The organism is Pseudomonas sp. 14A (assembly GCF_018132745.1).
Lineage (GTDB): Bacteria > Pseudomonadota > Gammaproteobacteria > Pseudomonadales > Pseudomonadaceae > Aquipseudomonas > Aquipseudomonas mercuritolerans.
Window position 1 is genome coordinate 57672 of sequence record NZ_JAGRQJ010000001.1, and the last position, 115343, is coordinate 173014.

Genomic DNA, 115343 nt, shown 5'->3' on the forward strand with positions numbered 1-115343 from the left:
TCTGGCCAGTGCTGGCGTTGGCCGACACACCCTACGACGAGATGGTGCGCGATGCCCGCGCCGGGCATTACACGCCTGCGCTGACGGTTTTGCGTCAGATGCCGCCGGGCCAGGCCAGCGACGGCCAGGTCAGCGATCACCTGCAAATCGCCAGTTGGGCCGGACTCGATGCCGAAGTGGTCAAGGTCTATGAAACCCAAGGCCGCGACCGCGTCCTGCCGGTGCAGGCACTGACCGCCGCCGCGCGTGCCTATCGCAACCTCAAGCGCTGGGATCAGGCTACCCAGATCTACAACAAGGCGCTGGCGCTGGAGCCGGACAACGCCGACCTGCAACTGGGTCTCGCGCTGACCCAGGCCGATGCCGGCAAACCCGATCAGGCCGTCACCCGCGCCCAGGCGCTGGTCGCCGCCAAACCCGACGATCCGTCGCGCCGCCTGGCCTTGGGCTATGCCCTCGGTCGCGCCGGCAAACAGTACGACGCATTGTTCGAATTTGATCAGGCCTTTATTCGCGCCGGCAACAAACCGGAGGTGGCCCGTGAGTACGTGGTCGCCCTGCAAAAGGCCCGTCTGCCTGAACCGGCGCTGCGTCTGGCCAGTCAACGTCCTGGCCTGATTGATCCGGTGACCTTGCGCCGCCTCGAAGGCGATCTCGCCGCCGAACGCGTGCGCCTTGCCGAACTGGCCACCCGCAGCGAAAAGGAACGCTACGTCATCGCCGACCGCGCGCTGGCCGATTACGACAAACTCCTCGCCACCTGGACTCCTGACGCCACTGCTCACGACGACGTGACGCGCTGGCGCATCGACCGTATGGGCGCGCTCAAAGCCCGTGCGCGCACTGCCGACGTCATCAGCGAATATCAAAAGCTGCAAGCCGAGGGCGTGGAGATTCCGACCTACGCCCTGCGCTGGGTGGCGGCGTCTTATCTGGATCAGCGCGAGCCTGAGATTGCTACCGATCTGTATCGCCAGGTGCTTTCGGCGCCGGACGCCGATGTCGGTGATCGCCTCGAAGACACCACTGCGCTGTACTACTCGCTGCTGGAAAGCGACCGCGCCGATGAGGCGCGCAAGGTCGCCGAAGACGCAGCGAAAGCCCAGCGACCGCGCGTCGAGCTCAAGGGCTTGCCGATCGGCAACCCTAACGACGAATGGATGGACGCCCAGCAGCTCGCGGCGCAGGCCGGCACCTACGGTTCCGACCTGCCCCACGGCGAGGAGCGCCTGCAGACTCTGGTCGAGCAGGCACCGGGCAACCTTGGCTTGCGTCTGGCCCAGGCCGATCTCTACCTCGCCCGCCAGATGCCGCGCCGCGCGGAAAGCCAGCTCAAGGAAACCGAGAGCATGGCCCCGCGCGATGCCGGCCTGGAGGTCGCTCAGGCGCGCACCGCGATGGAGTTGCAGGAGTGGCGGCAGAACGATGCGCTGGTCGACGATGTGGTCGCGCGTTATCCGGACAACCGCCAGGTGCAGCGCCTGGCCCGCGAACGGGAAGTGCATGACATGGCCGAACTGCGCGTCGAAGCCTACGGCGGCAAGGCCAACGGTGGCGGCAGCGGCGATGCCGGTGCGGTCAGCGGCAGCCGTGATTTCGGTATCCAGAGCACCGTTTACAGCCCACCGATCAACGAAGACTGGCGCGTGTTTGCCGGCGCCGGTTATGCCACCGGTGATTTCGCCGAAGGCACCGGCCACCATCGCTTCCAGCGTGTCGGCCTGGAACGGCGCACCCGTGACATGACCCTCGAAGCCGAGGTGTCGAATCACGATTACGGCTTCGGTGACAAACAGGGCGCGCGCCTGGCGATTGCCCGCGACATCAACGATCACTGGCAATACGGCGGCAGCCTCGAATACCTCTCGGCAGAAACGCCGCTGCGCGCGCTCAACAGCGACATCAAGGCCAACGGCGGCAGTGCGTTCCTGCGCTGGCGCGCCAATGAAAGCCGCGAGTGGCGCGTGTCGGTCAGCCCATCGCACTTCAGCGATGGCAACAACCGCGTCGAAGCCTTGGTGACCGGGCGCGAGGGCATCTACACCGCGCCGAACATTCAGGTCGACGCCGGCCTGGAAGTTGGCACCAGCCACAACTCGAAATCCGACGACGTGCCGTACTTCAACCCCAAGTCGGACTTCAGCGTGATGCCGCTGGTCAACGTCAACCACGTGCTCTACCACCGCTACGAGACTTCCTGGAGCCAGCAATTCCAGGCCGGCGCGGGCACTTACAGCCAGCGCGACCACGGCACCGGCGGCATGGCGTTGCTCGGTTACGGCCAACGGTACGCCTGGAACGACGTGTTCGATGTGGGCGGCATGTTCAGTGTGATCAACCGGCCTTACGACGGTGATCGGGAAACTGATCTGCGTCTGCTCGTCGACCTCACTTTCCGCTTCTAGAAGAGTTTGAAGATGCCTTTTATCTCGCGTTTCATCCTTCTGCTGGGAGCGCTGCTGATCAGCGCCTGCGCCCAGCAAGCCCCGGCCTTCGCGCCGCCCTCCGAGCGCCCGGCCGCGGCCAGTGAACAACCGTGGCCAAAAAACCATGTGCTCGGCATTGCCTACCACGATGTCGAAGACCGTGATCCCGATCAGGCCGTGGTGGCGGTGCGCACCGAGCGCATGATCGAGCAGCTCGCCTGGCTGCGCGAGAACGGCTACAAACCAGTGACCGTCGACCAGATCATGGCCGCGCGTAACGGTGGCCCGGAGCTGCCGGCGAAAGCGGTGCTGCTCAGTTTCGACGACGGTTACGCCAGCTTCTATACCCGCGTGCTGCCGGTGCTGCGCGCCTACAACTGGCCAGCCTTGCTGGCGCCGGTGGGTACCTGGATCGACACGCCGCTCAATCAACCGGTGGATTTTGCCGGCACGCCGCGTAACCGTGACAACTTCCTGACCTGGCAGCAGATCCGCGAAATCTCCAAGTCCGGGTTGGTAGAGATCGCCGCTCACACCGATGCCAACCACAAAGGCATCCTTGCCAACCCGCAGGGCAACCTGCAGCCGGCCGCCGCGACCCGGCGTTATGACCCGGTGACCAAGCGCTATGAATCCGAAGCCGATTTCCAGGCACGCATTCGTACCGACGTGAAGAACATTTCCGAGAAGATCCGCAAGGCCACCGGTTACAAACCACGCGTGTGGGTCTGGCCGTACGGCACCGCCGACGGTACCTCGCTGACCGTGGTCGGTGAGGAGGGCTATGAAATGGCCCTGACGCTGGACGACGGCCTCGACACCCTCGATAACCTGATGAGCGGGCCGCGCTTCCTCGTCGCGTCCGATCCTGACGGCGAGCATTTCGCCAACAGCATCGTTTCGGTGCAGGCCGAAGGGCCGATGCGCGTGGTGCATGTCGATCTCGACAACGTCTACGACCCGGACCCGGCCCAGCAGGACATCAACCTCGGCAAACTGGTGCAGCGCATGGCTGACCTCGGCGCCAGTACGGTGTTCCTGCAAGCCTTCGCCGATCCCAAGGGCGATGGTCTGGTGCATTCGCTGTACTTCCCCAACCGCCACCTGCCGATGCGCGCCGATCTGTTCGACCGCGTCGCCTGGCAGTTGCGCACCCGTGCTCATGTGAAGGTCTTTGCGTGGATGCCGGTGCTGAGTTTCGAGCTGGATTCGAAGCTGCCGCGGGTGACTCGCTGGGACCCGAAAACCGCCACAACGTCGGTCGACCCGAAGCAGTACAAACGTCTCTCGCCGTTCAATCCTGAAGTACGCAAGATCATCGGTGAAATCTATGAAGACGTGGCGCGGCTGACCTCGGTCGACGGCATTCTCTACCACGACGATGCGGTGCTTTCGGATTTCGAAGACGCCAGCCCGGATGCCCTGAAGGCCTACGCCGCTCAAGGTCTGCCGGGTTCGATTGCCGCGCTGCGCGACGATCCGGCGGCGATGCAACGCTGGACGCGTTTCAAGAGCCGCTACTTGATCGACTTCACCAACGAACTGACCGCGAAGGTCCGTGCGATTCGCGGCCCGCAAGTGCTGACCGCGCGCAACATCTTCGCTGAGCCGATGCTCAATCCCGACAGCGAAGCGTGGTTCGCGCAGAACCTCGATGACTTCCTCGCCACCTACGACTGGACGGCGCCGATGGCCATGCCATTGATGGAAAAACAGACGCTGGCCGAGTCCGGCCCATGGCTGGAAGAACTGGTCGCCACGGTGAAGAAACGCCCCGGCGCACTCAACCGCACCGTGTTCGAATTGCAGGCGCGTGACTGGAACCAGAAGGATCAGGCCGATATCGACGCCGTGCATCTGGCGGACTGGATGGGCCGGCTCAAGCGTCAGGGCGCGACCAGTTTCGGTTACTACCCGGACAACTTCCTCGACAACCTGCCAGACCTGAAAACCGTAAGGCCTGCACTCTCCAACAAATGGAATCCATAACATGCTGGATAGACTGTTAGCCCTGCTTGTTCTGGCGATTGTCCTTGGCGTTCCGCTGGGGCTGATCTTCCTCGTGACCGGCCAGTTCCTGATGTCGTTCGTGTTCTTCTACCCACTGTTCATGTCCGGGTTGTGGATCGCTGGCGGCCTGTATTTCTGGCTGCACTGGGAGCGCCACTGGCCATGGCAGGACGACACGCTGCCGCCGCCGCTGGAAGGCGAGCCGCTGATTTCGATCCTGATTCCTTGCTACAACGAAGGCGATAACGCTGCCGATACCATTTACGCGGCGCTGGCCCAGCACTACCCGAACATCGAAGTGATCGCGATCAACGACGGCTCCAAGGACAACACCGCCGAAGTGCTCGATGCGCTGGCCAAGGAAGATCCGCGACTGCGAGTTCTGCATCTGGCGGAAAACCAGGGCAAGGCTGTGGCTCTGCGCATGGGCGCGATCGCTGCGCGCAGCGAGTATCTGGTGTGCATCGATGGCGACGCCTTGCTGGCGCCGAACACTGCGGCTTATCTGGTCGCGCCGATGCTGGATAACGCACGCCTTGGCGCAGTGACCGGCAACCCGCGGATCCGCACGCGTTCGACCTTGATCGGGCGGGTGCAGGTCGGCGAGTTCTCCTCGATCATCGGGCTGATCAAACGTACGCAACGGGTGTTCGGGCGCATCTTCACCGTCTCCGGCGTGATCGTCGCGTTCCGTCGTACTGCGCTGAACCGGGTCGGCTACTGGAGCCCGGACATGATCACCGAAGACATCGACATCAGCTGGAAGCTGCAACTCGATCACTGGAGCATCTTCTACGAACCGCGTGCGCTGTGCTGGATCCTCATGCCGGAAACCCTCGGTGGCCTGTGGAAGCAGCGTCTGCGTTGGGCTCAGGGCGGCGCCGAAGTGCTGTTCAAGAACATTCGCGGCATCTGGCAGTACCGCCATCGCTACCTGTGGCCGCTGCTGTTCGAATACTGCCTGTCCACCGGTTGGGCGTTCACTTTCCTGCTGTCGGTGATTTTCTGGGGCATGGGCAAGTTCATGGTCATGCCCGACGCGATCGCCGTCGATCACCTGATGCCGCCGGCCTTCACCGGTCTGTTGCTGGCGTTCGTCTGCCTGGTGCAGTTCGCTGTCAGCATCATCATCGATCGACGCTATGAACCGGGTCTGGGCAAAACCATGTTCTGGGTGGTCTGGTATCCGTTGGTGTTCTGGCTCGTCAGTCTGCTGACCACCCTGGTCAGTTTCCCCAAGGTGTTGTTCAGCCAACACAAAAAACGCGCGCGCTGGGTCAGTCCTGATCGGGGTATCAAACCGCTGGGCGACGACCAGGAGGAAGTCATCAAATGAAAATTATCCGGACTCGCCAACGGCCCTTTCTGGTGGTGATCGACGTGATCCTCACCGTCCTGGCCTGGGTTGGCCTGCTGTTCCTGCTGGTGCGCGGACTATGGCCATTGATCGAAACCAGCGGCGGCCCGCGTATCGATCATTCGGCGTTCGATGCCCTGGGCACCTTGCAAGTTTATATGTGGGTGGCGCTGGTCAACGCGGTGATCCTGATCGGTTGGGCGCGTTACCAGCAACGCAAAAGCCGCAGCTTCGCCCAGCGCCGTTTGCCGTCACCGGTGATTGGCGATGAAGGTCTGAGCAAGAGTTTCAAGCTGTGCGACGAGCGTTTCCAGAAACTGCGCACGCCGGGGGTGATGACCATTCACAACGACCAGGATGGCGACATCAGCCATGTGGAAACGCATTTCTGGCCGCTTCAGCAGCAAGCACTGCCGGCGCCGCTGGCACCCCTGGAGCATCCACGGGTGATCTTTCTGCATGCCGAAGAAGACGACAGTCGCGAGCCGGTGAAACGCCTGACCTGATCTCCACGCGGCCTGTGTAGGAGCTGCCGAAGGCTGCGATCTTTTGATTTTGCTTATGTAAAAACAAGATCAAGAGATCGCAGCCTCGTTGCACTCGTCAGCTCCTACAGGATCGGTGTCAGGCCTGGGTCAGCGTCCAGGCCTCTTTCATCCGCAAAGGTTGCTTCATTCGCTCGGCCAGCAGCGCCATTGCGCGTTGCTTGTCGCAGGCCACCGCCGCAACGACGATGCCGTCTTTTGCAAACAGGCCAATGAACGGCGGCTGTTCCGGCTCACCGCTGAACTCGACCTCGTCCCATTCCTGCGCGTGACCGAGATAGTCGTAGTTCTTGCCGAAGTGGTACGTCCAGAAAAACGGCACATCCAGATAATGCTCCTCGCCACCGAGCATGTTGGCGGCGGCGATGCGCGCATGTTGCTGGGCGAGGCGCCAATGCTCAATGCGGGTTGGCTGGCCATTCAACGGAAACGTGGCGATATCGCCGATGGCCCAAAGGCCATCGGTGACGCGCATACCGTCATCGACACGCAACGATTGGTCTTCTTCCTTGGGCAATGATGCGAAAGGTTCAGTGGCCGGGTGAACACCAACGCCGGCGAGAACCAGATCTGCCGCCAGCCTCAAGCCATTATCGAGCAGCACGCCCTCGACCTTGTCCTCGCCAAGAATCTGCGTAGCCTCGTGTTCGCTGATGAACTTCACCCCGTGCTCTTCGTGCAACCCGCGAATCGCTTTGCCCACCGCTTCGCCGAACTGCTTGGCAAACGGGATTGCATGGCGTGCCAGCACGGTGACGTCGAGGCCGAACTCGCGCAGCGCAGATGCGCATTCAAGGGCAATGAAACTGTCGCCGATGATCACCGCACGCTGGCCCGGTTGAGCGGCGTTGATGATCTGTTCAGCCTGTGCTTTCGAACGCAGGACGAAGACGTTGGCCAGCCCGGCACCAGGCAGCTTCAACGGATTGGGCGCGCCACCGGTGGCGAGTACAGCGGCGTCGTAACGCAGGATGCCGCCGTTGTGCAGATGCAGCGTTTTGCCTGGGGCGTCGAGTGAAGTCACTTCGCCTTGCACGCGCTCAATCCGTTGCGCTTGATAGAACGCCTCATCGTGCAGCGGCGGCACTTCTTTCGGCGACATCTCCCCGGCGAGAACAAATTTGCTCAGCACCGTGCGGTCGTAGCCGGCATCCGGTTCGCCGTCGACCAGCACGATGCGTCCGCCGAAACCTTTCTCCCGTAGCGCCGCCGCGCAAGCCGTGCCCGCCGCCCCGGCGCCGACCACCACGAACGTTCTTGGGTCGTCAGCGGGCGGGGTGTGCGGATCGGGCAGGGGCTGGTCATCGACCCAGACTTCATCGCCGCGCAACTCCAGCGGATAGCGCTTGAGACTGTCCAGCGATGGCGGCTCGCACAGGCCACCGTCCTCGGCGCGGTACGCGGCCTTGTGCCAGGGGCAGATCAACCTGCCATGACACAACGCCCCCTCGGCCAACGGCGCTCCGGCGTGTGGACACAGGCCCTGAAACGCCCGCAACTCGCCGTTGGCACGCAGCAGGACGATCTTGCAGTCGCCGATTTCGACTTGCAGGCCACGGTCTTGCGGGACATCGGCGAAACGGGCGACACGGTGCAGGGACATCTTCGGCTTCCTCGCAGGCATTTCTCTTGTGAGTTGGCGGCGCCGCGCGAGGTTCAGCCATTTGCTACTGCCAAGGCATGAACGGTACAGCTATAGTTTGCGGGCCGACGACGGCCTCACTGCACAAGGTGCTCCCGGAATGACCCGATTGACCTCTCTCAACCCATGGCTGGCGGCCATCGCCGTGACCCTTTGCGTGCAGTTCCCGGCACACGCCCAGGAACGCTTCACCCTGAGCATCCCCGGCGTTTCGGATAACCGCCTGTTCACCTCGGCAGCCGCCAGTGACGCACCCGGCTGCGGTGGCAAGAACCAATCGCCGGCGCTGAGCTGGAACGCCGGCCCCGCCGGAACCCAGAGCTACGCCATCGTCATGCACGACCCGGACGGCCAGAAAGGCCTGGGCGTCGATCACTGGATTCACTACGGCATCAAGCCCACCACCCACCAGATCGCGGCCGGCGTCGGTGCCAAATCCGCCCTCGAAGGCGTCGGCGGCACCAACAGCAAAGGCAACACCCACTACATGGGCCCGTGCCCGCCAGTGGGCGACAGCGCGCACCACTACATCATCCAGATCTACGCCCTCGATCTTGCCCCGGACGCCTTGCCCGCCGGCCTGACCCGCGCCGAGCTGATGGAAAAAATCAAAGGCCATGTGCTGCGCAACAGCAGCGCGGTGCGCCGTTATCACCGCTGAGGTTGGGCCGCTCACGGGCGGCTGACTGCTCTGATTCCCCAGCCATTTGGCATTGCCCCGCGAAAACGCGCACTATCAAGCCATTGCCAATGCGCTGGAGGACACCGTGGCAGCAAAAATCGACCGCATCGCCCAGCTACTCAACTGCCCGGAAAAGGGCGAACAAATGCGGCGTGCAGTAACCGAGACACGTAAGGAATTTCTGCTGAATCAGCCGGAAGAAGACCTCGTCGAAGAAGACGAGGTGTTTGACGAGTTTGAGGAGGAGGGGGATGACGACGATGAATATGATGAGTTTGACTGGACGACGGAGTGACGGCGTTCCAGCGATCTTGTCATCGCCCACAAAAAAGCCCCGGACCATCACAGTCCGGGGCTTTCTCGTTTGATTCATGGTGCACCAGGCGGGATTCGAACCCACGACCCCTGCCTTCGGAGGGCAGTACTCTATCCAGCTGAGCTACTGGTGCAGCGGGCGACATCATACCTAGGTCGGCTCAGGGCGTCCATGCCGGGTTTGGCGGGTTTTGTCAGTGTGCGTGTCGGCGCAAAATCGCTGCATTCCTTAAAGCGGTAACGTCCTGCAAAACCCTCGCTTGGCGCTTTGCCGGGGTTGATCTAAGGTTTTTCCTGCGGCACGGGTTTTCAGTACGTTGATCTGAAAAGCGGCATTTTTGTTCTTTTTTTCGAACGACCTATTGTCCTTTACCCCCTTTGAACCTACGATCCGTTTGAGATTTCAAACGCTCTTTGGCGGGTTTTGCAGCGCAGGTGCGCCCGGTCGTGCACTGTTGATGCGCCACAATCCGTTCACTGATTTCCCTGACGGCAGCCTTGCGAGGCGCCTTTCTACAATCATAATTTGCTCCGCGCAGGCCGCGGTGCTGTTAAGGAAAGCCGACATGCAGCTTAAAGACACCCAGTTGTTCCGCCAGCAAGCCTTCATCGATGGCGCTTGGGTCGATGCCGACAACGGTCAGACGATCAAGGTCAACAACCCGGCCACCGGCGAAATCCTCGGCACCGTGCCGAAGATGGGCGCCGCTGAAACCCGCCGTGCCATTGAAGCCGCTGACAAAGCGCTGCCGGCCTGGCGTGCGCTGACCGCCAAAGAGCGTGCCGGCAAGCTGCGTCGCTGGTTCGAACTGATGATCGAAAACCAGGACGACCTCGCGCGCCTGATGACCCTCGAGCAGGGCAAGCCGCTGGCCGAAGCCAAGGGCGAAATCGTTTACGCCGCATCGTTCATCGAGTGGTTCGCCGAAGAAGCCAAGCGCATCTACGGTGATGTGATTCCGGGCCATCAGCCGGACAAGCGCCTGATCGTCATCAAGCAACCGATCGGCGTTACTGCCGCGATCACCCCGTGGAACTTCCCGGCAGCAATGATCACTCGCAAGGCCGGCCCGGCGCTGGCCGCCGGTTGCACCATGGTGCTCAAGCCGGCTTCGCAAACTCCATTTTCCGCTTTCGCCCTGGCCGAACTGGCCCAGCGTGCAGGCATTCCTGCGGGCGTGTTCAGCGTGGTCTCCGGCAGCGCCGGCGACATCGGCAGCGAGCTGACCAGCAACCCGGTCGTGCGCAAACTGTCCTTCACCGGCTCGACCGAAATCGGTCGCCAGTTGATGGCCGAATGCGCCAAGGACATCAAGAAAGTCTCGCTGGAACTGGGCGGTAACGCGCCGTTCATCGTGTTCGACGACGCGGATCTGGATAAGGCCGTCGAAGGCGCGATCATTTCCAAGTACCGCAACAACGGTCAGACCTGCGTCTGCGCCAACCGTCTGTACATTCAGGACGCGGTCTACGATGCGTTCGCCGAGAAGCTGAAAGTGGCTGTGGCCAAACTGAAGATCGGCAACGGTCTGGAAGATGGCACCACCACCGGCCCGCTGATCGACGAAAAGGCTGTGGCCAAGGTTCAGGAACACATCGCTGATGCCGTGAGCAAAGGCGCCACCGTATTGGCGGGCGGCAAGGCGATGGAAGGCAACTTCTTCGAGCCGACCATTCTCACCAACGTGCCGAAAAACGCGGCCGTGGCCAAAGAAGAAACCTTTGGTCCGCTGGCGCCGCTGTTCCGCTTCAAGGACGAAGCCGAAGTGATCGCCATGTCCAACGACACCGAATTTGGTCTGGCTTCTTACTTCTACGCGCGTGACCTCGGCCGTGTGTTCCGTGTCGCCGAAGCGCTGGAATACGGCATGGTCGGCGTCAACACCGGGCTGATCTCCAACGAAGTCGCGCCGTTCGGCGGCATCAAGGCTTCGGGCCTGGGCCGTGAAGGCTCCAAGTACGGCATCGAAGATTATCTGGAAATCAAATACCTCTGCCTGGGCATCTAAGCCGGGAAAGGGATCGCTGCAAACGCAAAGGGCACGAGAGCGCTGTCCCTTTGCGTCGTTTCAAACAGGAATTTTCTCTGCGGCCAGGAACGCCGTGGCAGTCGATCATCGCATGCTGCCACCGCTGATTCCTCCCGCTTCATCCTTGAACCACGCCGCCCGATGAGCGGCGAATGAGGACTGTAATGAGCAAGACTAACGCTGAACTGATGGCCCGCCGCACCAATGCCGTACCTCGTGGTGTTGGCCAGATTCACCCGATCTTCGCCGAGTCGGCGAAGAACGCCACCGTGACTGACGTTGAAGGTCGCGAGTTCATCGACTTCGCCGGCGGTATCGCGGTATTGAACACCGGCCACGTGCACCCGAAAATCATCGCCGCCGTGACCGAACAGCTGAACAAGCTGACCCACACCTGCTTCCAGGTGCTGGCTTACGAGCCGTACGTTGAGCTGTGCGAAAAAATCAACGCCAAGGTGCCGGGTGATTTCGCCAAGAAAACCCTTCTGGTCACCACCGGTTCCGAAGCGGTGGAAAACGCCGTGAAGATCGCCCGTGCCGCCACTGGCCGTGCTGGCGTGATCGCTTTCACCGGCGCGTACCACGGTCGCACCATGATGACCCTCGGCCTGACCGGTAAAGTCGTGCCTTACTCGGCGGGCATGGGCCTGATGCCAGGCGGCATCTTCCGCGCGCTGTACCCGAACGAACTGCACGGCGTGAGCATCGACGACTCGATCGCTTCCATCGAGCGCATCTTCAAGAACGACGCCGAGCCGAAAGACATCGCTGCGATCATCATCGAGCCGGTGCAGGGCGAAGGTGGTTTCTACGTCGCGCCGAAAGAATTCATGAAGCGTCTGCGTGCGCTGTGCGACCAGCACGGCATCCTGCTTATCGCTGACGAAGTGCAGACCGGCGCTGGCCGCACTGGCACCTTCTTCGCCATGGAACAGATGGGCGTTGCCGCCGACCTGACCACCTTCGCCAAGTCCATCGCTGGCGGCTTCCCGCTGGCCGGCGTATGCGGCAAGGCCGAATACATGGACGCCATTGCTCCGGGCGGCCTGGGCGGCACCTACGCCGGTAGCCCGATCGCTTGCGCCGCTGCGCTGGCAGTCATGGAAGTGTTTGAAGAAGAGCAACTGCTGGACCGCTGCAAGGCTGTCGGCGAGCGCCTGGTCACCGGTTTGAAGGCGATTCAGGCCAAGTACCCGGTGATCGGTGAAGTGCGTGCGCTGGGCGCAATGATCGCGGTCGAGCTGTTCGAAAACGGCGACAGCCACAAGCCGAACCCGACTGCCGTGGCTGCTGTGGTGGCCAAGGCGCGTGACAAGGGCCTGATCCTGCTGTCCTGCGGCACTTACGGTAACGTGCTGCGTGTGCTGGTTCCGCTGACGTCGCCAGACGAGCAACTGGACAAAGGCCTGGCGATCATCGAAGAGTGCTTCTCTGAACTCTGATCCGCTCGTGTGACCCGCTCGACAAAAACCCGCTTCGGCGGGTTTTTTTTGCCCCTTGAAACATATCGGACCTGTTAGCGCTGTATCGGATCGCCAGCATTGGCTAAGGTTCAGGCATTGCAAGGAGAGCGCGCATGACTGCCGTTGATTTACCCGCCGTACCCCGGGTGCTGATTGCCGAGGCTGATCCCTGGTCCCGCGACCTGCTCAAACAAGTGCTGCTCAATGTGCGCTGCGATGCGCGGCTGGATTTGTGTGCCGACGGTCAGCAGGCAATGTCGTTGCTCAGCGAGGTGCCCTATGACCTGGCCATCGTTGATTGGGAGCTGCCCGGCATCGACGGATTGCATGTGCTGCGCAGCGTCCGCCAGCGCAAACGCAATCCGCCGCTGCCGTTCATTCTGATGAGCAGCCGCAACGACAGCGCCAGCGTGCGCGAAGCGATTCCGCTGGCGCCGACGGCGTACCTGACCAAACCGTTGAACATGGAAGGCCTGACCGAGCGCTTGCAGGGGTTGCTGCTCAACGCTGGCGAAGCAGTGGTTTGCGAAGTGCCGGCACTGGCGCCGGGCATGACCCTGTCGGTGTTCCTTGAGCGGCGTCGCGAGCAGGCCGATGGCGCGCCGCTGATGACCGATGTGCAAGTGGCGGTCAAGCGCAGCCTCAATCCCGAGGGGCTGGACCTCAAGCTGCTGGAAGAAGAGGTGCGCACCGATCCGCAGATTACTGCCGTGCTGATCGCAGCCGCCAACAGTGCCGCGCAACACTACGGCGCGCCGGTGCAAACCCTGGCCCAAGCGCTGCACCGACTCGGCACCGGGCAGAGCATGAACCTGATTCTCGGCCTGGCGCTCAAACGCAGCGCGCGGCTCAGCGATCCATGCCTGGCGGATTACGCCGAGCGCTATTGGGGGCTGTCACTGCACACGGCGGAATACGCCCGCACGCTGGCGCGCCTGCTCGATCTGGATCAGGAGCGCTGCTATTGCGCGGGCATGCTGCATCGGCTCGGTGATCTGGCGCTGCTGCGCTGCCTGCAGGAATGGCAGCAGGCCGGCGGCGAGCTGGACGAACTGGAAGAGGTCGGCGAAGCGTTGGCGCAGTTTGGTGCTTCTTATGGCTCGGCGTTGCGCACTCGCTGGCGCCTGCCGCTGGAGTTGCGCGAGTTGATTGCTTCGGCCTACCAGCTCGGTGGTGGCGTTTACAGTCGCGAGGCGCTGGTGATGCATATGGCAGCGCAGATGGCGCGGCTGACGGAGCATGAAGGTGTTGAGGAATTGGCAAAGAGCCGCACGGCGCGGTTGCTCAAGATCGGACTGCCGGAGTTGCTGCGGATGCGCAAATGACAGATCACCACATTCCAATGTGGGAGCGAGCCTGCTCGCGAAGGCGCCAGCGCAGGCAACATTTTTGTTGAAGGTGCAGGCCTCATCGCGGGTAAGCCCGCTCCCACAGGAATTGCGGCAGCCACAAAATACGGGTCAGGCCGCAATAATCCGGTTCTTGCCCTGCCGTTTCGCCTCGTACATCGCCGCATCCGCGCGGGCGAACAGGCTGTCCAGGCTCTTGTCTTCGTCGGTGAGATTGGTCAGGCCCTGGCTCACGGTGATGCTGAATGCTTGCCCGTCGTGGTTGAAGCGCAGTCGCTGGATCTCCTGTTGCAGGCGCTCCGCCACTTGCACGGCCATCTCCGGCGCACAACCGGGGAACACAGCGGCGAACTCCTCACCGCCAATTCGCCCAAACAGGTCGCCACGGCGCAATGAGCCGCGCCCGCATTCGGCGATCCGTTGCAGCACATTGTCGCCTTCGGGGTGGCCGTAGCTGTCGTTGATCACTTTGAAATCGTCGATGTCCAGCAGCAGGAAGGCCAGCGGTGTGCCTTGGCGCCGCGCCTCGGCGAACTCGCGGTGGGCGCATTCGAAGAAGTGGCGGCGGTTGCTGCTTTGCGTCAGCACATCGGTGGTGGCCAAGCGTTGCAGCTCGGTTTCCATGTGTTTTTTGTCGGTGATGTCTTCGGCGATGCCGACGATGATCACCGGCTGCCCTGGCTCGTCCTGGCGATTGATAAAGCATTTGTCGCTGAGCCAGCGCACCTGGCCATCGGCGGCGATGATGCGATACTCGCGATCTTCCACCGCACCTCGGTGCAGGACTTCGGCAAGGCTTTGTTCAGCGTACTCCAGATCATCGGGGTAAATGCTGTCACGCCACTGGTTGTAGTCAGCCAGCACAAGCGCGGCGGAACGGCCGAAGATCCGTTCATAGGCCGGACTGACGTACAGCACCTGCCGGGTTTCCCAGTTGAAAGCCCAGAGCACGGCGTTGACGCTGACCAGCAGCGAACTGATTAACTGTTCGCGCTCGCTCAGGCGCGCGACTTCGCCTTGCGCGTGCATCAGCGCCATCAGCGTTTGCGCGGCCTCAGGCCATTGGGTGAAGGATGTGTCTTTCTGGTTGTTGTTGACCATCGGCACAAATCTCAAAGGGCGCGCCGCAATGTCGACAACGGCCACAGGACAGCCCGCCGGAGATGGCGAAGTGTCTTTGAGATAGAGGATTTTCGGCGAAGTTCCCGGCCATTACCGAGTCCCGCCAAGCGGCGAGCTGTAGGAGCTGACGAGTGCAACGAGGCTGCGATCTCTTGATCCTCAGAATCAAAAGATCGCAGCCAGTGCCGGGTCAGGCAGCCGCAGGACGCAGCGAGTAGGTTTTCAGCTGATCAGCAAAGTCACGCAACGACTGGATGCCACTGGCCTCGGCCTCGTGAATCCATTCCTTGATGGCGGCCAGCATGTCGTGGCCATTGGAACTGGTCTTGACCCAGATCTGCTGCAAAGCCAGGCGTTTCTCGTAAATGACTTTCAGCGCCTGGCTGTGTTCGAGCATGGTCTGGATGCGCAGGTGATGACGGTCTTCCAGCAGGCTGGTTTCCCGCGACAGCAGGCGTTTGGCCCGGTGGAACTGGTGGCGCACCGAATGATCGACCTTGGCCAGCTCTTGCTTGACCAGCGGGCCGATCACCAATTTGCGGTACTGGGCCATGATCTGGAAGCGGTTGTTGAGGATCGCCATGGCGGTGTCCATGTCCAGGCTGCCCTTGCCTTCGACGCGGTGGGCAATCGGTGCGACCCGCTGCACCTTGGCCAGACGCAGGACGCAGAAGACCTTGATCCACGCCCAGCCGAGGTCGAATTCCCACTTCTTTACCGACAGCTTGGCCGAGTTGGGGTAGGTGTGATGGTTGTTGTGCAGCTCTTCGCCGCCGATCAGGATGCCCCACGGCACCAGATTGGTCGCCGCGTCACGGCATTCGAAATTGCGGTAGCCGACGGCATGGCCCAAGCCGTTGATCACGCCAGCGGCCCACACTGGAATCCACATCATCTGAATCGCCCAGATGGTGATGCCGATGGTGCCGAACAGCAGCAGGTCGATCACGCCCATGATCGCCACGCCCAGCAGCGGATAGCGGCTGTAGAGGTTGCGTTCGATCCAGTCTTCCGGGCAGTTCTTGCCGTAGATGCGCAGGGTTTCCGGGTTCTGCGCTTCGCTGCGATACAGCTCGGCGCCGGTGCGCAGCACCGTGGACAGGCCCTTGATGACCGGGCTGTGCGGGTCATCTTCGGTTTCGCATTTGGCGTGGTGTTTGCGGTGGATGGCGGTCCACTCGCGGGTGTTCTGCGCCGTGGTCAGCCACAGCCAGAAACGGAAAAAGTGCTTGAGACCCGCATTCAGCTCGAGCGAGCGGTGGGCCGAGTAACGGTGCAGATAGACCGTGACGGCAACAATCGTCACATGGGTCATCAGCAGGGTGACCGCGACCAGTGACCAGGCCGACAAGCCAAGAAAACCTTCGTACCACATAGGCTATAGGGCCCTCGATAAAGATAAAAACAGCCGTTGCATTATCACTAAGCACACAGATAAAACCAGTCGCCCTTTCAGATAAGAAGTCGCTGAATGTTTCTTCACCTATAATTCCAACCTTTTTGTAGGGACATGGACGACCGAATGTCTGCGACTTACCGCGATGCCTTGCGTGCAGCGCTGCTCTACCTCGTCCTCGCCGCCGTGTGGCTGCGGGTTTCCGATCATTTATTAAGCAGATTCTTCGATGACTCCAGTGCGCTGGCCCACTGGCAACTGATCAACGGTTATCTGCTGGCAGCCGTCAGCGCCGGGCTGATTTTTCTTGCGCGGGCGCGGCTGTGTCGGTTTCTCGGCATCGGGGCCCGCCTGCGCGAGCGCCACAGCGACCGTGAGCGTCTTCGTCAGGCGGCGGCCGTGTTCGACTGCACCCGTGAAGGCGTACTGGTCACCGATCATCGGGGCCTGATCGTTCACGTCAACCGCGCCTTTATCGAGATCACCGGTTATCGGCGCGATGAGGTGATCGGTCAGCAGCCCAGTCTGTTCAAGTCCGGTCATCATCCGCCGGGCTTCTATCAGGCAATGTTCGCAACCCTTGAAGCCGCAGGTGAATGGAGCGGCGAGATCTGGAACCGGCGCAAGACCGGCGAGATTTATCCACAGTGGCAGACCATCCGGGTGATTCACGATGATTTCGGCCGGCTCAGCCATTACGTGGCGGTGTTTTCCGACATCAGTGCGATCAAGGATTCCGAGTCCGAGCTCAAACACCTGGCGCATCACGATCCGTTGACCGATCTGCCCAATCGCCTGCTGTTCAGCGACCGCGCCGAGCAGGCGTTGGCATCGGCGCAGGCGCACAAGCGTGGCTGCGCGCTACTGATGCTCGATCTGGATCACTTCAAGATGATCAACGACAGCCTCGGGCATAACGTCGGCGACCGCTTGCTGAAAGCGGTGGCGACGCGTTTGCAGGATCTGTTCGGCGCCGGCATCACCCTGGCACGGCTGGGTGGTGACGAGTTCGCGGTGCTCGCGGAAAGTTGTCCACAGCCGGCTCAGGCCGCTGGGCTGGCGCAACGGGCTCTGGACGCCTTGAAGGAGCCGATGCTGGTAGATGGCAATCAACTGTTCATCAACGCCAGCATCGGCATCAGCCTGTTTCCCAGCGATGCCCTGAGCGCCGAGCAGTTGTTGCGCAACGCCGACAGCGCGCTGTTCAAGGCCAAAAGCGCCGGGCGCAACGGCTACGCGCTGTACACCGAAGAGCTGACCGCACATGCCCAGCAACGGGTCGAAATCGCCTTCGAACTGCGCCGCGCACTGGAGCAGGAGGAGTTGCGCGTCTTCTACCAACCGGTGCATGACCTGCACAGCAGCCGTCTGATCGGCGTTGAGGCACTGGTGCGTTGGCAGCATCCGCAGCGCGGCCTGGTGTCGCCGGCGGAGTTCATTCCGATTGCCGAGCGCACCGGGCTGATCGCCGAGATCGATGCCTGGGTGATGCAGCAGGCCTGCCGGCAGATGTGCCAATGGCAGCAGAGCGGTGTGGTGCTGGCGTTCGTCGCGGTTAATGTCTCCTCGCGGCTGTTTGCCCGGCGTGAGCTTTATCAGCAGGTGGCGCAGGTGCTGCACGACACGGGGCTGGATCCGGCGTATCTGGAACTGGAAGTTACCGAAAGCGCGGTGATGGATGATCCGGAAGTGGCGCTGGAACAGATGCATCGCTTGCGCGAACTGGGTGTGCGTCTGGCCATCGATGATTTCGGCACCGGCTATTCGTCGTTGCTGCGGCTCAAGCGCCTGCCGGTGCAGAAACTCAAGATCGATCAGGGCTTCGTCGCAGGGTTGCCGTGGGATGAGGATGACGTGGCGATTGTCCGGGTGATAATCGCGCTGGCCCGCAGCATGGGCATGCAGGTCCATGCCGAAGGGATCGAACAGGCTGAGCAGGCGGCATTTCTGTTGGCGCAGGAATGCGATCTGGGGCAGGGCTACTGGTTTGGGCGGCCGGTGTCTGCGGATCGGCTTGATTGGGCGAAAACGCCATTGATTGGCTGAATAGGCCATATGGCTTGTGGCGAGGGGATTTATCCCCGTTGGACTGCGTAGCAGTCCCATTTTTTGGGGTCGCTTCGCGACCCAACGGGGATAAATCCCCTCTCCACGAGTTCTCTTGACGATTTCAAATCAGCGCAAACCCCTTGCCCTCGCTCATATTATTTTCTGGTTATATAAACATTCTTAAATAGTCTTTTTAAGAATATCCATGCCTCTCTTATATTGCTCCCACGCCGAACGCAGTGCCGCCCACTGCCAGGCAAATCCCCTTCAAAGGAGCAGCACCATGAGCGCATCCCTTCGCAGCGTTGACGGTCAGGACGAAAGCACCATCTTGCGGGAAATCCAGAGCGCCCTGCGCGATCTGCGGTTCGGCGCGGTGGAGATCACTGTGCACAACGCGCAAGTCGTACAGATCGAACGCAAAGAGAAATTTCGTTTGCAGCAACCCGGTAAACAACCGGGCTGAGATCAAAAGATCGCAGCCTTCGGCGGCTCCTACAGGGGGCTGTGTGCAGGAGCTGGCCAAGGCGGCGATCTTTGAAACGGGACCGATTCCAGCAATACATAAGAAAAAGCCACCACCAGGAATTCCAGGAGCTTTCACCATGTCGTCGATTCGCCGTTATGCTTTGGCCGCGCTGGCCAGCGCCGTGTTTGCCGGTTCCGCCGTTGCCAAGGATTACGAGCTGCTCAACGTGTCGTATGACCCGACGCGGGAGCTGTATCAGGAATACAACGCCGAATTCATCAAGTTCTGGCAGCAGGATCATGCCGGCGACACGGTGAAAATCCAGCAGTCCCATGGCGGTTCGGGCAAGCAGGGCCGTGCGGTGATCGACGGTCTGCGGGCTGATGTGGTGACCCTGGCCCTGGCTGGCGACATCGATGAAATCGCCAAGCTCGGCAAGAGCCTGCCCGCCGACTGGCAGAAGCGTCTGCCGGAAGCGAGCACGCCGTACACCTCGACCATCGTGTTCCTAGTGCGCAAGGGCAACCCGAAAGGCATCAAGGACTGGGGCGATCTGGTCAAGAACGACGTTTCGGTGATCACGCCGAACCCGAAAACCTCGGGTGGCGCGCGCTGGAACTTCCTCGCCGCTTGGGCCTATGGCCTGAAAGCCAACGGCGGAGATGAAGCCAAGGCGAAGGAATACGTACAGACTCTGTTCAAGCATGTGCCGATCCTCGACACTGGCGCTCGTGGTTCGACCATCACCTTCGTCAACAACGGTCAGGGCGACGTGTTGCTGGCCTGGGAAAACGAAGCGTTCCTAGCGCTGAAAGAAGACGGCGGCGCAGACAAGTTCGACATCGTCGTGCCGTCGCTGTCGATCCTCGCCGAACCGCCCGTGGCGGTGGTCGACAAGAATGCCGAGAAGAAGGGCAACGCGCAGATCGCCGAAGCCTACCTCAAGCATCTGTACAGCCCGGCCGGCCAGGAAATCGCCGCGAAAAACTTCTATCGTCCACGTGACAAGGACGTAGCGGCCAAGTACGCCCAGCAGTTCCCGAAACTGGAGCTGGTGACCATCGACAAGGACTTCGGCGGCTGGAAATCCGCGCAGCCGAAATTCTTCAACGACGGCGGCGTGTTCGACCAGATTTATCAGGCGCAGTAATCTCGCCTTCAACCGGCCTGATGTCTGGGCACATGACATGTGGGACTGAGCTTTTGTAGTGAGGGGATAAATCTCTCACCACAGGGCTCACTCCCACATTGATGCGTTTTCAACCAGGGACTTTTATGTCGCGTCGTATCTCCCCCGTCATACCCGGCTTCGGGCTGACGCTGGGTTACACCTTGGTGTACCTCAGCCTGATTGTGCTTATCCCGCTGGCGGCGATGTTCGTCCACGCCGCCCAGCTGACCTGGGATCAGTTCTGGACGATCATCTCCGCACCGCGGGTACTGGCGGCATTGAAGCTGAGCTTCGGCACCGCACTGTGTGCGGCGATCATCAATGGCATCATCGGCACGCTACTGGCGTGGGTGCTGGTGCGCTACACGTTCCCGGGGCGCAAGGTGATCGACGCGATGATCGATCTGCCGTTCGCCTTGCCGACAGCTGTGGCCGGTATCGCGCTGACCGCGCTGTACGCACCGGCCGGACTGGTCGGGCAATTTGCCGCTGACCTCGGTTTCAAGATCGCCTACACCCCGCTGGGCATCACCCTGGCGCTGACCTTCGTCACGCTGCCGTTCGTGGTGCGCACGGTGCAACCGGTGCTGGCCGATATTCCCCGTGAAGTCGAAGAAGCGGCGGCGTGCCTGGGTGCGAAGCCATGGCAGGTGTTTCGCCACATTCTGGTTCCGGCCTTGCTGCCCGCCTGGCTGACCGGTTTTGCGCTGGCGTTCGCGCGTGGCGTCGGCGAGTACGGTTCGGTGATTTTCATTGCCGGCAACATGCCGATGAAAACCGAGATCCTGCCGCTGCTGATCATGGTCAAACTCGACCAGTACGATTACACCGGCGCTACCGCCATCGGCGTACTGATGCTGGTGGTTTCCTTCATCCTGTTGCTGCTGATCAACTTGCTGCAGCGGCGCATCGAAACCCCATAAGGAGGCGCGAACATGTCCCAATCGTCCATTGCGGCCGCCTCTTCGGCCAACGCTGCGCGCCGTGGCAGTGCCACTTCGCGCAGAATCCTGATCGGTCTTGGCTGGCTGATCTTTTTCCTGTTTCTGCTGCTGCCGTTGTTCATAGTGGTGTCGCAGGGTTTGAAGAATGGCCTTGGCGCATTCTTCACCGCGATCTTTGAGCCGGACGCGCTTTCGGCATTGAAACTCACCGTGTTCGCGGTGCTGATTTCGGTGCCGCTGAACCTGGTGTTCGGTGTCAGTGCGGCGTGGTGCGTGAGCAAATACTCGTTCCGTGGCAAAAGCATGCTGGTGACGCTGATCGACCTGCCGTTCTCGGTATCGCCGGTGATCGCCGGTCTGGTCTACGTATTGATGTTCGGCGCTCAGGGCCTGTTCGGGCCATGGCTGCAGGATCACGACATCCAGATCGTCTTCGCCCTGCCGGGCATTGTGCTGGCGACGATTTTCGTCACCGTGCCGTTCGTGGCCCGTGAACTGATTCCGCTGATGCAGGAACAAGGCACCCAGGAGGAAGAAGCCGCGCGCCTGCTCGGTGCCAACGGCTGGCAGATGTTCTGGCACGTCACCGTGCCCAACATCAAGTGGGGCCTGATTTATGGCGTGGTGCTGTGTACCGCGCGGGCCATGGGCGAGTTCGGTGCGGTGTCGGTGGTGTCCGGACACATTCGCGGGGTGACCAACACCTTGCCGCTGCACGTCGAGATCCTCTACAACGAATACAACCACGTGGCCGCGTTCGCCGTGGCGAGCCTGTTGCTGATCCTGGCGCTCTTCATCCTGCTGCTCAAGCAGTGGAGCGAAAACCGTATCAACCGCCTGCGCGCCAGCGCCGCGGAGGAATAATTCATGTCGATCGAAGTGCGTAACGTCAGCAAGAATTTCAACGCGTTCAAGGCGCTGGACAACATCAGCCTGGATATCCACAGCGGTGAGCTGGTCGCGCTGCTTGGCCCGTCGGGCTGCGGCAAAACCACCTTGCTGCGCATTATTGCCGGTCTGGAAACCCCGGATCAGGGCAACATCGTTTTTCACGGCGAGGACGTTTCCGGCCACGATGTGCGTGATCGCAACGTCGGTTTCGTGTTCCAGCATTACGCCTTGTTCCGCCACATGACGGTGTTTGACAACGTCGCGTTCGGCCTGCGCATGAAGCCGAAAAACCAGCGCCCGAGCGAAAGCCAGATCGCCACCAAGGTTCACGAACTGCTGAACATGGTGCAACTGGACTGGCTGTCGGATCGCTACCCGGAGCAGTTGTCCGGTGGCCAGCGTCAGCGTATCGCCTTGGCCCGTGCCTTGGCGGTGGAGCCGAAAGTGCTGCTGCTCGACGAGCCTTTCGGCGCGCTCGACGCCAAGGTGCGCAAGGAACTGCGGCGCTGGCTGGCGCGGCTGCACGAAGACATCAACCTGACTTCAGTGTTTGTGACCCACGACCAGGAAGAAGCGATGGAAGTCGCCGACCGCATCGTGGTGATGAACAAGGGTGTGATCGAGCAGATCGGCTCACCGGGCGACGTCTACGAAAACCCGGCCAGCGATTTCGTCTATCACTTCCTCGGCGACTCGAATCGCTTGCTGCTGAGCGACGACAATCACGTGCTGTTCCGCCCGCACGAAGTGTCGTTGTCCAGGCATGAGTTGGAAGATCACCACGCCGCTGAAGTGCGCGATATCCGCCCGCTGGGCGCGACTACCCGGGTGACCTTGAAAGTGGAAGGGCAGACGGATCTGATCGAAGCGGAAGTAGTCAAGGATCACGACAGCCTGATCGGCCTGGCCAAGGGTGAGACCTTGTTCTTCAAGCCGAAGGTCTGGCAGAAAGTCGCCAATATTTAAAGGCAAAAGCTTCGCGAGCAGGCTCGCTCCCACAGGGAAAACTCATTCCAAATGTGGGAGCGAGCCTGCTCGCGAATACGATTTAGACAGCAGCGCGATTCGGATTGACCCGCACCACCCCCGCCCGCAACTCGATCTCTTGTTTCAATTCCTGCCGCAGCCCGAGCAAAAACGCCAGCTCGGCCACGACAAACAACGGCCCGACAATCAGCCCGCTGATGTCATCGACAAACGCCGGTTTGCGCCCTTCATAGTGATGCCCGACAAACTGGATCACCCAACCCACCACAAACATCGCCAGGCCGCTGCTCAGCCAGACCATGGTGCTCTGCTGCGCCAGTGCATGCCCGGCCCAGACTGACAGGCCCATCAGTACGGTCATCAATACGCCGAGCTTCAATTCCAGGCGCAGGTAAAACCACGCCGAGGCCAGCGCTAAAAAAACCGCCGGAGATATCCACAGCCCGCCCAGCTCCCACTGCGGCCGAGACAGCAGGACAGCCACCGCCACCACGATCAGCGGAATGCCGATAAAGTGGCTGGCGATGTTGCGCGGGTCGCGGTGATAGGCGGCGTATTGACTGAGGTGGTCGACGAGGCTTTTCATTGTTGTTCCTCCAGTGGGGTTGAATGCATCATCCCTCGGGATCCGCGTTCGCTCTGTCGGGCAGGCGACACTCCAGGAGTGGTTATGCAAATTCGTGCACGGTTGCTCAGTGGCCAGTGGTTCAGTCATTTGCCTGCATCTTTTCAGGATAGCCTGCTGGCGCTGGCCCGGGAGCGGCGGCTGACGGCGGGGCAACGGCTGTTCCAGCGTGGCGATGCGCCGTGCGGTCTGTACGCGGTGCTCGATGGCGCCGTACGCATCGGGGCGGTCAGCGAGCAGGGCAAGGAGGCGTTGTTGAGTCTGGTGGAGGCGCCGCACTGGTTCGGCGAAATCTGCCTGTTCGATGGCCAGCCACGTACGCACGATGCCTATGCGGTCGGGCCGTGTACCTTGCTGAATATTCCCCAGGCGGCGTTGCTCAAACTGCTCGACGAACAGCCGCAGTACTGGCGGCATCTGGCGCTGTTGATGAGCCACAAGTTGCGCCTGGCGTTCATCAATCTTGAACAACTGAGCCTGCTGCCGGCCCCGGCGCGCTTGGCTCATCGCTTGTTAATGATCGCCGAAGGCTACGGCGAACTCGACGCACCGCGTCGGGTGCTGCAACTGCCGCAGGAGCAATTGGCCGCAATGCTGTCACTGTCGCGGCAGACCACCAATCAGATCCTCAAGGATCTGCAGGGGCAGGGGATTATCGGGTTGGCTTACGGCGAGATCGAAATCCTCGATGCCGCAAGACTGCGTGCCCTGGCCACGATCTAAAAACTCACGCCGATCCAATGTCGGAACTGGCACCTGTGGCGAGGGGATTTATCCCCGCTGGGGCGCGCAGCGGCCCTGAAAAAGGGACTGCTGCGCACTCCAGCGGGGATAAATCCCCTCACCACAAAGGCTCACTCCTACGAAGGATCTGCGTTTGGATTACGAACCGCGATAGGTCGAGAAACCGTACGGGCTCAGCAGCAGCGGGATGTGGTAGTGCTGATCAGTCTGCTTGACCTGGAAGATCACCGGAATTTCCGGGAAGAACGTCTCGTGCTTGATCTTCTGGTAGTACTCGCCGGTCTTGAACACCACGCGGTATTCACCGGCTTCGAATGGCTGTTTGGCCGGGAACAGTTCGGCGATCCGCCCTTGTTCGTTGGTGGTGCCTTGGGCTAGTGGCTGCCAGTTTTCGCCGACGTGTTTTTCCAGAGTGACGTTGATGCCTGGTGACGGCAGGCCGTTTTCCAGGTTGAGCACGTGCACGCTCAACGGATTGCCGGCGGCCAGCGCCAGGCTGGAAACAGCGCTCAGGCCGAGCACGGCGAGGGTCATGCGCAGGGTGGTCATGGTGGATCTCCTTAGTGGGAACGGGTGATGGTCAGGCCGGCTTTGTCGGCGGCGGCGCGGGCGCAGTTTTCGTCTTGCTCACCGCCGCCGGAACCGGCCACGCCGATGGCGCCGACCAGTTCGCTGCCGGCGAACAGCGGAATGCCGCCGCCGAGCAAGAGCAATTCATCGAGGGTGTTGAGGTTGGCGGTTTCCGGGTTGCTGCGGGCGCGCTCGGCGAACAGCCGCGTCGGCGTCTTGGTTGACAGCGCGGTGTAGGCCTTGCGCTGGCTGGCGGCGGTGTTGTGCGGGCCGACGCCGTCACCACGCAGAGTCACCAGCAGGTTGCCGCCACGGTCGAGTACCGACACCGTGCCGGTGCAACTGCTCATCGCCTTGTCCGCCAGCCAGCGTGCGGTTTTCAGGTCGAGATCGGCGTGGCGCGGCAGTTCTGGCGTGGCGCTCGCGGCGCCGCTGAGGCCGAGGATCAGGCTGGCGACAACGTATTTGACGGTCATGTGCAGGCTCCGATTGAGAAGGTCTGCACCTTAACCGGCGCACTTCGTCAGAACCCCGTCAGGCGGATTACAAGTTTGTAATGGGCAACGGCGGCGAACACGCCTAGCCTGTGTACCTGATCAATCGAGGTGTGCCATGCGTTTGCTGGTCGTAGAAGATGAAGCCAAAACCGCGAATTTCCTCGCCAAGGGCCTGGGCGAGTCGGGTTTCGCCGTGGATGTGGCGCTCAATGGCCTCGACGGCCGCTATTTTATCGAGCAGCAGGAATATGACCTGATCATCCTCGACGTGATGCTGCCCGGCCTCAACGGCTGGCAATTGTTGCAACTGATCCGCCAGCGCGGCGCCACACCGGTGCTGTTTCTCACCGCCAAGGACGCCATCGAAGACCGCGTCCGTGGTCTTGAGCTGGGCGCCGATGACTACCTGCTCAAACCCTTCGCCTTCGCCGAGTTGCTCGCGCGCGTACGCACGCTGCTGCGACGCGGGCCGATGCGCGAAGCCGAGTCGTACAGCATTGCCGACCTGGAAATCGACGTATTGCGCCGCCGGGTCAGTCGCGGCGGCCAGCGCATTGCCCTGACCAACAAGGAATTCGCCCTGTTGCAGTTGCTCGCCAGCCGCCAGGGCGAAGTGCTCTCGCGCACGCTGATCGCCTCGCAGGTGTGGAACCTGAATTTCGACAGCGACACCAACATGGTCGAAGTCGCTGTGCGGCGTCTGCGTGCCAAGGTCGATGACCCGTACATGCCGAAACTTATCCACACCGTGCGCGGCGTCGGTTATCAACTGGAAGCGCCGGACGATGTGGAGTAAGTCGATCGCCTGGCGATTGGCGCTGGCCTTCGCCATGGTCTGCGCGCTGGTGCTGAGCGCAATCGGCGTGTTTCTCTACCGCTCGCTGGCCTCGGAATTGGCCTTTCGTGACGACATGGCCCTGCTCGGTCGCCTCGAGCAAGTGCGCGCCTTGCTCGCCGACAGCGACAGCCTCGACGCCTTGCAGGCACGGCCACGGCTGTATCAAAACATGCTCGGCAATCTCGACAGTCTGCTGCTGGTGCGCCGGGCCGACGGTTCCAGCGTGATCGCGATCAACCCGCGCCAACGTGAATTGCCGGCGCTCAGTGCATTAGCGCGAGAGCAAATGCCGCAGCGCCGTGACGTGCTCACCTGGCAGGCCAGTGACGGCGCCGAGCTGGCCTTGCTGTCCGGCCAGGCCCAAGGCCCCAACGGTGAAACCCTGACGGTGATCGCCGGCAAAGTGCTCAGCGAGCGCGAGCAGATGCTCGGCAGTTATCGCCTGCGTCTGTATCTGTCCGTCGGCCTCGGCGCGGTGCTCGCGTTTGCTCTGGGCCTGCTGTTGCTGCGGCGTGGCTTGCAGCCCTTGCATCAGTTGAGCGAAGCGGTGCGCAGTATCGATCTGCGCAGCCTCGATCGACGCCTGCCCACCGAGGGCACGCCGAGCGAACTGCGCGAACCGGTGCACGCGCTCAACACCATGCTGGCGCGGCTGGACGACAGCGTGCAGCGCCTGTCGCAGTTCTCCGCCGACCTCGCCCACGAAATCCGCACGCCGCTGCACACCTTGCTCGCCAGCAACGGCCAGGCCCTGAACCATCCGCGCAGCACGGCCGAATATCAGGAAGTGCTGGCCTCGAACATGGAAGAGTTCGAACGGCTCAAGCGCATGGCCGAGAACCTGATGTTCCTCGCCCGCGCCGAACAGGCCGAACGTGCGCTCAATCTGCACACGCTGGACTTGCGCAACGTCGGCGACGAACTCTGCGATTACTTCGAAGCGCTGGCCGATGACCGCGACCTTAAACTGCAAAACCGCATGCACGGCGAATTGCTCGCCGACCAGCAACTGCTGCAACGCGCCCTCGGCAATCTGCTGGCCAACGCCGTACGCCACGCCGACCCCGGCACCCTGATCAGCCTGCAACGGTTCGATGAACCGGGTATGTGCTGGCTGCAAGTGCACAACCACGGCCCGGTCATCGCGCCTGAGCATCTGGGCAAACTGTTTGACCGCTTCTACCGCGTCGATCCTTCACGTGCGGAACCGGGAGATTCGGGTGGCCTGGGTTTGGCGATCGTGCAGTCGATCATGCAGTTGCATGGCGGGCGGGTGCGGGTGAGGAGTGACGCCGACGGCACTGTTTTTGAGCTGGGGTTTGTGGTGGTCTGACGGCCTCTTCGCGAGCAGGCTCGCTCCCACAAGGAAACGCATTCCAACTGTGGGAGCGAGCCTGCTCGCGAAGGCGCTGGATCACACAGTGATGATTTCGGATCAACGCAACCCATCCCGAAACTGCCCCGGCGTCATCCCGGTCCAGCGCTTGAACGCGCGGCTGAAGCTGCTGGTGTCAGCGAATCCCAGCAGATAGCTGACTTCACTCAACGAGCACTGCGGGTCACGCAGGTGCAGCAGCGCCAGATTTTCACGGCTTTCGTTGAGCAGGGTGTCGAAGCGGCAACCTTCATCCGCCAGATGCCGTTGCAGGCTGCGCAGGCTCAGGTGCAAGGCCTGGGCGATGCGTTCGGCGCTCGGTTCGCCTTCGGGCAGTTGTTCTTCAATGGCATCGCGCACCTTGCGCTCCCAGGTCAGCGGTTTGAGCTGGGCGAGGGTGCGTTTGAGTACGGCTTCGTTGTGTTCGGCCAGTTCCGGGTTGGCGTCGTCGAGGTGGCTGTCGAAGTCGCTGAGGGCGAATTCCAGGCGGTCTTCGGCGGCGCAAAAATGCACCGGCGCGCGGAAGACTTTGTGCCATTGCTGGGCATCGCTCGGTTCGGGGCGGCGCAAGTACACCGCCAGCGGTGCGTAGTCACGGCCGAGGCGATTGCGGCAGGTGCGCACGTAGATCGCCGCGAAGGCGTCGATGGCTTCGACGGCCGGCGCCGGGTTGCCGGGCGGGATATTCAGGCGGAATTGATAGCGGTCTTCGCTGCGGCTCAGCTCCAGTTCCAGCGCATCGCTGACCACCGGGTGATAGCGCACGATGCGTTCGAACACTTCGCGCAAGCTGCCGCTGGCCACCAGCGCATAACCGAGCGCGTGGAAGGTGGTCGGGCTGACAAAACGCGACACGCGCAAGCCCAGCGCCGAGTCGCCGCTGGCTTCAACGGCGAGCGCCCACAGGCGCGTGGTGCCGGACAGCGGATAGCGCGCGTTGGGGTCGTCCATCAGCGCTGGGTCGAGCCCGGCCTGTTGGCACAAGGCAAGGCTGTCCAGCCCGAGCGCGTCGAGTTGTTTGCGCAAGGCGCGGGTCCAGCTGGCGAGGGAGGTCGGTTCCTTCATGCGAATTGGCGCGTCCGGTCAACAGGTTGGCGTTCTTGGCTAGCGCGGTTCCAGCCCAAGCGAGGCACGATGCATTCATCTTAGACCCGAGGATGGAAGCATGGACGGTACTTCTGCAAGCCCTGAACGACTGAATGCGGCGCAGCGCTCGGCGCATATTCGCCAGGTGGTGTTGGCCAAAGGCACGCAATTGCGTGAGCGCTACCCGATTCTTCAGCATCAGGATGCCCTCGGTGCGGGGATTCTGGCGTTCGCGCTGGCCGGGATGATCGGCTCGGCGGCGCTGTACATCACTGGCCATATGGCTTGGTGGGTGTGCCTGCTGCTCAATGCTTTTTTCGCCTCGCTGACCCATGAGCTGGAACATGACCTGATCCACAGCATGTACTTCCGCAAACAACGCGTGCCGCACAACCTGATGATGGGCCTGGTCTGGCTGGCGCGGCCGAGCACGATCAACCCGTGGATCCGTCGTCATCTGCACCTCAACCATCACAAGGTTTCCGGCACTGAAGCCGACATGGAAGAGCGCGCAATCACCAACGGCGAGCCGTGGGGGTTTGCCCGTCTGCTGATGGTTGGCGACAACCTGATGTCGGCGTTCATCCGTCTGCTGCGCGCCAAGACGTGGGCACACAAGTGGAGCATCGGCAAACGCGTGCTCAAGGTCTACGCACCGCTGGCGCTGCTGCATTGGGGCGCGTGGTATGTGTTTCTCGGCTTTCACGGGGCCAATGGCATCGCCTATTTGCTGGGCTCGCCAATCGAGTGGTCGGCCACCACACTTTCGGTGATGCAGGTGATCGATATCGCCGCCGTGGTGATCATCGGCCCGAACGTGCTGCGCACTTTCTGCCTGCACTTCATCAGCTCGAACATGCATTACTACGGCGACGTCGAACCGGGCAATGTGCTGCAGCAATGCCAGGTGCTGAACCCGTGGTGGCTGTGGCCGTTGCAAGCGTTCTGCTTCAACTTCGGCAGCAGTCACGGGATTCATCATTTTGTGGTCAAGGAGCCGTTTTACATTCGTCAGATGACCGTGCCGGTGGCGCACAAGGTCATGCGCGAGATGGGTGTGCGGTTCAATGATTTCGGCACGTTTGGCCGGGCGAACCGGTTTGTGCGCGGAGATGAGGAAGTGATGTCCGGGGAGGCGGTGGAGGCCTGACAGATGCCCCTCACCCTAACCCTCTCCCAGGGGAGAGGGGACTGATCTAGCTGTTTATGCTGGATACATCGACCTGAAATTTCGAGCCGACCTCAGGTTGGAAAAGCATGAAGATCTGCTCCCTTTCCCCCTCTCCCTCAGGGAGAGGGCTGGGGTGAGGGGGCTTTTGATCTTGGTTCAATCCGGCTGAAACGGCGAAGCACTGAGGATCACTCCGGTCTCTTCCACATACCGCTGCCAATGCCCGATCAAGTCAGTGAGTTTCTGCGGCTGACTCAACGCCAGATCATGAATCTCACCTGGATCGCTCGCCAAGTCATACAGCTGCCAGGTCGCTGGCCCGACCGGTCCGGGAATCCACACGGCTTTCCATGAGCCCTGACGAATCGCCCGACGTCCGAACAATTCCCAACCGGTGACCGTATGCTCGTCATGCACCTGCGCGGTCTCGCCGGACAGGAAGCCCAGCCACGACTTGCCGCGCAGTGGCGCCACGGCTTTGCCTTTCCACTGTTTGCCCGGATGCCGCACGCCAGCCAGATCGAGAATAGTCGGGGTGATGTCCATCACCGTGCCGAAACCATGGCTGATCTGCCCTTTCAGCGGCAATTGTGGATAGTGCAGCAGCGCCGGCACGCGGATCCCGCCCTCGGTGGTGAAAGCCTTGAACAAGCGTGACGGCGCGGTTGCCACTTGCGCCCAGTTCGGCCCGTACCAGACGTAGGAATTGGCCCGGCCGATGTTGTCGAGGCTGTTGTCGTAATGCTGGTTGAGGTAGGTCATCAGCTCCGGGCCGAACTTGGGGAACGCTTCCAGCAGCGCGCCTTCGGCACCGTTGTCGGACATGAACAGGATGAAGGTGTTGTCGAGCTGGCCTTGCTGGCGCAGGTAATCGACGACCCGGCCGATGTTCCAGTCCATGCGCTCGACCATCGCCGCGTAGACCTCCATGGCCCGAGCGGAGATCTGCTTTTGCTCATCGCTCAACGCGTCCCACTGCGCGCTGAGTTGAATTAGCGGATGCGGCTCGACGTCTGCCTCGATCAGGCCCAGCGCCTTGAGTTTTTCCAGGCGCTCGAGGCGCAGTACTTCCGGGCCAGCGTCGTAGCGACCATGATATTTCTCGACGATCTCGGCCGGTGCCTGCAGCGGCCAGTGCGGCGCGGAGAAGGGCAGGTAAGCGAAGAACGGCCGGGTCTGATCGCGCTCCTTGAGGTATTGCAGCAGCTTGTCGCCGAAGGCATCGGAGGAATAGAAATCCTTCGGCAACTCGTCAACAAACTGATCGTCCTCGATGTACAGCGCCGGGGTGGATTTCAGCAGGCCCGGCGTTTGCTCATCGTAGGTCGGCTCGAAACCATAGTGGTTGGCAGCGCCCGGCAACAGTGAAAACGAACGCTCGAAACCACGCGCATGGGGCGCCAGTTCGGCCTTCAGCCCCAAGTGCCATTTGCCGCTCATCAAGGTTTGATAGCCGGCCTCGCGCAGCAGCTCGGGCAGGGCGACGACGCGGTCATTCAGATAGCCTTCGTAACCAGGTTTGCCGATCAGTTCCGGGGTCAACGCTTCGGCCATGGTGCCGATGCCGGCGATGTGGTGATCGGTGCCGGTCAGTAGCATCGAACGCGTCGGCGAGCAGGTTGGTGCGGTGTGAAAATCGGTCAGACGCAGACCGTTGTGGGCCAGCGCATCGAGGTTCGGCGTAGCGATTTCGCCGCCGAACGCACCGATGTCGGAAAAGCCCAGATCGTCGGCCAGAATCACTAGAAAGTTGGGACGTTGCGGCATCGCGAAACTCCTGTTCAGCAGGCAATGAACGTCAGCGGCAGATCGCGGATCTGCACCGGTGCGCTCGGTTGGTAATGGTCATCACTGGTCAGCTCGTGCAGCAGTTCTTCACGCAGCTGATGAAAGTCGTAACTGCTGCGCTGGCGCGGGTGCGGCAGGGCGATATCGACCACTTGCTTGATCCGCCCCGGACGCGGCTCCATCACCACCACGCGGTCGGCCAGAAAAATCGCTTCCTCGACATCGTGGGTCACCAGAATCGTGGTGATCTTTGCTCGCTCGCGGATTGCCAGCAGCTCGTCCTGCATCTGCTGGCGAGTCAGTGCGTCGAGGGCGCCGAAGGGTTCGTCGAGCAACAGGATTCGCGGGCTGGCGACAAGGCCGCGAGCAATCGCCACGCGCTGCGCCATGCCGCCGGAGAGTTGATGCGGATAGGCCTCGGTGAAATCGCTGAGGCCGACCAGCTCGATGAAATCCTTGATGCGTTGTTGTTTCTGCGCCCCGCTCAGCGGTTCATTGACCAGACCGAGGCCGATGTTGTCGGCGACCGTCAGCCACGGAAACAGACGATGCTCCTGAAAGACGATGCCGCGCTCGCCGCCGATGCCGCTGACGGCCTTGCCATCGACACTGATGTGCCCGCGAAACTCGGTGTCGAGGCCGACCAGCAAACGCAGCAAAGTGGATTTACCGCAGCCGCTGGAGCCGACGATGGCGACGAATTCGCCCTCGGCGATGTCCAGGTTGAATTCGCGAATCGCCTCCAGTTCGAAACCGTTGACGGCGAAGGATTTGCCTACGTGGTTGAAGCTGACAATCGGTGCGTTCATGCGTGTCTCCAGCGGGTCGCGCGAATTTCCAGGCGTTGGCCGATCAGGTTGAGCAGGGCGCCGGTGAGGCCAACCAGCAGCATGCCGGCCATGATCAGATCCATGCGCAGCAGCTGCTGCGCGCCGATCATCTGGCTGCCGATGCCGCCATTGGAAGGCATGAAATATTCAGCACCGATGGTGCCGAGCCAGGCGTAGATCAGGCTCAGTCGGAGCCCGGCGAAAATCCCCGGCGCAGCGCCGGGCAGCACCAGTCGACGCAGGCGCTGGCCGAGGCTCAGGCGCAGCACTTGCGCGGCTTCGTTGAGTTGCGGCGAGAGGTTGGCGACGCTGCGCTGGGTGGCGATGAACAGCGGGAAGAATGCAGCGAGGGCGACAAAGACCCACTTGGCCGGTTCGCCGAGGCCGAACCAAGCGGTGAGCAGCGGCACCCAGGCGAAAATCGCAATCTGCCGCAGTGCGGCGAGTGTCGGGCCGAGCAGGCGTTCGCTGAAACGCGACAGGCCGAGGAGCAAGCCCAGGGCAAAGCCCAATCCGCCACCGATCAGCAGGCCACCGAGGGTGCGGCTCAGGCTCAGCGCCATGCCGCTGACCAGCGTGCCGTCGAGCAGTCCGTCCCATGTCGTGCTCAGTACAGCCAAAGGGCTGACCAGAATATTTGCGTCTACCCACTGCTGATCATTCGCCAGTTGCCACAGCGCCAACAAGCCCAGCGGCAGCAGCCACGGTTGCAGGCGTTGCCAGCCCTGATAGCGCGGGCCGCGAGTGATTTGTGCGGTGGCCGGGTGCGGCCAGTGCACCAGTTTGCGGTCGAGCAGACCGATGCCGCGATCCATGGCCACGCCGATCAGACCGATGACCACGATGCACACGAACACGATGTCGAGCATGAACAACTGCCGCGCCCAGACCATCAGATAGCCGATGCCCTCACTGGAGGCCAGCAGTTCGACCGCCAGCAACGAGGTCCAGCCGGCGGCGAGCGCCAGGCGCACACCGGCCATGAACGCCGGCAACGCAGCGGGAAGCACCAGGCGCCGAATCAGCAAGCGCGGCGGCAGGCGCAGCACGGCGGCGGCTTCGCGCAGTTTCGGTTGCGCATCGCGCACGCCAACCAGTGTGTGCAAGGTCACCGGCACCACAATGGCCTTGATCAGCACCACCAGTTTCAGCAGTTCGCCGATGCCAAAAAACACCATGAACAGCGGAATCCACGCCAGCGTCGGCACCTGCGCCAATCCAGCGAATGTCGGAAAAACCAGGCGCTCCAGACGTCGGCTGAAACCCAGTGCGGCGCCGAGCACCGCGCCGGTCGAAACGCCTGCCAACAAGCCCCAGAACAACCGTTGCAGGCTGATCCACAAATGACTCCACAACTCGCCTTGGGCCAGTTCCACAGCGCTGCTCCACACCAGCGATGGCGCCGGCAGGATCTGCTCGCTCATCCACTGATTGCGCGCGGCCAGCCACCACAGGACGAACAGACTGACGGGCAACAGCCAGGGCAGCAAACGTTGATTCAGGCGGGGCCAGGTGCAACGGCTTTTCAGCGGCGGCGCGGCCAGCGGCAGGCTGAGCAGGGATTGACGGGCCATGGGTGACCTCCGTTGTCGGGTTGCATGGCGAACCGCTTTTCATGTGGGAGCGAGCCTGCTCGCGAAATGGCTGTTTAAGGCAGCATTGATGGCGGCTGGCATGGCCTCTTCGCGAGCAGGCTCGCTCCCACATTGGGTTTCGTCATATATGAAACTGATCTAACAGAGTTGCGTTAGATGCTATCGGGAGATAAGCGAATCCATTTAAGGCTTGCCTGCTTACGCGCATCCAATGCATTCGAAGAATATTTTCGATGCTGTTAATGCATATTGCGCTGCAAACCGCACACGCCCTCGCTTAGGTCATATAGATATAAAAATGTGCATTTATAGTATTTAAGTGAAGGTATGCATCCAGCCTACTTTCGGCTCCTCAGCGATCAAGGAGCCGCACCCATGAACCTTCCCTTCAAACGAATCATCAGCCTGCTGGCCGCCCCGGCACTTGCAGGCTTTCTTGCGCTTGGCGCCCAAGCCGAAGAACTCAAGGAAATCCGCATCGCCGTGCCCGACCTCAGCGCGGGCGCTCAACACAGCGGCGGCGGCATCGTCGATGTGCTGCGCGATCAGCAGATCTTTGAAAAGGCCTTCGCCGAGCAGGGCATCAAGATCCAGTGGAGTTTCTTCAAGGGCGCCGGGCCGGTGATCAATGAGGCGTTTGCCAATGGGCAGGTCGATCTGGCCTATCTCGGCGATCTGGCCGCGATCATCGGCAAATCCAATGGTCTGGACACGCGCCTGCTCAGCGCCACGGCGCGTGGGGTCAAGCAATACCTCGGCGTGGTGCCCGGCTCGGGGATCAAGACGCTGCAGGATCTCAAGGGCAAACGCGTGGCGATCTTTCGAGGGACGGCGACGCAGCTGTCGTTCGATGCGGCGCTCGCCAGTCAGGGCCTGAGCGAGAAGGATCTGAAGGTGATCAATCTGGATTTCAACGCGGCGGTTTCGGCACTCGCGGCCAAGCAGATCGATGCCTCGTGGGGCAGCTCCGCGCTGAGTGCCTTGCAAGCCAAAGGCCTGGCGGAATTGCCGCTCAACACCAAGGACCTTGGCGGCGCTGGCAGCGTGCAGGCGGTGTTGCTGGGTAATGGCAAGTTTGTCGACGCCCATCCAGAGGTCATTGCGAAACTGCTCAAGGCGCAGCAGCAAGCGGTCGAGTGGCTGACTCAGGACAGCAACAAGGACGCCTATGTGCAGCTGGTATCAGGGCTGGCCAGTTATCCGCCGGTGATTCTTGCTCAGGATCTGAAGGATCAGAATCTCAGCGAGATTTTCCCGTCGACACTGGATCCGGTGTTCTTGAGCGGCCTGCAGGACAAGGTCGACTTGGCGGCGCAGCAGAAGCTGATTCGCAAGCCGTTCAAGGTCAGTGATTGGGTGGCGCCAGAGCTTTCTGCAGCCAGGCTTTAGATCTCCAGCGTCTGCACTGGCCGCTTCGCGAGCAGGCTCGCTCCCACACTGGAACCGGGTTCATAGCCAAATGTGGGAGCGAGCCTGCTCGTGAAAAGGTTCAGACAGCGACGCTGACATCCTGCCGATCCACCGCCACCAACGTCTCGATCATTGCCCTCGCCGCCGGCGACAACCGGAATCCGGTGCGGCTGACGATACCGCAGCGCGCGTTCATGCTTTCGAGGTTCTGCGGCAGGTTGCGCCAGTGCAGCAGCACCAGCGAGCCCTTGGCGACATCCTCGACAAACGCCTCCTCGGTACCGACACCTATCGCATTGGATTGCAGCACCACTTTGACCAGTGCCGGAAAGTGCTCGGTCTCGATGGTCGGCGAGAAATCGATGCGCCCGCTCAGGTTCGCCAGCAGCTTGCGAATGCCCGGCGGGATCAGCGTGGCGGCCAACGGGTAGTCGAACATGTCGTTGGTCGACAGGCTTTCCTTGGCCAGCAACGGATGCCCCGGCCGGCAGAAAAATACCCCGCGCTTGGGCGTCAGCGGTTGCGTCTGGAAATTCGGGTCGGACTCGAAATGGCGGATGTCGGCGATGAAGAATTCGATCTCTTCGCGGCTCAGCGCACGGCTAAGCTTTTCCCAGTTATCCACTTGAAAACAGGTGCGCACTTTCGGGTGGGCATTGATGAATTGCGCCACCGCGTCCGGCACCAGTTTCACCGCCGGCGCCGGGCCGCAGCCGAAGTGCACTTCGCCGGCGTCGAGCTTGGTCATTTGCGTCACTTCAGCGCTGAGCAACGCTGCGCCCTGCACCAGGCTCAAGGCATGTTGCAGCACCACCTGGCCCTCGGGCGTCGGGCGCAGATCCTTGTTGCCGCGATCGACCAGCACGCAACCGAACTCCTGCTCCAGCCCCTGAATGCTGCGGCTGAACGCCGGTTGAGTGATGCCCATGGCGTCGGCCGCACGGACAAAACTGCGGTGTTCGTTAAGAGCGATGAAGTAGCGCAACTGGCGAAGATCCATATGCTTTTCCGGCATCCTAAAAATAGCTCGAAGGCATTTGCGAGGAGGGTTGCTTGAGGTTTTAAATGCAAGCTCTTATTCCGTCAACGAAGCATGCGAATATCTATTAGACGTAAATGGAATATAGATAGAGCGTTGTTTCGCTGCCGCCAAAACCGCAAACCGTCGATGAGGGTCTTCCCATGAGCAATGCCGCACTCGCCGTAAAACCCGTTTCTCACGCGCTGGAAATTCACCCGGTAGCCGGTCGTATCGGTGCCGAAATCCGCGGCGTGCATCTGTCCGGTGAGCTGGACGCCGCCACTGTCGAAGCCATCCAGCAAGCCTTGGTCGAATACAAAGTGCTGTTCTTCCGCGAGCAGACGCAGCTCGACGATCAGCGTCAGGAAGCCTTCGCCCATCTGCTTGGCGAACCGGTGGCACACCCGACCGTGCCATCGCGCGAAGGCACCCGTTACCTGCTCGAGCTGGACGGCGCCGAAGGTCAGCGCGCCAACTCCTGGCACACCGACGTGACTTTCGTCGACGCTTACCCGAAAGCCTCGATCCTGCGCTCGGTGGTCGCCCCGGCCTTCGGCGGCGATACGCTGTGGGCCAACACCGCAACGGCATACAGCGGCTTGCCGAGCGAGCTGCGTGAGCTGGCCGACAAACTGACCGCTGTGCACAGCAACGAGTACGACTACGCCGGTGCGAAGCCGGACGTCTCGGCAGAGAAACTGGAGCGCTACCGCAAAGTCTTCACCTCGACCGTTTACGAAACCGAGCATCCGGTGGTGCGCGTGCATCCGATCAGCGGCGAGAAGAGCTTGCTGCTGGGGCATTTCGTCAAACGCATCAAAGGTTATTCACAGGCGGATTCGGCGCACCTGTTCGGCTTGCTGCAGAGCCATGTGATCCGCCAGGAAAACACCGTGCGCTGGCGCTGGCAGGCCGGTGATGTGGCGATCTGGGACAACCGCTCGACGCAGCATTACGCCATTGATGATTACGGCACCCAGGATCGCGTGGTGCGCCGGGTGACGCTTAAGGGCGAGGTGCCGGTGGGGGTGAACGGGCAGCGCAGCCAGACCATCAAGGGCGCGGATATCGTCGGCGTCTGATCGGGCCTCTTCGCGAGCAGGCTCGCTCCCACAATGGATTTGTGCCGAACGCTAGGATGTGATCGACGCCAATCCCTGTGGGAGCGAGCCTGCTCGCGAAGGGCTTTCACCACACTCCGATCTGAACAACCTTCTCGGTTTCCGGCTCACCATAACGAAACCGCTGCCCGCGCAAATCGATCTCCTGATGGCTGATCGTCGTGCGCCGCTTTAGTCCGCGTACCCATTCAAACAGATACCCCGCATGCTCCTCGCGCACCGCCCCGTACGCCGGGTCCTCACCCAGATCATTCAGCTCCTGCGGATCATTCAACAGATCAAACAACTGCGGTCTAAACCCGTCGTACGCCAGGTATTTCCAGCGCTCGCTGCGCACCATGGTCATGCGGCAACGGTCGATCGGCTGGCCGAGGCGTTCCCGCGCCGGTGCCTGAAAGGCGTAGTCGTACTCGCTGATTGCATAACGGCGCCAATCGGGATTTTCCCCGTGTAGCAACGGGATCAGTGAACGCCCTTCAAGCCGATGCTCTGCTGCCGGCAATCCCAGCGCTTGAAGAAAAGTCGGCAGCGCATCGATGGTTTCTGTCAAGCGCTCATCGACAGTGCCACGAGTGACATCCGCCGCCGCCCGGGGGTCGCGCACGATCAATGGCACGCCCACCGCCTGCTCCAGTAAAAACTCCTTCTCGCCGAGCCAATGATCGCCGAGGAAATCGCCGTGATCGCTGGTGAACACGATCAACGTGTCATCCCAACGCCCGTTGCTCTGCAGAAAATCGAACAGCCGCCCCAACTGATCATCCACTTGCTTGATCAGGCCCATGTAGGTGGGGATTACATTCAATCGTACTGAATCGCGGGAGAAGTTGCGGCTTTCCTCATGTTGGCGAAAGGCAGTGTATACGGGGTGTTTGCTGGCTTCGGAGAGCGTCGCGCGGATCGGTTGCAGAATCGATTTCGTACTGTACAAGGCGTGGTATGGAGTCGGTACGATATAGGGCCAGTGCGGTTTGATGTACGAGAGGTGTAAACACCAGGATTTCTCGCCTTGCTCGGTGATGAAGTCGATGGCCCGATTTGTAGTGTAGACAGTCTCTGAGTGTTGCTCGGGAATTCGTGCTGGCAAATTCGCATGACGCATTTTCCAGCCGCTGAGGATTTCACCGTTCTCGCCTTCGGCGGCATTCGCCCAGTCGTGCCAGGGATTCTTGCCATCGAAGCCCTGCGCGCGAAGGTATTGGGTATAGGGCGCGGATTCGCGCTTGTCGTCGAATGACGGATCGTCGGGGTAGATACCGTCGTGGCGCAGGTAGGGTTCGAAGCCGACCTCATTGAGCAACTCGGCTTGCGCGCTTTCCGGGTTGATCGCCAGGCGCTGCAAGGCGTCGACATTGGCCGTCGCATGGGTCTTGCCGACCAGCGCGGTGCGGATGCCGTGAGGTCGCAGGTAATCGCCGATCGTCAATTCATCCAGCGGCAACGGCACCGCGTTCCAGGCCACTTGATGGCTGCTGACATAGCGCCCGGTGTAGGCCGACATCCGCGACGGGCCGCAGATCGTGCCTTGGGTGTAGGCGCGGCTGAAACGCACCCCTTGAGCTGCGAGGCGATCGATATTCGGTGTATGCAGATGCGGGTGGCCGTAGCAGGACAGGTAATCGCGGCGCAGTTGATCGCACATGATGTACAGCACGTTGCGCACGGGGTTGGATGGGGTGGGCATGGGGTTCACCGGTCAGTGGGACAGGTGAGGGTTTTCGCTGTCGGTGAGGGTGTTCGGCAAGTGCATTTGGGGAATGGTTTTTATGCAGCGATTGCATCAGCCTCTTCGCGAGCAGGCTCGCTCCCACATTTGAAATGCGTATTCCTGTGGGAGCGAGCCTGCTCGCGAAGGGGCCAGCTCAGACCGCGAAATTCTCCAGCGAACACACCTCCTCATCCTCCGCATCAACCACTTTGATCTGCTCAATCATCGCTTCGGCCAGCGGCGACAACCGATACCCCGCACGGCTGACAATGCCGTAGCGGGTGTACAGCTCCTCCAAATCATCGGCCAGGCCGTCAATCTTCAAACAAACCAGCTCACCCTTGGCCAGATGCAGCGCATCGGAATACGCGCCGACAATTCCGATCGCCTCCGAACGCAGCACCACGCTCAACAGCGTCGAACCGTTTTCGCATTCCACATTCGGGGTGAAATCAGGGCGGCCGCTGAGGTCGACGATGACCTTGCGCAGGTTTGGCGGGCGAATGCTCACTGCCAGTGGATAACTCAGCAACTGCTCGGCGGTGATCCGTTCAAACGCCGTCAATGGATGCCCGGCGCGGCAGCAGAAATGCCATTTGCGTGCCCGCAGGCGGTGGGTCTGGTAATCCGGATCGGCCTCGAATTGCCGTGTATCGGCGACGAAGAATTCGAACTCTTCGCTGAGCAGGCGTTTGCTCAGGCTCTGCCAGTCATCGACCTGAAACTGCACCCGCGCTTTCGGGTAGCGGCCGATGAACGCGCCGATCGCGCGCGGTATCAATCCGGCCGCCGGCGCCGGCCCGCAACCGAAGCGCAACTCCCCGGCTTCGAGGCCGTTGAACTGGCTGATCTCGTTGGCCATCTGCTGCGCACCACTGACCAGTCGCCGTGCGTGTTCGAGCAGGACCTGGCCCTCTTTGGTCGGCGGCAATTCCTTGCGTCCACGGTCGACCAACTGGCAGCCGACGCTGTGTTCCAGCGCCTGAATGCTGCGGCTGAATGCCGACTGCGACAGGTTCACCGCCTGCGCGCCAGCGACGAAGCTGCGTTGCTCAACCAGAGCAATGAAGTGACGCAATTGGCGCAAGTCGATATGCATTTTTCACATAAAAAATATCCGGGAAATGCATTGGATATGCATTAGGTCGACTCCTTATAAAGGCAATCTCTTATGCAGTAAATATTTCGAAATCCATAAATAAATAACTTAAAAGAATATGCAGCACTGAAGATGTCTGTGTGTTTTTTGACCAGGAGCCGCGCCATGAGTCCGTTGAATCTCGCGTTACCCCCATCACCCCGACGGCTCAAACGCCTGCCTTTGGCGCTATTGCTGGCAGGCAGCGCCAGCTGGACTCACGGCTATGCCGCCGAAGCCGAAACCCCTCCGCCCGTCCCCGCAGGCACAGCGGCGGCCAACGGTTCGCAGCTGGAAACCGTGACCGTCACCACCCGCCGCCGCGAAGAAAGTTCGCAAGACGTGCCGACGCCAATGAGCGTGGTCAGTGGGCAGAATCTGGAGACGCAACGGGTTTACCGGATTCAGGACTTGCAGCAACTGGTGCCCAGCGTCAACGTCGCTTACATGCATGCGCGGCAGTCCAGCGTGTCGATCCGTGGCCTTGGTAACAACCCGGCCAGTGATGGCCTGGAAGGCAGCGTTGGCCTGTACATCGACAACGTTTATCTGGGCCGTCCGGGGATGGCGGTGTTCGATCTGATGGACATCGAACAGCTGGAAGTTCTGCGTGGGCCGCAGGGCACGCTGTTCGGCAAGAACACCACCGCCGGGGTTATCAACATCAGCACCCGCGCGCCGAGTTTCACGCCGGAACGCAGCATCGAAACCTCGGTCGGCGAGGACGGTTATTTCCAGACCAAGGGCACGATTTCCGGGCCGCTCAACGATCAGTTGGCCGGACGCTTTTCCGCCTATCGCACGCGCAGTGATGGCGATATCAAGAACGAATACGACGGCCACGACCTCAACGGCGGCTCCCGCGAGGGCTTTCGTGCGCAGCTGTTGTTCAAGCCCAATGAAGATTTCAATCTGCGCTGGATCGGCGATTACAACGAAGAAGATTCCAGCGCCGGCACCCGCGTGCTGTACAACACCGGGCCGACCATCAACGGCGTCAATCTGTATGAATCGCGAGCCAGCGCGGCCGGGGCGACGCTGGTCAACGGACGGCATCGCAAGGTCAATCTGGACAACGACCAGCACGTCACCGTGCATCAGGGCGGCACGTCGGTGGAAGCCAATTGGACGTTGCCGAGCGACTTCACCCTGACGTCGATCAGCTCTTATCGCTTCTGGAATTTCACCCCGCGCAACGATGACGGCCTCAATGTGCCGGCCAGTTACAACGCCGGTGTGTCGGTGGAAGACAAACAGTACTCGCAGGAATTTCGCCTTGCCTCGCCCAAGGGCGAGTTCTTCGATTACGTGGTCGGTGCCTACTATTTCGGCTCGGATCTGGACAACAAATCCTTCTCCTATTACGGCCCGCAGGCCGACATCTGGAATGGCACACCGGCGGGCAGCCTGGCCAACGTCACCAGCGTCGGCAACGGCCATATCCAGACCGACAGTTTCGCCCTGTTTGCCCAAGGCACCTGGCACCTGAGTGAACGTCTCGATTTTACCGCCGGGGTGCGTGGCACCTACGAAGAGAAAAACGCTTCGGTCAGCCGCAACGCGCCGGTCGGCGGCGTGGCGGTGGCGGGTGCGGCAGCCAATGCGCGTCGGGGGCGTGCCGGCGTCTACGATTCCGGTGATTTGAATCAGTACAGCTCCAGCCCCTCGGGACTGCTCAACCTGAGCTATCGCATTACCGACGACGTGCTCGGTTACGCGACGCTGTCCCACGGCGAGAAATCCGGCGGGGTCAACCTCGCGGTCGGCTCCGCACCTACCGCTGGCGCCGACTCGTTACTGATCGGCACCGAGCGCGCCAACAACGCCGAACTCGGCTTCAAAAGCACCCTGTGGGATCGCCGCCTGCAACTCAACGCCAACGTATTCTGGACCCAGGTCAACGCCTACCAGACCAACGCCTATGACGCCGCCAACCGCGTGCAATACCTGACCAACGCAGGCTCGGTGCGCTCGCGTGGCATCGAGTTCGAAAGCACCTTGGTGCCGCTGCGTGGCCTGACCCTGAATTTCAACGGCTCGTACAACGACGTCAGCTACCTCTCGTACAAGGATGCGCCGTGCCCGCCGGAAGTCAGCCAGGCCCCGGGTGCGCCGGCCTCGTGCGACCTCAGCGGCCATCAAGTGGTCGGCGCGTCGAAATGGATCGGCAACGCTAACGGCGAATACAAATGGAATCTGGCTAACGGCTTCGAACCCTACGTCACCGGCAGCTACGCGTTCCGCTCCAAAGCGGTGGGCACGGTGGAGGATTCCGATTACGGGCAGATCCCCAGTTACGCGGTGGTCAACTTCTCCACTGGCCTGCGCGGCGATTTCAATCAGGGCCAGTGGGACGTCTCGCTGTGGCTGAAAAACGCCTTCGACAAAACCTACTACACGACCCTGTGGACGGGCGGCAACGGCGGCTATGAAGGCCTGCTCGGCACACCGCGCACGTTGGGCGTCACCGGTCGCTACGACTTCTGATTCGTCATTCAAGGAGCTGCATCATGTTGCGTATCAAAACGGCTTTGCCGGTGTTGCTGTCCGGCGCAGTGCTCAGTGCCGGCGCCCTCGCCGCACCGAGTGTTTACCCGACGGGCGTCACTCGTTACGACCCGAACAAGGCGTTCAACCAGTACGTGATTTTCAGCGGCGCCGACAAACAGACGCACCTGATCGACATGAATGGTAACGAGGTGAAAACCTGGCCGCAGGCGGGCTTCCCGTCGGCGATTATCGATCCGAAACTGGTCGGCGGCGAGCGTGGGCATGTGCTGCTGCAACTGAGTGAAAAGAATCCCGGCAAGCTCGGTTCGGCCGGCAACGGTCTGGGCAACCAGAGCGTCGGCGAACTCGACTGGGACGGCAAAGTCGTCTGGCAGTGGGGCGACAAAGCACCTGGTGGCGCGGCGCAACAGCACCATGATCAGCGCCGTTTGAGCAACGGCAACACCGTGGTGCTTGCGAACAAGGTGCACAAGGTCAAAGGCTTCAAAGTGCCCGAGGTGATCGACGATGCGATCTATGAAGTCAGGCCCGACGGTGCGGTGAAATGGCAGTGGCTGGCCTCCGAACATCTCAATGAATTCGGCTTCACTGCCGAGCAGTTGAAACTGGTGCGTGCCAGTGGAAATCCGGACTACCTGCATATCAACAACCTCAGCCTGGTAGGGCCGAACAAGTGGTTCGATGCCGGTGACAAGCGCTTCAATCCGGACAATCTGTTGATCGATTCACGCAACGCCAATTTCATCGCCATCATCGACAAAAGCAGCGGCAAAGTGGTCTGGCGGCTGGGGCCGAACCTGCCGCTGATCAATCCGAAAACCGCGCAGAAACTGCCGCGTCCGGTCGATCAGTTTGTCGGCCAGCACGACGCGCACATCATCCCCGCCGGGCTGCCCGGGGCCGGCAATCTGCTGGTGTTCGATAACCAGGGTTCGGCGGGCTATCCGAACGTCACCCTTGTCTTGATTTCCGGCTCGCGGGTGCTGGAAATCGACCCGCAGAAAAATGAAATCGTCTGGCAGTACAGCGCCGCCAATTCGAAGCAGCCGGGCTGGGCGTTCTACAGCTCGTTCATCAGCAGTGCGCGGCGCTTGCCCAATGGCAACACGCTGATTGACGAGGGCATGAACGGACGGTTTTTCCAGGTGACGGCCAACGGTGAAAACGTCTGGGAATACATCAGCCCGTATCTCGGCAAGGCACCGGGCAGCGATGCGATCAGCAACTGGGTGTATCGGGCGCTCCCTGTGAGTTATGACTGGGTGCCAACGGGCACGCCACGCTCCGAGACAGCGGTTATTGCACCCGTTGGCGGCGTGCACCAAACCAACGCCAGCCGTTAGTTGAATTGGAATTAATGCGCGAACGAACGGCGATAAGTTATGAGGCGGATGAATAGTGCTTATTGCAAATTCGTTAGTAAGTCACGTGGACAATAAGTAAATGTCCGACCATTCTGACTGTCGTGAGTTTCCAGGAGGAAACTTGCTCTCATCGGAAGATACTTATCCAACGATAAAGGAAATCTCGTTATGTCGAGCATTAATGGCACTTATGTAAATTCAAACTCGGGCGCCAAGCTGGTGATTACCGATGGTAATGATTCCAACGGCTCGTTCAGCGGAACGTTGAGTCAGGGTGGCGTGAATTACGACATCCGTTATGGAAACTACCATTTCCAGAACAGTACCGGTAACCCGACCACCATTGCAGTACTTGCTCAGAATGGTAATAGCGGTTATCAGACATGGACACTGTTTTCGCCGGATCATAATTACGCAAAATTGCGCGCTGCCGGCTCCCGTACAAACTTCGATGGTGATGTGGTGACCTTGGGCGGGGAATTCGTAAAACAGTAGTCTTGCTTGAAAAATTAAAAGGCCGGCGCACGAAAGTGCTCCGGTTTTTTTGTTATTCAGAAAAAATCATTATCAACTATCTACTTGGTATTAGTCGTCCTGCAAAACCGGGGCAGGCGAATTTGATGCGTTGCATGAATAATTTCGATGCCTGAAAAGCATGCACTTTCTCACCTGTCGCTGCAGCCCGCGTGGCACGTGGCTTTGGCGGAATTGATCAATTTATATATTCCATAAAAGCCTATGGATAACGTTAAAGATTACTTTCGGAGATAAGCGGCAAGCCCAATGATTCACCCACCGATCCACCGTGGGGGATTCAACAAACGGTTGATCGGCAGTTTTTGTAGAGAACGCAAAAAGACCGCAGGGAGTTGAACAATGGGCAATGTCCAGACCGCCGCCAGCGCAGGGGAATTGCTGTGGCGGCACATGCCGAGTGGCGAGCTGGTCGATCTTGGCCGGCCGCATCGGGTGCCGTTGGGGCAGTTGCGTTTGCAACGTGCGCCAAAGAGCATTTTGAGTCGACGCGAAACCCTTTTGCTCGGTGTGCTCGCGTTGGTCGTGCATGGCGCGGTGATTTACTGGGTCAGCCAGAAACCGACGCCAGTGCTGCCGGTGGTACCGCCGGAAATTCCGCCGATGACCATCGAGTTTTCGCATCCGGCTCCGCCCGCGCGGCCGGTTGTTGCGCCGCCACCACCGGCACCGGTGGTCGAGCCGCCACCGCCAGTGGAGGACGAGTTGGCGGTGAAACCGCCGCCGCCCAAGCCGATCGCCAAACCCAAACCGGTGGTGAAACCGCCGCCCAAACCGGCGCCGAAGGCAGTAGAGCAACCGCCAGCGCCAGCGAAGCCCGCAGCCCCGGTCGCCGCGCCAGCGCCTCCTGCGCCACCGGCACCGGCGCCCGTTACCCCGGCGTCAGCCAACGCTGCGTATCTGAAAAACCCGGCACCGGAATATCCGTCGCTGGCCCAGCGTCGCGGTTGGGAGGGCACGGTGTTGTTACGGGTGCATGTGTTGGCCAGCGGCAAACCGGGCGAGATTCAGATTGCCAAAAGCAGTGGCCGGCAGCAGCTCGACGATGCGGCGCTGAATGCCGTCAAGCGCTGGAGTTTCGTCCCGGCCAAGCAGGGTGATGTCGCCCAGGACGGCTGGGTCAGCGTGCCCATCGATTTCAAGATTCATTAAACCGCAACCAAATTCGCGCGAAATGTTTACACGAGGGAACACATCATGACGTTACTGGCATCTCCACTGGAATCCATCGAAAGCGCGGTGATCTGGCTGCTGGTGGTTTTTTCCGTCGCCACTTGGGGCCTGGCTTTGCTCAAGGCTGTGCAGTTCGGTCGTCTGAAAGCGCAGGATCGGCGCTTTCACAAACGTTTCTGGGCGGCGTCGAGTCTGGATGCCGCCGCCGAGTTGAGCGAAACCCAGCCCGGCGCCGCAGCGCGCGTGGCGCAGGCCGGTTACGCAGCAATCCAGGTGGGCGAGGCGCCGCAGGCGAATGATCTGAGCCAGGCGATCAACCATCAGGATCGCCTCGAGCGTGCCTTGCGCCAGCAGATCGTCCGCGAACGCCGTTCGCTGGAAACCGGTCTGGCGGTGGTCGCGAGTATTGGCAGCACCTCGCCGTTCATTGGTTTGTTCGGCACGGTGTGGGGAATCATGGAAGCGTTGAAAGGCATCAGCGCCGCTGGTTCGGCAAGCCTGGAAACCGTGGCCGGCCCGATCGGTGCGGCACTGGTCGCGACTGGCGTGGGGATCGCCGTCGCGGTGCCGGCGGTGCTGGTTTACAACTACTTTCTGCGCCGTCTGAAATTGACCGCAGCGGATCTCGATGACTTCGCCCACGACTTCTACAGCCTGGCGCAGAAGAGTGCGTTCCGCGTGCTGATCCACCCGACCGCACACAAGGTTGCAACGTCGGGCAACGCGGCAAAAGTCAAGGAGGCGTCCTGATATGGCCTTCTCCACGCAAGACACCGATGAGGTGCTCAGCGAGATCAACGTGACGCCGCTGGTAGACGTGATGCTGGTGCTGCTGGTGGTGTTTATCGTCACCGCGCCGCTGCTGACCAACGCAATACCGATCAACCTGCCGAAGACCGAAGCGGTGGCGCCGGTCGAGCAGAAGGATCCGCTGGTGGTGAGCATCGACGGCGCCGGCAAGCTGTTTATCAACAAGGACGAGATTCAGCCCGACTTGCTGGAATTCAACCTCAAGTCGGCCAAGGCCAAGGACCCGGAAGTGCGCGTGCAATTGCAGGCCGATGACGGGGTGAATTACGGCGAAGTGGCGCGAGCCATGGCTTCGATTGAACGGGCGGGGATTACCAAGTTGTCGGTGATCACCGCGCGGTGACAGGTTTTCGTTTTTCCGGGGCCGTCTCCTTGGCAGGGTGCGGCCCTTTTTTTATTTCTGGCATTAGAAGCAAAGCCCTCACCCTAGCCCTCTCCCAGAGGGAGAGGGGACCGACCGTGGTGATTGTTCAAGGTACGCCGACCTGAGATTTCGAGTCGAACTCAGGATTTGAACGGCATGAAGATCGGCTCCCTTTCCCCCTCGCCCCCCGTGGGGGAGAGGGCTGGGGTGAGGGGGAAAAAGATTTCAAGCCATGCACAAATCTCATATTCAATTCAGGTCTTAATAAATAGCTTCTTATTCCTTAACGAATATAACTCCTCTCCCTATACTCGACCCGGAACAGACACGCCGCAGGAGAGCTTCCCATGCGCAACGAATCAATCCGCTACCTGATTGTGCCGGGCTGGCAAGGATCGCCAGAAGATCATTGGCAAAGCCATTGGCAGAACAGCCTGCCAAACAGCGCGCGGGTGGAACAGGCCGATTGGCTGACGCCGCGCCGTGAGGACTGGGTCGCCGCGCTGGCCGAAGCGATTGCCGCCGACAGCACGCCGGTCATTCTCATCGCTCACAGCCTCGGTTGCATCACCGTTGCCCACTGGGCGGCGACAGCGCCCCTGCAATACCTGCGTCAGGTGCGCGGGGCGTTGCTGGTTGCGCCGGCCGATGTCGAGCGCCCTGCATGTGCGCCGGCACTGCGCAATTTCGCGCCGATTCCGACGGACCTGTTGCCGTTCCCCAGTCAGGTCGTCAGCTCCGACAACGACGCCGCCGTCAGTGCGCCGCGCGCTTTAGAGCTGGCGCGCAACTGGGGCGCGGAGGCGGGGATTCTTGCCGGGGCCGGGCACATCAACGTCAAGTCCGGGCACCAGCGTTGGGAGCAGGGTTTCGCCTATCTCTATCGCCTGCAGAACCGCCTGGAACACCACGCCCGCCGTCGCGCCTGACCTTATTATTCAACGCCCCCGTCGGCTGGCGGTTTTGGGCGGGAGCCTGCCATGAGTTTCGAAACCTTCGGTCAGCCCTTGCTGACCTTTCCCGATGCGGAAAAAAGTCCCCTGAGCATTCGCGCCAAGGCGCTGGTGTTTGTCGACCCGCGCTCGCGGCAATTGCGCGAGGAGTTGGAGCAGTTGGCTCCACGTTCGATTTCAGTGTTGATTCGCGGTGAAACCGGAACCGGTAAAGAGCTGCTCGCTCGGCATATTCACCGCGCCAGCGACCGTAGTGGTCTGTTCGTTTCGGTGAACTGCGGCGCGATCAGCCCGACTTACGCCGACGCCGAACTGTTCGGCTACGCCGCCGGGAGCTACAGTGGTTCGGCCAGCAGCCGCGCCGGCTGGTTCGGTTCGGCCAACGGCGGCACTTTGTACCTGGATGAAATCGGCGATCTGCCGCTGCCGATTCAGATCAAGTTGCTTGCGGCATTGGAGAACCACGAAGTCACCCGCGTCGGTGCGCATCAGCCGAGCCCGGTGGATGTGCGTCTGGTGGCGGCGACCAGCATCGATCTGGCCCAGGCCGTGGACGCCGGGAAATTCCACGAGCGGCTCTATCACTACCTCAGCGAAGGTCATCTGGAGCTGCCGGCGTTGCGCGCGCGTACCGGCGACATTCTCTCGCTGGCGGAGTATTTCCTTGGCATCTACAGCCAGCGTCTCGACTTGCCCGTGCCGCTGATCAGCGAAGCCGCTCAGCATGTACTCGAACAACACAGCTGGCCGGGCAACACTCGCGAACTGGAAAACGTCATTCATTTCGCTCTATTGGTCAGCACCGGTGACGAGATTTTGCCGGAACACCTGAACCTGCCTGACGCGTCTGCGCCGCAGGTTCAGATCGAACGTCTGGTCAGGCAGACCCATATAGGTGGTAGCAGTGCAGAGCGTAAGGCCTTGAAAGATTGGCTGATTCGCTTGAGCGAGGCGGTGTGAACATTTTTTTCAACATGAACAAAATGGAATATGAAGCTGAATAAACGTTATTGTCCGGGAATAAAAAATACGGGTATTGTCCGCCTCACGCCAGCGATATCACTTCACTGGCACACGTATTAAATGCCGTCGTCGATGACGACCGTGATTTTCGATAAGGACACTGCATGAAAAAGGTTCTGTTGTTTACCGCATTGGCGGCTGCACTGACGGCTTCTTTCGCCAACGCTGGCGAGAAACTGGTGGTTGCCGCAACGCCGGTGCCCCACGCTGAAATCCTTGAGCTGATCAAGCCGACCCTGGCCAAAGAAGGCGTGGATCTGGAAATCAAGGTCTTCACCGACTACGTGCAACCGAACGTACAGGTTGGCGAGAAGCGTCTCGACGCCAACTACTTCCAGACCCTGCCGTACCTGAACAGCTTCAACCAGGGCAAATACAAGGATGACAAATCCAAGTACCTGGTGACCGTGCAGGGCGTTCACGTTGAACCGTTCGGTGGCTACTCGAGCAAGTACAAGACCCTGGCTGAACTGCCGGACGGCGCAACCATCGCCATCCCCAACGAAGGCAGCAACAGCGGCCGCGCCCTGATCCTGCTGCAGAAGGCTGGTCTGATCGAATTGAAAGATCCGAAAAACGCCTTGGCAACGCCGAAAGACATCGCCAAGAACCCGCACAATTTCAAGTTCAAGGAACTGGAATCGGCCCTGCTGCCGCGCGTGCTGAAGGAAGTTGATCTGGACATGATCAACACCAACTACGCGCTGGAAGCCAAGCTGAACCCGCAGAAAGATGCGCTGGTGATCGAAGGCGCCGACTCGCCGTACGTGAACTTCCTGGTGGCCCGTGAGGACAACAAGAACAGCGACGCGATCCAGAAACTGGCCAAGGCGCTGACCAGCCCGGAAGTCAAAGCGTTCATCGAGAAGAAGTACAGCGGCGCGGTGTTGCCGGCGTTCTGACCTGACTTGAGTGAATCTGCTTCAGATGCAAAAACGCCGATGGCCTGTGATGGTCATCGGCGTTTTTGTGTGTGCGTTAAAAAGCCCCTCACCCTAACCCTCTCCCAGAGGGAGAGGGAACCGATACGGGGATATTCGAGAGATACGCCGACCTGAACGTATCGCTCTGAATCCAGCATCGCTGAAGCCCAGCCAAGCCATAATCGCCAAGATCTTCCAGGTCGATGTACAACGCGAGACACCTCGGTCGGCCCCCTCTCCCTCCGGGAGAGGGCTGGGGTGAGGGGCTTTTGATTTACGCTGTGGTCTTCAACGCCCGTCTCAACGCCACCAGCAATTTCACAATGTCCTGCGGATCCAGCCGCTGCGGTACTTTTACGTCCATGTCTTTCTTCCTTGTGGTGAATGGGCCGGAGAGTCTGGCCAAAAGCTGTGGTTCCTTGGAGGTCTTTCGTGAAAAAAAGATCCGTCCTACAGCGCAAAGAAAAATAGCCGTCTTATTCCTTCCCGGCAAACCCACAGGATAGTTTTTTGGGTGATATCAATATGCTTTAACGGTATTTAAATTCTTGTTTTTATACCTATAAAGTCAGTGCCTGCCGGACAGCCATCCGCCGTCCATGGATTGCATCATCGCCGCTTACCAAGCAGCGTCAGGACGCTTAATGACTTTCGACTACGCCTTTATCCTCAGCACTCTGCCGGCTTTTCTGAAAGCCGTCGGCGTGACTCTGCAGGTCGGTTTGATCGCGATCGGCACTTCGCTGCTGGTCGCGCTGCTCAACGCGACGATTCTGGTGTTTCGCACGCCATACCTGCAGAAAATGGTCGGCCTCTACGTAGAGCTGGCGCGCAACACGCCGTTGCTGATTCAACTGTTCTTCGTCTACTTCGCGTTGCCGGCAGTGGGGATCCAGGTTTCCGGTTTCACTGCGGCAATCATCACCATGACTTTCCTTGGCGGCGCCTATCTCACCGAAGTGCTGCGCGCCGGCGTCGATGCGGTGCCCCAGGCACAACTGGAATCCGGGCGGTCAATTGGCCTGTCTCACGGGCAATTACTGCGTTACGTGATCCTGCCGCAGGCGGGGATTCTCAGCCTGCCTTCGCTTTTCGCCAATTTCGTTTTCCTGCTCAAGGAAACCACCGTGGTCTCGGCGGTAGCGGTGCCGGAAATCCTCTACACCACCAAAAGCTACATCGCGCTCTATTACAAAACCTACGAAATGCTCGCCGTGCTGACGCTGATCTGCGTGCTGTTGTTCTTGCCGCTGTCGCTGTTGCTCAGCCGTCTGGAAAGGAGGCTCCAGCATGGCCAGTTCGGGTCTTGAGTTGCTGTGGATATCGTTGCCGCAACTGGCCAGAGGCGCCGGGCAGACTTTGTCGATCTCGTTTCTGAGCATCGCCATCAGCACGGTCGGCGGCGTGCTTTACGGTGTTTTGCGCACGTTGAACGTTACGTGGCTCAACGCGATTTTGCGTATCTATCTGGAGCTGTTCCGGGCGATTCCGGTGCTGGTCTGGTTGTATCTGCTGTTCTTCGGCTTGCCGATTTTCTTCGGCCTGAGCCTGCCGAGCTTCTGGTGCGCGGTGCTGGTGCTGTCGCTGTGGGGCGCCAGCGAGGTTGGCGAAGTGGCGCGCGGTGCGCTGCATTCGTTGCCGCGCGGGCAGCGTGAAGCTGGGCTGTCGATCGGCCTCAATGCAGCTCAACTTTATGGCTACGTGCTGCTGCCGCAAGCGCTCAAGCGCATGACGCCGCCGACCATCAATGTCTATACGCGGATCATCAAGACCAGTTCCCTGGCGGTGCTGATTGGCGTGGTGGATGTGATCAAGGTCGGCCAGCAGATCATCGAGCGCACCTACGAATCGGTACTGATCTACGGCGCATTATTCCTGTTTTTCTTTTTCATCTGCTACCCGCTCTCGGCCGCTTCGCGCGTGCTGGAGCGGCGCTGGACGCAAGCATGAGCGCACTGATCGAGTTTCACGGGTTCAACAAATTCTATGGCGCGCAGCAGGTGCTCGATGGCATCGACCTGCAAGTGCAGAGCGGCGAAGTGGTGGTCATTCTCGGACCCAGCGGTTGCGGCAAAAGTACTTTGCTGCGTTGCCTCAATGGTCTGGAAGAGGCCCACAGCGGCAGCCTGAAATTCCTCGACCGCGAGCTGTTGGACAAGACCACTGACTGGCGCAAAATCCGTCAGCAGATCGGCATGGTGTTCCAGAGTTATCACCTGTTCCCGCACATGAGCGTCCTGGACAATCTGCTGCTCGGCCCGCTCAAGGTGCAGAAGCGTCAGCGCCGAGAAGCGCAACAGCAGGCCGAAGCCTTGCTTGAGCGTGTCGGCCTGCTGGACAAGCGCGATGCTTTCCCGCGTCAGCTCTCGGGCGGCCAGCAGCAGCGCATCGCCATTGTCCGATCGCTGTGCATGAATCCTCGGGTCATGCTCTTCGACGAAGTCACCGCTGCCCTCGACCCGGAAATGGTCAAGGAAGTGCTGCAAGTCATTCAAGGCCTGGCCCGCGAAGGCATGACCCTGTTGATCGTCACCCACGAAATGGCCTTCGCCCGGGCGGTGGCCGACCGCATCGTGTTCATGGATGCCGGGCGCATCCTTGAACAGTCCCCACCCGAGATTTTCTTTACGAACCCGCAAACCGCACGCGCGCAGCAGTTTCTGGAGAAGTTCTCCTTCGTTGCCACACTGCCAAAAACGAATCCGACAAAGGAACTGGAACCGCTATGAAAACTGCCGCTTTGTTACTGCCCCTGCTCAGCCTCGCCCTGCTTGCCGGTTGTGGTAAAACCGAAGAGCCGCCAAAGCCGAAAGTCGCCAGCGAAAGCGCCGCGCCGGCCGGTTATCTGGACAAGATCAAGGCCCGCGACAAACTGATTGTCGGCGTCTTCACCGACAAGCCACCGTTCGGTTTCGTCGATGAGGCCGGACGCTACGTTGGCTTCGATACCGACATCGGTCGGCGTTTCGCCAAGGATCTGCTCGGCGATGAAAACAAGGTCGAGTTCGTTGCCGTCGAGCCGGCCAGTCGCATTCCGTTTCTGCAGAGTGACAAGGTCGACCTGATTCTCGCCAATATGACCGTCACCCCGGAGCGCAAGGAAGCGGTGGAATTCACCAACCCGAACCTCAAGGTGGCCGTGCAGGCGCTGGTGCCGCAGGGCAGTTCGGTGAAGAAACTTGATGACCTGGCCACGCGCACCACGATTGTCACCACCGGCACCACCGCGGATATCTGGCTGACCAGGAACCACCCGGACTGGAAACTGCTCAAGTTCGAGAAGAACTCCGAATCGCTGCAAGCCTTGGCCAATGGCCGTGGCGATGCCTATGCGCAGGACAATCTGGTGCTGTTCAGCTGGGCCAAGCAGAACCCGGGCTATCGCGTGCTCGAAGAAAAGCTCGGAGCCGAGGCGCCGATTGCGCCAGCCGTGAAGAAGGGCAATCTCGAGTTGCGTGACTGGGTGAATACCGAGCTGGCCAAATTGGGCGAGGAGAAATACCTGCTCAAGCTGTATGACCAATATGTGCGCAAAGAACTGAGCGATGAGACCCGGCCTGAGAGTGTGATTGTTGAAGGGGGCAAGTGGCAGGGCTAGTGCCTTGATTCAGCGGTGACGCTTGAATCGCTTTCGCGAGCAGGCTCGCTCCCACATTCGACCGCGTACGATTGTGGGAGCGAGCCTGCTCGCGAATTTTTCAGTCACCGCTCAATCCGGCCAATGCCACGCCGGCTCATCCAGCACCCGCTGCCCGACAATCCCGGTCTGCCCCAGCGTTTTCTCCAGCACGATGCAATTGCACTCGGGATCTTCCTGCAACGCCGAGATCAGCCGCCGTGCATGGGACACCACCCACACCTGACACTGCTGCGAAGCGCGAATGATCAGCCGTGCCAGCGCCGGCAGCAGGTCCGGGTGCAGGCTGGTTTCCGGTTCGTTGAGCACCATCAGCGATGGCGGTCGAGGGGTCAGCAGGGCGGCGATCAGCAGCAGATAGCGCAGGGTGCCGTCGGAGAGTTCTGCCGCTGACAGCGGTCGCAACAAGCCTTCCTGATAAAACTCGATAGCGAAACGGCCACCGGCCAACAATGCAATGTTCAGCCGCGCGCCGGGAAACGCATCGCTGATCGCCGCTGTTAACGACTGCGGATCGCCAATCTCGATAATCGTCTGCAGGGCCGCTGCCAGATCACGGCCATCGTGATGCAGCACGGGCGTGCGTGTGCCCAGTTGCGGCTGACGCACCGGCGCGTCGGCATCGCTGCGAAAGTGATCATAAAAGCGCCAACGCCGGATGAATTCGCGCATCTGGAACACTTCCGGCGAGCTGCGCAGATTGCCGACCTGATCGAACAGGCTGTCGAAATTCGGCGTGTGTTGTGCCAGCACATCCCAGGCGCGACCTTCGCGGGCACGGATCATCGGACCGTTGCGATCGACCAGCAGGCTCGCCGGGCGGAACACCGGGCCGGCCCAGATGCACTCACGCTTGATTTCCGGGTCGAGGGAAAAGCATGAAGTGCTCGGCTCCGGCAGGCCCAGGCCGATGGCGTAACTGAAATCCTCGCCGGCGAATCCCAGGCGCAACCTTTTCACGCCGTGGCGCACCGTCGGCTCGATCGCCACCTCACCGTTGCGCATGCGTCGGCTGATGGTTTCCGGTCCGGCCCAGAACGTCGAGTCCAGCCCGCCTTCACGCGCCAGCGCGTTGACCACGCCGCCCTGGGCGGTTTCCGCCAGCAGGCGCAACGCGCGATAGAGATTCGACTTGCCGCTGCCGTTCGGCCCGGTGATCAGGTTCAGACGCCCGAGCGGAATCACCAGTTTGTTGATCGAGCGGTAATTGGCCACGGCCAAGGTATAAAGCATGGAATTCCTTCTCTTCGGGCGGCCCTTGTAGGAGCTGCCGAAGGCTGCGATCTTTTGATCTTGAAAAAGCAAAGATCGCTGCCTTCGGCAGCTCCTGCACGGAAATGTTGTGATCGCTCAGGCGAACGTTGAACCCTGTTCTAAGCTCACAGTCGTATCGTCACTTGCACGTTCGTACACAGGAAGGAGTCTGCATGGCAAGTCCCGGAATGAAAACAGCAGTCATGCTGAGTCTGTTCACTTTGCTCAGCGCTTGCGGCGACAAGAAACCTGCTCAGGAATATTTGCCACGGGTCTTTGTGCAAGAGGTCGAACCGGCCAACTACGCCGCCGCGGTGACCCTCACCGGTGACGTGCAGGCGCGGGTGCAGACGCAGCTTTCATTCCGCGTCGGCGGCAAGATCATCCAGCGCATGGTCGATGTCGGCGACCGCGTCACCGCCAAACAGGTGCTGGCCAAACTCGATCCGAAAGATCTGCAGACCAACGTCGATTCCGCTCAAGCCCAAGTTGTCGCCGAACAGGCCCGCGTGAAGCAAGCGGCGGCCGCTTTCGTGCGTCAGCAAAAACTCCTGCCCAAGGGCTACACCAGCCAGAGCGAATACGATTCGGCGCAAGCCGCGCTGCGCAGCAGCCAGAGCGCATTGAGTGCGGCGCAGGCGCAGTTGGCCAACGCCAGGGACCAGCTCAGTTACACCTCGCTGATCGCCGATGCACCCGGGGTAATCACCGAGCGCCAGGCCGAAGTCGGCCAAGTGGTGCAGGCCACCGCGCCGATTTTCAGCCTCGCCCGTGATGGCGACCGCGACGCGGTATTCAATGTCTACGAATCGCTGCTGGCCGAGCGGCCGTCCGATCGCTCGATCGTGGTCAGCCTGCTCGACAACCCCGAGATCAAAACCACCGGCACCGTGCGTGAAATCACCCCCTCGGTGTCGGCGCAATCGGGCACCGTGCAGGTCAAGGTCAGCCTCGACAAGCTGCCGCCGGGCATGCAGCTCGGTTCGGTAGTGAGTGCCACCGCCAAGGGCACCGGCAAATCGGCGGTGGAACTGCCCTGGTCGGCGCTGACAAAAAACATCAGCGACCCGGCGGTGTGGCTGGTCGATGACAAAGGCGAAGCGCAGTTGCATACGGTCACGGTCGGCCGTTACCTGACCGGCAAAGTGATCATCAGCGAAGGCCTCAAGGGCGGCGAGAAAGTCATTGTCGCCGGCGGCCAGTTGCTGCACCCAGGCATGAAAGTCGAGATTGCCGAAAACACCTACAAGGATCTGCAACCCGGAGCGCAGCCATGAAGCGTCTCGGCCTGTTGTGCATGGCGCTGCTGCTGGGCGCCTGCTCGGAAAAGGAAACGCCGCCGGAACCGGTACGCCCGGTGCTTTCGGTCACGGTCAAAGCGCTCAACGAAGAAAGCCTCGGACGCTTTGCCGGGAGCATTCAGGCGCGCTACGAGAGCAACACCGGTTTCCGCGTCGGCGGACGCATCGCCAGCCGTAACGTCGATGTCGGCGCCGAGGTGCAGAAGGGCACCTTGCTCGCCACTCTCGACCCATCCGACCAGCAGAACCAGTTACGTTCGGCCCAGGGCGATCTGGCGAGGATCCAGGCGCAACTGATCAACGCCCAGGCCAACGCGCGCCGTCAGCAAGCGCTGTTCGATCGCGGCGTCGGTGCGCAGGCGCAACTGGACGTCGCCAACACCGACCTGAAAACCACTCAGGCCTCGCTCGATCAGGCGCGCGCGGCGGTCAGCCAGAGCAAGGATCAACTGAGCTACACCGAGCTGCGCTCCGATCACAAAGCCGTGGTCACCGCGTGGAACGCCGAAGCCGGGCAAGTGGTAACCGCCGGGCAACAAGTGGTGACGCTGGCGCAACCGGACATCAAGGAAGCGGTGATCGATCTGCCCGATACCCTGGTCGATCAGTTGCCCAGCGACGTGGTGTTCTCGGTGGCTGCGCAACTCGACCCGAGCATCAGCACCACGGCGATCATCCGCGAGATCGAACCCCAGGCACAAAGCGCCACGCGCACCCGCCGCGCGCGCCTGACCCTGTCGGATACGCCGGACGGTTTCCGCCTCGGCACCGCGATCAGCGTGACCCTCAGCTCGGCGATCAAGCCGCGCATCGAACTGCCGCTGACGGCGTTGCAGGAAGTCGATGGCAAACCCCGAATCTGGGTGATCGACACGCAAAACAAAACCGTCAACCCGCGCGACGTCAGTGTGGTCAGCCGTGGCGACCACAGCGTGGTGCTGGCCGGTGGCGTGCAAAACGGCGAGCGCGTGGTCAGCGCCGGCGTCAACAGTCTCAAACCCGGACAATCGGTAAAACTTGACGAGGACAGTCAATGAAAGGCTCTTTCAACCTCTCCGAATGGGCCTTGAAGCACCAGTCATTCGTCTGGTACCTGATGTTCGTCGGGCTGCTGATGGGGGTGTTTTCGTACTTCAATCTCGGCCGCGAAGAAGACCCGTCGTTCACCATCAAGACCATGGTGATCCAGACCAAATGGCCGGGCGCGACCCAGGAAGAAACCCTCAAACAGGTCACCGACCGCATCGAGAAAAAGCTCGAAGAGCTCGATTCCCTCGACTACGTGAAAAGCTACACCCGCCCCGGCGAGTCGACGGTTTACGTGTACCTGCGCGACACCACCAGCGCTGAGGACATTCCGCAAATCTGGTACCAGGTGCGCAAGAAGATCGACGATATTCGCGGCCAGTTTCCCCAGGGCATTCAGGGGCCGGGGTTCAACGATGAGTTCGGTGACGTGTACGGCTCGGTCTACGCCTTCACCGCCGACGGCCTGACCATGCGTCAGTTGCGCGATTACGTGGAGCAGGCGCGCGCAGAAATCCGCAACGTGCCAGGGCTGGGCAAGATCGAAATGGTCGGCCAGCAGGACGAAACGATTTACCTGAATTTCTCCACGCGCAAACTCGCAGCGTTAGGTATCGATCAGCGCCAAGTGGTGCAGAGCCTGCAATCGCAGAACGCCGTGACCCCGGCCGGGGTGATCGAGGCGGGGCCGGAGCGGATTTCCGTGCGCACCTCGGGCCAGTTCGAGTCGGAGAAAGATCTGGCCGAGGTCAATCTCAAGCTCAACGATCGCTTCTATCGTCTGGCGGACATCGCCGAGATCAGCCGTGGCTACGTCGATCCGGCGACACCGGAATTCCGCTTCGACGGCAAACCGGCGATCGGCCTGGCGATTGCCATGCAGAAGGGCGGCAACGTTCAGGAATTCGGTAAGGCGCTGCACGAGCGCATCGACCAGCTCACCGCTGACTTGCCTGTCGGCGTTGGCGTGCACACGGTGTCCGATCAGGCGGTGGTGGTGGAAGAGGCCGTTGGCGGTTTCACCAGCGCGCTGTTCGAAGCGGTCATCATCGTGCTGGTGGTGAGCTTCATCAGCCTCGGCGTGCGCGCCGGTCTGGTGGTGGCCTGCTCGATTCCGCTGGTGCTGGCGATGGTTTTTGTGTTCATGGAATACAGCGGCATCACCATGCAGCGGATTTCCCTCGGCGCGCTGATCATCGCCCTCGGTCTGCTGGTGGACGACGCGATGATCACGGTGGAGATGATGGTCACGCGCCTGGAGATGGGCGAGAGCAAGGAGCAGGCGGCGACGTTCGCCTACACCTCGACCGCGTTCCCGATGCTCACCGGTACGCTGGTGACCGTCGCCGGTTTCGTGCCCATCGGTCTCAATGCCAGCTCGGCCGGTGAGTACACCTACACGCTGTTTGCGGTGATCGCCGTGGCGATGATCGTCTCGTGGGTAGTCGCAGTGTTCTTTGCACCGGTGATCGGCGTGCACATCCTCAGCGCCAACGTGAAGGCGCATGATGCCGAGCCGGGGCGCATCGGTCGCGCCTTCAACGGCGGCCTGTTGTGGGCCATGCGCAACCGCTGGTGGGCGATCGGCATCACCGTGCTGCTGTTCGTGCTGGCGGTGTTCTGCATGCGTTTCGTGCAGAACCAGTTCTTCCCCGCTTCGGATCGCCCGGAAATCCTCGTCGACCTGAACCTGCCACAAAACGCCTCGATCGACGAAACCCGCAAAGCGGTGGACAAGCTCGAAGCGACGCTCAAAGGCGACCCGGACATCGTGCGCTGGAGCACTTACATCGGCCAGGGCGCGATCCGTTTCTACCTGCCGCTGGATCAGCAATTGCAGAACCCGTACTACGCGCAGCTGGTGATCGTCAGCAAGGATTTCGAAGCCCGCGAGGCGTTGAGTCAGCGCCTGCGTGAGCGCCTGCACAAAGACTTCGTCGGCATCGGCAGCTACGTGCAGGCCCTGGAAATGGGCCCGCCGGTGGGGCGTCCGATTCAGTATCGAGTCAGCGGCAAAGATGTCGATCAGGTGCGCAAACACGCCATCGACCTGGCCACCGAACTGGACAAGAACCCGCACATCGGCGAAATCATTTACGACTGGAACGAGCCGGGCAAAGTCCTGCGCATCGACATCGCCCAGGACAAGGCGCGGCAACTCGGGCTGTCGTCCGAAGACGTTGCCAACCTGATGAACAGCATCGTCAGTGGCTCGCCGTTGACCCAGGTCGATGACGATATCTATCTGATCAACGTGGTCGGTCGCGCGGTGGATTCCGAACGCGGCACGCCGGAAACCCTGCAGAACCTGCAGATCGTTACGCCGAGCGGCACCTCGATTCCGCTGCTGGCGTTCGCCACCGTGCGTTATGAACTGGAACAGCCGCTGGTGTGGCGTCGTGACCGCTTGCCGACCATCACCATCAAGGCCTCGGTGCGCGACGAAATCCAGCCGACCGATCTGGTGAAACTGCTCAAGCCGTCGATCGATGCTTTTGCCTCGAAACTGCCGGTCGGCTACAAGGTCGCTACCGGCGGTACGGTCGAGGAAAGCGGCAAGGCCCAGGGGCCGATTGCCAAGGTGCTGCCGCTGATGCTGTTCCTCATGGCGACGTTCCTGATGATCCAGTTGCACAGCGTGCAGAAGATGTTCCTGGTCGCCAGTGTTGCGCCGCTGGGGTTGATCGGCGTGGTGCTGGCACTGGTGCCGACCGGCACGCCGATGGGTTTCGTGGCGATCCTGGGGATTCTCGCGCTGATCGGCATCATCATCCGCAACTCGGTGATTCTGGTAACGCAGATCGATGAGTTCGAGCAGAAAGGCTATGCGCCGTGGGACGCGGTCGTGGAAGCAACCGAACACCGGCGCCGGCCGATCCTGCTGACCGCAGCGGCAGCGAGCATGGGCATGATCCCGATTGCCCGCGAAGTGTTCTGGGGGCCGATGGCCTACGCGATGATTGGCGGCATTGTCGTGGCGACGCTGCTGACGCTGTTGTTTCTGCCGGCGCTGTATGTCGCCTGGTACAAGATCCGCGAACCGCAGAAGGATGAAAAACCGGCGCAGTGAGATAGCCCTGCGATATTTGGGAAAGGTCTGACTTACAGCGTGAGAGGACTGCGCTAACGTCCCTTCTTCTTTCGAAGAGGGACGTGCCATGTCGACTGTTTCCGGCTGGTTACGCTGATGGTTGCTGCTCGCTGGCTTGAGCCTGTCGCCGGCAGCACTGGCCGAAGTGCTGCTGGAAAACCAGCTGTGGCGGGTGCAGGTCGATCCTGCGACGCTGGCGGTGCGGGTTGAATCGGCCGACGCGCCACCAGTGCAAGCTTCGGCAGGCGTGCTGCGGCACAAGGTCAGCGACATGGTCAGGCATGGCAATCGCATTGATTGGCAATGGGACGATGGGCGCTGGTTGCTCAGTGTTGACCTGGACCAGCGTGACCTGACGTTTTCGATTACGGCTAACTCGCCCTCGCAAATCGAGTTTATTCATCAGCCCGCCAGTGCAATGGGCCAGGCGCTGATCTGGCCGCTTGCCGAAGGGCGCTACGTGCCGCGCGGTGACCGGGCGTGGCAAAAATTCCTGCTCGCGCAGGGCGCGCTCGATACCACCCAGGACTTGAGCCTGCCGCTTTGGGGGATGGAGTACGAGAATTTCAGCCTGCACTGGCTGCTGACCAACCCTTACAACAATCAACTGCGCTTCAAGGCCAATGGCGATGCGCTGGGGCTGTCGGCCAGGCACCGTTTCACTACGCTTGAACCCTCGAAGCCGCTGACCTTCAGCCTGTTTCTCGGCGCTGCCGATCCGTTGGCCGGGGCCAAGCGCTACAAGCAGTGGCTCATCGATAGTGATCAATTTGAAAGCTTGGCGAACAAGCTGATCAAGACCCCGCAAGCCGCCAAGCTGATCGGTGCCGCGCATGTCTATCTGTGGGGCAACGATCTGCTCGGCCCCGACGATGTGCGCAACTGGCCGCTGCTGATTGCCCGATTGCGCGGCCCGGGTGTGCTGGTCAGTGAACTTCGGGCGGCGATGGATCCTGAAGCGCTGCGGTTGCTCGCCAGCGAGACCGTACTCAATCGCTATCAACAGACTGTGATGCTGCGCAGTCTCAATCGCGCGCTGAACACTCAGGCGCGCAAAACCTGGCAGGCGCGGGCGGTGCCGGACATGCAGGCGCTGGTCAACGGGTACGCTGAGGTGCGCGAGCAGCTGGCCGTTGTTCTGAAGGGTACGCTGGCGCCTGATCCTTCGCGCTGGGGGCGTACCTTGTCGCGGCGAACCATTGAACGATTGCAGAGCGCTGGACTTTCGCGTTTATGGCTTGGGCTCGGCGAGGGCTGGGAAGGTGGACTCTGGCATCCCGAGGCGGTGCGCGCCGCCGTCTCTGCGGGGTATCTGATTGCCCCCTATGACTCCTACGAAACCGCGCTGCGCCGGGATGAAAATCCGGACTGGACCACTGCGCACCTGGGCGACCGGGCCAATACCGAGTGTGCGATCGTGGAGGAAAACGGTGCGCTGAAAAGCGGGTTTCAGCAGTCCGGTCACTATACCGATCCGCGGTGTGTACGACCGTTGCTCGAACGGCGCATCAGTACTATCCGGGATGCCGCCGGCTTCAACAGCTGGTTTGTCGATGCTTACGCCGCTGGCATGCTCTTCGACAGTTATCGTCCCGGCGCACCGATGACCCAGGCGCAGAATGCCGCGGGCAACGTTGCAGCATCGCGCTGGATCAACGAAGTGTTGCAGCTGCCGAGCGGCTCCGAGGATGGCAATGCCGCCACCGTTCAGGGGGTCTTGTTCGCACATGGCATGCAGACGCCAGTGATCGGTTGGGGCGATCGCGACATGCAGCAGCCGGGCACAGCGGACTTTTTCGTCGGCCAATGGTACCCACCGGAGCAGCCAGCGGTGTTCTTCAAACCGACCCGGTTGAAGGCTGACTACCGACGCGTTCATTTCGCCGCCGCCAGCCGTTTACCGCTGTATCAGACGGTATTCCACGGCTCTGTCATCACCAGTCATCACTGGTTGTTCGATAACCTGAAACTGAGCGACGTGCGGGTGGAAAACGAGCTCACCCAGTTGCTCTACAACGTACCGCCGCTGTACCACCTGAGTGCGGCCAGCCTTGATCAGCGCTTGCCGTTGATCGTGCGTCAGGATCGATTCTTTCGTCCGCTGCACGAACGTCTGGCGACGCAAGCGCTGACCGCTTTTGACTGGTTGAGCGAGGACCGCCTGGTACAGCAGACGACGTTTGCCGACGGCACGCGACTGCTGGCCAATTTCGACGCCGCTCCACGCAATTGGCAGGGCCGGACGTTACCGGGACACAGCCTGACTGCATTGTTCGCGGACGGCAGCGTCAGCCAATATCAGGTACAGGCAGCGCCCTGATTCAGACTTTGCGCCACACGCTCGCCAGCCAAGGCTGCTGTTCGCGCGGCAAGCCCGCAGGCCGGTAATAATGCTCAAGCTCGACAAAACCCGCCGCCGTCAGCAACCCGCGCCAGGCTTCGAGATCGTGATACGAGCCGTAGCGCGGCCCGCTCCAGCCCTCTTGGTTGTCGCCACGCGGATTGGAACTGAACAGCACGCCACCCGGTTTCAAGGTGCCGTGCAGTTGCCGTAGCACTTGCGGCAACACCTGCAACGGCACATGAAACAGCACGGCATTGGCGAAGATGCCGTCGAAGCGCTCGGCGGGTAGATCAAGCTTGAGAAAGTCCTGCTGCCAGACTTCGCAACCGCTGTCCTGGCGGGCCATGCGCGCGAATTCCTGCGAGCCATCGAGGCCGATCGCGACGTGGCCCATGCGTGTAAAGGTCTGCAGATCACGGCCCGGACCGCAGCCGAAATCGAGAATTGTCAACGGCGACTCAGACTGAATGTGGCGCAGCAAGGCCTCGATATTCTGGCTGACATCGTGGTCGCGAGTGCCTTCGCGAAAGTCCTCGGCCACCGAGTTGTAGTGACCGAGGGTAGTGGCGGTGATCTGTTCGAGGTCGCTGGGCGTTTGCTTCATGATCGATGCTGTATTGGCGGTGTGAGGGCGGACTATAAGCTTTTTCACCGGCAAAAAAACGCCGCCTGCGCTGGGGCCAGTGCAGGCGGCGATGGGTGCCAGGCTTCAGTGCTGCTTCGCTCCCAGACAATCGATCGAGCGGTCCATCATCGCCTTGGCCATTTCCAGCAGATGCCAGACCGAGAACACCATGGCCCGATCCGCGCCCCCGAGCTGGTCACCGCATTGATGGACGGTCACCGAAGCGCAGCGCAGCAGATCGGCAACATACAGTTGGGCGTCCTCCAGCGTCACATCTTCGCTGATGCTGTAGACGCGTTTCTGCCCCGCCAACGTGACCTGATTGCCGGCCAGATGTGAGTCGACGGCGCGGCACAGTGCAGAGCGATCCTTGAGCAAATCCTCGGTGAACCGCTTGCTTGAGGTAAGGCTGAGTGGCGGATCGGCAAGATTTTTTTCCATGGGTAAACTCCTGACTTCAAGTGGGAGCCAACCATTTCGCGACTAAACGAGCAGGACGGCGGCTGCACGCGGATCAGTTGCCGGCCGGACAACTGAATCCAGTCACCGCAAAACAGTGACGACCGGAGATTAGCTACAGGATATTTCGGGTACAAGCGGGTAAATTATTCTAGGAATCGTCCTGCAAACCCGCGTGGTTCGGGCTGGCGAAAAGACAAAATTCGTGTAGGAAGCATCTGATTTTAATGAAGGGCATCGCCCAAAATAACGCGATCAGATGGGCGCGGTTGATGGCCACCTGCCGCTATCGACCTTAGCGCTTATTCAGCCCCCGCGCCAGCCTGTCGCCACCCAACTGAATCACCGCCACCAGCGCCACCAGCAAGACGATCACCGTCAACATGATCTGGCTATCGAAGCGCTGATAACCGTAGCGGTAAGCGATATCCCCCAGCCCACCAGCACCAATTGCCCCAGCCATGGCCGAGGAGTTGATCATCGTCACCAGGGTGATGGTGAACCCCCCGACAATTCCCGGCAGCGCCTCGGGCAACAGCACATGCCAGACGATGTGCCAGCGTCGGCAACCCATGGCCTGCGCAGCTTCAATCAGACCATGATCGACCTCGCGCAGACTGACTTCGGCGATCCGCGCGAAGAAGGGCGTTGCGGCGATTGTCAGCGGCACCACAGCGGCCCACACGCCATACGTGGTGCCGACGATCAGGCGGGTGAATGGAATCAGCGCGACCATCAGAATCAGGAACGGGATCGAGCGGAACAGATTGACGAAGGCGCCCAGCGCACGGTTCAACAGCGGCGCTTCGTAGATCCCGCCCTTGTCGCTGGTGACCAGAATCACCGCCATGGGAATCCCCGCCAGCAGCGCGATCAGCGACGACACGCCGACCATCAAAAAAGTGTCGATAAAACCCTGCAGCAAGCGATCAAACCACATAGCCCAATACCTCCACTCGTTGCGCCCACTGCCCGGCGCGTTCGCGCAATTGTTCGGCGCTGAATGTCGAGCCGCTGACGGCCAGTAAAAGCTGCCCCAGCGCATGACCCTGAATCCGTTCCACGCCGCCCTGAAGCAGCTTCACTCGGCCGCCCAACGCCGCAAATAATGCAGCCAGATCCGGTTCATCAGCGGCACCGCCGGTGAACTGCAAACGCAACACCACCGCTGCATCAGAAGCCGTGGATTGCGCCTGCAAACGGCTTTGCAATTCTTCCGGCAAGGCGTGTTGCAGTGGTGCGAGCAAGGTCTGGCTGACCTCGTGCTGCGGATTGCCGAACACTTGCCACACCGGCCCTTGCTCGACCACATGGCCATGTTCGAGGACGACGACGCGGTCGCAAATCTCGCGTATCACCGCCATCTCATGGGTGATCAGCACAATGGTCAGGCCCAGGCGTTTGTTGATCTCGCGCAACAGGCCGAGGATCGACTGCGTGGTTTCCGGGTCGAGCGCCGATGTCGCTTCATCGCAGAGCAGAATGTCCGGGTCATGCACCAGCGCGCGGGCAATGCCGACACGCTGTTTCTGCCCACCGGAGAGTTGCGCCGGATAGGCCTTGTGCTTGCTCTGCAGGCCGACCAGTTCAAGCAGTTCGCGGACCTTGTTGTCGCGCTGCTCCTTCGGCACGCCGGCGACTTTCAGCGGCAACTCGACGTTCTGCCAGACGGTCTTGGCCGACATCAGATTGAAGTGCTGGAAGATCATGCCGATGCGCCGACGCAGGGCGACGAGGCGGTTTTCATCGAACTCGCCGATATCGACCTGATCGATCAACACCCGCCCCGACGTTGGCTGCTCCAGGCGATTGATCGTGCGGATCAGCGACGACTTGCCAGCGCCGCTGCGGCCGATGATGCCGAACACTTCGCCGCGCTGAATCGCCAGGTCGATGCCCTGCAAAGCCGCGACCGGACCTTGTCGGCCGTCGTAGGTTTTGCCCACGCCGATAAAGCGTACGTGGGCGCGATTCAGCTCGGGGTGCAGCTCGGTTTTTTCAGCGTGGTGTGGCTCTGGAAACTCCAGTCGCCGTTGGATCGCCGCAGTCATGTTCAGCTTTCCCAGCCGGCCTGATAGAGCTTGCCGTGGGCCTTGTCCAGTGCTGCGCGAACGGCCGGTGAATGCTGATAGATGTCGACGAACTTGATCAGGCGCGGGTCGGTTTTGCTCTTCGGCTGGATGACGAACTGGATCACGTATTCCTTGTGGTCGAGACCGTCGAACAGCAGCGCCGAGCCGGCATCGAAGGTCTTCGCCAAGCGGATATAGGCTGGATAACCCTGGACCAGATCGGCGTCGTCATAGGCGCGCACCAGCTGCACGGCTTCGACCTGAAGGATCCTGATCTTTTTCGGATTGGCGACGATGTCGTCCTCGGTGGCCTTGTAACCGACGCCCGGTTTCAGGGTGATCAACCCGGCCTTGGCGAGCAATTGCAAACCCCGTCCGCTGTTGATCGGGTCGTTGGCGATGGCGACGCTGGCGCCTTCGGGCAGCTCATCGAAGCTTTTGTATTTCTTCGAATACAGGCCGACGTTGTTGATGATCCCGGGTGCGAACGGCACCAGATCGAAACCGGACGCGGCTTTGGCATTCTCCAGAAACGGAATGTGCTGGAAATAATTCACATCAATGTCGCCAGCGGCGAGGCTGACGTTGGGCGCGATCCAGTCGGTGAATTCCACCAGCTCGACTTTCAGGCCTTGTTTGGAAGCTTCCTCGACGGCGGCTTCCAGCGGAATGGCGAAAGCGGCAGTGGTGCCGATTTTCAACGGGGCGTCGGCGGCGAAGATAGCCGAGCTGAACAGGCCGAAGACCAGGGCCAGTGCTTTGACTGGGTGGGACAGGGTTTTCTTGGTCATGGTGGTTTTTCCAGTCAGTGCATGAATTTTGCTGTCGGGGGAGGGCCTCTTCGCGAGCAGGCTCGCTCCCACAGGGGTACGCATTTCAAATGTGGGAGCGAGCCTGCTCGCGAAGCTTCTGATGCCTGTACGAAGATCCGCTGTGTTGCTCAGGCAACTGCGCCTCACCGTGAAACAACTTCTCACGCAGGGTGCCGCTGTCATACGCGGTCTTGTACGAACCGCGCCGCTGCAGCTCCGGAATCACCAGCTCAATGAAATCGACATAGCTTTCCGGGGTGACGATGCGAGTGAGGTTGAAGCCGTCCAGACCGGTTTCGGCGATCCACGATTCCAGTTCATCCGCCACTTGTTCGGGCGAACCGACCACGGTGATGTAACGACCACCAAGGGCGTGCTGGTCGAGTAATTTGCGCCGGGTCCAGTCGTTGTTCTGCAGATTTTTCGTCGCCGATTGAATGGCGTTGCTCTTCACGTACTGGATCGGCTCATCGATTTCGTATTGGGCAAAGTCGATGCCGGTGGACGCGGAAAAATGCGCCACGCCGGCTTCGGCGCTGGCGTAGCTGAGGTACTCGGCATGCTTGGCCCACGCCGCTTCTTCAGTCGCGCCAACGATCACATTGAGGCCCATGAACACCTTGATGTCTCGAGGATCGCGCCCGGCTTCGACGGCGCTGGCGCGGACCTTGTCGACCTGCACTTTGGTCGATGGTTTGTTCTGGCCGCTGATGAACACGCACTCGGCATGACGCCCGGCAAACAGCAAGCCGCGGTCGGAGCTGCCGGCCTGAAACAGCACCGGTGTGCGCTGCGGTGACGGCTCGCAGAGGTGATAACCCTCGACCTGATAGAACTCGCCCTGGTGCTCGACCTTGTGCACTTTGTCCGGGTTGGCGTAGATGCGCTGCTCGCGGTCGTTGAGCACCGCGCCGTTCTCCCAGCTGCCTTCCCAGAGCTTGTACAAGACCTGCAGATATTCTTCGGCCTGGTCGTAGCGGCGATCATGCTCGACCTGTTCGCGCAGACCCATGGCTTTGGCGGCGCTGTCCAGGTAACCGGTGACGATGTTCCAGCCAACGCGGCCGCGACTCAGATGATCGAGCGTCGACATGCGTCGGGCGAACAGATACGGCGGCTCGTAAGTGAGATTGGCGGTCAGGCCAAAGCCGAGGTTTCTGGTGACGGCTGCCATCGCTGAAACCAGCAGCAGCGGATCGTTGACCGGCAACTGGATCGACTCTTTCAGCGTGACGTCGACCGAGTTCTGGTAGACGTCGTAGACGCCGACGATGTCAGCGATGAACAAGCCATCGAACAATCCGCGCTCAAGCAACTGCGCCAGTTCGGTCCAGTATTCGATCGTGTTGTAGCGCGTCGAGGTGTCGCGCGGATGGGTCCACAGGCCGTGATTGATGTGGCCGATGCAGTTCATGTTGAACGCGTTGAGCAGAATCTTCTTTTTCGCAGCGCTCATCAGATCGTCCCTCGCAGCGGAGGGTTTTCATCGTTGAGGTAGTAATTGCCCACGGCGTGATACTTCCAGCGCACCGGGTCGTGCAGGGTGTGCACGCGAGCGTTGCGCCAGTGCCGGTCGAGGCCGTGTTCGCTCAGCGTCGCCTGACTGCCGGCGAGTTCGAACAGCGTGCTGCCAGCGGCGAGGGAAATTTCCGTGCTGATCGCCCGCGCTTCGGCAACTGCTATCGACGCGGCGGCGACAGTTTCGGCATTGGTTTCAGCTTGCGCGGCATCGAGGAATTCACCGGCACGTTCGAGCAAGGCTTCGGTGGCGTGCAGACGAATGCTCAAGTGGCCGAAGCTCTTCAGCGTCAGCGGATCGTCGGTAGCCTTGTCGTTGCCGGAATCGATCCACGGACGGGTCTTGCTGCGCACAAAATGCAAGGCATCTTCGTAAGCGGCGCGGGCGATGCCGGTGTCGATAGCGGCGTGGAGAATCTGCGCCAGCGGGCCGACCGTGGTCGGGCGTTCGAAAGCGCTCTGAAACGGCAGCACGTCTTCGGCCGCTACATACACATCTTCGAACACTACCGATCCGCTGCCGGTGGTGCGCTGGCCGAAGCCGCTCCAGTCGTCGATCACCGTCAGGCCCTTGCTTTCGCGCGGGACGAAGGCCAGTTGCTGTACGCCGTTTTCATCGACCACCGACGTCGGAATGCGCTGCGCGTAAATCGCCCCGGTCGAGTAGAACTTGCGACCGTTGATGCGATAACCAGCGCCGTCGCGTTTGAGACTGGTGACGCGGTCGTGAGCGGTTTTGGTGCCCAGTTCTGCCAAGGCATTGCCAAAGCGCTGGCCGGCGAGAACCTCGGCGTACAGGCGCTGTTTCTGTTCATCGCTGCCATTCACGCGCAGCACTTCCAGTGCGTAGAAATGGTTCTGTGGAATCTGCCCGAGCGAGCCGTCGGCCTGGGCGATCAGCGCGATGACTTTGGCCAGGGTGACGTTGGATACGCCAGCGCCGCCATATTCTTTCGGCACGCTGATGCCCCACAGGCCTGAGCGGGAAAACACTTCCAGCTCTGCCAATGGCAGGCGGCGTTCGCGGTCGCGCAGGGCGCTGTCGCGCTTGAAATCTTCGGCCAGGTCGCTGGCGACGATCAGGGCTTGCTCATCGCTGGTGATGACCGCGACGTGATGGGATAGCGTCATAGGGGTTCTCCAGATGACTGGTCGTCTCAGATCCAGGAATGGCGGGCCGGCAATGTGCCGTTGAGGCGATAGGCGCCGATCGCGTGATACTTCCAGCGCACCGGGTCGTGCAGGGTGTGCACGCGGGCGTTGCGCCAGTGGCGGTCGAGATTGAACTCAGCGAGGGTCGCGCGACTGCCGGCCAGTTCGAACAGTTTTTCGCTGGCCAGCAGCGAAATCTCGGTGGTCAGCACTTTTGCTTCGGCCACGGCGATCGAAGCGCGTGCGGCGGATTCGGCAGTCAGCGGCGCGGCGTGGACTTCATCGAGCACTTTGCCGGCCTTGCGCAGCAGCGCTTCGGCGGCGTGCAGTTCGATTTTCAGTTTGCCGATATCGGCGATCACGTAGAGGTCATCGCTGGCGCGCTCGACCTTGGCGTCGATCCATGGCCGTGCGCGGGTTTTGACGAAGTCGATGGCGTCGTCGATGGCGCCACGGGCGATGCCGGCGTCGATGGCCGCTTGAATCAGCTGCGAAACTGCGCCCTGGGTGTTCGGCTTGTCGTTGATCTTCCAGTTGTCGATGACCAGGCTCGACTCGACGCGCACGTTGTTCAGCAGGATCGTGCCGCTGGCGGTGGTGCGCTGACCGAAGCCCGACCAGTCATCGACGATGCGCAAACCCGGCGTGCCGCGACGGACGAAGGCCAGCACCTGTTTACCGTCATCGTTGAGCGCTTTCACCGCGACCCAATGCGCAAACAGGGCGCCGGTGGAGTAGAACTTCTGGCCGTTGATCACGTAATCGTCGCCGTCGGCGCTGATTTGCGCCTTCAGTTCCAGGGTGTTTTTCGTGCCGCGTTCCGGGCCGGCATTGCCGATGCGCCAGCCTTCCAGAACACTCTGGAACAGCTGCTTTTTCTGCGCTTGGGTAGCGGTGCCGAGCAGCAGATGGATGATGCCGAACTGGTTCTGCGGGATCTGTCCGAGCGCCGGGTCGGAGGCGGAAATGATCGCAAAGACTTCAGCCAATGTGACGAAAGAAACCTGCGGGCCACCATATTCGCGCGGGATGGCAATGCTGCCCAGACCGCTGCGGGTGAACTGTTCGATTTCCGACCACGGCAGCTTACGCTGACGGTCGCGTTTGGCCGCCTGCACTCGGGCGGCTTGCGCCAGTTCGTGTGCGGCCTTGATGGCTTGAGCGTCGTTGCGCAGTACTTGCGCGGGCAACAACAGCGGGGCGATGTCCAGATCGGACTGCACGTTGGCATTTGCAAGACTGGACATCAGTGCCGCTCCCTGGCTGCACGCAATGCCCTGGCGATCTGCACTGGGGTGATTGTGTTCCGGACCATACCTACCTCACATTTCATGAAAAACGCCGCGAAGTTCGACGATTGAAAGAGTGTCCGGTGGTCCGGTGCATATACCCTAAGCGCGTATAAAAATTAAATAAACTAACTTTTAGGAATATGCATAGAAGGGGGGATGTTCGGCTTGGTTAACGACTTTCAGGTGGGAGGTCACTGACCTCCCACCTTGGGCAGGTCTCACTTAGTGCGTGATTCGGCGGCCTTGAATTCGGGTTTCAACGGGACTTTCACGTACGGATTTACGCAACCGATTTTCAACGTGCGCGGCGGTGCCCAGCGCGAGTTGTTACCGACCCGGTCGAGGATGCAGTACGTCACGTCCAGTCGCAGGTCTTCGCCCGCTTCGACAATCACCGCCGGTGGCACCCAGACCTGAATCGGCAGCCCGACGTCGGCCGCCGTGACAGGCGCCAGGTCCATGCGCACGTCGCCCCAGCGCAGGGTGATGGCGTCGTCTTTGGCCATGTTCAGGTAAGGCTCGATGGTCAGCGGCACGCCGCGTTTGATCTGGCTGGGGTTCACGCCCTGACGGCGAATCGCTTCAGGGATGATTACCGCTGCCAGTTGCTGGTTTTCGTCATCGCACTGCCCAGTGGGCTGGCCACCGGGGCAATCGAGTTTGACCTGTACCCGGGTCGCCGCAGACAGCGCCGGGCCCTGGCCGACCTGCATCACGCGGTAGTGAATGCGCGCGGAGCCATTGGTGATGAAACTCTCCGGCACCCGCAGGCCCACTGACTCACCCACATCGTCTGCGCTGAGGACTTTTGACGCGACATAGCATTTGTTCCAGAACAGTTCGATCAGATCGCCATCGTCCATGCCGCAGTAGGGCGGTACATTGACCAGCAGGTGCGCTGCTGTTGCCAGGTTAATGCCGGTTTTTTGTGCGCATGCCAGCGTTGGCGCTGCAAGTTCGGGGCTGTGCGAAGTGCGGGTCATCGGTTTCTCTCCTTGAAGTCTTGCAGCGAAATCCGTTTCTGGGAAACAAAAAAGGCGCGAATCAACTGGCAATAAAGCAAAAACTATTTGTTCGGTTTTAGCGCGAGTTGTTTGAACTAATTGGCGCCGGTTGCCGACTAGATAAAAGTCTGCGGAGAGGGGTGTCAATAGAGCGGCTTAGTTAATGCGTGAATTACAAGTTAATCAGAAAGCTCCTACGTCATCGAGGCCATATGCCTAGTGGTACGCGCGAAACCAGCTACAGATAAACGGCAATTACGCAGGGTTTTGCGCGGGTTTGTTCGCGGGCAAACGTATGGAAATATGACGAGTCGAATATGTGCGTAACCGTTGCGCAATATATATTTGCGCCCCGCAAGTGACAAAGGTAGGGAAGATTAAAATGTCGGGAGAGAGGTAACTTCCATCCGTGGAAGTGGAGAGGTATTGCTGAGAAAGTTCTCAGGCGTGATTCAGAAACTTGCTGAGAAACTGTTTGGTGCGTTCTTCTTTCGGGTTGGCAAACAGTGCCTTGGCTTCACCCTGTTCAACAATTACGCCCTTGTCGAAAAACACCACGCGATTGGCCACGTCACGGGCAAAGCCCATTTCATGGGTGACAATCACCATGGTGCGATTTTCTTCCGCAAGTCCTCGAATGGTTGCCAGCACCTCGCCAACCAGTTCCGGATCGAGCGCTGAGGTCGGTTCGTCAAACAGAATGACTTCCGGCTCCATCGCCAGCGCCCGGGCAATCGCCACGCGCTGTTGCTGGCCACCGGAGAGACGGCGCGGATACGCGTCCTCTTTGCCGGCAAGCCCCACTTTGGTCAGCAGCTTTTTACCCAGAGCAACTGCCTGGTCGCGCGGCATCTTCTTGACCACGATCGGGCCCTCGATGACGTTTTCCAAAGCTGTGCGGTGTGGGAACAGGTTGAAATTCTGGAACACGAAGCCGACGTGCTGGCGCAGGTTGCGTACCAGGCTTTGCTGCTGGTTCAGCGGACGGCTGGTATCGATCTCGATGTCGCCGACCTTGATCCGGCCGCTGGTGGGTTCTTCGAGGAAATTCAGGCAACGCAGGAACGTCGTTTTCCCCGAGCCACTGGGGCCGATGATCGCGACGACTTCGCCTTCCTTCACCTCAAGGTCGATGCCGTTGAGCACGACCTGACCCTTGAATTGCTTGGTCAGTTTTTCCACGACAATCATCGCGTCAGGACTCCTGGTCGTGCCGATTGACCCGCTCTTCCAACTTGTTCTGCAAGTGCGAAAGCACCGTGGCCAGAATCCAGTAGATCAGCGCGGCGGCAAGATACATGGTGAAGACTTCGAAAGTCCGGGCGGTAATCAGCTGCGCCTGACGGAACAGCTCCGGCACCTGAATGGTCGCGGCCAGCGCCGTGTCCTTGACCAGCGAAATGAAGCTGTTGCCCAGCGGCGGTAATGCCGTGCGCATCGCTTGCGGCAGGATGGCCCGGCGCAGGGTCTGCGCGCGGGTCATGCCGATACTCGCAGCGGCTTCCCACTGGCCGCGTTCGATCGAACCGATCGCGGCACGCAGGATTTCACAGGCGTAGGCGGCCATGTTCAGCGAGAAACCGATCAGCGCTGCCGGCAGCGGATCAAGCTCCATGCCCAGTTGCGGCAAGCCGTAATAGATCACGAACAGCTGCACCAGCAACGGCGTGCCGCGAAAGAACGACACGTAAATGCGTGCCAGCCAACTGACCGATTTGAAGCGCGACAGGCGCATCAGCGCGAGGCCGAAGCCCAGCAGCAGACCGAAGAACATCCCGCCGAGGCTGAGGACTACCGTGTAGTACGCGCCCTTCAACAGAAAGGGCGCGGAATCCAGCGCGAGTTGGAAAGCCTCTTCCATTATTTAGTGACGTCTGCGTTGAAGTATTTCTGCGACAGTTTCTCGAGAGTGCCGTCAGCACGCAGTTCGTCGAGCGCCTTGTTCACCGCAGCCAGCAGTTCAGGCTCGCCTTTGCGCAGGGCGATACCGGATTCCTGACGCGAGAAGGCCTCACCGGCTGCGACGGTTTTCGGGGCTTTCTTGGCGTATTCGAGGGCAGCCAGACGGTCGATCAGGATGGCATCGGTACGACCGTTGTTGAGGTCGGCAAACTTGGTCGGATCATCATCGTAGGTGCGCACGTCAGCACCCGGCACGTTGGCGCGAACCCACTGCTCGTAGTTGGTGCCCAGGCCGACACCTACTTTCTTGCCGGAGAGGTCAGCGGCAGTCTTGATGTTCAGCGCCGACTCTTTGCTTTTCAGCACGAGGGCCTGGATGCCGGAGACAGTGTACGGTTCGGAGAAATCATATTTCTTCTTGCGCTCGTCGGAGATGGTCACTTGGTTGACCACCAGATCCAGACGCTTGGATTCCAGCGCAGCGAGGATACCGTCCCATTTGGTCGGCTGGATCTTGGCCTTGACGCCGAGCTTTTGCGCCAGCGCCTCGGAGAGTTCGACTTCGAAACCCGACAGCTTGCCGTTCTCGTCGACGAAGCTGAACGGTGGGTAGGTGCCTTCCAGGCCGACGTTGAGAACGCCCTTGTCCTTGATCTGTTGCAACTGCTCACCGGCCACTGCCTGACCGATCAGGCCAGCGCTGAGCGCCAGACCCAGCGAACCGACCAGCAGAGTGCGACGTAGTGCGGAAAAATTCATGACAAGCCCCTGTGTTTTCTTATGGAAGACGCTTAAGGAATGTAGGCAAATTGGTGATTTGAACGACAGCGCTATCCTGCCTTAAAGCAGCTTAAGCGTCTCGCCCGAAATTCGCCTGCGGCGAGACTATAAGATGTCTGTTTTAGACTTGAAAATACCTAATATGGAATCTTTTATTCATTTAAGGAATATCAGTGACTTCTTAAACGATCGCAGCCTTCGGCAGCTCCTACAGGTGATCTCATGTTGGAGCTGCCGAAGGCTGCGATCTCTTGATCTGCTCTTAGAAGGAATCCTTATACGCAAACAACGCCGGCGCGCCACCGGTGTGCAGGAAGATGATCGGGCCGTCATCGAAGCGCTGCCGGCCAATCCCGTCGAGCAGACCGGCCATGGCCTTGCCGGTGTAGACCGGGTCAAGCAACAGACCTTCCTGACTGGCCAACAGTTTCACCGCCGCGAGTGTGCCGGCGTTCGGCTCGCCGTAACGCGGGCCGAAATATTCGTCCCACAGCTCGACCTTGAAACTGGCTGGTACCTCGACGCCGAGCAGCTCTGCCGTGCGTTCGGCCAGGCCCTGCACCTTCGGCCGCTGATCCTCCTCACTGCGCGAAACCGTTACGCCGATCACCGGCAGTTGCGGCAGCGCCTCACTCAGCGCCAGTCCGAGACCACTGTGAGTCCCGGCACTGCCTGAAGCCAGCACCACCGCGGCGAAATCGAGGCCGCTGTCCTTGATCTGCTCAGCCAGCTCCAGCCCGGCGCGCACATAGCCCAAGGCACCGAGCGCGTTGGAGCCGCCAATCGGCACCAGATACGGCTTCTTGCCGTTGCTGCGCAGGCGCACAGCTAGGGCGGCCAGTTGTTCGTCGGCATTGTCGAGGTTGTCGACCAGCTCGACCTTGGTGTCGAACAGATCCAGCAGCAAGCGGTTGCCGTTGCCGGTGTAATTGCTGTCGTCAGTGCCCAGCGGATTTTCCAGCAGCGCCACACAACCGAGGCCGAGTTTCGCGGCCAGCGCGGCGGTCTGGCGCACGTGGTTCGATTGCAGCGCACCGGCAGTGATCAGGGTGTCAGCACCTTGCGCGAGCGCGTCGGCGGCGAGGTATTCGAGTTTGCGCAGCTTGTTGCCGCCCATCGCCAGCGGCGTCAGGTCATCGCGCTTGACGTACACCTCGCGACCGAGCCAGACGGACAGGCGTTCGAGTTTTTCCAGCGGCGTGGGGTGGCTCAGCAGTTCGAGACGGGGATAGCGTTGCAGCTGTTGTTTGATCATGAGTTCGCACTGACGCAAAAGAATGAAAGGACTATAGGCACGCGCTTTTGCCCGGGCAACCGCCAATCGCTTATAGCCAAATGGACTGAGGCCAGCACTATCGGTTCTTAATTCGTCGGCAAAGGCATGCCGTAAAGTAGGCGCCGTTGACGCGGCCAGACAGTCCGGCCGCCCGTAAGGAGTCTTTTACCGTGAGCGAGCGTTCCAGCCATTGGCAATTGCAGACCATCGTCGGCCAGCTGCGCAGCGCGCGGGAACAGTGGCGCGCACAGAATGGCCGGGCTTCAGGAGAGCAGGGCGGCCGCGAATTGCCATCGCGAGCGGCGATGGCTGAAATCCTCGAGGCGCTGTGTGGTGCGCTGTTCCCGATGCGCCTGGGGCCGGTCGATCTGCGTGAAGAAAGTGAAGACTTCTACGTCGGCCACACACTAGATGTAGCGCTCAATGCATTGCTGGCGCAGACACGCCTGGAGCTGCGTTACGTCGCTCGCCACAGCGCGCAGGATGACAGCCAAGTCGAGGCTCGGGCGATTCAGATCGTGCAGGATTTCGCCCTTGCATTGCCGGGACTGCGCACGCTGCTCGACACCGATGTGCTGGCGGCTTATCACGGCGACCCGGCGGCACGCAGTGTCGATGAAGTGCTGCTGTGCTATCCGGGCATTCTCGCGGTGATTCACCATCGTCTGGCGCACCATCTGTATCGTGCCGGGCTGCCGCTGCTGGCGCGGATCAGCGCGGAGATCGCGCATTCGGCGACGGGCATCGATATCCACCCAGGGGCGCAGATCGGCCGCAGTTTCTTCATTGATCACGGCACCGGTGTGGTGATTGGCGAAACGGCGATCATCGGCGAGCGAGTGCGGATTTATCAGGCGGTCACTTTGGGCGCCAAGCGTTTTCCGGCGGATGAGGACGGCCAGTTGCAGAAGGGCCACCCGCGCCACCCGATCGTTGAGGATGACGTAGTGATTTACGCCGGGGCGACGATTCTCGGACGGATCACCATCGGCAAGGGCTCGACCATTGGCGGCAACGTGTGGCTGACGCGTAGCGTGCCGGCGGGGGCGAATCTGACTCAGGCGAATCTGCAGCATGATGACGGGACGCAGAAGTAAGTCTTGAATCTGCGTTGTTGTATCGGGCCTCTTCGCGAGCAGGCTCGCTCCCACATTGGAATGCGTTTCATATGTGGGAGCGAGCCTGCTCGCGAAAGATCTCCAGGCCGGATCAAGGTAGTGGCCTTAAGCCAATTCATCAGTGAACGAATCTCTCCAAACCCGCGTCATACCCCTCTTTGGGCGCTGTAGGAAACCTACCGCCCAGCCCTGCGATTAGTCCTTACCACCCCATTCATGTTTAACTTGAACGTTCATTCAAGTTAAACCGGTGGTTCGCTGCCCGCTCACAACAGGAGGCTTGCCTTTGCTGAGTCTGATCATTTCAGCCACGTTTCAACCCCTCGAGGTGCACGTTTCATGAGTGCATCGTCTACCCCCGCCAGCGGTCTGGTGCGCATGAATCCGCCGGTGTTCTACTTCGCCGCGACGGTCATTCTGCTGTTTGGTCTTGTCGTCATTGCCATCCCCGAGCAGGCCGGCGCCTGGTTGCTGGAAGCGCAAAACTGGGCGGCCAATACGGTCGGCTGGTACTACATGCTCGCGATGACTCTGTATCTGGTCTTCGTGGTGGTCACCGCCTTATCCGGCTACGGCAAGATAAAACTCGGTGCCGACCACGACGAGCCCGAATTCAGTTACCTGTCCTGGGCCGGCATGCTGTTCGCCGCCGGGATCAGCATCACGCTGTTTTTCTTCTGCGTTTCCGAACCGCTGACGCACATGCTGCAGCCGCCGCAAGGCGAGGCCGGCACCGCCGACGCCGCGCGCCAGGCGATGCAGATTCTGTTTCTGCACTGGGGCCTGCATGGCTGGGGCGTGTTCGCCTTTGTCGGCATGGCGTTGGCCTATTTCGCCTATCGGCACAACTTGCCGCTGGCCCTGCGTTCGGCGCTGTACCCGCTGATCGGCAAACGCATCAACGGCCCGATCGGCTACGCGGTGGACGGCTTCGGCATCATCGCCACGGTGTTCGGTCTCGGTGCCGACATGGGCTTCGGCGTGCTGCATCTGAACTCGGGTCTGGACTACCTGTTCGGCATCGCCCACACCCAGTGGATTCAGGTCGGCCTGATCACGCTGATGATGGGCGCAGCGATCATCGTTGCGGTCTCCGGCGTCGATAAAGGCGTGCGGGTGATGTCCGACATCAACATGCTGCTCGCCTGTGCGCTGCTGCTGTTCGTGTTGTTTGCCGGGCCGACACAGCACCTGCTCAACACCCTGATCCAGAACGTCGGCGATTACCTCGGCGCCCTGCCGATGAAAAGTTTCGACCTCTACGCCTATGACAAACCAAGCGACTGGCTGGGTGGCTGGACAGTGTTCTACTGGGCCTGGTGGATCGCATGGTCGCCGTTCGTGGGCCTGTTCATTGCGCGGATTTCCCGTGGTCGCACCATCCGTGAATTCGTCTTCGGCGTGCTGTTGATTCCGCTCGGTTTCACCTTGGCGTGGATGTCGATTTTCGGCAACAGCGCCCTGGATCAGGTACTCAATCACGGCATGAGTGCGTTGGGCATATCGGCCATCGACAATCCGTCGATGAGTATCTACCTGCTGCTGGAAACCTACCCGTGGAGCAAGACCGTTATTGCCGTGACGGTGTTCATCAGCTTCGTGTTCTTCGTGACGTCTGCGGATTCGGGCACCGTGGTGCTCTCGACCCTGTCGGCCAAGGGCGGCAACCCGGATGAAGACGGGCCGAAATGGCTGCGGGTGTTCTGGGGCGCAATGACCGCGCTGATCACCAGCGCGCTGCTGTTCTCCGGCAGCATCGACGCGCTGAAGTCAGCGGTGGTGCTGACCTCGTTACCGTTCTCGTTGATTCTGCTGCTGATGATGTGGGGCCTGCACAAGGCGTTCTACCTGGAATCGCAGAAGCAGATCGCCCAGCTGCATTCGCTGGCGCCGGTGTCCGGTTCAAGGCGTGGCACCGGTGGCTGGCGTCAGCGCCTGAGTCAGGCGGTGCACTTCCCGTCCCGCGACGAGGTGTACCGCTTCATGGAAAGCACGGTGCGCCCGGCGATCGAGGAAGTGACCGCCGTGTTCGTCGAAAAAGGTCTGCACGTGGTCACCCAGCCGGATCCGGCGCATGACAACGTCAGCCTGGAAATCGGCCATGGCGAGCAGCATCCGTTCATCTATCAGGTGCAGATGCGCGGCTACTTCACGCCATCGTTCGCGCGCGGCGGCATGGGTTCCAAGCAACTCAACAACCGCCGCTACTACCGCGCCGAAGTGCACTTGAGCGAGGGCAGTCAGGACTACGATCTGGTCGGCTACACCAAAGAGCAGATCATCAACGACATCCTCGACCAGTACGAACGGCACATGCAGTTCCTGCATCTGGTGCGTTGATCCAACGGCTGAGCGCCGAGAGGTTTTTACGCCTCGGCGCTCAGCACCATGAACAGCACCACCGCCGCCACCGGGGCAAGCCCGCTCCCACAGGGTTTTGCGCCGTTCACAGATTTTGTATCCAACACTGAAACCTGTGGGAGCGGGCTTGCCCGCGAAGGGGCCACCTCGGTATGACCTAGAGCATAGCCAATCCAGCCCCCGCCATATTCATCAGATGCTTTCGCGCTCGATCACTTGGCATCGCAGCAGATTCAGCCGCTGCACTTTGTCGCTCGGCAACACGCCAAGGCTTTCCAGCACGCGTGTCGCGGCGAGTACACCGATCTCCAGTGCCGGTGGTTTGATCGTGCTCAGACTGGGCAATAACATCTCGGCAAACGGGTAATCGCCGAAGCCGAGCACGGCGCAGTCTGCGGGGATTTTGATACCCGCGCGCTGTCCGGCGAGGAGACCTCCGGCGGCGAGGTTGTCGTTGGCGAAGATGATCGCGTCGGGGCGTGGTGAGGCGTTCATCAGGGCGTCCATCGCTTGCTTGCCGGCTTCGAACGGCGCGCGGTCGGCGTCCGGGGCGAAAATCCATGGCTCACGTCCTGCTTCACGCACAGTGGCGGCATAACCATCGCGGCGCTCCAGTGCACTGAAGTCGCCCGGCGCACTGTTCTGTACGAAAGCAATGCGTTGGTAGCCTTTCTTGAGCAAATGCCTTGCTGCCGTCACGCCCACTTCGAAGTGCGAAAAGCCAATCTGCATGGGCTCGCGCTCCGGCTGGTAATCCCAGGTTTCGATGACCGGAATATCGGCCTCGGCGAGCATCTTCTCGGTGCCTTCGCTATGGAAGTGGCTGGTCAGCACCAGGGCTGCCGGCGACCAGCCGAGAAAGGCGCGCACGGCATTTTCTTCCTGCTCGATATCGAAATAACTCGACGCCAGCAACAGTTGATAACCGTGACGACTGAGGGTATCGCTGAAGCCCTGGATCGTGTTGGCGAAGATCGGCCCGGAGATGTTCGGAATGACCATGCCGACGATTTTCCCCCGCGCCGAGGCCAGACCACCCGCGACCAGATTAGGCACATAACCGAGCTCGGCGACCACCGCCGCAATGCGCTCGCGCCGCTCAGGCGAAACCTGCTCGGGCTGATTGAAATACCGCGACACGGTAATCGCCGACACCCCGGCTGCACGCGCCACGGCGTTCAGCGTCACACGTCCGGCGCCCCGGCGTTTACGCGGCTTTTCAACGTTCAAGACTCGATCCTTTCTAAAAACCAAATCGCATATAAAAGTAATTTTTCAATATTGGACGCTCTATAGCCAGATCGCCAATATTCGCGATGTTAGCGCTAACAATGCGCGTTGTCTGCTACTCGCTCGAGCGAATGCCCACGACAGATTCAGGCGCTGTCGTCACAGAACGGCAGCGGTTCAGGGCCATTTTCGAGCGAACATCTATGCGTAATTTTCCTGGGGCATTACACACACTGACGCAGTCGATTCGCGCGGCGGGCTGGATTTTTACCGGGCTGGCGGCGCTGCCGCTGCCCACGGCGTTTGCCGCTGACAGCAGCGATCAGGAACCGACGCTGAAATCCGTCACGGTGACCGCGACTCGCCGCGAAGAGTCACTGCAAAAAGTACCGGTGGCGGTTTCCGTGCTCGACGGCGAACAGCTCGAACGCGACAACCGCAACGGCGTGGCGAGCATCGTTCAGCAAGTGCCATCGCTGAATTTCCGTACCGGCGCCTCGAACAAGGACACCTCGTTATTCGTGCGCGGGGTCGGCACCATTTCCACCTCGCCCGGCGTCGAGCCGACCGTGGCCACGGTCATCGACGGCGTGGTGTATGCGCGTCCCGGCCAGGCCACGCTGGATCTGCTCGATCTGGAGCGCGTCGAAGTGCTGCGCGGCCCGCAAGGCACGCTGTTCGGCAAGAACGCCTCGGCCGGTGTACTCAACATCACCAGCAAAGCACCGACCGTCGAGACCCACGGCTACATCGATCAGTCGTACTACAGCGGCAACGAAAGCCGCAGCCGTTTCGGCCTTGGCGGCAGTCTGATTCCGGACACGCTGAAGGGCTCGATCAGCACCTTGTTCGGCACGTACGATGGTAACGTCGACAACCAGCACAACGGCCACGAGGTCAACGGTTACAACCATCGCGGCGTGCGCGGCAAACTCGAATTCACTCCGAATGACGACATCACCTTCACCCTGATCGCGGACTACATGCAGTCCCACGACGACGCGCCCAATGGCGTCGTCAGCCAAGCGTTGACGCCGGCCTTCGGCAACGCGCTGAGTCCGGTGAATGCGACCAGCCACAATCGCGACATCAACACCGATACCCGCTCTCACATCGAGGACATCAACAAAGGCCTGTCCGGCCAGCTCGACTGGCAACTGGGTGATTTCACGCTGACGTCGATCACCGCGTGGCGCGGCTGGGACAACACCCAGTATCAGGATGGTGATCGCCTCGGCACCGTGACGGCGGCGTTCCCCGGCACCGCCGACAAGGGCAATCTGGCCTTCGACCAGTATTCGCAAGAGCTGCGGCTGGCCTCACCGAAGGGCGAGTTTCTCGAGTACGTCGGCGGCCTGTTCTACATGCACGGCAAGGACGACGAGACCTATCAGCGCACCCTCACGACCACCACACGCACCGACCGTGGCGTTGCCGATTACAGCACCACCAGCGACAGCTACGCGGTGTTTGGTGAGAGCACGCTGAACTTCACTTCGCACTTTCGCGGCATCGCCGGCCTGCGCTACACCCACGATGATCTGGAATACGATCACCGTCGCGTTTCAACATCAGCAACCACCGTCAGCGGCATTCAACCGGCGACCAGCAGCTCAGGTTCGGTGGACGAAGATGGCTGGTCCGGTCGCCTCGGTTTGCAGTACGACCTGAGCGATACCGTCACCACGTACCTGACCTATTCGCGCGGTTACAAAGGCCCGGCGTACAACGTGTTTTTCAACATGCAGCCGCGCGACACCGAAGCGCTGAAACCGGAGACCTCCAACACCTGGGAAGCGGGGATCAAAGCCACCTCATGGAACAACCGCCTGACCACCAACCTGGCGATCTTCCACAGCGAGTACGACAACTATCAGGCGAACTTTTTCGACACCGTCGCCGGGCAAGTGGTGACGCGTTTGATCAACGCCGGCAGCGTCACCAGCGAAGGCATCGAACTCGATTACGCCCTGCAAGCTACCCAGCAACTGAAGTTCTCTGGCGCACTGGCCTACACCCGCGCACGCATCGACGAATTCGCTTGCCCGGCCGGCGCGGCGGCGTCGTGCAACGTCAACGGCAAACCGTTGCCATTCAGCCCGGACTGGAAAAGCTACGTGCGCGCTGACTACACAATTGCGCTGGACAACGGTCTCGATATCGAACTGGGCACCGACTACAGCTGGCAAAGCGAAGTGCAGTACGACATCAGCCAGAACCCAGATACCAAACAGGGCGCTTACGGGCTGTGGAACGCCAGCGTCGCCCTGGCCGATTACAGCAATGGCTGGCGCGTCGCGCTGCTCGGCAAGAATCTCGCCGACAAGTCCTATTCGCCGTTGCTGGCCAGTGGCGGTAGCTACATCTATCGCGCCGTGCCTCGCGATGACGAGCGCTACTTCGGCGTGCAATTGCGCAAGGATTTCTGAGATGAGCAGACAGATGAAACTTGGTGCATTTCTCATGGCCACCGGGCATCACGTGGCGGCGTGGCGGCACCCCGATGTGCCGGCGGATGCGGGGCTGGATTTCGCCCATTACAAACGTCTGGCGCAGATCGCCGAAGCGGCAAAGTTCGATGCGCTGTTTGTCGCCGACAGCGTCGCCGCACCGACCGAAGATATCGCCAGCCGCATGGCGCGCTCCGATCACTTCGAGCCGCTGACCTTGCTCTCGGCACTGAGCGCAGTGACCGAGCACATCGGCCTGATTGCCACGGCCACCACCAGTTACAACGAGCCGTACCACGTGGCGCGCAAGTTCGCTTCGCTCGATCATTTGTCGGGCGGACGGGCGGGATGGAATCTGGTGACTTCGGACAACGCGGCCGAGGCGCTGAATTTCGGCCGCGACGCACACATCGGCCACGCCGAACGCTACAGCCGCGCCCGTGAATTTCATCAGGTGGTCACCGGGCTCTGGGACAGTTGGGAAGACGATGCCTTCCACCGCGACAAGGCCAGCGGCGCCTATTACCACCCGCACAAGCTGCATGTGCTCGATCATGTCGGTGAACATTTCCGGGTCAAAGGCCCGCTGAACGTCGCGCGCTCGCCGCAGGGGCAACCGGTGATCGTCCAGGCCGGTTCTTCCGAAGCCGGGCGCGAACTGGCGGCGCAAACGGCGGAAGTGGTGTTCACCGCGCAGACTTCGCTGGCCGCCGCACAGGCGTTTTACGCTGATATCAAGGGACGCTTGGCCAAGTTCGGGCGCAGCACCGATTCGCTGAAAATCATGCCCGGTGTGTTCCTGGTGGTCGCTGCTACCGAGGCTGAAGCGCAGGAAAAGTGTGAAACGTTTCAGCAATTGGTCGAACCCGAGGTGGGCGTCGCGTTGCTTGGGCGTATGCTGGGCAACTTCGATTTATCGAAGTACCCGCTGGACGGGCCGCTGCCAGAGTTGCCGCTGACTGACAGCGGTCAGCAGAGCCGACAGAAATTGCTGACCGAGCTGGCCGGGCGGGAGAACCTGACCCTCGCCGAGCTTGGTCGCAGGATCGCTGGCGGGCGGGGGCATCACAGCCTGGTCGGCACGCCGGCACAGATTGCCGATTGCCTGCAGGAGTGGTTCGAACAAGGCGCGGCGGACGGCTTCAATGTGCTGGTGCCGCACCTGCCGGGCGGGCTGGAAGATTTCGCCATTGGCGTGGTGCCGGAACTGCAACGGCGTGGCTTGTTCAGAACTGAATATGAAGGCCGCACGTTGCGGCAGAACCTGGGGCTGGCTCGACCCGGCAATAGATTTGCGTAACAGCTTTCGCGAGCAGGCTCGCTCCCACAGGAAAATGCATTCCAGGTGTGGGAGCGAGCCTGCTCGCGAAGCAGTCGACACCCATTTCAAGACAGACAAGAGAGGATTCGATGACATACACCGCTGCCGAAAACCGCTACGACTCCATTCCTTACCGCCGCGTCGGTCGCAGCGGTCTGGTGCTGCCGGCATTGTCGCTGGGCCTGTGGCACAACTTTGGCGACAGCACGCCGATCGAGACCCAGCGTGCCTTGCTGCGCACCGCGTTCGATCTGGGCATCAACCATTTCGATCTGGCCAACAACTACGGCCCGCCATACGGCAGCGCCGAGATCAATTTCGGTCGCCTGCTGCGCGAAGACTTCAAGCAATATCGCGACGAGTTGATCATCTCCAGCAAGGCTGGTTGGGACATGTGGCCCGGCCCGTACGGCCAGGGCGGCGGTTCGCGCAAATACGTGCTGGCCAGCCTCGACCAGAGCCTGCAACGCCTCGGCCTGGACTATGTGGACATCTTCTATTCGCACCGCTTCGACCCGGACACTCCGCTGGAGGAAACCGCCAGCGCCCTCGCCACCGCCGTGCAGCAGGGCAAGGCGCTGTACATCGGTATCTCGTCTTACTCAGGCGTGAAAACCCGCGAGATGGCCGCGCTGCTGAAAGAGTGGAAAGTGCCGCTGCTGATTCATCAACCAGCGTACAACCTGCTCAACCGCTGGGTGGAAAAGGATCTGCTCGATACCACTGACGAACTCGGCACTGGCGTCATCGCCTTCACGCCGCTGGCGCAGGGTTTGCTCACCGACAAATATCTCAACGGCGTACCGGCCGATGCGCGAGTCAATCGCCCGGGCGGCGGTTCGTTGCAGGCGTCGCATTTGTCCGAAGCCAACATTGCCCATGTGCGCGCATTGAACGAGATTGCGAAACGTCGCGGCCAGAGCCTGGCGCAACTGGCACTGGCGTGGACGCTGCGTGATCCCCGAGTGACCTCGGCACTGATCGGCGCGAGCCGGCCGGAGCAGATTATCGAGAATGTCGGCGCGCTGAAGAATCTGAATTTCAGCGCTGAAGAGCTGGCGGAGATTGACCGGTTTGCCCAGGAGGGCGGGATCAATCTGTGGGAGAAGCCTTCGACGGCGGAGTGAGCCACCCTCACCCCAGCCCTCTCCCAGAGGGAGAGGGAGCCGACCGAGGTGTCTTGCGTCTTACATCGACCTGAAATACCGAGTCGATTATGGATTCAGCAAAGTACGTTCAGGTCGGCGTACTTCTACAGCATCCCCAATCAGTCCCCTCTCCCTCCGGGAGAGGGTTAGGGTGAGGGGCTTTTGATCTTGATCAGGCTCAACGAAAAAACGGCACATCCCCCAACACCGTCGCCCGCTGCATCACCCGCCGCGCCGGTCGGTAATCGTCCACCGCGTAATGCTGGGTCACGCGGTTATCCCAGAAGGCGATGTCGTCCTTCTGCCAACGCCAACGAATGGTAAATTCCGGTCGCGTCGCATGGGCGAACAGAAACTTCAGGAGCGCTTCGCTTTCGGTTTCCGACAGTTCGTTGATCTTCGCGGTAAACCCTTCATTGACGAACAGCGAGCGCCGTCCGCTCACCGGGTGCGTACGGATCACCGGGTGCGACAGCGGTGGATTCTTGCGCCGTGCTTCTTCCCACTGCGCCAGCGCTTCAGGCGTGCTGCCGTAGCGCTCGAGCGGAAACGATCGGGTGAAATCGTGGGTCGCTGTCAGCCCTTCAAGCAGGTTTTTCATCGGCGCCGACAACGCTTCATACGCCGCGATGCCGCTGGCCCACAGCGTGTCGCCACCAAACTCCGGTAGCAACTTGGCGCTGAGCACCGCGCCCATCGCCGGCGTCGGCAGAAAGGTTACGTCGGTGTGCCAGATCGCGTTGTCGCGCACGTCGGTGACGGCGGTATCGAGGATCAGCACTTCCGGTTGTTCCGGCACGTTCGGGTAGATCGGGTGAATGTGCAGGTCGCCGAAATAATGCGCGAAGCGTGCCTGCTGCGCCGGCTCGATCGGCTGGTTGCGGAAGAACAGCACTTGGTATTTAAGCAGCGACTGCTCGATCGCGTCGCGGTGTTCCAGGCTCAGCGGCTGGCTGATGTCGACGCCGCTGATCTGCGCGCCGAGGGCGGAGCTTAACGGGGTGATGTTGAGGGTGCTCATGGTCGTTCTCGTCGAATTCGGAGTGTCATGCTTTTGTGGGAGCGAGCCTGCTCGCGAATGCAGAGTGTCAGGCGACAGTGCAGTGACTGATCTGACGCTTTCGCGAGCAGGCTCGCTCCCACAGGGGAATTTTCACAAGGCGATTTAGTGCGCCTGGCCGTGCCACGGCACCAGTCTGCGCTGCAATGCGCGCAGGCCCATTTCCATGGCGAAGGCGATCAGGGCGATGACCAGAATCCCCAGCACCACCACATCGGTGACCAGAAACTGCGCGGCCGACTGCACCATGAAACCCAGGCCACTGGTGGCCGCGATCAGTTCAGCGGCGACCAGGGTCGACCAGCCGACGCCCAGACCAATGCGCACGCCGGTGAGAATGTCCGGCAGAGCGCTCGGCAAAACCACATGGCGAATCAACTGCGCGCGCGTCGCGCCCAATGACTGAGCGGCGCGCAGTTTTGCTGGATCAACCGTGCGCACGCCCGTCGCGGTGGCAATTGCAATCGGCGCAAAAATCGCCAGATAGATCAGCAGTACTTTCGACAACTCGCCGATCCCGCACCAGATCACGATCAGCGGCAGATACGCCAGCGGCGGGATCGGGCGGTAGAACTCGATCAGCGGATCGAGCACACCACGGGCGATGCGGTTGGCGCCGATGGCAATGCCCACCGGCACGGCGGTCAGGATGGCGAAAAAGAGTCCAAGGCCGATGCGGCTGAGGCTGGCGCCCAAGTGCTGCCACAACGTCGAATCCATATAGCCCGTGGTCGCCAGCAACCAGCCTTTTTGCAGCACGGCAGCAGGCGGTGGCAAGAACAGCGGTTCGATCAGGCCGGTCGCGGTCACCGCCCACCAGATCGTCAACAGGCCGAACAGGGTCAGCAGGCTGATCCAGCGAGTGCTGAGGCTGCGGCGCACCGGGATTTTCACCGAAGGCGTTTTCACCGCCGCAGCGGAAACGTCGTAACTGCTCATGCGCGCTCCTGCCGGGGTACGGCGCTGCGTTGCGAGAAGACTTTGCTCAGCACGTGTTCGCGGGTTTCGATAAAGCGCGGATCGGATTTGATCGCGCGGGCCGATTCACCTGCGGCGTAACGCTGACCGAAATCCAATTGCAGGCGCTCAACGATCTGCCCTGGATTCGGCGCCAGCAGAATCAGGTCCGTGGCGAGGAACACCGCTTCTTCAATGTCGTGGGTAATCAGGAAAACCGGCTTGGCCGTGCGTTGCCAGACTTGCAGCAACAGCTCCTGCATCTGCTCGCGAGTGAATGCATCAAGCGCACCGAACGGCTCGTCCATCAGCAACACGCGCGGATCAGCGGCGAGGGCGCGAGCGAGGCCGACGCGTTGTTTCTGGCCACCGGACAATTGCCAGATGCGCCGGTCTTCGAAGCCGGCGAGATCGACCAGCGCGAGCATTTCACGGGCGATTTTTTCCCGCTGGTCCTTGCCGACACCGGCCAGTTCAAGGCCGAAGGCGACGTTGGCCAATACGTCCTGCCAAGGCAGCAAGGCGTCGTCCTGAAACACCACGCCACGTTCGGCGCTCGGGCCTTTGACCGGCACGCCGTCGAGGGTGATGCGCCCGGCACTCGGTTCGACGAAACCGGCAATCAGGTTCAACAGCGAAGTCTTGCCACTGCCGGACGGGCCGAGGGCGACCAGCAACTGCTGCGGCCCGAGGGTCAGAGAAATATCCGCCAGCACCGGCTCCGGGCTGCCCGGGTACTGTGCGCTGATGCGCTCCAGCTGTAGCAAGGCCATCGCTGTATCTCCCGATCAGTTAGTGATGTATTCGGCACTGACGTAAGGCGCGTAGTCCGGCAGCACGGCTTCGACCTTGCCTTGCTCCTTGAGGAACGCGGCGGTGTCGGTGATGGCTTTGGTGGTCGGCGCGCCGAGGTCACTGACCTGATCCGCCGCCAGCGGGTAGACGTTGCCCTGCAGCAGCAGCGGAATGTCGCTGGCCTTGGCGCCGGAGAGTTTGACCAGTTTGTCGACGTTGCTCTGGTTGGCCAGCCAGGCCTGCGGATCCTTGCGGTAAGCGGCGTAGGCGTCGAGGGTGACCTTGGCGAATGCGGTGACAATTTCCGGGTGCTTTTCGGCGAAGTCCTTGCGCACGATCCACGCATCGAAGGTCGGCGCGCCGAACTTGGCGAGCTCGCCGGAGGTGATCAGCACTTTGCCGTTTTCCTTGGCCACGCCCAGCGCCGGATCCCACACGTAAGTGGCGTCGATGTCGCCGCGTTTCCACGCCGCGATGATGGCTGGCGGCGCGAGGTTGAGTACGGTGACTTTCGACGGATCGATGTTCCAGTGCTTCAGCGCGGCCAACAGGCTGTAGTGACCGGTGGACACGAACGGCACGGCGATTTTCTTGCCGATCAGATCCTGCGGAGTCTTGATGCCGGAACCGTCACGCGCGACCAATGCCTCAGCGGCGCCGATCTGCGTGGCAATCAGGAAGGTTTCCACCGGCACTTTGCGGGTGATCGCGGCGGTCAGCGGACTTGAACCGAGGTAGCCGATCTGCACATCGCCGGACGCGATGGCGGCAATGATGTCGGCACCGTTATCGAACTTGCGCCAGCTGATATCGGCCTTGGTGGCTTTCTCGTAGGCGCCGTCGGCCTGAGCGACTTTGGCCGGGTCGACGGTGGTCTGGTAGGCGACGGTGAGATCGGCCGCCTGGGCCAGGAAGCTTGCAGCGGCCAGTGAGGCGGCGGCGAGCAGGCGAAGCGGGAAATTCAGTTTCAATTGAAAGCTCCAGATCAGGCGACCGAATGTCGGCATGAGTGGAGACTAAATGATCTAAGAATCCCGAAATAAATAACTTTTTCGAATGAGCTTATGAGCGGAAAAATCTAAGGATAGGAGAGGGTGTGGGGATTTCGGATGATTCGGTCGACGTCAGAACTTTGCCCGCTCACCCCAGCCCTCTCCCCCAAGGGGGCGAGGGGGAAAGGGAGCTGATCTTCATGCTTTTCAAGGCCTGAGTTCGGCCCGGTATTTCAGGTCGGTGTAGCTCGCAAGAACAACGCGGTCAGTCCCCTCTCCCTTTGGGAGAGGGTTAGGGTGAGGGGCTTTTAATTGCTGATGGCGAGAATACTCGCCTGATACGCGCCGACAAACACATCGAAATCGCCGACTTCGTTCTGCTCAAGCTCGGTCTGCTGCGCCAGCGATGCGCGCGCCAGTTGTTCAAACTTCGCTTGCTCGTCAGCCGCCAACGGCTCGCTGCGGAAGAACTCGGCGTGGGTCTGACTCTGGCGCAGGGAGAACTGCGCAAAGCTTTCCTTGTGCTCGGCCATGGCGGCCAGCACCTGCGCCGATGGCGTCAGCGACGGGTCGTTGACCTTGGCCAGTTGCGCATCCAGCGCCTTGCTGTGGGCATCGCCGCCAACGCTCTGATCGAGCATCGCCGCCAGCGGAGCAATCTGCTCGAGCAGTTCGGCCGCCCACTGCTTCATCTCGACCGGCTCACCGTCACGCTGCAATTGCAGGCCCGGACGGCGACCTTCCTTGACCACGCTGAGGAAGTTCGAGGTGGCGTTGCCGCACGAAGTGTTGGTGAGCAGCGGGCTGTCGTTCAGCGCGCAGTACAGCAGGAAGGCGTCGATGAAGCGCGATTCGGTGAGGTCGATGCCCATTGGCAGGAACGGGTTGATGTCCAGGCAGCGCACTTCGACGTACTGGATGCCGCGCGCCATCAGCGCCTGGATCGGCCGCTCGCCGGTGTAGGTCACGCGTTTCGGGCGGATGTTGGAGTAGTACTCGTTTTCGATCTGCAGGATGTTGGTGTTGAGCTGCACCCACTCACCATCCTTGTGCGTACCGACTTCAACATACGGCGCATAGGGCGTGGCCACGGCTTCGCGCAGGCTGTCGGTGTAGCTCGCCAGATCGTTGTAGCACGGTGTCAGGCCGGCCTGGGCGTTGCTCTGATAACCGAGATCGCTCATGCGCAGGCTGGTCGCGTATGGCAGATACAGCGTGTCCGGGTCGAGCTGCTCGAGCTGATGCGAACGCCCGCGCAGGAAGCCGGCGTCCAGCGCTGGCGAGGCACCGAACAGGTACATCAGCAGCCAGCTGTAGCGACGGAAGTTGCGGATCAGCGCGATGTAGGACACCGACTGGAAATCGCGATCGGTGCCGACGAAACCTTCGACCTCGCGCAGCAATGGCCAGAGCTGTTCCGGCAGGGAAAAGTTGTAGTGAATACCGGCAATGCACTGCATGGTCTTGCCGTAACGCAGGGCCAGGCCCTTGCGATAGACGTATTTGAGCTGACCGATGTTGGAGGTGCCGTAATAGGCAATCGGGATGTCTTCCTCGGCCGGCAACGGGCACGGCATCGATGGACTCCACAGGTACTCGTTGCCGAGTTTGCTGTAGGCAAAACGATGAATCTTGTCCAGGCTTGCCAGCGTGTCGGCAGGATCCGGCAGGGCGGGGGTGATGAATTCCAGCAGCGACTCGGAGTAGTCGGTGGTGATCTGTTCGTTGGTCAGCGCGGAACCCAGGGCTTCGGGGTGCGGCGTTTGCGCCAGACGACCTTCACTGGTCACGCGCAGGCATTCACGTTCGATACCGTGCAGGCACTGCTTGAGCAGAGAGAGGTTAGCGCGCTCGCCAAGCAGAGCCAGGCGGCGGTTGAGAAGTTCGCTCAATTTGGATTCCTTCACGCGTCAGTCGCCCCAATATGGGGGTGGGCAGGACGGTCTACAAGGGTGAAGTTGAAACTGGCGTTATCGCCTGGTTTTTCGGGCCTGTCAGCCGCACACATGACCCGCAGGAGCTGCCGAAGGCTGCGATCTTTTGATCTTGCTGTTGAAAAACAAAATCAAAAGATCGCAGCCTTCGGTAGATCCCACAGGATTCGTTGCGCCGAAATTAACTCAAAATGATGAGCAACATCTACAGGACAGCGAAGGTGCCTTGCGCTTTTGCGACCAGTTTGTCGCCCTGCATCACCTCGGCTTCGACCACCAGCGTGCGCCGGCCCGGGTGGATCACCCGCGCCGTGCACAGCACCTCGCCGTCGGAAACGGCGCGGATGTAGTTGATCTTGCATTCGATGGTCGCACTCTGCTGATCGAAGCCATGGCTGCTGGAACAAGCCAGGCCCATGGCAATATCGACCAGACTGAACAGCGCACCGCCGTGCAGTTTGCCGCCGCGGTTGCGCAGCTCGGGCTCAAGCGCCAGGGCGACTTGCGCCACCCCGGTTTCGAGGCTGTGCAGGCGACAGCCCAACAGCTTGAAAAACGCGCTCTCGACGAGCCCGGCCGGCATGTCCATCAGCGTTTCTTCAACTGTTTGGCGTTGGCGAACAGCGAGGCCATCGCGTTGTTCACCGGCGCGGCGGTAGCGGTTTCCTTGCGCGGCGCGTTGCCCGAAGACTGGCGCGGTGCCGAGCCCGGACGCGAGCCACGGGCGCCGTCGACCTTCTCGCCGGGAGTGTCGCTCATGCGCATCGACAGGCCGACGCGTTTGCGCGGAATGTCGACTTCCATGACCTTCACTTTCACCACGTCACCGGCCTTGACCGCTTCGCGTGGGTCCTTGATGAACTTCTCCGACAGCGCCGAAATGTGCACCAGACCGTCCTGATGCACGCCGATGTCGACGAACGCACCGAACGCCGTAACGTTGGTGACGACGCCTTCAAGGATCATCCCCAGTTGCAGGTCCTTGAGGTCCTCGACGCCTTCCTGGAATTCGGCAGTCTTGAACTCCGGACGTGGATCGCGACCGGGTTTTTCCAGTTCTTGCAGGATGTCGGTGACGGTCGGCAGACCGAAGGTTTCGTCGGTGAACTTCTTCGGATCCAGGCGCTTGAGGAACGCGGCATCGCCGATCAGCGAGCGGATGTCGCGGTCGGTTTCAGCGGCAATGCGCTGCACCAGCGGATAGGCTTCCGGGTGCACCGCCGAGGAATCCAGCGGGTTATCGCCGTTCATTACGCGCAAGAAACCGGCGGCCTGTTCGAAGGTTTTCTCGCCCAGACGCGCAACTTTCTTCAACGCCGCACGAGTCTTGAACGCACCGTGTTCGTCACGGTGAGCAACGATGTTCTGCGCCAGCGTTGCGTTGAGGCCGGAGATTCGCGCCAGCAAGGCCACGGAGGCAGTGTTCACATCCACGCCCACGGCGTTCACGCAGTCCTCGACCACGGCGTCCAGACCGCGCGCCAGTTTCAGCTGCGAGACGTCGTGCTGGTACTGGCCGACACCGATGGATTTCGGATCGATCTTCACCAGTTCGGCCAGCGGATCCTGCAGACGACGGGCGATCGACACGGCGCCACGGATCGACACGTCGAGATCCGGGAATTCCTTGGCCGCCAGTTCCGACGCCGAGTACACCGAGGCGCCGGCTTCGGAAACCATGACCTTGGTCATCTTCATCGCTGGGTATTTTTTGATCAGCTCGATCGCCAGCTTGTCGGTCTCGCGGCTGGCAGTGCCGTTGCCGATGGCGATCAGATCCACCGAGTGCTTGGCACACAGGGCGGCCAAGATGGCGATGGTCTGATCCCATTTGTTGTGCGGCACGTGCGGGTAAACCGTGGCGTGGTCGAGCAGCTTGCCGGTGGAGTCGACCACGGCCACCTTGCAGCCGGTACGCAGGCCCGGGTCGAGGCCCAGGGTCGCGCGCGGGCCGGCCGGAGCGGCCAGCAGCAGGTCGTGCAGGTTGTGCGCGAACACGTTGATTGCTTCGGTTTCGGCGCCATCGCGCAACTCGCCGAGCAGGTCGGTTTCCAGGTGGGTGTAGAGCTTGACCTTCCAGGTCCAGCGCACCACTTCACCGAGCCATTTGTCCGCCGGGCGGTTCTGGTTCTGGATGCCGAACTGCTGAGCGATCATGCCTTCGCACGGGTGCATGGTGCCGGGCAGCTCATCGCCGACTTTCAGCGCGGAGCTGAGAATGCCTTCGTTGCGGCCACGGAAAATGGCGAGGGCGCGGTGCGACGGCATGCTTTTCAGCGGCTCATCGTGTTCGAAGTAATCGCGGAACTTGGCGCCTTCCTCTTCCTTGCCAGCGATAACGCGGGCACTGAGGATCGCTTCCTGTTTGAGGAAATTACGCAGCTTTTCCAGCAGGCTGGCGTCTTCGGCGAAGCGCTCCATGAGGATGTACTTGGCGCCTTCCAGTGCAGCCTTCACATCGGCCACGCCTTTTTCGGCGTCGACGAAGCGCGCGGCTTCGGTCTCCGGCGACAGGTTCGGGTCGTTGAACAAGCCGTCGGCCAGTTCGCCAAGGCCGGCTTCGAGGGCGATCTGGCCCTTGGTCCGGCGCTTCTGCTTGTACGGCAGGTACAAGTCTTCGAGTCGGGTTTTGGTGTCGGCGAGCTTGATGTCGCGCTCGAGGGCAGGGGTGAGTTTGCCTTGCTCTTCGATGCTGGCGAGGATGCTGATGCGCCGTTCGTCGAGTTCTCGCAGGTAGCGCAGGCGCTCTTCCAGATGACGCAACTGGGTGTCGTCGAGGCTGCCGGTGACTTCTTTCCGGTAACGGGCGATGAAGGGAACGGTAGAACCTTCATCGAGTAGCGCGACGGCCGCTTCGACCTGTTGTGGGCGTACGCCGAGTTCCTCGGCAATGCGGCTGTTGATGCTGTCCATAAAACCACCTGACATAGTTTGAAAGCAGGCTCACAGGCGCGCAGATAAAGGCCTGGAGGCTGATTGAGCGGCTGGAAAATTGCCGCTGCCTGGATCAAGAGGCTGCCCATTGACCCGTGAAATCGAACAGTTGCTGCACAGGGCCGGAAAAAATACCGGCCACTTACGGTAACGATTCAGACGTTGCCTGGCGCAAAACGCCGCGCATTATAACCAGCGTTCTGTCATTCGGGGGCGTCGCAGCCTGTAGGCATAAACCCCGGTTTTCTGGCAGTGAAGGAAAAATCTGCTAACAATGCACACGGTGCGTATAACGGCAGCTACGCCATAATGCGCGCCGAGCTAAAAGGAGCATCCAATGAGCAGCACTGCACAAACGGCTGAAGGCGAAAAAATTCTAATCGTTGATGACGATCCGGGGCTGAGCAGCCTGCTGGAGCGTTTCTTCGTCAGCAAGGGCTACCGTGCCCGTACCGTTCCGAACACCGAGCAGATGGACCGTCTGCTGGCGCGTGAAGTGTTCAATCTGGTCGTCCTCGACCTGATGCTGCCGGGCGAAGACGGCCTGACCGCTTGCCGCCGCCTGCGTGGCGCGAACAACCAGATTCCGATCATTATGCTCACCGCCAAGGGCGATGAGCTGAGCCGTATCAAGGGCCTTGAACTGGGCGCCGACGATTACCTGGCCAAGCCGTTCAACCCGGACGAGCTAATGGCGCGGGTCAAAGCGGTATTGCGCCGTCAGGCCGCACCGGTACCGGGCGCACCGGGCAGCGAAGACGAAAACGTCACGTTCGGAGATTACGTGTTGTCGCTGGCGACCCGCGAGCTCAAGCGCGGCGACGAAGTGCACATGCTCACCACCGGTGAGTTCGCGGTACTCAAGGCGTTGGTGATGAACGCGCGTCAGCCACTGACCCGCGACAAACTGATGAACCTGGCCCGTGGTCGCGAATGGGATGCGCTGGAGCGCTCCATCGACGTGCAGATCTCGCGTCTGCGCCGGATGATCGAACCCGATCCGTCGAAACCGCGCTACATCCAGACCGTCTGGGGCGTGGGTTACGTGTTCGTACCGGATGGCACCGCCACCAAGTGATCGGTGATTTGTAGGAGCGGGTCTGCAAGGCTCTGGTCGCACGACCATTGCCACAGACTCGCAATCCGCAATATGCGAGCATTGCTCGCTCCTGCAAGTGTGTAGCGGTTAAAGATGAAAACCCCCGTCTGGTTCCCCCAAAGTTTTTTCTCCCGCACCCTCTGGCTGGTGCTGATCGTCGTGCTGTTTTCCAAGGCGCTGACCCTGGTTTATCTGTTGATGAACGAGGACGTGCTGGTGGACCGCCAATACAGCCATGGTGTCGCTCTGACGTTGCGCGCCTATTGGGCCGCCGATGAAGAAAACCGCGCAAAAATTGCCGATGCCGCGACCCTGATCCGTGTGGTCGGCGCCGGTGTGCCGGAAGGCGAGCAGCACTGGCCGTACAGCGAAATCTATCAGCGTCAGATGCAGGCGGAACTGGGTGCCGACACTGAGGTGCGCTTGCGCATGCACTCGCCGCCGGCACTGTGGGTGAGGGCGCCGAGCCTGGGCGATGGCTGGCTCAAAGTGCCGTTGTATCCACATCCGTTGCGCGGGCAGAAGATCTGGAACGTGCTCGGCTGGTTCCTCGCCATCGGCCTGTTGTCCACAGCGTCGGCATGGATTTTCGTCAGCCAGCTCAACCAGCCGTTGAAGCGCCTGGTCTATGCCGCGCGGCAACTTGGCCAAGGCCGCAGCGTGCGCCTGCCGATCAGCGACACACCCAGCGAAATGACCGAGGTTTATCGCGCCTTCAACCAGATGGCCGAGGACGTTGAACAGGCCGGACGCGAGCGCGAGCTGATGCTGGCCGGGGTTTCCCACGACTTGCGCACACCGCTGACGCGCTTGCGCCTGTCGCTGGAACTGATGGGCGATCACACCGACCTTACCGACGACATGGTCCGCGACATCGAGGACATGGACGCGATTCTCGACCAGTTCCTCGCGTTCATCCGTGACGGTCGCGACGAGTCGGTGGAAGAAGTCGACCTCAGCGATCTGGTGCGCGAAGTCGCCGCGCCGTACAACCAGAACGAAGAGAAAGTGCGCCTGCGCCTGGAACCGATCCAGCCGTTTCCGCTGCGTCGAGTGTCGATGAAACGCCTGCTCAACAACCTGATCGGCAACGCCTTGAACCATGCCGGCACCGGCGTTGAGGTGGCGGCTTATGTGTCCGGCGATACCAGCGCGCCGTATGTGGTCCTGAGCGTGATGGACCGTGGCGCCGGGATTGATCCGTCCGAGCTTGAGGCAATCTTCAACCCTTTCACCCGAGGTGATCGGGCTCGCGGTGGCAAAGGCACCGGATTGGGACTGGCGATCGTGAAAAGGATTGCGGCGATGCATGGCGGCAATGTCGAATTGCGCAACCGGTCCGGGGGTGGACTTGAGGCCCGCGTGAGATTGCCGCTGGGGTTGATGTTGCCGAGAGATGCGGTTTAGAGGCAGCTGCAAGCTACAAGCTACAAGCTACAAGCAAGAGCGACTTCACTTGCCGCTTGAAGCTTGCCGCTAGCAGCTGCTTCTCTACCCCTTGCCCTTGGTGCGGGTCATATTTGGCCCGCCATTCTTTTCAAGATGCTCGATGATGATCCCGGCGACATTCTTGCCAGTGGTGGTCTCGATGCCTTCCAGTCCCGGCGACGAGTTTACTTCCATCACCAGCGGCCCGTGATTGGAACGCAGGATATCCACACCCGCCACTGCCAGCCCCATGACCTTGGCAGCGCGTAACGCGGTCATGCGTTCTTCCGGGGTGATCTTGATCAGGCTGGCGCTGCCGCCGCGATGCAGGTTGGAACGAAATTCTCCCGGTTTGGCCTGGCGCTTCATTGCCGCGATCACCTTGTCGCCGACCACGAAGCAGCGGATGTCGGCGCCGCCGGCTTCCTTGATGTATTCCTGAACCATGATGTTCTGCTTCAGGCCCATGAACGCCTCGATCACCGACTCTGCCGCCGTGGCTGTTTCGCACAGCACCACGCCAATGCCCTGGGTGCCTTCGAGCACTTTGATCACCAGCGGTGCGCCGTTGACCATGGCGATCAGGTCGGGAATGTCGTCCGGCGAGTGGGCAAAACCGGTGACCGGCAAACCGATGCCGCGCCGCGACAGCAGCTGCAGTGAACGCAATTTGTCCCGCGAGCGGGCAATGGCCACCGACTCGTTGAGCGGGAACACGCCCATCATTTCGAACTGACGCAACACCGCGCAGCCGTAGAACGTCACCGACGCGCCGATCCGCGGGATCACCGCGTCGAAACCTTCCAGCGGTTTGCCGCGGTAATGGATCTGCGGCTTGTGGCTGGCAATGTTCATGTAGGCGCGCAAGGTGTCGATCACCACCATTTCATGCCCGCGCTCGATTCCGGCTTCGACCAGACGGCGGGTGGAATACAGACGCGGATTACGCGACAGCACAGCGATCTTCATGCAACACCTGTGGAGGAGGTAGATACCGGGAACACCGGCTTGTCTTGTACATACTTGATGCCCGGATTGACCACCAACTGGCCATCGATCAGGGCTTTGGAACCGAGCAACAGGCGATAGCGCATGGACTTGCGGCAGGCCAGGGTGAACTCCACCGGCCAGACCCGATCACCCAGGGCCAGCGTGGTGCTGATCACGTAGCGCACCTGCGCATGGCCGTTGGAGCTTTTGATGGTTTTGCGTGTGACCAGCGGGGCTTCGCAGCGCCGGTGACGCAACTGCACCACCGTGCCGAGATGCGCAGTAAAGCGCACCCATTTCTCGCCGTCGCGTTCGAACGGTTCGATATCTGTGGCGTGCAAACTGGAGGTGCTGGCGCCGGTGTCGATTTTGGCGCGCAGGCCCGCGACTCCCAGGCCCGGGAGCGCCACCCACTCGCGCAGACCGACAACGGTCAAATGATCAAATGTCTTCAAGGAAAAAAACCAAGGGTTAACGCTTCCAGGCCTCGTCCGGCACCTGGGCCAACGCTTTGAATGCAGGTCTGGCGAACCAGTAGCCCTGCATCAGAAATATTCCACAGTCCGCGAGGAAATCCCGTTCCCCGGCGCTTTCTATGCCTTCGGCAATGACTGTAACGTCCAACTCCGCACACATTGTGACAATCCCCCGCACGATCACCTGACGGACACGGTCCTGGTCAACATCGCGGATCAGCGCCATGTCGAGTTTGATCAGGTCCGGTTGGAAATCAGCCAGCAGATTGAGCCCCGAATAGCCGGCACCGAAATCGTCGATGGCGGTCTTGAAGCCGAATTCGCGGTATTCACGCAGAATATTGGTCAAATGGCGATAATTATCTACGTGCTCGATTTCCAGGGTTTCGAAAATCAGTCGGTCGATCGGAAAGTTGTGTTTTCGTGCGGCCTCCAGTGTGCTGCGGATGCATAGCTCTGGACGGTAGACGGCGTTGGGCAAAAAGTTGATCGACAAGTGTGTCTGCATATTAAGACTGGCCGCACCTTCGATGGCGCGAGTCCGGCAGAGCTGGTCGAAGCGGTAGCGGTTGTCTTCTGTAACCTGATTTAACACGGACAGCGCACCCTCACCGGCCACGCCGCGCACCAGCGCTTCGTGGGCGAATACCGATTGGTCGCGCAGGTCGACAATTGGCTGATAGGCGAAGGCAAAATCGAAGTCCAGCGGCTCGCTCTGCTGACAGCCCTGGCAACCGCCCTTGGGTGAGGTCAATGAAGTCGGAAATTTTGTCACTCGGTCACTCCAGGCCGGTCAGGCGGCGAAGATCACAGTCTATCTGGTGGGCCGGGTTCTTGCGCCCGACAGAAACGGTAGTACAGTTCCGACTACTGGCTGAGCGAGGAATTCATATGGGACAGAAGCAGGAGGAGGACGACAAGGTCCGTCTCGATAAGTGGTTATGGGCGGCGCGTTTCTATAAGACCCGGGCCTTGGCCAAAGCGGCGATTGAAAGTGGCAAGGTGCACTGTCGCGGCGAACGCTGCAAACCGGGCAAGGAGCCGCGCATTGGCGATGAGTTCGAGATTCGCACCGGCTTCGAAGTGCGTACGGTGAGGGTGGAAGCTTTGTCGATCGTGCGTCGTGGCGCGCCCGAGGCGCAGACCTTGTATGCGGAGACCGAAGCGAGTATCGCCAAGCGTGAAGCGGCTGCGGCAATGCGCAAGGCGGGGTCGTTGGGCGTGAGCACCGATGGCAAGCCGAGCAAGAAGCAGCGGCGCGATTTGTTCAAATTTCGCGGTAGCAACGACGAGTAAAAAGATCGCAGCCTGCGGCAGGTCCTACAGTTGGAATGCGATCCCTGTAGGAGCTGCCGAAGGCTGCGATCTTTTCGAGGCTCCACCATTTACCGGGCGGAAATTACACTCATCCGCGACACCATCGGCAGCTTGCCCAGCAACGCGAAAATCGGCGCGGTCAGCTTCAACCAGAGGTTCGACGCGTGATAGGCAAACGGCGTGTAGTAACCCCAGCCCAACGCCCACACCGCCAGCAGCAAGCCGCCGATGTAGTCGTCCTGACCCCAATGCGCGCCAGCCACCAGGCGCGGCATCATGAACAGCACTGCCAGACCCCAGACCGTCAAGAACTGCCCGATCGTGCGACTGAAGACGCCCATGAACAGAGCCCAGATCAACAGCACCGAAGCATGATCACCGGGGAAGCTCTGGCCCGAACGGTCCTTCAGCTCCCAGGTTTTTTCCAGGTGCGGAAAGTAATCGCTGATGTGCACGGCGCCCTCAAGCACCATTGACGGGCTGCTGTGCTGCCAGCCCATGTGATCGGCAAATTTGGAAAACAGCGCGCGGATCAACACCATCAGTAACAGTATCGAGAAAAAACCGAAGAACGCGCGACGCACGTCGATCGCCCTGAAGACCCAGTCGCCCTTGATCAGCAGCGTCAACAGAATCAGTCCGACGACGATGTCGAACGGGCGCAGACTTGCAATTGCCCAGATGTGGAGCCATATCGGGTTGCTGGCCAGCGGTGCATTCAGCGAGCGGAACAGCCACTCGTCGAAAATCACACACAGCATCTGACCCGTAGGCCATAACCAGAAAGCCAGTAGCGCCAACGGCACTACGTTACACAGAACCAGCCGGCCGAGGTTCCACCTTGATTGGAACAAACCCGGATTGTTCATAAAATGCCTCCCATGGCGAAAAAGCGCCGGCCCCAAAAAAAGTGCCAGCGAGCGCAAATTTTCACGTTTTGTAACCATTTTGTCATCACATTCAGATACCCAGACCTATGACCGACTTAGCGGATACCGATTTCACTCAACGCTTCATCTTCGATGACAGCGACACTCGCGGCGAACTGGTAGCGCTGGAGCGCAGCTACGCCGAAGTCCTCGCCAAACACCCGTACCCGGAGCCGGTCGCGCAGTTGCTCGGCGAGTTGATGGCGGCTGCCTCGTTGCTGGTTGGCACTCTGAAGTTCGATGGCTTGCTGATCTTGCAGGCACGCTCGGAAGGGCCGATCCCATTGCTGATGATCGAATGCTCCAGCGAGCGTGAGATCCGTGGCCTGGCGCGTTACGACGCCGAGCAGATCGCCGCAGACGCCACCCTCAGCGATCTGATGCCGAACGGCGTTCTGGCCCTCACCGTCGATCCGACTGTTGGCCAGCGCTATCAGGGCATTGTCGATCTCGACGGCGAAACCCTGTCCGACTGCTTCACCAACTATTTCGTCATGTCGCAGCAAGTCGGCACGCGCTTCAAGCTGTTCGCCGACGGCCGTCGCGCACGTGGCATGTTGCTGCAACAACTCCCCGCCGATCGCCTGAAAGATGAAGAAGATCGCGCCGCCAGCTGGCAGCACATCACCGCGCTGGCCGGCACTCTGGGCGCCGATGAGCTGCTGAGCCTGGACAACGAAACCGTGCTGCACCGCCTCTATCACGAGGAGCAGGTGCGCCTGTTCGATGTGCAGCATCTGCGCTTCAGTTGCAGCTGCTCTCGGGAACGCTCCGGCAATGCGCTGGTCAGTCTTGGGCTGGAAGATGCGCTGGCGCTGGCAGCCGAGCAGGGCGGAAAAGTCGAGATTGATTGCCAGTTCTGCAATCAGCAGTACCTGTTCGACGCGGCTGATATCGCTCAACTGTTCGCTGGCGCGGGCGTCGATACGCCGTCAGATACCCGTCACTAAAACGGTTCAGCGCAGGTAAATTCACTGCGCAATGACGGAATATCGCCGTTACGACGGGAGGACCCTACTCTTTTTGGGCTTTTCTGGCATAATCCGGCCCACTTTTTTCGCGGTAGTAGTGCACGACTTTCTACTACAAAACGTTTGGAGCACACTCGGCCACTGGCCGACGGGGAACCTCATGACGCAAGCCAATAACGCCGTGTACACCGATCTGAGTGTTGATGATCTGGTAAAAGAAGCCCTGAATCGCGGTGAAGGCGAGCTTGCCGATACCGGCGCTCTGGTTGTTCGCACCGGTCACCGCACCGGCCGTTCGCCAGTCGACCGTTTCATCGTTGAAGAGCCTTCCACCCAGGCCGCTATTGCCTGGGGCCCGATCAACCGCAAGTTCCCGGCCGACAAGTTCGATGCCCTGTGGGCTCGCGTCGAGGCCTTCAACAACGCGCAAGAGCACTTCGTTTCCCACGTGCATGTAGGTGCGGCGGAAGATCACTACCTGGCCGTGAAAATGACCACGCAGACTGCCTGGCAGAACCTGTTCGGTCGTTGCCTGTTCATCAACCCGGCCCAGTACAACCCGGCTGGCCGTGAAGAATGGCAAGTGCTCAACGTCGCCAACTTCGAGTGCGTGCCTGAGCGTGACGGCACCAACTCCGACGGTTGCGTGATCATCAACTTCGCGCAGAAGAAAGTGCTGATCGCCGGCATGCGTTACGCCGGTGAGATGAAGAAAGCCATGTTCTCGGTGCAGAACTTCCTGCTGCCGGCCGCTGACGTGCTGCCAATGCACTGCGCTGCCAACATCGGCGAAGACGGCGACGTGACCCTGTTCTTCGGTCTGTCGGGCACCGGTAAAACCACCCTGTCGGCCGACGAAAGCCGTTACCTGATCGGTGACGACGAACACGGCTGGGGCGAGGGTGTGGTGTTCAACATCGAAGGCGGTTGCTACGCCAAGTGCATCGACCTCTCCGAGAAGAACGAGCCGGTCATCTGGAAAGCCATCAAGCACGGCGCGGTGCTGGAAAACGTGGTTATCGACGACGCCAAGCACGCCGACTACGCCGATGTCAGCCTGACCCAGAACAGCCGCGCCGCCTACCCGCTGGAGCACGTTGCCAAGCGTTCCGAGAAGAACCTGGGTGGCGAGCCAAACGCAGTGATCTTCCTGACCTGCGACCTGACCGGCGTACTGCCGCCAGTGTCGATCCTCAACGAAGAACAAGCGGCCTACCACTTCCTGTCCGGCTACACCGCGCTGGTGGGCTCGACTGAAATGGGTTCGGGCAGCGGCATCAAGTCGACCTTCTCCACCTGCTTCGGCGCACCGTTCTTCCCGCGTCCGGCTGGCGAATACGCCGAACTGCTGATCAAGCGCATCCGCGGCTTCGGCTCCAAGGTCTATCTGGTCAACACCGGCTGGACCGGCGGCGGCTACGGCGTCGGCCAACGCTTCAACATCCCGACCACCCGCGCAGTGATCGCCGCGATCCAGAGCGGCGCACTGATCGGTGCCGCCACCGAGCACCTCGACACCATCAACCTCGACGTGCCACTGGCCGTTCCGGGCGTCGACACCAACCTGCTCAACCCACGCAACACCTGGGCTGACAAGGCAGCGTACGACGAGGCAGCGAAAGCACTGGCCGGTCTGTTCATCGAGAACTTCAAGAAGTTCGAAGTGAGCGACGCGATCAAGGCGGCTGGGCCGAAGTTGTAAGTAGCGGTTTGCAGTGAATAAAAAACCGCCCTTTGGGGGCGGTTTTTTATTTCCGATCTGAAATGCAGCTTGGTTGGACTCAAAGACGTGGCTTGCCCTGGCTATGTGTCAATCAGCCAGTGCACTCAGCACATGGACAGGATCGTTATGAATGGCCTTGAGTAGTGCTTTGGCCGGGCCAGTCGGCTGACGACGACCTTGCTCCCAATTGCGTAACGTTCCCAATTGGACATCGATCAAGGCTGCGAACTTTGCCTGCGTCATTCCCGTCGCTTTGCGAATCTGTTTAACCTGTAATGCATCCACATGGAATTCGCGGGACGGCTTTTTTTCACCCCGAAGAATCTCATCCATTTCCTGCACGCTTTCCATCAGCTCATCAAAAAACTTGCTCATGGTTACCTCCAGTTTCCAATCATGGCCTTCAGTGCTTTCCGTTCGTCATGGGTAAGATCCTGCTGCTCGTTTTTTGGATAAATCATCAACAACGCGATCTGTGATGCTGAAACGAAGTGGTAGTAGATAACCCGTGCGCCACCCCGTTTTCCATGGCCTTTGGAGGCGACTCGTGCTTTACGCACCCCGCCGGTTCCTTCGATTACATCGCCAATAGACGGGTTTGCGACCAACTGCTTTTGAAAGGTGGCGTAGGCATCGTCGTCCAGTAACTCTCTTACTCGGCGGGTGAAGACTGAAGTCTCAATAAAAATCATGGTCAATGTACGCCAGTGACTTACTTTCAGGCAATGCTGAAGTGTTGATAACGATGACTGGTGCCTGGTCGCCGACAGATGATGGCGGCGATCAGGCTGCTCGCCTTAGGCAGGGGCTTTCCAGTTGAGCATCTGTGTCTGCGCGACTTGCAGCAGCTCGCAGCCGTCCTGTCAGCAGGTACAGAGCGTGGGTGATGTGGGTGTCGCTGATCAAAGCAGCGACACCCACGACTATAGGTTCGCACCACCACCTCGCGATAGCCGACAAGGCATCGCGTGAAGTAGGAACGGGACGAACAAAGCGCCAGACGTTGCTACCGATTGTTCAACGCCTTTCAACGCAGATGCTGGTAACCGGAAATATCCAGCAGGCTTGTGGTCAGTCCGGTTGCCGGGCGGTAGATCGTGCCTTTGACTGCTGAAAACGGCACGCCTTTGCTGCCCAGCGAGACAGAGCGCTCGCCTTTGTCCAGCTCGGTGAAATAGGTGTAGGACTGGCTGTGCATCTTCTTGTAGCGGGCCTCGTCGCTGACGATGGCGCCAGTGAGGGGCAGCAGATCGGCATCGGTCAGATTGAGGGTTTTGCTCAGTGGCACGCCCCAGCGCTTGAGGCAGGTCTCGGCGAGATGGCGAACGATGCGGCCGGGTTCGATCAGCGCGTTGAGGTCGCTGCTGTTGATGGGCTCGCCGCCGAGCGCCGTGGCGTTGCCAGCGAGGGTGGCGTGGCGGCCGGCCATTGGATAGATCGAGGTTTTGGTGCCAGTGGCGGTTTGCGGGATCACGCAGCCGAAGCCTTTTGAGCGCTCGTCGCGGGCATAGAACGCGATGTATTCCTTGACGTTGGATTGGAGTTTGACGCGGTTTTCCTGAAAGTTGCCGATGCCCGGAACTGGATCAATGGCAAAGATGTTCACCGGAATATGTTTGAGTGCAGGATCCTTGTACATTGCATTGGCGAGCATATGGCAACTGATGCCGCCCCGGCTCCAGCCGACAAGATTGACTGTGGTTGGAATAATACCGTCCTTGCGGAAAGTCTTGATGATCTGTTCCTGTAACTTTTGTTGGGTGATACTGCGGTCGCCATAGTTGTATTTGCGCCAGAGCCACGAGCCCTCGACTTTTACATCGTCAATGGGAATGCCGGCGCTTTTGAGTCGGTTATATTCCTTCTCGGTCAGTTGTTGCCGTTGCCAGTCGCACTTGCCTTTGATGATATTCACAGCGTGCTGGACGTTTTCCTCCCAGCCTTTACCAAACAGCGTTCCGGATAGCCCGTATTCCTTGGTTTTGGTGAACAGATCATCGGCCTGCAGGTTGCCGCTGCCAGGCCCGTCGACCACGATCCATTCAGCGAACTCACGGCCGGTGTGGTGTGCAGCGAGTGTGGATACAACTTCGCCGTCCCAAAAACTTTTATGATTGATATCGAATTTGTTGGAGCCGGTACCGCAAAAGAAAATGGTTAAAGTTGTCATGCTTTTGCTCTTTCGAGTGAATAAGAGCAGTCACGTTAGTTTCAGAGGGTTGTATTGATAAACGGTTTGGTTGTTTCTGCGTTTGTAAGTTCTGAGAATTGCCTTGATTGTATGGGGCCGTGTTTTTGCAGAGCGCCTGTAGTGCAATTAATATCTGCAACGCGTCAAATCGCTGATCCGATGTATCATTTCGAATTGATTGGATCCCGACCTTTTCTCGACTCGCTGAAATCGCCCGCTAGGCTTTGGGCATGGCAGCAGTCAAAGGAGTGACAGTAAATGCACCACACCCTGGAACAGGTTTTTGGTTATCCACAGTTTCGCCCCGGTCAGGAGGCCGCTGTCAGCGCGGTGCTGGCGGGGCGATCCGCGGCGGCGATCTTTCCCACCGGCTCCGGCAAATCGCTTTGCTATCAGCTGCCGGCGCTTTTACTGCCACACCTGACATTGGTGGTTTCGCCGTTGCTGGCGTTGATGCAGGATCAACTGGCGTTTCTCAAGCGCCACGGTATCTCCGCGGGCAGCATCGATTCGGCACAAAGCCGTGAGGATGCCAACGACGTCATGGCCCGTGCGCGTTCGGGTGAATTGAAGATTCTGATGATTTCCGTCGAGCGTCTGAAAAACGAGCGGTTCCGCAACTTCTTGCAGCAGGTGCCGATCTCGTTGCTGGTAGTCGACGAAGCTCACTGTATCTCGGAATGGGGCCACAACTTTCGGCCGGACTACCTGAAATTGCCGAACTACCAGCGCCAGTTCAACATCCCGCAGGCCTTGCTGCTGACCGCCACGGCGACACCAAAAGTCATCGCCGACATGCAGGCCAAATTCGCCATTGCTCCGGACGATGTAGTGACCACCGGTTTCTATCGGCCCAACCTCAACCTCCTGGTCGAGCCTGTACGCGGTCAGGACAAACGTCGGCGTCTGGTCGAATGGATGAGCGAGCGTCCCGGGCAACCGAGCATTGTCTACGTGACGTTGCAGAAGACCGCCGAGCACATCGCCGAGCATCTTCAACGCAACGGAATCCAGGCCGAGGCATACCACGCAGGTTTGCCCCACGATCAGCGTGAAGACATTCAACGCCGCTTCATGGTCGGGCAGTCCAATTGCATTGTCGCCACCATTGCCTTCGGCATGGGCATCGACAAGAGCGACATCCGTAACGTGGTGCATTTCGATCTGCCCAAATCCATCGAAAACTACAGCCAGGAAATCGGCCGCGCCGGGCGTGACGGGCAGCCTTCGGATTGCCTGGTACTGGCGAATCGCGACAGCCTCAATGTGCTGGAAAACTTCGTCTACGGCGATACGCCCGAGCGTGATGGAATTCGTTATGTGCTCGAAGAGCTCAATGCCTCAGTTCCGGAAGGACAATGGGAGTTTCTGCTTGGGCCACTCTCGGATCAGAGCAATATTCGCTCGTTGCCGTTGAAGACTTTGCTGGTGCAGTTGGAGCTGCGAGGTCTGATTGCGCCGCGTTACGCCTATTACGCTGAGTATCGCTTCAAATATCTGCTTGAGCCTGAAGCATTGCTCCAGCGCTTCGAAGGCGAGCGCAGCGATTTCGTCGCGGCGCTCATCCGGACGTCTACGCGAGCACGCACCTGGGCCACGGTAGATTTCGAGGCGATGTACTCGCAGTATTCCGCCGAGCGCAATCGAGTGGTGACAGCGCTGGATTACTTCCAGGAAAAGGGCTGGGTCGAGCTTGAGAGCAAGCAGATGACCGAGGTCTACAATCTGCTGCAAAGTGATTTTGACAGCGACGCCCTCAGCGCTGAGCTCCACGAGTATTTCACTCGCCATGAACGGACTGAGGTGGCGCGAATTCACGCCATGCTTGACGTGTTCGCCACCGAACGCTGTCTGGGTTATCGCTTGGCCGAGTATTTCGGAGATCACAATGCCCCTCAGCGATGCGGCCATTGTTCGGTATGTCATGGCCGGGTTGCGCGGTTGCCTGAGCCGCCAGTGTTGCCGCCGCTTGTGGATAAAAATTTCGCGCAATTGTGCGGTGAACTTATCCACAGGCATGAGCAGCACACAGGCAAGCTTCCGACGGCCGAGCGCCTGACGCGGTTCCTCTGCGGAATCAGCGTGCCGTTGTTCACCAAACTCAAGGCGCGGGCGATACCGGGTTTTGCTGCGTTGGAAGAGTACCCTTACGCGCAGGTACGCGATTGGGCGCAAGAGCACCTCTGACCCCTGTAGGAGCTGCCGAAGGCTGCGATCTTTTGATGTTGATTTTTCATGATCAAAAGATCGCAGCCTTCGTCAGCTCCTACGTCAAGTGTCATCAAGCGGGGACTCTATCCATCCGCTGAATGTCGATCATCACGCTAATAAACTTCAAAAAGCGCTGCTGCCTGACTAAGGTTGGATTCTGTCTTCGGGCCACCCACAAGAGAACAACATGAGCCAGACATCCTTCGATATTCAGCAGGCGGCGGTAATCGGTGCGGGCACCATGGGCCGCGGCATCGTCATGTGTCTGGCCAGTGCCGGCGTGAGCGTGCAGTGGGTGGACAACAATCCACAGATGCTCGAGCAAGCGCTGACAACGGTCGCCGAGACTTATGCCCACAACGTGCGTCAGGGTCGCATCGATCAGGCCGAGGCGGATGCGCGAATTGCTCGTGTGTCTGCGGCGGCGGATTACGCGGCGATCCGCAATGTCGACTTGGTGATCGAAGCGGTGTACGAAAACCTCGAGCTGAAGCAGAAGATCTTTCGCGAACTCGATGGCCTGCTCAAACCTGAGGCTCTGCTGGCGAGCAATACCTCGGCGCTGGATATCGACGCGATTGCCGCCGCAACCCGGCGCCCGGCACAGATACTGGGCCTGCATTTCTTCAGCCCGGCGCACATCATGAAACTGCTGGAGATCGTGCGAGGTGCGCAAACGTCACCAGCTGCGCTGGAGGCCGCGCTGGCTCTCGGCAAACGCATGGGCAAGGTCAGCGTGGTGTCGGGCAACTGCCATGGTTTCATCGGCAATCGCATGCTGCATCCGTATGTACTTGAAGCGCGCAAGATGCTCCTCGAGGGCGCTTATCCACACCAGATTGACGCCGCGCTGCAAGGCTTCGGCTTCGCCATGGGGCCGTTTCGCATGTACGACGTGGTCGGCATCGATCTGGAGTGGCGTGCTCGGGAGCTCGCTGGTAAAGGGCAGGATGCACCGCAGGTTCAGATCGATAACCGTCTGTGCGAAATGGGCCGGTTCGGGCAGAAGTCTGGTAACGGCTACTACCACTATGAGCCGGGCAGTCGCCAGGCCGAGCATGATCCCGAGGTCGATGCATTGGTGCTGCGGGTCAGCGAAGAGCTGGGTTTCCAGCGTCGCGACATCGGCGCCGAAGAAATTCTTGAGCGCTGTTTGCTGGCACTGGTCAACGAAGGCGCGAAGATCCTGCAGAAAGGCATCGCCGGCTCGGCCCATGACATTGATCTGGTATATTTGAACGGTTATGGTTTTCCAGCAGAGAAGGGCGGGCCAATGGCCTGGGCAGATCAGCAAGGGCTGGCGGATATTCATCAGCGCTTGCTGGCGCTGGAGACGCGCCAGGGCGACCAGTGGAAGCCGGCGCGGTTGATTGGCGAGCTGGCGGCGCAGGGGAAGGGGTTTGCTGATCGCTGACACTTGTCGGCCGTGCTGACGTCTTCGCGAGCAGGCTCGCTCCCACAGACTATCGCGTTTCAATGTGGGAGCGAGCCTGCTCGCGAAAGCTGTGCCGATATTTTGAATTAGCAAATAGCCTTGGGAATCCCTGATCAATGTCCAACCCGACACCACAGCGCACCGACTATCCCCACTTCCAGCCCATCACCACACGCTGGCACGACAACGACGCCTACGGTCATGTCAACAACGTCACCTACTACAGCTTCTTCGACACGGCGGTGAACACCTACCTGATTCAGGTCGGTGGCCTGGATATTCATGACGGCGAAGTGGTGGGATTCGTGGTCAGTTCGGCCTGCGATTACTTTGCCTCGATCGCTTTTCCGGATTTGATCGAGATCGGGCTGCGGGTCGGCAAGCTGGGCAACAGTTCGGTGCAATACGAACTGGCTGTGTTCAAGGTTGGCGAAAGCGAGGCGTGTGCGGCGGGACGGTTCGTGCATGTGTTTGTCGATCGGGCTACCAATCAGCCGGTGCCGATTCCGGCAGGTTTGCGTGGGACGCTGGAGCGGCTGGTGATCTAGACGCGCAAAAAAAATCGCAGCCACAAGGGCTGCGATTTTCGTTCAAGCCTTCGCCTTAACGGTGGCGATAGTACTTGTGATGCTTGCGGTGGCCGTAGGCGTGACCGCGACCCGGATGACCACGGTCACGGTAGTAGCGACGGTCATCGTAACGGCGATCGTAGTGACGACCATCGTCGTCATCGCGGCCCATGTAGTTACCCAGCGCACCACCAGCACCGCCACCTGCGGCGGAGCCGATCAGGCTGCCGGTGGTGCCGCCGAGACTGCGGCCAACCACGTTACCGCCAGCAGCACCCAGTGCGCCGCCGATGGCCGCTTCGCCACGGCTGTGACGGTCAGCGCCGACCGCACTACCACCCGCGCCGCCCAGGGCCGCGCCGATGGTTGAACCTGTATTGCCGCCTATAGACTGACCGACGACCGAGCCAAGAACCCCGCCCAATGCGCCGCCCACGCCGGCTTCGGCGGTGCCTCCGGCAGAAGCGAAGCCACTGACCAGGCCAAGGGACAACAAGAGAATCGAGGAGAACTTCATAGAGGATGAGCCTCAAAGGGATGACGGCGCCGATCCTGAGGCTCTGCATTGGGCGTGACAATCAAAATCCGACGAATAACACGACTTGTATACAAGATTGCAAGTTACTGTTTTTTCACCGGAACTTAACCGATTTTCGCCGGTCTTTAGCTACTTCGGACAGGCCGTTTTTATGCAAAAACGGCCTTTTTTGTGGGCGGTCGAAAATCTTCGCCACGGCAGATCTGTTGCTAGGTCGATCGCTTTCGCGAGCAGGCTCGCTCCCACATTTGAAACGTATTCCAATTGTGGGAGCGAGCCTGCTCGCGAAGGGGCCGGATCTGGCTCCGCGGTTAAGCGGATTTAGCCATGATCAACCCACTTTCACTCGCCGCTTCCAGCCGGATCGCAATGAACTTGGACGTTGGCGTGTGGCTGCCATCCCCCGTACTTTCCAGCGGCACCAGCGGGTTGACTTCCGGATAGTACGCCGCCGCCTGCCCCGCAGGAATATCGAACGCCAACAATGTAAAACCTTTCACCCGGCGCTCGCGACCGTCGTCCCAGATCGACACGATGTCGGCCTTCTGTCCCGGACGGAAGCCCAGACGAATGATGTCGGCCTCGTTGGCGAACAACACGTCACGCTGGCCCTTCACACCACGATAGCGGTCATCGAGACCATAGATCGTCGTGTTGTACTGATCGTGGGAACGCATCGATTGCAGGATCAGATCCGGCACCTGGCCGGTGGCGCGGGTGCGCTCGTGGACCAGATCTTTCGGCAACTGATTGGCGCGGAAGTTGGCGCGGCCTGACGGCGTGTTCCACTTGCGGGCGCCCGCCGAGTTACCCAGATAAAAACCGCCCGGGTTCTTGATCTTGTCGTTGAAGTCCTTGAAGTTCGGGATGGTGTCAGCGATCAGTTCGCGAATGCGCCCGTAATCGGCTACCAGCCAGTTCCAGTCCACCGGTTGGCTGCCCAGCGTCGCAGCAGCAATGCCGGCGATGATCGACGGCTCCGAGCGCATCTGGTTCGACAGCGGCTGCAACTGGCCGTTGGACGCGTGGACCATGCTGAACGAGTCTTCCACGGTCACCGCTTGCGGGCCTTCGGTCTGGATATCGATGTCGGTGCGGCCCAGGCACGGCAGGATCAGCGCGTCTTTGCCGTGAGCGAGGTGGCTGCGGTTGAGCTTGGTGCTGATCTGCACGGTCAGGTCACAGTTGCTCAGCGCTTCGAAGGTGCGCGAGCTATCCGGCGTGGCCTGGGCGAAGTTGCCGCCCAGCCCGATGAACACCTTGGCGCGACCTTCGGCCATCGCATGGATTGCCTCGACCACGTTGTGACCGTTATGACGCGGCACCTTGAACTGGAAGCGACGTTCCAGGGAATCGAGGAACGCCACCGGCGGACGCTCGTTGATGCCCATGGTGCGGTCGCCCTGCACGTTGCTGTGGCCGCGCACCGGGCACAGACCGGCGCCAGGTTTGCCGATATTGCCGCGCAGCAGCATCAGGTTGGCGATTTCCTGAATGGTCGGCACCGAATGACGGTGCTGGGTGATGCCCATGGCCCAGCACATGATTACGTTCTTGCCTTTGGCGTACATGCGCGCGGCTTGCTCGATCTCGACCAGGGTCAGGCCGGACTGCTCGACGATCTGCTCCCACGAGGTGTCATCGACGATGGCCAGATACTCCAGCACGTTAGCGCTGTGGGCATTGAGGAAATCATGGTCGAACACCGCCGGCTCGCCAGCCTTCTGCGCATCGCGTTCCCATTGCAGAAGGAATTTGGCCATGCCGCGCAGTACGGCCATGTCACCGCCCAATGCCGGGCGGAAGTACGCGGTGTTGGTCGGCTTGTCGCCGTTGGTGAGCATTTCGATCGGGTGTTGCGGGTGCTGGAAACGTTCCAGGCCGCGCTCTTTCAGCGGGTTGATGCACACCACTTGAGCGCCGCGTTTCACTGCTTCGCGCAGCGGTTCGAGCATCCGTGGGTGGTTGGTGCCAGGGTTCTGGCCCCAGACGAAAATCGCATCGGCGTGTTCGAAATCGTCGAAGGTCACGGTGCCTTTGCCGACGCCGACACTTTGCGCCAACGCCACGCCGCTGGCTTCGTGGCACATATTCGAGCAGTCGGGGAAGTTGTTGGTACCGTAGGCGCGCACGAACAGCTGATACAGATACGCCGCTTCGTTGCTGGCACGACCCGAGGTGTAGAACTCGGCCTGATCCGGGCTTGGCAGATTGCGCAGGTGCTTGCCGATCAGGGCGAAGGCATCTTCCCAAGAGATCGGCTTGTAGCGATCGGATTCGGCGTCGTAGACCATCGGCTCAGTCAGGCGACCCTGATATTCCAGCCAGTAATCGCTTTGTTCCAGCAGGGAAGTGACGCTGTGCTTGGCGAAGAATTTCGCATCGACGCGACGCTTGGTCGCTTCCCAGTTCACCGCTTTGGCGCCGTTCTCGCAGAACTTGACCATGCCGCTCTCCGGCGAATCACCCCAGGCGCAACCCGGGCAGTCGAAGCCGCCGTTCTGGTTGGTCTTGAGCATCATGCGCAGGTTTTTCAGGGCGTTGTCGCTGGTCAGCCACGCCTGGGCCACACTGATCAGGGCGCCCCAGCCGCCGGCGGCACCTTTGTAAGGCTTGTAGCGCGGGACAGGTTTCTGGTCGGCTTGATGATGTTGGCTCACGCTTGATTCTCCATCGCGGGGCTGTACACCCGCGGCGCACTTTTCTGCGGCAGGTGGATGAGATTGAGGTTGTGGCGCCGGGCCCATTGCACGGCCAGGCCGGTGGGTGCCGACAGGCTGACCAGGGTCTGGATCCCGGCACGCAAGACTTTCTGGATCAATTCAAGGCTGCAACGGCTGGTGACAATCGCCAGGCCGCCTTCGGTGGAAATCTTCTGGCGTATCAGTCCGCCGATCAGTTTGTCCAGCGCGTTATGGCGGCCGATGTCTTCGCGGCCGAGCAGCAATTCACCGCTGGCATTCATGAACACCGCCGCATGCACCGCTCCGCAGTGCTGGCCGAGCGGCTGGAACGCGCCGATGCGCTGGCGCAAACCGTCGAGCCATTCGATCGGTGGCAAGGCTGCGCCCGCCAACACTTTGAGATCGGGCAACGCCTGTTCAACCGCTTCGACGCCGCACAATCCGCAACCGCTGGTGCCGGCCAACTGCCGACGCTGTTGCTTGAGGTTCCAGAACGCACGGTTAGCGATGGTCACCTGCGCGTATTGCGCCGAGCCTGAGCCTGTCAGTTGCAGATCGTAGATATCGCTGGCGTCCTCGATGATGCCGCTGCCGAGGCTGAAACCGACGATGAAGTCTTCAAGGTCGGTGGGCGTCACCAGCATCACTGCCTGACTGATGCCGTTGTAGGCGATCGCCAACGCGACTTCCTCGGCCAGCGCGGTGCTGGCCGATGCCTCAAGGGGTAAATCGCTGTAGCTGTAGGTCTGGCTGGCGGCAGGCGCGGGCGTTTCAATTGCTGGCGCCGCGCAGGCTGGGCGCTTGGCGTTCATGGCATCACCGACGGTTTGATCTAGGTCAAGACTAGGCGCGGCAAGTTGTCGCGTCTAATCGCTATTACCGATCTACCGATAGATGCCGTCGATCAAGCGTCTTTTGGCGATTTCTGATAAAGCGCGAAACAAGCTTCCGCCAGCGCTGAACGCGGCGCGCCCCGGCGCATGATCAGCCCCAGCGGCGCGAGGGTGTGGGCGTTCTCGATCGGTTGCAGGCGCAGGTGATCGGCGAGGGTTTCCGCGCCGCCGTCCAGGGGCATGATTGCGCAGCAAAAGCCGCCGTGGACTGCTTGCAGCAGTTGATGCACGGCGTCGGTTTGCAGCAGCGGTTGCGGGGTCAGGCCGCGGCTGTGGAAGTTGTGGTCGATGGACTGGCGAAAGTGCATGCCGCTGGTGAGCATGCACAGCGGCAATTCGATCAGCGATTCCCAGCTCAGGGGTGCTTCGCCGAAACTGAAAGAGCGCTCGTCATAGAGCAGGCCCATGCGCGTCTCGTTAAAGGCCAGCGAATCGAAGCGCTCGCTGTCCAGGCGCTCCAGATACGACACGCCAATGTCGATGCGGTTGTTCGCCAAGTGTTCGAGCACCTGCTCGGAGCTCAGCGACGACAGTTCGAAGCGCAGGTCCGGGTGCGCCGCATGCAGACGTTGCATCAGCGGCAAGGGATCGAAGCTCGACAGCGGCACCACGCCCAGGCGCAGCGTACCGATCAGGTTGCCGCGACAGGCCGCCGCTTCCGCCTGCAAGCCGTCGTAAGCCGCCAGCACCGTACGCGCCCACGCCAGCACGCGTTCGCCCGGTGCGGTGAAGCCTTCAAAGCGCTGGCCGCGATTGACCAATGGCAGGTCGAGTTCTTCTTCGAGGCTGCGCAAGCGCATCGACAGGGTCGGCTGGGTGATGTGGCAGCGCGCGGCGGCCTGGCCGAAATGGCGGGTTTCGTCGAGGGCGATGAGGAATTTCAGTTGCTTGATGTCCATCTTCGCTCCGGGCGGTTGGCGGGGTGTGGCGATTCTACCGTCTGCGGCGCGGCAGCGTCATTGGTCGGACTGGAACCGGGTTTGGCCAGGGTGGTCTAGGCTTGGACGACTGACCCTTTATTACATGGAGTGAATGCAATGAGCCTTTTGAGTTTTGTCAAAGAAGCCGGTGAGAAACTGCTTGATCTGTTGACTCCCGGAAACGCCAATGCCAGCGAGCAGTTGAAGGAACATATCAGCAAGGTCGGACTGGGCAATCCCAATGTGCAGGCGACCGTGGATGGGGACAAAGTGACAATCACCGGTGAGGTGGCGAGTCAGGAAGAGAAGGAAAAGATTGTGCTCGCGGTGGGCAACATTGCTGGCGTGGGCAGTGTGGATGATCAGATCACCGTGACCGGGCCGGTGGTGGTTGCGGCAGAGTTTGTCGAGGTCAAAGCAGGTGACACGCTCAGTGCGATTTCCCTGCGTGTCTATGGCAATGCCAACCAGTACGAGAAGATTTTCGAAGCCAACAAACCGATGCTCAAGGATGTGAACAAGATTTATCCGGGGCAAAAGCTGCGCATTCCAAAATAACGCGCTGCCCATGTAGGAGCTGCCGCAGGCTGCGATCTTTTGACTTTGACTTTAAAAAACGCAAATCAAAAGATCGCAGCCTTCGGCAGCTCCTGCAGGGATCAGAGTCCGGCAATGAGATCGCGGTAGTCTTCGACTGCGGCAAATTCTGCCGTGTCCTTCGGCCCTTTGCGGCTGTCCGGTTCCTTAACCGCGAGCAGATGCGCCACGCCAAAATCCCGTGCACTGCGCAGGATCGGCAAGGTGTCGTCGATAAACAGGCTGCGCCCCGGATCAAAACCGATGTCCGCCTGCAAGGCATCCCAGAACTGCGGGTTCTCCTTGGGATAACCATAGTCGTGCGAGCTGATCAGCCGCTCGAAGTATGGTGCCAGTTCGATCCGTCCCAGTTTCAACGACAGCGAATCGCGGTGCGCGTTGGTGATCATGATCACCCGTTTGCCGGCGCGTTTGATTGCGTCGAGAAAGGTATCGGCATCCGCGCGCAGGGCGATCAAGTGGGCGGTTTCCTGTTTCAGTTCACGCACCGACAATTTCAGTTCCGCG

Annotated in this window: 99 protein-coding genes and 1 tRNA gene (2 of these 100 cut by a window edge); 52 read left to right on the top strand and 48 right to left on the bottom strand. The window is 60.5% G+C overall.

The features are described 5' to 3' along the window. The 4 genes in view from pgaA to pgaD are tightly spaced (at most 12 nt apart) and all read left to right on the top strand, a layout consistent with a single transcriptional unit that may run on beyond the window. A protein-coding gene (gene pgaA / locus PS14A_RS00180) for a poly-beta-1,6 N-acetyl-D-glucosamine export porin PgaA (RefSeq protein WP_212615007.1) crosses the window boundary here: on the top strand, window positions 1–2405 show its 3' portion. It extends 76 nt beyond the left edge of the window; the window shows 2405 of its 2481 coding nt (coding positions 77–2481); the start codon falls outside the window, past its left edge; the stop codon is at window positions 2403–2405. 12 nt (window positions 2406–2417) lie between these two features. Next, window positions 2418–4415, top strand: coding sequence for a poly-beta-1,6-N-acetyl-D-glucosamine N-deacetylase PgaB (gene pgaB, locus PS14A_RS00185; RefSeq protein WP_212615008.1), 1998 nt, complete (start codon window positions 2418–2420; stop codon window positions 4413–4415). Between the two features lies 1 nt (window position 4416). Next, window positions 4417–5772, top strand: a complete 1356-nt coding sequence (gene pgaC / locus PS14A_RS00190) for a poly-beta-1,6-N-acetyl-D-glucosamine synthase (RefSeq protein WP_056786973.1) — start codon at window positions 4417–4419, stop codon at window positions 5770–5772. Continuing rightward, a complete protein-coding gene (gene pgaD / locus PS14A_RS00195) occupies window positions 5769–6299 on the top strand; it encodes a poly-beta-1,6-N-acetyl-D-glucosamine biosynthesis protein PgaD (protein WP_123444120.1) in 531 nt (176 codons plus the stop codon). Before pgaC ends, pgaD begins: the two co-directional genes overlap by 4 nt. 118 nt (window positions 6300–6417) lie before the next feature. Here pgaD and PS14A_RS00200 read toward each other — a convergent pair whose 3' ends face one another. Beyond that, complete coding sequence (locus PS14A_RS00200) at window positions 6418–7941, bottom strand: FAD-dependent oxidoreductase (protein ID WP_212615009.1); 1524 nt, start codon at window positions 7939–7941, stop codon at window positions 6418–6420. A gap of 139 nt (window positions 7942–8080) precedes the next feature. Here PS14A_RS00200 and PS14A_RS00205 point away from each other — a divergent pair, with 139 nt between their 5' ends. Together PS14A_RS00205 and PS14A_RS00210 are read left to right on the top strand one after the other, a co-directional pair. Next, window positions 8081–8641: a YbhB/YbcL family Raf kinase inhibitor-like protein gene (locus PS14A_RS00205; protein ID WP_212615010.1), complete on the top strand. Its 561-nt coding sequence runs from the start codon at window positions 8081–8083 to the stop codon at window positions 8639–8641. 46 nt (window positions 8642–8687) lie between these two features. Then, window positions 8688–8957, top strand: a complete 270-nt coding sequence (locus PS14A_RS00210; protein ID WP_212615011.1) for a hypothetical protein — start codon at window positions 8688–8690, stop codon at window positions 8955–8957. Window positions 8958–9034: 77 nt separating this feature from the next. Here PS14A_RS00210 and PS14A_RS00215 read toward each other — a convergent pair. After that, window positions 9035–9111, bottom strand: a tRNA-Arg gene (locus PS14A_RS00215). Window positions 9112–9543: 432 nt separating this feature from the next. Between PS14A_RS00215 and gabD the strand changes: the two genes are divergently transcribed. The 3 genes from gabD to PS14A_RS00230 all read left to right on the top strand — a co-directional run bounded on the left by gabD (window position 9544) and on the right by PS14A_RS00230 (window position 13795). Next, window positions 9544–10986, top strand: a complete 1443-nt coding sequence (gabD, locus tag PS14A_RS00220; protein WP_212615012.1) for an NADP-dependent succinate-semialdehyde dehydrogenase — start codon at window positions 9544–9546, stop codon at window positions 10984–10986. 185 nt (window positions 10987–11171) lie between these two features. Further along, window positions 11172–12449 (top strand): 4-aminobutyrate--2-oxoglutarate transaminase, encoded by a 1278-nt coding sequence (gabT, locus tag PS14A_RS00225; protein ID WP_016772251.1) that lies wholly within the window; start codon window positions 11172–11174, stop codon window positions 12447–12449. Window positions 12450–12583: 134 nt separating this feature from the next. Further along, the gene (locus PS14A_RS00230) at window positions 12584–13795 is read left to right on the top strand and encodes a response regulator (RefSeq protein WP_137215015.1); all 1212 of its coding nucleotides are present in this window, start codon (window positions 12584–12586) and stop codon (window positions 13793–13795) included. Between the two features lie 135 nt (window positions 13796–13930). On the opposite strand, the gene PS14A_RS00235 is transcribed toward PS14A_RS00230, so the two are convergent. Continuing rightward, entirely contained in the window at window positions 13931–14920 is a 990-nt protein-coding gene (locus tag PS14A_RS00235; protein ID WP_110644748.1) for a sensor domain-containing diguanylate cyclase, read from the bottom strand. A 211-nt stretch (window positions 14921–15131) separates the two neighbouring features. Beyond that, window positions 15132–16316 (bottom strand): delta-9 fatty acid desaturase DesA, encoded by a 1185-nt coding sequence (gene desA / locus PS14A_RS00240; protein WP_212615013.1) that lies wholly within the window; start codon window positions 16314–16316, stop codon window positions 15132–15134. A gap of 147 nt (window positions 16317–16463) precedes the next feature. Here desA and dibA point away from each other — a divergent pair, with 147 nt between their 5' ends. From dibA to PS14A_RS00270, 6 genes are all read left to right on the top strand, one after another. After that, window positions 16464–18383 carry a phosphodiesterase DibA gene (gene dibA / locus PS14A_RS00245; RefSeq protein ID WP_212615014.1) on the top strand — a complete coding sequence of 640 codons (1920 nt, stop codon included), beginning with the start codon at window positions 16464–16466 and terminating at the stop codon, window positions 18381–18383. A gap of 286 nt (window positions 18384–18669) precedes the next feature. Next, complete coding sequence (gene oscA, locus PS14A_RS00250; protein WP_007917682.1) at window positions 18670–18852, top strand: sulfur starvation response protein OscA; 183 nt, start codon at window positions 18670–18672, stop codon at window positions 18850–18852. Between the two features lie 139 nt (window positions 18853–18991). Continuing rightward, the gene (locus tag PS14A_RS00255; protein WP_024011134.1) at window positions 18992–20005 is read left to right on the top strand and encodes a sulfate ABC transporter substrate-binding protein; all 1014 of its coding nucleotides are present in this window, start codon (window positions 18992–18994) and stop codon (window positions 20003–20005) included. A gap of 125 nt (window positions 20006–20130) precedes the next feature. Then, window positions 20131–20949: a sulfate ABC transporter permease subunit CysT gene (cysT, locus tag PS14A_RS00260; protein ID WP_016772245.1), complete on the top strand. Its 819-nt coding sequence runs from the start codon at window positions 20131–20133 to the stop codon at window positions 20947–20949. Window positions 20950–20961: 12 nt separating this feature from the next. Further along, the gene (cysW, locus tag PS14A_RS00265; protein ID WP_007917679.1) at window positions 20962–21834 is read left to right on the top strand and encodes a sulfate ABC transporter permease subunit CysW; all 873 of its coding nucleotides are present in this window, start codon (window positions 20962–20964) and stop codon (window positions 21832–21834) included. 3 nt (window positions 21835–21837) lie between these two features. Then, complete coding sequence (locus PS14A_RS00270) at window positions 21838–22827, top strand: sulfate ABC transporter ATP-binding protein (protein ID WP_024011135.1); 990 nt, start codon at window positions 21838–21840, stop codon at window positions 22825–22827. Between the two features lie 82 nt (window positions 22828–22909). Here PS14A_RS00270 and PS14A_RS00275 read toward each other — a convergent pair whose 3' ends face one another. Next, window positions 22910–23434 (bottom strand): Mpo1-like protein, encoded by a 525-nt coding sequence (locus tag PS14A_RS00275; RefSeq protein ID WP_212615015.1) that lies wholly within the window; start codon window positions 23432–23434, stop codon window positions 22910–22912. Between the two features lie 84 nt (window positions 23435–23518). On the opposite strand from PS14A_RS00275, the gene PS14A_RS00280 reads away from it, so the two are divergent. Next, window positions 23519–24196, top strand: a complete 678-nt coding sequence (locus tag PS14A_RS00280) for a Crp/Fnr family transcriptional regulator (RefSeq protein ID WP_122698853.1) — start codon at window positions 23519–23521, stop codon at window positions 24194–24196. Window positions 24197–24355: 159 nt separating this feature from the next. Here PS14A_RS00280 and uraH read toward each other — a convergent pair whose 3' ends face one another. Further along, window positions 24356–24766: a hydroxyisourate hydrolase gene (gene uraH / locus PS14A_RS00285; RefSeq protein ID WP_039756340.1), complete on the bottom strand. Its 411-nt coding sequence runs from the start codon at window positions 24764–24766 to the stop codon at window positions 24356–24358. 11 nt (window positions 24767–24777) lie between these two features. Then, the gene (locus PS14A_RS00290; protein WP_212615016.1) at window positions 24778–25263 is read right to left on the bottom strand and encodes a heme-binding protein; all 486 of its coding nucleotides are present in this window, start codon (window positions 25261–25263) and stop codon (window positions 24778–24780) included. Between the two features lie 136 nt (window positions 25264–25399). Here PS14A_RS00290 and PS14A_RS00295 point away from each other — a divergent pair, with 136 nt between their 5' ends. Both PS14A_RS00295 and PS14A_RS00300 read left to right on the top strand, forming a co-directional pair. Continuing rightward, window positions 25400–26080, top strand: a complete 681-nt coding sequence (locus PS14A_RS00295; protein WP_041477440.1) for a heavy metal response regulator transcription factor — start codon at window positions 25400–25402, stop codon at window positions 26078–26080. Further along, on the top strand, window positions 26070–27455 hold the full coding sequence (locus PS14A_RS00300) for a heavy metal sensor histidine kinase (RefSeq protein ID WP_212615017.1): 1386 nt from the start codon (window positions 26070–26072) through the stop codon (window positions 27453–27455). Before PS14A_RS00295 ends, PS14A_RS00300 begins: the two co-directional genes overlap by 11 nt. A 102-nt stretch (window positions 27456–27557) precedes the next feature. Here PS14A_RS00300 and PS14A_RS00305 read toward each other — a convergent pair whose 3' ends face one another. Continuing rightward, window positions 27558–28562: an AraC family transcriptional regulator gene (locus PS14A_RS00305; protein WP_212615018.1), complete on the bottom strand. Its 1005-nt coding sequence runs from the start codon at window positions 28560–28562 to the stop codon at window positions 27558–27560. Between the two features lie 100 nt (window positions 28563–28662). Between PS14A_RS00305 and PS14A_RS00310 the strand changes: the two genes are divergently transcribed. Further along, on the top strand, window positions 28663–29733 hold the full coding sequence (locus PS14A_RS00310; protein ID WP_212615019.1) for a fatty acid desaturase: 1071 nt from the start codon (window positions 28663–28665) through the stop codon (window positions 29731–29733). A 177-nt stretch (window positions 29734–29910) separates the two neighbouring features. Here the strand turns inward: PS14A_RS00310 and PS14A_RS00315 are convergent, their stop codons facing one another. The 3 genes from PS14A_RS00315 to PS14A_RS00325 are packed head-to-tail and all read right to left on the bottom strand — an operon-like array spanning window position 29911 to window position 33946. Beyond that, window positions 29911–31521, bottom strand: a complete 1611-nt coding sequence (locus PS14A_RS00315) for an arylsulfatase (protein WP_212615020.1) — start codon at window positions 31519–31521, stop codon at window positions 29911–29913. A 14-nt stretch (window positions 31522–31535) separates the two neighbouring features. Further along, window positions 31536–32351: an ABC transporter ATP-binding protein gene (locus PS14A_RS00320; protein ID WP_125918261.1), complete on the bottom strand. Its 816-nt coding sequence runs from the start codon at window positions 32349–32351 to the stop codon at window positions 31536–31538. After that, the gene (locus PS14A_RS00325; RefSeq protein ID WP_212615021.1) at window positions 32348–33946 is read right to left on the bottom strand and encodes an ABC transporter permease; all 1599 of its coding nucleotides are present in this window, start codon (window positions 33944–33946) and stop codon (window positions 32348–32350) included. The genes PS14A_RS00320 and PS14A_RS00325 overlap by 4 nt, the downstream gene beginning before the upstream one ends. 396 nt (window positions 33947–34342) lie before the next feature. Between PS14A_RS00325 and PS14A_RS00330 the strand changes: the two genes are divergently transcribed. Further along, a complete protein-coding gene (locus PS14A_RS00330; protein WP_212615022.1) occupies window positions 34343–35356 on the top strand; it encodes an ABC transporter substrate-binding protein in 1014 nt (337 codons plus the stop codon). 100 nt (window positions 35357–35456) lie between these two features. Here PS14A_RS00330 and PS14A_RS00335 read toward each other — a convergent pair whose 3' ends face one another. Then, window positions 35457–36377 carry a LysR family transcriptional regulator gene (locus PS14A_RS00335; protein WP_212615023.1) on the bottom strand — a complete coding sequence of 307 codons (921 nt, stop codon included), beginning with the start codon at window positions 36375–36377 and terminating at the stop codon, window positions 35457–35459. Between the two features lie 182 nt (window positions 36378–36559). Between PS14A_RS00335 and PS14A_RS00340 the strand changes: the two genes are divergently transcribed. Beyond that, a complete protein-coding gene (locus PS14A_RS00340; RefSeq protein ID WP_212615024.1) occupies window positions 36560–37480 on the top strand; it encodes a TauD/TfdA family dioxygenase in 921 nt (306 codons plus the stop codon). A gap of 106 nt (window positions 37481–37586) precedes the next feature. On the opposite strand, the gene PS14A_RS00345 is transcribed toward PS14A_RS00340, so the two are convergent. After that, window positions 37587–39203: an alkaline phosphatase family protein gene (locus PS14A_RS00345; RefSeq protein WP_212615025.1), complete on the bottom strand. Its 1617-nt coding sequence runs from the start codon at window positions 39201–39203 to the stop codon at window positions 37587–37589. Window positions 39204–39381: 178 nt separating this feature from the next. Continuing rightward, a complete protein-coding gene (locus PS14A_RS00350) occupies window positions 39382–40326 on the bottom strand; it encodes a LysR family transcriptional regulator (RefSeq protein WP_212615026.1) in 945 nt (314 codons plus the stop codon). Between the two features lie 165 nt (window positions 40327–40491). Between PS14A_RS00350 and PS14A_RS00355 the strand changes: the two genes are divergently transcribed. From PS14A_RS00355 to PS14A_RS00415, 13 genes are all read left to right on the top strand, one after another. Continuing rightward, entirely contained in the window at window positions 40492–42852 is a 2361-nt protein-coding gene (locus PS14A_RS00355; RefSeq protein WP_212615027.1) for a TonB-dependent receptor, read from the top strand. A 23-nt stretch (window positions 42853–42875) separates the two neighbouring features. Continuing rightward, window positions 42876–44219: an aryl-sulfate sulfotransferase gene (locus tag PS14A_RS00360; protein ID WP_212615028.1), complete on the top strand. Its 1344-nt coding sequence runs from the start codon at window positions 42876–42878 to the stop codon at window positions 44217–44219. 189 nt (window positions 44220–44408) lie between these two features. Next, entirely contained in the window at window positions 44409–44735 is a 327-nt protein-coding gene (locus PS14A_RS00365; RefSeq protein WP_122605710.1) for a hypothetical protein, read from the top strand. A 381-nt stretch (window positions 44736–45116) separates the two neighbouring features. Then, complete coding sequence (locus tag PS14A_RS00370; RefSeq protein ID WP_130912301.1) at window positions 45117–45926, top strand: energy transducer TonB; 810 nt, start codon at window positions 45117–45119, stop codon at window positions 45924–45926. A gap of 45 nt (window positions 45927–45971) precedes the next feature. Next, window positions 45972–46697, top strand: a complete 726-nt coding sequence (locus tag PS14A_RS00375; RefSeq protein ID WP_041477454.1) for a MotA/TolQ/ExbB proton channel family protein — start codon at window positions 45972–45974, stop codon at window positions 46695–46697. 1 nt (window position 46698) lies between these two features. Then, complete coding sequence (locus tag PS14A_RS00380) at window positions 46699–47100, top strand: biopolymer transporter ExbD (protein ID WP_007972930.1); 402 nt, start codon at window positions 46699–46701, stop codon at window positions 47098–47100. A 368-nt stretch (window positions 47101–47468) separates the two neighbouring features. Further along, window positions 47469–48050, top strand: a complete 582-nt coding sequence (locus tag PS14A_RS00385) for an alpha/beta hydrolase (RefSeq protein ID WP_007918704.1) — start codon at window positions 47469–47471, stop codon at window positions 48048–48050. 51 nt (window positions 48051–48101) lie between these two features. After that, a complete protein-coding gene (locus tag PS14A_RS00390) occupies window positions 48102–49034 on the top strand; it encodes a sigma 54-interacting transcriptional regulator (RefSeq protein WP_122698836.1) in 933 nt (310 codons plus the stop codon). Between the two features lie 167 nt (window positions 49035–49201). Next, window positions 49202–49999, top strand: coding sequence for a MetQ/NlpA family ABC transporter substrate-binding protein (locus PS14A_RS00395; protein WP_016772222.1), 798 nt, complete (start codon window positions 49202–49204; stop codon window positions 49997–49999). 665 nt (window positions 50000–50664) lie between these two features. Then, complete coding sequence (locus tag PS14A_RS00400; RefSeq protein ID WP_212615029.1) at window positions 50665–51330, top strand: amino acid ABC transporter permease; 666 nt, start codon at window positions 50665–50667, stop codon at window positions 51328–51330. Beyond that, entirely contained in the window at window positions 51311–51970 is a 660-nt protein-coding gene (locus PS14A_RS00405) for an amino acid ABC transporter permease (protein ID WP_212615030.1), read from the top strand. Before PS14A_RS00400 ends, PS14A_RS00405 begins: the two co-directional genes overlap by 20 nt. Then, window positions 51967–52749, top strand: a complete 783-nt coding sequence (locus tag PS14A_RS00410) for an amino acid ABC transporter ATP-binding protein (protein WP_212615031.1) — start codon at window positions 51967–51969, stop codon at window positions 52747–52749. The genes PS14A_RS00405 and PS14A_RS00410 overlap by 4 nt, the downstream gene beginning before the upstream one ends. Further along, window positions 52746–53618 carry a transporter substrate-binding domain-containing protein gene (locus PS14A_RS00415; RefSeq protein ID WP_212615032.1) on the top strand — a complete coding sequence of 291 codons (873 nt, stop codon included), beginning with the start codon at window positions 52746–52748 and terminating at the stop codon, window positions 53616–53618. The genes PS14A_RS00410 and PS14A_RS00415 overlap by 4 nt, the downstream gene beginning before the upstream one ends. A gap of 111 nt (window positions 53619–53729) precedes the next feature. On the opposite strand, the gene PS14A_RS00420 is transcribed toward PS14A_RS00415, so the two are convergent. After that, the gene (locus tag PS14A_RS00420; RefSeq protein WP_212615033.1) at window positions 53730–54890 is read right to left on the bottom strand and encodes an AAA family ATPase; all 1161 of its coding nucleotides are present in this window, start codon (window positions 54888–54890) and stop codon (window positions 53730–53732) included. Window positions 54891–55084: 194 nt separating this feature from the next. On the opposite strand from PS14A_RS00420, the gene PS14A_RS00425 reads away from it, so the two are divergent. The 4 genes from PS14A_RS00425 to PS14A_RS00440 all read left to right on the top strand — a co-directional run bounded on the left by PS14A_RS00425 (window position 55085) and on the right by PS14A_RS00440 (window position 62649). After that, complete coding sequence (locus PS14A_RS00425; protein WP_137215045.1) at window positions 55085–56188, top strand: efflux RND transporter periplasmic adaptor subunit; 1104 nt, start codon at window positions 55085–55087, stop codon at window positions 56186–56188. Further along, entirely contained in the window at window positions 56185–57249 is a 1065-nt protein-coding gene (locus PS14A_RS00430; RefSeq protein ID WP_212615034.1) for an efflux RND transporter periplasmic adaptor subunit, read from the top strand. The genes PS14A_RS00425 and PS14A_RS00430 overlap by 4 nt, the downstream gene beginning before the upstream one ends. Further along, on the top strand, window positions 57246–60308 hold the full coding sequence (locus PS14A_RS00435) for an efflux RND transporter permease subunit (RefSeq protein ID WP_212615035.1): 3063 nt from the start codon (window positions 57246–57248) through the stop codon (window positions 60306–60308). The genes PS14A_RS00430 and PS14A_RS00435 overlap by 4 nt, the downstream gene beginning before the upstream one ends. Window positions 60309–60429: 121 nt before the next feature. After that, window positions 60430–62649, top strand: a complete 2220-nt coding sequence (locus PS14A_RS00440; RefSeq protein ID WP_249121118.1) for a glycoside hydrolase — start codon at window positions 60430–60432, stop codon at window positions 62647–62649. Window position 62650: 1 nt separating this feature from the next. Here PS14A_RS00440 and PS14A_RS00445 read toward each other — a convergent pair whose 3' ends face one another. The 13 genes from PS14A_RS00445 to PS14A_RS00505 form a co-directional block, all read right to left on the bottom strand. Then, a complete protein-coding gene (locus PS14A_RS00445) occupies window positions 62651–63277 on the bottom strand; it encodes a class I SAM-dependent methyltransferase (RefSeq protein ID WP_212615036.1) in 627 nt (208 codons plus the stop codon). Between the two features lie 105 nt (window positions 63278–63382). Then, entirely contained in the window at window positions 63383–63739 is a 357-nt protein-coding gene (locus PS14A_RS00450) for a hypothetical protein (protein WP_041477463.1), read from the bottom strand. Window positions 63740–64052: 313 nt separating this feature from the next. Next, complete coding sequence (locus PS14A_RS00455) at window positions 64053–64697, bottom strand: methionine ABC transporter permease (protein ID WP_016772208.1); 645 nt, start codon at window positions 64695–64697, stop codon at window positions 64053–64055. Then, window positions 64687–65808: an ATP-binding cassette domain-containing protein gene (locus PS14A_RS00460; RefSeq protein ID WP_212615037.1), complete on the bottom strand. Its 1122-nt coding sequence runs from the start codon at window positions 65806–65808 to the stop codon at window positions 64687–64689. The genes PS14A_RS00455 and PS14A_RS00460 overlap by 11 nt, the downstream gene beginning before the upstream one ends. Before the next feature lie 2 nt (window positions 65809–65810). Next, entirely contained in the window at window positions 65811–66620 is an 810-nt protein-coding gene (locus PS14A_RS00465) for a MetQ/NlpA family ABC transporter substrate-binding protein (RefSeq protein WP_130912083.1), read from the bottom strand. An 85-nt stretch (window positions 66621–66705) separates the two neighbouring features. Further along, window positions 66706–68097, bottom strand: a complete 1392-nt coding sequence (locus tag PS14A_RS00470) for an LLM class flavin-dependent oxidoreductase (RefSeq protein ID WP_212615038.1) — start codon at window positions 68095–68097, stop codon at window positions 66706–66708. Further along, a complete protein-coding gene (locus PS14A_RS00475; RefSeq protein ID WP_212615039.1) occupies window positions 68097–69290 on the bottom strand; it encodes an SfnB family sulfur acquisition oxidoreductase in 1194 nt (397 codons plus the stop codon). Before PS14A_RS00475 ends, PS14A_RS00470 begins: the two co-directional genes overlap by 1 nt. 26 nt (window positions 69291–69316) lie before the next feature. Then, the gene (locus PS14A_RS00480; RefSeq protein WP_212615040.1) at window positions 69317–70558 is read right to left on the bottom strand and encodes an SfnB family sulfur acquisition oxidoreductase; all 1242 of its coding nucleotides are present in this window, start codon (window positions 70556–70558) and stop codon (window positions 69317–69319) included. A 263-nt stretch (window positions 70559–70821) separates the two neighbouring features. Beyond that, window positions 70822–71586 carry a hypothetical protein gene (locus PS14A_RS00485; RefSeq protein ID WP_212615041.1) on the bottom strand — a complete coding sequence of 255 codons (765 nt, stop codon included), beginning with the start codon at window positions 71584–71586 and terminating at the stop codon, window positions 70822–70824. 462 nt (window positions 71587–72048) lie between these two features. After that, window positions 72049–72798, bottom strand: a complete 750-nt coding sequence (gene tcyN / locus PS14A_RS00490; protein ID WP_076565047.1) for an L-cystine ABC transporter ATP-binding protein TcyN — start codon at window positions 72796–72798, stop codon at window positions 72049–72051. Between the two features lie 4 nt (window positions 72799–72802). Continuing rightward, window positions 72803–73468 (bottom strand): cystine ABC transporter permease, encoded by a 666-nt coding sequence (gene tcyL, locus PS14A_RS00495; RefSeq protein WP_016772200.1) that lies wholly within the window; start codon window positions 73466–73468, stop codon window positions 72803–72805. Beyond that, window positions 73468–74268, bottom strand: coding sequence for a cystine ABC transporter substrate-binding protein (gene tcyJ, locus PS14A_RS00500; RefSeq protein WP_122698826.1), 801 nt, complete (start codon window positions 74266–74268; stop codon window positions 73468–73470). Before tcyJ ends, tcyL begins: the two co-directional genes overlap by 1 nt. Before the next feature lie 283 nt (window positions 74269–74551). Further along, a complete protein-coding gene (locus PS14A_RS00505) occupies window positions 74552–75544 on the bottom strand; it encodes a D-cysteine desulfhydrase (RefSeq protein ID WP_130912078.1) in 993 nt (330 codons plus the stop codon). Window positions 75545–75735: 191 nt separating this feature from the next. On the opposite strand from PS14A_RS00505, the gene epsC reads away from it, so the two are divergent. Continuing rightward, a complete protein-coding gene (gene epsC / locus PS14A_RS00510; RefSeq protein WP_130912077.1) occupies window positions 75736–76662 on the top strand; it encodes a serine O-acetyltransferase EpsC in 927 nt (308 codons plus the stop codon). Between the two features lie 399 nt (window positions 76663–77061). Next, window positions 77062–79023: a choline transporter BetT gene (betT, locus tag PS14A_RS00515; protein ID WP_212615184.1), complete on the top strand. Its 1962-nt coding sequence runs from the start codon at window positions 77062–77064 to the stop codon at window positions 79021–79023. Window positions 79024–79236: 213 nt separating this feature from the next. On the opposite strand, the gene PS14A_RS00520 is transcribed toward betT, so the two are convergent. Next, entirely contained in the window at window positions 79237–80274 is a 1038-nt protein-coding gene (locus PS14A_RS00520) for a LacI family DNA-binding transcriptional regulator (protein WP_016772195.1), read from the bottom strand. A gap of 203 nt (window positions 80275–80477) precedes the next feature. Between PS14A_RS00520 and PS14A_RS00525 the strand changes: the two genes are divergently transcribed. From PS14A_RS00525 to mgrA, 3 genes are all read left to right on the top strand, one after another. Continuing rightward, the gene (locus PS14A_RS00525) at window positions 80478–82703 is read left to right on the top strand and encodes a TonB-dependent receptor (RefSeq protein ID WP_212615042.1); all 2226 of its coding nucleotides are present in this window, start codon (window positions 80478–80480) and stop codon (window positions 82701–82703) included. Window position 82704: 1 nt separating this feature from the next. Further along, entirely contained in the window at window positions 82705–84024 is a 1320-nt protein-coding gene (locus PS14A_RS00530; RefSeq protein ID WP_212615043.1) for an LLM class flavin-dependent oxidoreductase, read from the top strand. A 110-nt stretch (window positions 84025–84134) separates the two neighbouring features. After that, a complete protein-coding gene (gene mgrA, locus PS14A_RS00535; protein ID WP_212615044.1) occupies window positions 84135–85172 on the top strand; it encodes an L-glyceraldehyde 3-phosphate reductase in 1038 nt (345 codons plus the stop codon). Between the two features lie 199 nt (window positions 85173–85371). On the opposite strand, the gene tauD is transcribed toward mgrA, so the two are convergent. The 7 genes from tauD to PS14A_RS00570 all read right to left on the bottom strand — a co-directional run bounded on the left by tauD (window position 85372) and on the right by PS14A_RS00570 (window position 93844). After that, window positions 85372–86214 carry a taurine dioxygenase gene (gene tauD / locus PS14A_RS00540; RefSeq protein ID WP_212615045.1) on the bottom strand — a complete coding sequence of 281 codons (843 nt, stop codon included), beginning with the start codon at window positions 86212–86214 and terminating at the stop codon, window positions 85372–85374. Between the two features lie 144 nt (window positions 86215–86358). After that, entirely contained in the window at window positions 86359–87192 is an 834-nt protein-coding gene (tauC, locus tag PS14A_RS00545) for a taurine ABC transporter permease TauC (RefSeq protein ID WP_212615046.1), read from the bottom strand. Beyond that, the gene (tauB, locus tag PS14A_RS00550; protein WP_130910261.1) at window positions 87189–87983 is read right to left on the bottom strand and encodes a taurine ABC transporter ATP-binding subunit; all 795 of its coding nucleotides are present in this window, start codon (window positions 87981–87983) and stop codon (window positions 87189–87191) included. The genes tauC and tauB overlap by 4 nt, the downstream gene beginning before the upstream one ends. A gap of 15 nt (window positions 87984–87998) precedes the next feature. Further along, on the bottom strand, window positions 87999–88976 hold the full coding sequence (gene tauA / locus PS14A_RS00555; protein ID WP_212615047.1) for a taurine ABC transporter substrate-binding protein: 978 nt from the start codon (window positions 88974–88976) through the stop codon (window positions 87999–88001). Between the two features lie 329 nt (window positions 88977–89305). After that, window positions 89306–90889, bottom strand: coding sequence for a glutamate--cysteine ligase (gene gshA, locus PS14A_RS00560; protein ID WP_212615048.1), 1584 nt, complete (start codon window positions 90887–90889; stop codon window positions 89306–89308). A 247-nt stretch (window positions 90890–91136) separates the two neighbouring features. Then, window positions 91137–91520, bottom strand: a complete 384-nt coding sequence (locus tag PS14A_RS00565) for a PaaI family thioesterase (protein ID WP_024011182.1) — start codon at window positions 91518–91520, stop codon at window positions 91137–91139. After that, window positions 91520–93844 (bottom strand): Tex family protein, encoded by a 2325-nt coding sequence (locus PS14A_RS00570; protein ID WP_212615049.1) that lies wholly within the window; start codon window positions 93842–93844, stop codon window positions 91520–91522. Before PS14A_RS00570 ends, PS14A_RS00565 begins: the two co-directional genes overlap by 1 nt. A gap of 358 nt (window positions 93845–94202) precedes the next feature. Between PS14A_RS00570 and ompR the strand changes: the two genes are divergently transcribed. After that, window positions 94203–94943: a two-component system response regulator OmpR gene (gene ompR / locus PS14A_RS00575; RefSeq protein ID WP_039756430.1), complete on the top strand. Its 741-nt coding sequence runs from the start codon at window positions 94203–94205 to the stop codon at window positions 94941–94943. Between the two features lie 114 nt (window positions 94944–95057). Further along, the gene (locus tag PS14A_RS00580) at window positions 95058–96371 is read left to right on the top strand and encodes an ATP-binding protein (RefSeq protein WP_016770645.1); all 1314 of its coding nucleotides are present in this window, start codon (window positions 95058–95060) and stop codon (window positions 96369–96371) included. 84 nt (window positions 96372–96455) lie between these two features. Here the strand turns inward: PS14A_RS00580 and rimK are convergent, their stop codons facing one another. From rimK to PS14A_RS00595, 3 genes are read right to left on the bottom strand one after another with little or no spacing between them, the layout of a single operon-like run. Beyond that, window positions 96456–97361: a 30S ribosomal protein S6--L-glutamate ligase gene (gene rimK / locus PS14A_RS00585; protein WP_024011184.1), complete on the bottom strand. Its 906-nt coding sequence runs from the start codon at window positions 97359–97361 to the stop codon at window positions 96456–96458. Beyond that, a complete protein-coding gene (locus tag PS14A_RS00590; protein ID WP_172667902.1) occupies window positions 97358–97819 on the bottom strand; it encodes an ATP-dependent zinc protease in 462 nt (153 codons plus the stop codon). The genes rimK and PS14A_RS00590 overlap by 4 nt, the downstream gene beginning before the upstream one ends. Before the next feature lie 34 nt (window positions 97820–97853). Then, the gene (locus PS14A_RS00595) at window positions 97854–98633 is read right to left on the bottom strand and encodes an EAL domain-containing protein (RefSeq protein ID WP_122881279.1); all 780 of its coding nucleotides are present in this window, start codon (window positions 98631–98633) and stop codon (window positions 97854–97856) included. A 116-nt stretch (window positions 98634–98749) separates the two neighbouring features. On the opposite strand from PS14A_RS00595, the gene PS14A_RS00600 reads away from it, so the two are divergent. After that, window positions 98750–99154 (top strand): S4 domain-containing protein, encoded by a 405-nt coding sequence (locus tag PS14A_RS00600; protein WP_122698817.1) that lies wholly within the window; start codon window positions 98750–98752, stop codon window positions 99152–99154. 89 nt (window positions 99155–99243) lie between these two features. Here PS14A_RS00600 and PS14A_RS00605 read toward each other — a convergent pair whose 3' ends face one another. Continuing rightward, window positions 99244–100044, bottom strand: coding sequence for a phosphatase PAP2 family protein (locus PS14A_RS00605; RefSeq protein WP_137215065.1), 801 nt, complete (start codon window positions 100042–100044; stop codon window positions 99244–99246). A gap of 107 nt (window positions 100045–100151) precedes the next feature. On the opposite strand from PS14A_RS00605, the gene hslO reads away from it, so the two are divergent. Both hslO and PS14A_RS00615 read left to right on the top strand, forming a co-directional pair. Then, the gene (gene hslO / locus PS14A_RS00610; RefSeq protein WP_212615050.1) at window positions 100152–101054 is read left to right on the top strand and encodes an Hsp33 family molecular chaperone HslO; all 903 of its coding nucleotides are present in this window, start codon (window positions 100152–100154) and stop codon (window positions 101052–101054) included. Between the two features lie 181 nt (window positions 101055–101235). Further along, window positions 101236–102777: a phosphoenolpyruvate carboxykinase gene (locus PS14A_RS00615; protein WP_016772179.1), complete on the top strand. Its 1542-nt coding sequence runs from the start codon at window positions 101236–101238 to the stop codon at window positions 102775–102777. 108 nt (window positions 102778–102885) lie between these two features. Here the strand turns inward: PS14A_RS00615 and nadS are convergent, their stop codons facing one another. From nadS to PS14A_RS00630, 3 genes are all read right to left on the bottom strand, one after another. Beyond that, on the bottom strand, window positions 102886–103173 hold the full coding sequence (gene nadS / locus PS14A_RS00620) for a NadS family protein (protein WP_064363398.1): 288 nt from the start codon (window positions 103171–103173) through the stop codon (window positions 102886–102888). A 2-nt stretch (window positions 103174–103175) separates the two neighbouring features. Further along, window positions 103176–103490 carry a type II toxin-antitoxin system RelE/ParE family toxin gene (locus PS14A_RS00625; protein ID WP_130910162.1) on the bottom strand — a complete coding sequence of 105 codons (315 nt, stop codon included), beginning with the start codon at window positions 103488–103490 and terminating at the stop codon, window positions 103176–103178. Between the two features lie 335 nt (window positions 103491–103825). Continuing rightward, on the bottom strand, window positions 103826–104968 hold the full coding sequence (locus tag PS14A_RS00630) for a hypothetical protein (RefSeq protein WP_212615051.1): 1143 nt from the start codon (window positions 104966–104968) through the stop codon (window positions 103826–103828). Between the two features lie 279 nt (window positions 104969–105247). Between PS14A_RS00630 and PS14A_RS00635 the strand changes: the two genes are divergently transcribed. The 3 genes from PS14A_RS00635 to PS14A_RS00645 all read left to right on the top strand — a co-directional run bounded on the left by PS14A_RS00635 (window position 105248) and on the right by PS14A_RS00645 (window position 109183). Further along, window positions 105248–107176 carry an ATP-dependent DNA helicase RecQ gene (locus tag PS14A_RS00635; protein WP_212615052.1) on the top strand — a complete coding sequence of 643 codons (1929 nt, stop codon included), beginning with the start codon at window positions 105248–105250 and terminating at the stop codon, window positions 107174–107176. Between the two features lie 211 nt (window positions 107177–107387). After that, entirely contained in the window at window positions 107388–108614 is a 1227-nt protein-coding gene (locus PS14A_RS00640) for a 3-hydroxyacyl-CoA dehydrogenase (protein WP_212615053.1), read from the top strand. Between the two features lie 137 nt (window positions 108615–108751). Then, on the top strand, window positions 108752–109183 hold the full coding sequence (locus PS14A_RS00645) for a thioesterase family protein (protein WP_130910166.1): 432 nt from the start codon (window positions 108752–108754) through the stop codon (window positions 109181–109183). Between the two features lie 55 nt (window positions 109184–109238). Here PS14A_RS00645 and PS14A_RS00650 read toward each other — a convergent pair whose 3' ends face one another. From PS14A_RS00650 to PS14A_RS00665, 4 genes are all read right to left on the bottom strand, one after another. Beyond that, window positions 109239–109721, bottom strand: coding sequence for a glycine zipper domain-containing protein (locus PS14A_RS00650; protein WP_137215070.1), 483 nt, complete (start codon window positions 109719–109721; stop codon window positions 109239–109241). Between the two features lie 332 nt (window positions 109722–110053). Beyond that, a complete protein-coding gene (locus PS14A_RS00655; RefSeq protein ID WP_212615054.1) occupies window positions 110054–112402 on the bottom strand; it encodes an FdhF/YdeP family oxidoreductase in 2349 nt (782 codons plus the stop codon). After that, entirely contained in the window at window positions 112399–113238 is an 840-nt protein-coding gene (gene fdhD / locus PS14A_RS00660) for a formate dehydrogenase accessory sulfurtransferase FdhD (protein WP_212615055.1), read from the bottom strand. The genes PS14A_RS00655 and fdhD overlap by 4 nt, the downstream gene beginning before the upstream one ends. 92 nt (window positions 113239–113330) lie before the next feature. Continuing rightward, window positions 113331–114218: a LysR family transcriptional regulator gene (locus PS14A_RS00665; protein ID WP_122508424.1), complete on the bottom strand. Its 888-nt coding sequence runs from the start codon at window positions 114216–114218 to the stop codon at window positions 113331–113333. A gap of 138 nt (window positions 114219–114356) precedes the next feature. Between PS14A_RS00665 and lysM the strand changes: the two genes are divergently transcribed. Further along, on the top strand, window positions 114357–114797 hold the full coding sequence (gene lysM / locus PS14A_RS00670) for a peptidoglycan-binding protein LysM (RefSeq protein ID WP_122601389.1): 441 nt from the start codon (window positions 114357–114359) through the stop codon (window positions 114795–114797). A 101-nt stretch (window positions 114798–114898) separates the two neighbouring features. Here lysM and yrfG read toward each other — a convergent pair whose 3' ends face one another. Next, window positions 114899–115343 carry the 3' portion of a GMP/IMP nucleotidase gene (gene yrfG / locus PS14A_RS00675; protein ID WP_212615056.1) on the bottom strand. 218 nt of this gene lie beyond the right edge of the window, so 445 of the gene's 663 nt are visible here — the last part of the coding sequence; its start codon lies off the right edge, out of view — the gene reads right to left on this strand; it ends in the stop codon at window positions 114899–114901.

What these genes read in the sequence shown, in the direction of transcription:
- pgaB (WP_212615008.1), top strand. Translation starts at nt 2,418, where the DNA reads ATGCCTTTTATCTCGCGTTTCATCCTTCTGCTGGGAGCGCTGCTGATC.
- pgaC (WP_056786973.1), top strand. Translation starts at nt 4,417, where the DNA reads ATGCTGGATAGACTGTTAGCCCTGCTTGTTCTGGCGATTGTCCTTGGC.
- pgaD (WP_123444120.1), top strand. Translation starts at nt 5,769, where the DNA reads ATGAAAATTATCCGGACTCGCCAACGGCCCTTTCTGGTGGTGATCGAC.
- PS14A_RS00200 (WP_212615009.1), bottom strand. Translation starts at nt 7,941, where the DNA reads ATGTCCCTGCACCGTGTCGCCCGTTTCGCCGATGTCCCGCAAGACCGT.
- PS14A_RS00205 (WP_212615010.1), top strand. Translation starts at nt 8,081, where the DNA reads ATGACCCGATTGACCTCTCTCAACCCATGGCTGGCGGCCATCGCCGTG.
- gabD (WP_212615012.1), top strand. Translation starts at nt 9,544, where the DNA reads ATGCAGCTTAAAGACACCCAGTTGTTCCGCCAGCAAGCCTTCATCGAT.
- gabT (WP_016772251.1), top strand. Translation starts at nt 11,172, where the DNA reads ATGAGCAAGACTAACGCTGAACTGATGGCCCGCCGCACCAATGCCGTA.
- PS14A_RS00230 (WP_137215015.1), top strand. Translation starts at nt 12,584, where the DNA reads ATGACTGCCGTTGATTTACCCGCCGTACCCCGGGTGCTGATTGCCGAG.
- PS14A_RS00235 (WP_110644748.1), bottom strand. Translation starts at nt 14,920, where the DNA reads ATGGTCAACAACAACCAGAAAGACACATCCTTCACCCAATGGCCTGAG.
- desA (WP_212615013.1), bottom strand. Translation starts at nt 16,316, where the DNA reads ATGTGGTACGAAGGTTTTCTTGGCTTGTCGGCCTGGTCACTGGTCGCG.
- dibA (WP_212615014.1), top strand. Translation starts at nt 16,464, where the DNA reads ATGTCTGCGACTTACCGCGATGCCTTGCGTGCAGCGCTGCTCTACCTC.
- oscA (WP_007917682.1), top strand. Translation starts at nt 18,670, where the DNA reads ATGAGCGCATCCCTTCGCAGCGTTGACGGTCAGGACGAAAGCACCATC.
- PS14A_RS00255 (WP_024011134.1), top strand. Translation starts at nt 18,992, where the DNA reads ATGTCGTCGATTCGCCGTTATGCTTTGGCCGCGCTGGCCAGCGCCGTG.
- cysT (WP_016772245.1), top strand. Translation starts at nt 20,131, where the DNA reads ATGTCGCGTCGTATCTCCCCCGTCATACCCGGCTTCGGGCTGACGCTG.
- cysW (WP_007917679.1), top strand. Translation starts at nt 20,962, where the DNA reads ATGTCCCAATCGTCCATTGCGGCCGCCTCTTCGGCCAACGCTGCGCGC.
- PS14A_RS00270 (WP_024011135.1), top strand. Translation starts at nt 21,838, where the DNA reads ATGTCGATCGAAGTGCGTAACGTCAGCAAGAATTTCAACGCGTTCAAG.
- PS14A_RS00275 (WP_212615015.1), bottom strand. Translation starts at nt 23,434, where the DNA reads ATGAAAAGCCTCGTCGACCACCTCAGTCAATACGCCGCCTATCACCGC.
- PS14A_RS00280 (WP_122698853.1), top strand. Translation starts at nt 23,519, where the DNA reads ATGCAAATTCGTGCACGGTTGCTCAGTGGCCAGTGGTTCAGTCATTTG.
- uraH (WP_039756340.1), bottom strand. Translation starts at nt 24,766, where the DNA reads ATGACCACCCTGCGCATGACCCTCGCCGTGCTCGGCCTGAGCGCTGTT.
- PS14A_RS00290 (WP_212615016.1), bottom strand. Translation starts at nt 25,263, where the DNA reads ATGACCGTCAAATACGTTGTCGCCAGCCTGATCCTCGGCCTCAGCGGC.
- PS14A_RS00295 (WP_041477440.1), top strand. Translation starts at nt 25,400, where the DNA reads ATGCGTTTGCTGGTCGTAGAAGATGAAGCCAAAACCGCGAATTTCCTC.
- PS14A_RS00300 (WP_212615017.1), top strand. Translation starts at nt 26,070, where the DNA reads ATGTGGAGTAAGTCGATCGCCTGGCGATTGGCGCTGGCCTTCGCCATG.
- PS14A_RS00305 (WP_212615018.1), bottom strand. Translation starts at nt 28,562, where the DNA reads ATGAAGGAACCGACCTCCCTCGCCAGCTGGACCCGCGCCTTGCGCAAA.
- PS14A_RS00310 (WP_212615019.1), top strand. Translation starts at nt 28,663, where the DNA reads ATGGACGGTACTTCTGCAAGCCCTGAACGACTGAATGCGGCGCAGCGC.
- PS14A_RS00315 (WP_212615020.1), bottom strand. Translation starts at nt 31,521, where the DNA reads ATGCCGCAACGTCCCAACTTTCTAGTGATTCTGGCCGACGATCTGGGC.
- PS14A_RS00320 (WP_125918261.1), bottom strand. Translation starts at nt 32,351, where the DNA reads ATGAACGCACCGATTGTCAGCTTCAACCACGTAGGCAAATCCTTCGCC.
- PS14A_RS00325 (WP_212615021.1), bottom strand. Translation starts at nt 33,946, where the DNA reads ATGGCCCGTCAATCCCTGCTCAGCCTGCCGCTGGCCGCGCCGCCGCTG.
- PS14A_RS00330 (WP_212615022.1), top strand. Translation starts at nt 34,343, where the DNA reads ATGAACCTTCCCTTCAAACGAATCATCAGCCTGCTGGCCGCCCCGGCA.
- PS14A_RS00335 (WP_212615023.1), bottom strand. Translation starts at nt 36,377, where the DNA reads ATGGATCTTCGCCAGTTGCGCTACTTCATCGCTCTTAACGAACACCGC.
- PS14A_RS00340 (WP_212615024.1), top strand. Translation starts at nt 36,560, where the DNA reads ATGAGCAATGCCGCACTCGCCGTAAAACCCGTTTCTCACGCGCTGGAA.
- PS14A_RS00345 (WP_212615025.1), bottom strand. Translation starts at nt 39,203, where the DNA reads ATGCCCACCCCATCCAACCCCGTGCGCAACGTGCTGTACATCATGTGC.
- PS14A_RS00350 (WP_212615026.1), bottom strand. Translation starts at nt 40,326, where the DNA reads ATGCATATCGACTTGCGCCAATTGCGTCACTTCATTGCTCTGGTTGAG.
- PS14A_RS00355 (WP_212615027.1), top strand. Translation starts at nt 40,492, where the DNA reads ATGAGTCCGTTGAATCTCGCGTTACCCCCATCACCCCGACGGCTCAAA.
- PS14A_RS00360 (WP_212615028.1), top strand. Translation starts at nt 42,876, where the DNA reads ATGTTGCGTATCAAAACGGCTTTGCCGGTGTTGCTGTCCGGCGCAGTG.
- PS14A_RS00365 (WP_122605710.1), top strand. Translation starts at nt 44,409, where the DNA reads ATGTCGAGCATTAATGGCACTTATGTAAATTCAAACTCGGGCGCCAAG.
- PS14A_RS00370 (WP_130912301.1), top strand. Translation starts at nt 45,117, where the DNA reads ATGGGCAATGTCCAGACCGCCGCCAGCGCAGGGGAATTGCTGTGGCGG.
- PS14A_RS00375 (WP_041477454.1), top strand. Translation starts at nt 45,972, where the DNA reads ATGACGTTACTGGCATCTCCACTGGAATCCATCGAAAGCGCGGTGATC.
- PS14A_RS00380 (WP_007972930.1), top strand. Translation starts at nt 46,699, where the DNA reads ATGGCCTTCTCCACGCAAGACACCGATGAGGTGCTCAGCGAGATCAAC.
- PS14A_RS00385 (WP_007918704.1), top strand. Translation starts at nt 47,469, where the DNA reads ATGCGCAACGAATCAATCCGCTACCTGATTGTGCCGGGCTGGCAAGGA.
- PS14A_RS00390 (WP_122698836.1), top strand. Translation starts at nt 48,102, where the DNA reads ATGAGTTTCGAAACCTTCGGTCAGCCCTTGCTGACCTTTCCCGATGCG.
- PS14A_RS00395 (WP_016772222.1), top strand. Translation starts at nt 49,202, where the DNA reads ATGAAAAAGGTTCTGTTGTTTACCGCATTGGCGGCTGCACTGACGGCT.
- PS14A_RS00400 (WP_212615029.1), top strand. Translation starts at nt 50,665, where the DNA reads ATGACTTTCGACTACGCCTTTATCCTCAGCACTCTGCCGGCTTTTCTG.
- PS14A_RS00405 (WP_212615030.1), top strand. Translation starts at nt 51,311, where the DNA reads ATGGCCAGTTCGGGTCTTGAGTTGCTGTGGATATCGTTGCCGCAACTG.
- PS14A_RS00410 (WP_212615031.1), top strand. Translation starts at nt 51,967, where the DNA reads ATGAGCGCACTGATCGAGTTTCACGGGTTCAACAAATTCTATGGCGCG.
- PS14A_RS00415 (WP_212615032.1), top strand. Translation starts at nt 52,746, where the DNA reads ATGAAAACTGCCGCTTTGTTACTGCCCCTGCTCAGCCTCGCCCTGCTT.
- PS14A_RS00420 (WP_212615033.1), bottom strand. Translation starts at nt 54,890, where the DNA reads ATGCTTTATACCTTGGCCGTGGCCAATTACCGCTCGATCAACAAACTG.
- PS14A_RS00425 (WP_137215045.1), top strand. Translation starts at nt 55,085, where the DNA reads ATGGCAAGTCCCGGAATGAAAACAGCAGTCATGCTGAGTCTGTTCACT.
- PS14A_RS00430 (WP_212615034.1), top strand. Translation starts at nt 56,185, where the DNA reads ATGAAGCGTCTCGGCCTGTTGTGCATGGCGCTGCTGCTGGGCGCCTGC.
- PS14A_RS00435 (WP_212615035.1), top strand. Translation starts at nt 57,246, where the DNA reads ATGAAAGGCTCTTTCAACCTCTCCGAATGGGCCTTGAAGCACCAGTCA.
- PS14A_RS00445 (WP_212615036.1), bottom strand. Translation starts at nt 63,277, where the DNA reads ATGAAGCAAACGCCCAGCGACCTCGAACAGATCACCGCCACTACCCTC.
- PS14A_RS00450 (WP_041477463.1), bottom strand. Translation starts at nt 63,739, where the DNA reads ATGGAAAAAAATCTTGCCGATCCGCCACTCAGCCTTACCTCAAGCAAG.
- PS14A_RS00455 (WP_016772208.1), bottom strand. Translation starts at nt 64,697, where the DNA reads ATGTGGTTTGATCGCTTGCTGCAGGGTTTTATCGACACTTTTTTGATG.
- PS14A_RS00460 (WP_212615037.1), bottom strand. Translation starts at nt 65,808, where the DNA reads ATGACTGCGGCGATCCAACGGCGACTGGAGTTTCCAGAGCCACACCAC.
- PS14A_RS00465 (WP_130912083.1), bottom strand. Translation starts at nt 66,620, where the DNA reads ATGACCAAGAAAACCCTGTCCCACCCAGTCAAAGCACTGGCCCTGGTC.
- PS14A_RS00470 (WP_212615038.1), bottom strand. Translation starts at nt 68,097, where the DNA reads ATGAGCGCTGCGAAAAAGAAGATTCTGCTCAACGCGTTCAACATGAAC.
- PS14A_RS00475 (WP_212615039.1), bottom strand. Translation starts at nt 69,290, where the DNA reads ATGACGCTATCCCATCACGTCGCGGTCATCACCAGCGATGAGCAAGCC.
- PS14A_RS00480 (WP_212615040.1), bottom strand. Translation starts at nt 70,558, where the DNA reads ATGTCCAGTCTTGCAAATGCCAACGTGCAGTCCGATCTGGACATCGCC.
- PS14A_RS00485 (WP_212615041.1), bottom strand. Translation starts at nt 71,586, where the DNA reads ATGACCCGCACTTCGCACAGCCCCGAACTTGCAGCGCCAACGCTGGCA.
- tcyN (WP_076565047.1), bottom strand. Translation starts at nt 72,798, where the DNA reads ATGATTGTCGTGGAAAAACTGACCAAGCAATTCAAGGGTCAGGTCGTG.
- tcyL (WP_016772200.1), bottom strand. Translation starts at nt 73,468, where the DNA reads ATGGAAGAGGCTTTCCAACTCGCGCTGGATTCCGCGCCCTTTCTGTTG.
- tcyJ (WP_122698826.1), bottom strand. Translation starts at nt 74,268, where the DNA reads ATGAATTTTTCCGCACTACGTCGCACTCTGCTGGTCGGTTCGCTGGGT.
- PS14A_RS00505 (WP_130912078.1), bottom strand. Translation starts at nt 75,544, where the DNA reads ATGATCAAACAACAGCTGCAACGCTATCCCCGTCTCGAACTGCTGAGC.
- betT (WP_212615184.1), top strand. Translation starts at nt 77,062, where the DNA reads ATGAATCCGCCGGTGTTCTACTTCGCCGCGACGGTCATTCTGCTGTTT.
- PS14A_RS00525 (WP_212615042.1), top strand. Translation starts at nt 80,478, where the DNA reads ATGCGTAATTTTCCTGGGGCATTACACACACTGACGCAGTCGATTCGC.
- PS14A_RS00530 (WP_212615043.1), top strand. Translation starts at nt 82,705, where the DNA reads ATGAGCAGACAGATGAAACTTGGTGCATTTCTCATGGCCACCGGGCAT.
- mgrA (WP_212615044.1), top strand. Translation starts at nt 84,135, where the DNA reads ATGACATACACCGCTGCCGAAAACCGCTACGACTCCATTCCTTACCGC.
- tauD (WP_212615045.1), bottom strand. Translation starts at nt 86,214, where the DNA reads ATGAGCACCCTCAACATCACCCCGTTAAGCTCCGCCCTCGGCGCGCAG.
- tauC (WP_212615046.1), bottom strand. Translation starts at nt 87,192, where the DNA reads ATGAGCAGTTACGACGTTTCCGCTGCGGCGGTGAAAACGCCTTCGGTG.
- tauB (WP_130910261.1), bottom strand. Translation starts at nt 87,983, where the DNA reads ATGGCCTTGCTACAGCTGGAGCGCATCAGCGCACAGTACCCGGGCAGC.
- PS14A_RS00565 (WP_024011182.1), bottom strand. Translation starts at nt 91,520, where the DNA reads ATGGACATGCCGGCCGGGCTCGTCGAGAGCGCGTTTTTCAAGCTGTTG.
- PS14A_RS00570 (WP_212615049.1), bottom strand. Translation starts at nt 93,844, where the DNA reads ATGGACAGCATCAACAGCCGCATTGCCGAGGAACTCGGCGTACGCCCA.
- ompR (WP_039756430.1), top strand. Translation starts at nt 94,203, where the DNA reads ATGAGCAGCACTGCACAAACGGCTGAAGGCGAAAAAATTCTAATCGTT.
- PS14A_RS00580 (WP_016770645.1), top strand. Translation starts at nt 95,058, where the DNA reads ATGAAAACCCCCGTCTGGTTCCCCCAAAGTTTTTTCTCCCGCACCCTC.
- rimK (WP_024011184.1), bottom strand. Translation starts at nt 97,361, where the DNA reads ATGAAGATCGCTGTGCTGTCGCGTAATCCGCGTCTGTATTCCACCCGC.
- PS14A_RS00600 (WP_122698817.1), top strand. Translation starts at nt 98,750, where the DNA reads ATGGGACAGAAGCAGGAGGAGGACGACAAGGTCCGTCTCGATAAGTGG.
- PS14A_RS00605 (WP_137215065.1), bottom strand. Translation starts at nt 100,044, where the DNA reads ATGAACAATCCGGGTTTGTTCCAATCAAGGTGGAACCTCGGCCGGCTG.
- hslO (WP_212615050.1), top strand. Translation starts at nt 100,152, where the DNA reads ATGACCGACTTAGCGGATACCGATTTCACTCAACGCTTCATCTTCGAT.
- PS14A_RS00615 (WP_016772179.1), top strand. Translation starts at nt 101,236, where the DNA reads ATGACGCAAGCCAATAACGCCGTGTACACCGATCTGAGTGTTGATGAT.
- nadS (WP_064363398.1), bottom strand. Translation starts at nt 103,173, where the DNA reads ATGAGCAAGTTTTTTGATGAGCTGATGGAAAGCGTGCAGGAAATGGAT.
- PS14A_RS00625 (WP_130910162.1), bottom strand. Translation starts at nt 103,490, where the DNA reads ATGATTTTTATTGAGACTTCAGTCTTCACCCGCCGAGTAAGAGAGTTA.
- PS14A_RS00630 (WP_212615051.1), bottom strand. Translation starts at nt 104,968, where the DNA reads ATGACAACTTTAACCATTTTCTTTTGCGGTACCGGCTCCAACAAATTC.
- PS14A_RS00635 (WP_212615052.1), top strand. Translation starts at nt 105,248, where the DNA reads ATGCACCACACCCTGGAACAGGTTTTTGGTTATCCACAGTTTCGCCCC.
- PS14A_RS00640 (WP_212615053.1), top strand. Translation starts at nt 107,388, where the DNA reads ATGAGCCAGACATCCTTCGATATTCAGCAGGCGGCGGTAATCGGTGCG.
- PS14A_RS00645 (WP_130910166.1), top strand. Translation starts at nt 108,752, where the DNA reads ATGTCCAACCCGACACCACAGCGCACCGACTATCCCCACTTCCAGCCC.
- PS14A_RS00650 (WP_137215070.1), bottom strand. Translation starts at nt 109,721, where the DNA reads ATGAAGTTCTCCTCGATTCTCTTGTTGTCCCTTGGCCTGGTCAGTGGC.
- fdhD (WP_212615055.1), bottom strand. Translation starts at nt 113,238, where the DNA reads ATGAACGCCAAGCGCCCAGCCTGCGCGGCGCCAGCAATTGAAACGCCC.
- PS14A_RS00665 (WP_122508424.1), bottom strand. Translation starts at nt 114,218, where the DNA reads ATGGACATCAAGCAACTGAAATTCCTCATCGCCCTCGACGAAACCCGC.
- lysM (WP_122601389.1), top strand. Translation starts at nt 114,357, where the DNA reads ATGAGCCTTTTGAGTTTTGTCAAAGAAGCCGGTGAGAAACTGCTTGAT.